Source organism: Streptomyces sp. NPDC002520, assembly GCF_053595235.1.
Window position 1 is genome coordinate 1 of record NZ_JBSFXG010000040.1, and the last position, 82,980, is coordinate 82,980.

Genomic DNA, 82,980 nt, shown 5'->3' on the forward strand with positions numbered 1-82,980 from the left:
CGGTCACGGAGCGTAGGAACTCACATGATCGCGCAGGCCCGTGCCTGCACCTGCATCCAGCCCCTCACACCCGCCTATCCGCGCACGCTCTAAGTGATCCTGTGTAGTCCGCAGGATACGGGATCGGTTGGATCGTTTCCCACCTGGGTGGGGTGGCGTGGGCGTGGAGGTGGAATCCTGCGCCCAGTGCCGCTCCGCGTGGCCGGTGTCGGCGGGTGGTGGGGGTGCTGATCGTCGTCACGCCCTGGTGCCGGTGGGCTGCGCGGGGCAGCTGGGTCCGGCCCGTTGGTGCGTGTCCCTCCGGACGCTTGCCCGCCGGACCCGTGGGTCTGGTGGGGGAGGGTGCCCTGCGTCGCCTGGGCGCGGGACGTGGAGTGCGGCGCCGGGTAGGTCCGGTCTGCGCTTCGAGGGCCACGGCGATCACATGCTGGTGGTCCGCATGAACTCCTACACCCGGCGGGACGACCAGGACACCGAGTTCTGGTACACCTTCCCGCAGACCGGGTTCGCCCGCCAACTGCCGCTGGCCGAGGGCCTGCCTGGGTTCACCGACAGCTTCGGCATCGCCGGTCCCCGTTCCCCAGCCGCCTCGTCGCGCGCGATCGTCCCGTCGTCCACTGCTCCCCCGTCGCTCATGGCCGGGAGATTAGCGAGTGCGACGGAGCGACGGCCAGGCGGGGTGGGCGCCGGGAGGGGGCGCGGTCCCGGTTCAGAGTGCGGTGGGGAGGGTCTTCCAGAGGTACGGGCGGTCCGGTGCCGCCTTCAGGGCGTCGAGGACGAGCGGATGCGGTGCGGCGTACAGGATCGGATGGTCCAGCTCACCGGACGCGGGGTCGGGAATCCAGGCCAGTCGCTCTCCGTCGAGGGAGAACCGGGCGTCGACGCCCGGTTTGTTGCCGCGCGGATCCTGCCGGTGCCAGGCGCCGTCGAAGCGCACGGCGACCAGGCCGTGGACGACGAGGCCGCCCTCGTCGTCGGACAGACGCTGGTAGCACAGGGCGGTGGGGATGTCCTCGGCGCGCAGCAGTGCGGCGAGGGCGTGGGCCTTGGCGTAGCAGATGCCGGTGCGCAGCGTGAGGACGTCGGAGGCGCGCCAGGTGACGCGGAGATCGCCGGAGTCCTGCGAGTGCGGGACGGTGTCGCGCACGAACTCGTACGCGACACGTGCATATTCATACGAGTCGGCCGCCCTCTCCGTCAGGCGGGCGGCCGTTTCGCGGACCGTGGGATGGTGATGGTCGATGACCTCGTCAGCGGCCAAGTAGGCGGACAGGTCGGCGTTTTCCTGGATCAGCTCCATGTCCGCAGAGCATAGGAATGCGGCCACCCGAGCGTCAATGATTTTTCGAATAGCCGCATACCTATGCGCAACCGGAGGCTAGCGGGCCATCTCCTCCTTGACCGCCGCCACGAACGAGTCGACGTCGTCCTCGGTGGTGTCGAAGGCGCACATCCAGCGCACGACGCCGGCCGCCTCGTCCCAGAAGTAGAACCGGAACTTCTTCTGCAGCCGCTCGCTCACCTCGTGGGGGAGCTTGGCGAAGACGCCGTTCGCCTGCACCGGGTAGAGGATCTCCACGCCGTGCACGGCGCGGACGCCCTCGGCCAGCCGCTGCGCCATCTCGTTGGCGTGCCGGGCGTTACGCAGCCACAGGTCCTTGGCGAGCAGCGCCTCCAACTGCACGGAGACGAAGCGCATCTTGGAGGCAAGCTGCATGGACATCTTGCGCAGGTGCTTCATCTGCCGCACCGCGTCCTGGTTGATGACCACGACGGCCTCGCCGAAGATCGCGCCGTTCTTCGTCCCGCCCAGCGAGAGGATGTCGACGCCGACCGCGTTGGTGAACGTCCGCATGGGGACGTTCAGGGAGGCGGCGGCGTTGGCGATCCGGGAGCCGTCCAGGTGCACCCTCATGCCGTGCGCGTGGGCGTGCTCGCAGATCGCGCGGATCTCCTCGGGCGTGTAGAGCGTGCCCAGTTCCGTGGACTGGGTGATCGACACGACCTGGGGCATGGCACGGTGCTCGTCGTCGAAGCCCCAGGCCTGCCGGTCGATCAGCTCGGGCGTGAGCTTGCCGTCGGGCGTGGGCACGGTGAGCAGCTTGAGGCCGCCCATCCGCTCGGGGGCGCCGCCCTCGTCCACGTTGATGTGGGCGCTCTCGGCACAGATCACCGCGCCCCAGCGGTCGGTGACCGCCTGGAGCGCGACGACGTTCGCGCCGGTGCCGTTGAAGACCGGGAAGGCCTCCGCGGTCGATCCGAAGTGGCCGCGGATGATCCCCTGGAGGTTCTCGGTGTAGTCGTCCTCGCCGTACGCCACCTGATGGCCGCCGTTGGCCAGGGCCAGGGCGGCCATCACCTCTGGATGCGCCCCGGCGTAGTTGTCGCTGGCGAAACCGCGGACCTGCGGGTCGTGGTGGCGACGCGCGTCGGTCTTGGGAGGGTTCACGGCTTCTCGGTCAGCCACAGACGGTTTCCGTTCACTTCGGCGGCGGGCTCGCTCCAGACGCCTACGACGGCCTCGGCCAGGTCCTTGACGTCCGTGAAGCCCGCGAACTTCGCGTTGGGGCGTTCGGCGCGCATCGCGTCGTGCACCAGCGCCTTCACCACCAGGATGGCAGCAGCCGCGCGCGGCCCCTCCTCGCCCCCCTCCTTGCGCAGGCCGTCGGCCATGGCCAGCGTCCAGGCCTCGGCGGCGGCCTTGGCCGCGGAGTACGCGGCGTTGCCCGCGGTGGGCTTGGTCGCACCGGCGGCGCTGATCAGCAGGAAGCGGCCGTTGCCGCTGCGCTGCAGGCCGTCGTAGAAGGCCAGCGAGGTGTGCTGGACGGTGCGGATGAGCAGCTTCTCCAGCAGGTCCCAGTCGGCGAGGTCGGTCTCGCCGAAGTGCGCGCTGCCGCGCCAGCCGCCGACCAGGTGGATCAGACCGTCGACGCGGCCGTGCTCCTTCTCGATGTGCTCGGCCCAGGCGCGGGTCGAACCGAGGTCGAGCAGGTCCACCGTCTCGCCCGTGACCGTGGCGCCACCGTTGGCGTAGCGGGCCGCGTCCACGGCCTCCGCGAGGCGGCCGGGGTCGTTGTCCGCGCCGACGACGGTCGCGCCCGCCTCGGCGAGCCGGATCAGGGTCGCGCGTCCGGCGGGTCCGCCCGCTCCGGCGACCGCGACGACCGCACCACTGAGAACCCCGTTCCCCATGTTGTTCCCCTCTTGATCAGCAGTGTTCTGGACGCGGTCGCTCACGCGGCGAGCCGCTCGGCGCCGTCCGCCGTGATGCCCTTGGTGGAGGCGATCACATTCTTCAGCCTTTTGGACAGGGCCTCAAAGAACATGCTGAGCGGAAACTCGTCCGGAAGCACGTCGTCCACGAGCTTGCGCGGCGGCTGGGTCAGGTCCAGGGCGTCGGGACCCTTGGCCCACTTGGAGCCCGGGTGCGGGGCGAGGTAGGTGGAGACCAGCTCGTAGCCCGCGAACCAGTGCACCAGCTTGGGGCGGTCGATGCCGTCCCGGTACAGCTTCTCGATCTCGGCGCACAGCTGGTTGGTGACCTGCGGGGCGCGCTCCCAGTCGATGGAGAGCTTGTTGTCCGTCCAGCGGATGACGTCGTGCTTGTGCAGGTAGGCGAAGAGCAGCTGGCCGCCGACGCCGTCGTAGTTGCGCACGCGGTCACCGGTGAGCGGGAAGCGGAACATGCGGTCGAAGAGCACCGCGTACTGGACGTCACGGGCCTGCGGGACGCCGTCCGCCTGGAGCTTCACGGCCTCCTTGAAGGCGGTGAGGTCGCAGCGCAGCTCCTCCAGGCCGTACATCCAGAACGGCTGGCGCTGCTTGATCATGAACGGGTCGAACGGCAGGTCGCCGTGGCTGTGGGTGCGGTCGTGGACCATGTCCCAGAGCACGAAGGCCTCTTCGCAGCGCTTCTGGTCGTCGACCATCGCGGCGATGTCCTCGGGCAGCTGAAGGCCCAGGATCTCGACGGCCGCGTCGGTGACCCGGCGGAAGCGGGCGGCCTCGCGGTCGCAGAAGATGCCGCCCCACGAGAAGCGTTCCGGCGCCTCGCGCACGGCAATGGTCTCCGGGAAGAGGACGGCCGAGTTGGTGTCGTAGCCGGCCGTGAAGTCCTCGAAGGTGATGCCGCAGAACAGCGGGTTGTCGTAGCGGGTGCGCTCCAGCTCGGCCAGCCACTCCGGCCACACCATGCGCAGCACGACCGCCTCGAGGTTGCGGTCCGGGTTGCCGTTCTGCGTGTACATGGCGAAGACGACCAGATGCTGCAGGCCGTCCGCGCGGCCCGCCGCGGGCTGGAAGGCCAGCAGGGAGTCCAGGAAGTCCGGCACCTCGAAGCCGCCCTCGGCCCAGCGGCGCAGGTCCTGCGCGAGAGCCTCGTGGTAGGCGGCGTCGTGCGGCAGCAGCGGGGAGAGCCGCTCGACCGAGTCGACGACACGGCGAACCGCGTCCTCGGCCTCGGACCGCTCCGGGGCACCCTCGGCCGTGAAGTCGATCGATCCGTCCTTGGACTGCCATGGCCGAATCTGTTCCACGGCACTCTTGAGCACCGGCCAGGCCGGGTGCTCAACCACCCTGGTCAGCGAAGGAACCTTCTCCTCCATAGCCGCCTGCACAAGAATTTCCGTCATGTCCCATCCTCCACGGGAGAACCTCGCGTAAGGACACCGTATGCATACCCCGTTTCACGCAGCAAGAGGGGGGTCGGGAAATTATTCTGTCGCGCCGCATGGTCACCGACATTTTTCCTGCGGCAAACCGTGATGGCGCTCACTTCCGTCGCGGACATGGGGGTCACGCCCGCAGAGAACGCAGCGATCAGATCCGGCCGGTCAATGACGGCAGGACTCGCCCACGCCAGGGTGACGGCGGGGCGGGCAGGAGCCAGGTGCCGGGCGCGCCGCGCGGCGATCCCCGGCGCAGGTGCGGGTTCATCCCGGGACGCGGCCATTAGGCTGCGACCCTGCCGCGCGGACGACGACGCCCGTCGGGTCCGCGTGCGCCGAGCCGCCGTCGACGGAAGCGAGTTGAACCTTGAACTTCCTTACCATCGGTCACCGCGGGGTCATGGGTGTCGAACCCGAGAACACCCTTCGTTCCTTCGCCGCCGCGCAGCAGGCCGGCCTCGACCTGATCGAACTCGATCTGCACCTGAGCAAGGACGGCGCCCTGGTCGTCATGCACGACGCGGAGGTGGACCGCACGACCGACGGCACCGGGCCGATCGCCGAGAAGACCCTCGCCGAGCTGCGCACCCTGGACGCGGGTCGCGGGGAGCGGGTGCCGGTGTTCGAAGAGGTCCTGGACGCGGTGCGCGCCCCGCTGCAGGCGGAGATCAAGGATGTGGCGGCGGCGCGGGCGCTCGCCGAGGTCATGCACCGCCGGGACCTGGTCTCGCGGGTGGAGGTGTCCTCGTTCCACGACGAGGCGCTCGCCGAGATCGCCCGGCTGGTGCCGGGCGTGCGCACGGCCCTGATCGCGAGCCTCCCCCACTTCCGGACGGGCTCAAGCGGGGGGACCCCCACCGGCACCGACGTGGTGGAGCGCGCCACCGCGGTGGGCGCCACGACCCTCTGTCTCAACATCCGCCGGGTGACCGTCGAGGTCGTCGAGCACGCGCGCGCCGCCGATCTCAAGATCATCGGCTGGGTGGTCAACACGCAGGACCATCTGCGACTGGTCCGCGCCCTCCAGCTGGACGGCGCGACGACCGACTACCCGGAGATCAAACGCACCGGCCGCTTCACCGCGTGAGTACGTGCCTGCCCCTGCGCGCGGGCCCGCGCGCAGGGCATCAGGCCGCGAAACTCACACCAGCGGCTTGACCAGCAGCTCGAACTGCAGGTCGTCGCGCTGCGGGACACCGAAGCGCTCGTCGCCGTACGGGAACGGCGTCATCCTGCCCGTACGGCGATAGCCGCGGCGCTCGTACCAGGCGATCAGGTCGTCGCGGACCGAGATCACCGTCATGTGCATCTCGGTGACCCCCCAGGCTTCCCTGGCCTGCCGCTCCGCCTCCGCCATCACCGTCTTGCCGAGGCCGGCGCCCTGGAGGGCGGGGCTGACCGCGAACATGCCGAAGTAGGCGTGGTCGCCGCGGTGTTCGAGCTGACAGCAGGCGACGATCCGGCCGTCCTGCTCGACGGTCAGCAGCCTGCTGTCCGGCGACTTGATGACCGCGAGCACGCCCTCCGGGTCGGTGCGCTGCCCCTCCAGGATGTCCGCCTCGGTGGTCCACCCGGCCCGGCTGGAGTCTCCCCGGTACGCGGACTCGACCAGCGCGACGAGGGCGTCCACGTCGGCGTCGGTGGCGTCCCGGAAGGTCGTGCCGGTGGCGGTGCTGTCCATGGGGCTGATCTCCGATCTCGGGCGCGGCTGAGCCAGGGTCGAGGGTAACTGTGCCACTAGGCTCCGGACGCATGGTGCACGTACTCGGCAGCCGGACACTGCTGCGCCCCACGGACCCCGAGCGCTCCCGCGCCTTCTACGGGGAGCGGCTGGGCCTCGCCGTCTACCGCGAGTTCGGTACGGGCCCGGAGCGCGGGACCGTCTACTTCCTCGGCGGCGGCTTCCTGGAGGTCTCCGGCCGGTCCGACGCCCCGCCGTCGCCCGCGGTGCGGCTGTGGCTGCAGGTCGAGGACGTGGCCGCCGCGCACGAGGAGCTGCGGGGCAGGGGTGTCGAGATCGTGCGGGAGCCGGTCAAGGAGCCGTGGGGACTCGTCGAGATGTGGATCTCCGACCCGGACGGCATCCCGATCGTGCTGGTGGAGGTCCCGGACGACCATCCGCTGCGCTACCGGCCCGGCATCTGACGGGCCTTCCGGATGGCCGCTGTCAGTGGGCGCGACTAGCGTGCGCAGAGGGTTCCGCCTCCCGCGCGGAGGCCCCCTGCCCGCGTCGCCGCATCCGGAAGGAACCGTTATGAAGTTCGACAAGCCCGTGCTCGGCGGACCGTGCTGGACCGAGCTGGGCACCAGCGACCTGGAGGGGGCCAAGCGGTTCTACGCCGACCTGTTCGGCTGGCGGCCGGAGACGGACCCGCGGCCGGAAGCGGGCGGCTACACGATGGCGCACGTCGGGGACGCGGCGGTCGCCGCCCTCAGCCCGCTGTACCAGGAGTCCCAACCGGTCGCCTGGAACGTGTCGTTCGCGGTGGCGGACGCCGACGACGCGGCACGGCGGGTGACGGAGGCCGGCGGCACGGTGCTCCTCGGCCCGATGGACGTCTTCGACGTGGGCCGCTTCGTGGTGGCCCTGGATCCGACCGGCGCCGCCTTCCAGCTGTGGCAGGCGCGCGCCTTCCCGGGTGCGGGGCTGTTCAACGCGCCCGGCACGCTCGGCTGGGTGGAGCTGGCGACCCGGGACACCGACCGGGCCCGGGACTTCTACCCCACGGTCTTCGGCTGGAGCGTCAACGCCTCGAAGTGGTACACGCAGTGGGGCCTGAACGGGGAGGACTTCGGCGGGATGGCCGACATGGGCGACCGGTTCCCGCCCGAGGTGCCTGCGCACTGGATGCCGTACTTCGCGGTGGAGGACCTGGACGCGACGGCGGAGGCCGCCGAGCGAGCGGGTGGCGCCGTCGTGGTGGCCGCCACGCCGGTGGGGGACGTCCGGCGCATCGCCGTGCTGCGGGACCCGCAGGGTGCGGCGTTCGGCGTCTACCAGGAGAACGAGGAGGGCTGACCTCACGCGCGCAGGGTGCTCATCCGGCCTTCCAGCCCACTGAGCAGGCCCCCGAGCAGGGCGGCCAGTTCGCCCTGGCCCTCGGGTTCGAGCGTGGACAGCACCGCGGTCTCGTAGGCGAGCTGCTCCGGGAGGATGCCGTCCACGAGGTCGCGACCCGCGTCGGTGAGGCGCAGGTGGGCGACGCGGCGGTCGCGGGCGTCCCCGCGTCGCTCGACCAGTCCGCGTTCGGTCAAATGCTTGAGCCGCTTGGTGACGGCGGCTCCGGAGGAGAAGGTCTCCCGGGCCAGCTCCCCCGGGGTCAGCTCGTGGCCGGTCCGGCGCAGCGCGCCGAGCAGGTCGAACTCCGGGCGGCTGAGGCCGGCCCGGCGCAGCGGGGCGTCCTCGGCCTGCTGGAGGAGGGCGGCGCAGCGGTTGATGCGCCCGATGACCTCCATGGGTCCGGTGTCAAGACCAGGGTGCACGGCCCGCCATTGCCGGACCACGGCGGCGACGGTGTCGCCGTGCGCGCCGGACTGCCCGGCCGCCGTCGGCTCCTTGTTCTCGGCGTTCTCGGCGTTCTCGGCCCCGGCACCGGCGGCCTGTCCGGCCGTCAACCCGTCGGCGGGTTCGACGCCCCCGTCCCCCGGCCGTTCCCCCGTTGCGCCCTCCGCCGCGTCGCCCCCGGCCCCGGCTCCCGGCCGCCCGTTCGTCGCCGTCATGGCCGTGTGTCCTCCGTCGTCCTGCCCGTGTCCTGCGCCAGGGGTGCGAGGCCCTGGCGTCGTACCGTCGCGGTGAGCGTACGGTGTCCGGCCTGTTCGGCGAGGACGACCCGCTCCGTGGGCAGGGCGCGCTGCCACCACTCGCCGGACGCGGCGTCGGCCGTGGCCCGCAGGTCGACCAGAGCGGCGGCGAGGGCACGGCGGGCGGTGTCCAGGGCGCGGGGTGCCGGACGGGGCTCGGCAAGGAGTCGTGCGGCGTGTTCGCGGGCACGCTCGACCGCGGTCAGGGCGTGTCCGATACGGTCGCCGGCGCGCCGGTTGGTGACGACGACGGCCGCGACGAAGCCGACCAGCGCGCCGATCAGGGCGTCCGCGACCCGCTCGGTGATCAGCCGGCCGGGGTCCTGGGTGCGGGCGAACTCGGTGATGAGCAGGGCCATCGGCGTGACGCAGACGCTGCCCAGCCAGTAGTTGCGGCCGATCAGCGCCTCGGCGCCGAAGTTGAAGGCGAGGCAGCACAGCACCAAGGCGGCCGGATGCAGATGGGCCAGCGGGACGGCCGCGGCGAAGACGAGGACACCGAGAAGGTTGCCGACGACGCGCTGGACGCCCCGGCTCCAGGTGAGGGTGACGTTGGCCTGGTACAGGGAGGCCGCCGTGACGAGGGCCCAGTAGGGGCGGCCGACGCCGAGGGCCAGGGAGACGTATCCGGCGAGGGCGCAGCCGATCGCGGTGCGGACGGCGATGGGGACCAGTGGGGCGAGACGGCTGCGCGACGGGCGGCGCGGGAGAGCGAGTTCCACGTCCACGCCGAGCAGTTCGTCGGACGTGTCCCGCGGGGAGCCGGCCTCCGGGACGGGGCCGGTGCCGCGCAGTGCGCGGGCCCAGGCGCGCAGTCGCCCGGGATCGGTGTCGGCGGGGGCGGCGAGGGCGACCTCGGCGCGGACGAGGAGCCGTTCAAGGGCGCGCCGGGTGTGATCGGGGCGGCCGCGGTCCGGCCGAGGACGACCGGGACGAGCACGACCGGGACGAGAGTGGCGGGGGCGGTCGCTGTCGGGACCGGTGCGCTCAGGTCGTGAACCGCCGGGACGAGGGCTGCCGGGACGGGTGCCGGCGGCGAGCAGGTACTGCCAGGCGGTGTGCACGGCGGCGGCCGTGGCGGCGCGGGCCCGGTCATGGCCGTCGCCGGTCCCGCGCGTCTCCGCGTACGCGGCGGCCGCGTTCAGGGCCTGGGCGGTGGCGCGGCGCTCGGGACCGTGCGGACGCAGCAGTCCGGGCGCCATCCCGACCAGCCACGCCCAGGCACCCGCCGCCAGGGCCAGACCGACATGACCGGGCACCTGGCCCAGGGTCTGCGGCGCGAACAGCGAGGCGGAACTGATGAAGGCGAGCACCACGTGTGCGGGCGGGCCGATGCGGGTGGCGTCGCACACGGCCTTCTGCACCGCCGCCATGAGGGCGCCGACGGTGACCAGCACGACGGTGTCGGAGGTGAGCGACGCCGTGACCAGGGCGACGGCCAGGCCGCCGACCATGCCGAGCACCACCCTGGCGAGGGTGCGGGCCCGTGCGGCGTAGGGCCGGTTGTGGGCGTAGAGCGCGCACAGGGACCCCGCCATCGTGTACATGACCAGATCGAGGCGTCCGAGGGCCAGCAGCATCAGGTTGGGCGGGGCGGCCGCGACGACGGCGCTGAGCGCGGGCTTGAACCAGATGTCGGAGGGCCGGCCGAGGCGGAGCACCCCGACGAGGGGAAGCCGATGGGGGGTCGTCCTACTCATACCCATCAATTTAGCATGTGTTTTACTCGTAAAACACTCTGGACGTGTCGGTACCCTCCCTGCTCACCGACTGCGCTCCGGCGAATGCTCCCCGTGTACATCCTTGCGCTCGCGTGCGCGCCGCGTGCCGTGGGCATCGCATCTGTCGACCGACCGTTGAGCGGGGGGTGGTGAGCGTGCACGGACCGGTTGCGGCGGCATGGCTGCTGGTCGCGCTGTGCGCAGCGACTGGCGCCTACTGTCTGCTGCGGATGCGCAGTGGTGTCGAGGAGCAGCGCCGCGCCGCGGGCGGCGAGGCGCTCATGGGCTTCGGCATGGCCGCGATGGCCGTACCCCCCGCGGTGTTCGCGCCGCCGCGCTGGGCGTGGCCCGTGTACGCCGCCGTGTTCGGCGCCGCGGCGCTGCGCGCGCTGTGGACGGCGCGGGCCGGCGGCCATCATCTGCACCATCTGATCGGGACCTCGGCGATGGTCTACATGGCCCTCGCCATGGCCGTCTCCCCCGCCTCGCACCATCACGCGCACTCCGGGACCGGTGTACCGCTGGTGACCGGCGCTCTGCTGGTCTACTTCACCGGCTACGTACTGCTGTCCGGCGCCCGCCTGGTGCCCGCCGCGGCGACGGGCGGCGTGGCGGCGACGGGTACCACGGGGACGGCCGGGACCACGGGGGCGGCGGGCGGCACGGGCGCACCGCGCTGGGGCGACCGTCCGGAACTGGCACGGGCGTGCCGGCTCTCGATGGGGATCGGGATGGTCGCGATGCTCCTGACGATGTGATGCCGGAACGCCCCGGCGAGGCCCAGGCGCGGCCTGCGTGCTGCTGTGCCGCGTCCTGCCGATGACTCTCGGGGGCGCGACGGCGGCCGCCCCCTCGGGGCACCGACCGTCCCGGTCGCCGTGGTCGGGCGCGCGCCGTCCCGGTCGCCGTGGTCGGGCGCGCATGCCCGCGAAACGGCTCTCCCTCGCGGGTTTCCCCAAGCCGCCCGCCTGAGACGATCCCCCGCGTCGCCCCAGACGGACGGCAGCCCTGAGCAGGCCCCCGCGCACAGCGGTGCCTGACGCGCTGAGTATAGTTGGCTGACAGCCAGTCAACGCAGGAGTTCAAGAATGTCCCCGCGGAGCGCCTCGGTCAATGAAGAGTTGCGACGACGTTCCCGGGAGCGGCTGCTGCAGGCGGCGCTCGAACTCGTCGGGGAGCGCGGATTCGAGGCCACCACACTGGGCGCCATCGCGGACCGCGCCGGTTCTGCGCGCGGGCTGGTGTCGTACTACTTCCCCGGCAAGCGCCAATTGGTGCAGTCCGCCGTGCACCGGCTGATGCACCGCACGCTGGAGGAGGCACTGGAGCGGGAGCCGCACACCGAGGACGGCCGGGAGCGGCTCGCGCGGGCCATCGACGCGATCCTGGGCCTTGCCAGGGACCAGCCGGTGCTGATGCGGCAGCACATGGCGGGGCTGCTCCAGGCCGAGGGCTTCGTGCAGTGCCCGGAACAGCGACGGCTCGCGGAACTGCTCGGTGACACCGTCGCCCGTTACGGCTCCCAGAACGTGACGGGCGACTATCCGATGCTGCGGTCACTCCTGATGGGAGCGGTGTACGCGGCGCTGATGCCGGGAATTCCGATGCCCGTCCCGGTACTGCGCTCGGAGCTGTTCGAGCGGTACGGGCTCGACCGGGACATGGGCATGCCGCCGAAGAACGACACGGACGCCGAGGCGCAGCAGCGGGACCAGGATCTGTCGCGGTTCTTCGCCACCGAGGAGCGGGTCCAGGAGCGGACCGAGGCGCAGGCCCAGGAGCGGACCGGCGGGCGGACCGGCGGGCGGACAAGGTGACCGCGCCGGGCACCTCTCGAACAGCGGCTCCTCGATCCGCGGCGTAACCGCGCGATCACCCCCCATCAGGGCGGACACGCGCCCGTGTCGGCGGCCGGTCACTGCCGCGGCGGGCCGGCCGGTGCCATGCTGGAGCCGTCAGGCACATTCTCCGGATGGCCCCGGGGTGAGGAGTACCGCCGTGCTGCGTGTCGCCGTCGTCGGCTCCGGGCCGAGCGGGTGCTACACCGCGCAGAACCTGGTCCAGCGGGATCCCGACGTGCAGGTCGACGTCCTGGACCGGCTGCCCTGCCCGTACGGCCTGGTGCGCTACGGCGTGGCCCCGGACCACGAGAAGATCAAGTCCCTGCAGAACAACCTGCGGACCGTGCTGGAGCACGACCGGGTGCGCTTCCTGGGCGGGCTCGCGGTGGGCGGGCCACGCGGGATTCCCGTGAAGCGGCTCCGGGAGCTGTACCACGCGGTCGTGTACTGCGTGGGCGCCGCCACCGACCGCCGGCTCGGCATCCCCGGCGAGCACCTGACGGGCAGCTGGTCGGCGACGGAGTTCGTGTCCTGGTACAGCGCGCATCCGGACGCGGTCGACGAGGGTTTCCTGCGCGGAGTGCGGTCCGCGGTGGTCATAGGGCTGGGCAATGTGGCCGTCGACGTCACGCGGATGCTGGTCCGCGGCGTTGGCGAGCTGCGCCCGACGGACATGCCTCAGGGCGCCCTGGACGCGCTGGCGGCCAGCGGGGTCACCGACGTCCACATGGTGGGCCGGCGCGGCCCCACGCAGGCCCGCTTCACCACCAAGGAGCTGCGCGAGCTGGGCGGCCTTCCCGGCACCGAAGTCACCGTCGATCCAAGGGAGTTGGCGCTCGATCCGGACTTCGCCGACCTGTCCGCGCTGCCCGCGGTGCAGCGCCGCAACGCGGAGGTGCTGCGCGACTGGGCGGCCGCGCCCCGCCGGGACACGGACCGTCGGATCCATATGCGGTTCTTCCTTCGTCCGGTGGAAGTGCTGGAGCAGGACGGGCGGGTGGCCGGTGTGCGCTTCGAGCGGACGGCACCGGACGGGCACGGCGGTGTGACGGGCACCGGCCGGTTCGAGGACGTGCCGGCGCAGTTGGTGCTGCGCTCGGTGGGCTATCGCGGAGTGCCGCTGGAGGGGCTGCCGTTCGACGCGACGCGCGGCACGGTGCCGCACCTGGAGGGCCGGATCGTGCGTGACGGCGCGGCCTCCCCCGGCGAGTACGTCGCCGGCTGGATCAAGCGCGGCCCGACCGGCGTCATCGGCACCAACCGGCCGTGCGCCAAGGAGACGGTGACCTCACTGCTCGCGGACGCGCCCGTGCTCGTGTCCCAACAGGTACCGGAGGACCCGCTCCCGGCCCTGCGGGCGGCCGGGAGCGAGCCGGTGCCGTGGCAGGGGTGGCTGGCGATCGAGCGCGCCGAGGCCGAGTTGGGCGCCCGACTGGGACGCAACGTGGTCAAGCTGGCGAACTGGGACGCCCTGCTGGGAGCGGCGCGGTCGGCGTAGCGGGGTCCGCTTGGCACGGTAGGTGTCGTGCGCTCGACGTGGCTCGGTCGGCGTCGTGCGGCCGACGTGGCTCGGTCGGCGTCGTGCGGCCGACGTGGCTCGGTCGGCGTCGTGCGGCCGACGTGACGACGTTGGCGCGGTGCGCGGTCAGCCCTCGCTTACCCGCAACCCCACGGATGCGGCCAGCTCCGCCTGGTAGTCGGCGTACTCCGTCCGCAGCGCCTCGCCGGGCCAGTCGGGGGGCAGGAGGACGGCGGGCAGGACCGGGTCGGTGAGGAGGTGACGGACGGCCGCGGCGAAGGAGGTGAGGCGGTCGGCGGGGTGGTGGGAGCCGGCCGCGCGGGTGAGCAGGGTCCGGGCGGTGGCCGCCCAGGCGTCCAGCGGCCACAGGCGGGCGACGAGGTCGCGCGGGGAGCCGTCGGGGCGGGCGGTGTACGACTGGGCCACGCACCGCAGTTCGTCCGGCAGTGGCCGGCCGAGGTTGGCCGGGCGCAGCCACACGCCCTCGCGGAGTTCGGCGAGGCGCAGGCCGGTCAATCGGTTGCGCAGGTCGGCGCGTTCGGCGGGGCCGCGGCCCGTCACCGTGATCACGACCATCTCCCAGTCGCCGTCCCACGCGCGCGTACTCGGGTGCACGGCCTCGTCCTGGCGGTGCTGGCGGGCCAGCAGCCGGTCGCTGAGTCCGTAGACGGCGTCCGTGCGCCGGAGGTCGCCGGCCGCCACCATCCGGCTCAGCGCGGCCCGCAGTGTGGAGCCGCCCACGCCGAAGGGCTCCACCAGCCGGACCAGGTCCTTGACCGGCAGCTGCGGCGGATGCGCGCCGAGCAGCAGGCTCAGGACGACCGACCGCGCGGACAGCGGGCGCAGTCCGGCCGCGGCCTCGTCGGGTTCGGCCGAGTGGTTCATGTGCATGGGCACGTACTGTACGTGCGCCTCCTTGTTGCATCATTGCTACAGTCGCACGGACAGTGCAACATGGCCGTATGGTCTCGATACCCGCACAGTCGGCGCAGCCGCGGCACGCCACCCACGACGTCACCAACCAGCCCCCGCCCCTGGCCCCCTACGACGCCTCCGACGACCGGGCCCTGCTGGAGGGGCTGCGCCGGGAGGGCGCCGGCCGGGCCGAGGACGACATCCGGCGGCTCGGGCTCCGCGCGGGCGGGGAGGAGGCCCAGGAGTGGGGTGAGCTGGCCAACCGGCACGAGCCGGAGCTGCGCACCCACGACCGCTACGGCCACCGTGTCGACGAGGTCGAGTTCCATCCCAGCTGGCACCACCTGATGCGGACCGCGGTCGCCGAGGGCCTGGCCGGCGCCCCGTGGGCGGACGACCGGCCCGGCGCGCACGTGGTCCGTACCGCGGGCGGGCTGGTATGGGGGCACACGGAGGCCGGACACGGCTGTCCGACGTCGATGACGTACGCCGCCGTACCCGCCCTGCGCGCCACGCCGGACCTCGCCAAGGTCTACGAACCGCTGCTCACCAGCCGCGTGTACGACCCCGAGCTGCGCGTCCCCACCGAGAAGCCCGGCCTGCTCGCCGGGATGGGCATGACCGAGAAGCAGGGCGGCTCCGACGTACGGACGAACACCACCGTGGCCACGCCGACCGGCGAGCCCGGCGTGTACACCCTGCGCGGGCACAAGTGGTTCACCTCGGCGCCCATGTGCGACGTCTTCCTGGTGCTGGCCCAGGCGCCGGGCGGCCTCTCGTGCTTCCTGGTGCCGCGCGTTCTTCCGGACGGCAGCCGCAACACCTTCCGTATCCAGCGGCTCAAGGACAAGCTCGGCAACCGCTCCAACGCCTCCTCCGAGCCGGAGTTCGACCAGACGGTGGCCTGGCTCGTCGGCCCCGAGGGGCGGGGCGTGAAGACGATCATCGAGATGGTCAACTGCACCCGGCTGGACTGCGTGATGTCCTCGGCGACCCTGATGCGCAAGACGCTGGTCGAGGCGGGCCACCACGCGCGCCACCGCAGCGCGTTCGGCGCCCGGCTGTTCGACCAGCCGCTCATGCGCAACGTCCTGGCCGACCTGGCCCTGGAGTCGGAGGCGGCGACGACGCTGACGCTCCGGCTGGCCGGGGCCGCGGACCGGGCGGTGCGCGGGGACGCCGGGGAGCGGGCCTTCCGGCGCATCGCCACCGCCGTCGGCAAGTACTGGGTGACCAAGCGGGGCCCGGCGTTCACCGCCGAGGCCCTGGAGTGTCTGGGCGGCAACGGGTACGTGGAGGAGTCCGGGATGCCCCGCCACTACCGGGAGGCTCCGCTGCTGTCGATCTGGGAGGGCTCGGGGAACGTCAACGCGCTCGACGTGCTGCGCGCGCTGGGTCGTGACGCGGAGACCGCCGACGCCCTGTTCGCGGAACTCGCGCTCGCGCGCGGGGCCGACGCGCGGCTGGACACGGCCGTGGCCGGGTTGAAGGTTCAGCTGGCCGAGACCGACCAGGTGGGTGCCCGCCGGCTGGTCGAGCGGATGGCGCTCGCCCTGCAGGCCTCACTCCTGGTCCGGCACGCCCCGCACGCGGTCGCGGACGCCTTCTGCGCGACCCGGCTGGGCGGCGACTGGGGGCACGCGTTCGGCACGCTGCCCGCCGGAACCGACCTGGACGCGATCCTGGAGCGGGCCCTGCCCGACCGGAGCTGATCCCTCGGCGGCCGGCGCCCCGTGCGGCCGGCCCGCTGTGCGGGGCGCGCGGGTCCGTACGGACAGAGCCGTACGGACCCCGGAGGCCCCGAGGCCGGAACCCGGAGGCGAGAACCGGGAGTCCGGAACCCAGAGACCGGCGGCCGGAGGCGAGAACCCGGAGTCCGGAGGCCAGAACTCAGAGACCGGCACCCGCAGACCAGAACCCGGAGGCCACGACCCCGAGCCCGGTTGCCGCGGTCCTGTCCTCAGCCGATCGTGCTGCCCCACTGCGGCCCGAACCGGGCCCATTCCGCGTCCCAGTGGTCCAGGCGCCGTCGTTCCAGGCGTCCGCGCACAACGAGCCCGCCGATGAAGGGGACGACGCCCGCGCTGACGCCGACCAGGCCGCCGATGAGGGCGGCACGGAAGCCGGCCTCGGAGGCGGCGGCGGGGCGGGTGACAAGGTGGCCTTGGGGGTCGGTCCACACGGTGACCGGGGTGCCGGCTCTGCTGCCCAGCGGGACGCGCGCCTCACCGGTGCGGGCCGAGCCGTCGGGCAGGGTCCAGCGGACCTTGGCCCACACCCGCTCGGCGACCGAGATCCTCGCGGCGGGTCCGCCGGGTGCGTGGCCGACGACGCGGGCGACGGTGGGACGCCAGGTGGCGCGTTCCGTGGCCAGTCCGCGCTCCACCGACCGGGCCGCCCCGAGGCCGGCGGCCAGGCCGACCAGGGCGGCCAACAGCCAGGCGGCGAGCACGACCCAGGCCTCCACCACATCGGCCCGGCGCTTGAGCGGGTTGCGCCGCCAGCGCCACAGCCACACCTTCGGACCACGGAACGCCTTCAAAGGCATCCTCCTCACGAGCGCACCGACGAGCCGGACCGCCCTTCCGTACGGGCGAGTCCGCCCCGCTGCTCACGCCGAGCCTCCGTCCGACGGTCGCACGAGAGACCCCTTGCGCGCAGGCGCATCCGGGAACGGACCCGGCCGATCTCCGCGACAGGCCGAGGACACCTCTGTGACCTGCGACGACACCGGCTCTCGGGGTGACTGTCAGTGGTGGGGTGCAGACTGGCCGATATCTGACGACTACCTGGACGACGACGTCCCGGAGGTGATCGGCATGACCGAGGTTCTGCTGGCGGTAGGCACCCGCAAGGGCCTTTTTCTCGCGCGACGGCGCGGTGGGATCTGGGAGTTCGACGAGGCTCCCCACTTCAACGCGCAGGCCGTCTATTCGGTCGCGATCGACACCCGGAGCGGCACACCGCGCCTGCTGGCGGGCGGCGACAGCGCGCACTGGGGCCCGTCGGTGTTCCACTCCGACGACCTGGGCCGCACCTGGACCGAGCCGGCCCGGCCCGCCGTCAAGTTCCCCAAGGACACCGGCGCTTCGCTGGAGCGGGTCTGGCAGCTGCACCCGGCCGCCGCCGAGCCGGACGTGGTGTACGCGGGCACGGAACCGGCCGCGCTGTACCGCTCGGAGGACCGCGGGGAGAGCTTCGAGCTGGTGCGTCCGCTGTGGGAGCACCCGACCCGCTCCCGGTGGGTGCCGGGCGGCGGCGGTGAGGGCATGCACACGGTGCTCACCGACGCACGCGACCCGCGGGCGGTGACCGTGGCCGTCTCCACGGCCGGGGTGTTCCGCACCGCGGACGGCGGGGTGAGCTGGACCCCGTCCAACTCCGGCGTCTCCGCGGTGTTCCTGCCGGAACCGAACCCCGAGTTCGGCCAGTGCGTGCACAAGGTGACGCGGGACGCGGTGAACCCGGACCGGCTGTACCTGCAGAACCACTGGGGCGTGTACCGCAGCGACGACGCGGGCGCGCACTGGACCGACATCGGCGAGGGCCTGCCGTCCACGTTCGGCTTCGCGGTGGCCGCGCATCCGCACCGGGGCGACACGGCCTACGTCTTCCCGATCAACGCGGACAGCGACCGGGTTCCCGCCGGCCACCGCTGCCGGGTCTACCGCACGACCGACGCGGGCGCGCACTGGGAGCCTCTGTCCAAGGGGCTGCCGGAGGACGACCATTACGGCACCGTGCTGCGCGACGCGCTGTGCACGGACGACGCGGATCCGGCCGGGGTCTACTTCGGCAACCGCAACGGCGAGGTGTTCGCCTCGGCCGACGACGGCGACAGCTGGCAGCAGTTGTCCGCACACCTGCCGGACGTGCTGTGCGTGCGGGCGGCGGTGATCGCCTGAGGCCGGCGGGGCAGAACGTCCTGCGCGTCTTCCAGCAACCCTTCAACGGGGTACGGGTCCTGATCGTCGGTCAGGATCCGTACCCGACCCCGGGGCATGCGAGAGTTGCAGAAGTACTGGAATCCCCTTACACGGATCTGACCACAGTGGACCAGGGTTGGGGGGCTCGTGCCTATCGCAGTGCCCCTCCATGCCTTGCCCTCGACCGTGCTCCGGCGGTCAGGCGTCCTGGCGCGGCCCGCCCTGTCGGAGCTGCTCCACGAGGGCGAGGACCAGAGCTGGTTGGCGCACTGTTGCTTGTTCCACGTCGCGTCCTGCCGGGCGCGGGCGCCTTCGAGAAGGACCACGGCGCCGACATGCCCCCGGCCCAGCGCCCCTGGCCGACACCGAACGCATCGCCGCCGAAGTCCGCGCTCCGTACGTGAAGGCGGGGCGGCACTCAGCCGCAATCCGCAGCAGTGGCGTTACCGCGGACACCGTTTTTGTCGAACCACAGTTTGTGTACGGCGATTTCGAGGGTGCACTCCGTTTCCATCACACCTTCCAAGGGCCGGACCCGCTCTTGGAGGAACCGCCACAGTTCGGCGTCGTCGGCGGTCAGGACCTGGGCGAAGACATCGGCCCTGCCGAGGGTCGTCGAGACGTAGCTGACCTCGGGGCAAGCAGTCAGCAAGTCAACGACACTGTTGTGGTGCTCGGGTGCCACCTTGAGGAAGAGCAGGGCCAGGCGGGCGGAGCCGAAGCGGCCGGGGTCGGCGAAGGCGGTGATCTTCAGTACGCCCGCGTCCTCGAGGCGGCGGTACCGGCTGCGAACCGTGCCTTCTGACACGTCGAGCGACCGGGCGATTTCCCGGAACGCCCGGCGCCCGTCCTGCTCCAGCTCCGCGATGATCGCGCGGTCCAGGTCGTCGAGTTCGGCGGTCATGGCCTGATCTTAGAGGTCGAACGCGCTCGCGGTCACGCTTTGCGTGACCCGCGGCGGCACCTGCGACTGCATTGCGCACAGAGCCTCCGCGAATCTGCGCATTGCGTAGTGCAGACCTCTTGCGTTCACGCGTAGCGAGCCCTACCGTCTCATCATCACGCAATGCGCATCACAGCACCTTGTTTGCTGATCGAATGCGTAGCGAAGGACGTGTATGGATACGCAAGGAGTCAGCATGCCCCTTCCGCGCTCTGCCCTATCCGCGGCGTCGCCTGCGGAGCTCGATCTCGCCTGGCCCGACGGCGCCGAGGCAGCCGTCTCCTTGACCTTCGACGTCGACGCCGAGGCCGGCTGGCTCGGTGAGGGCGAGGCGTACGCACGCCGGCTGACCACGTTGTCGGAAGGACGCTACGGAGTCGTCCGCGGCATGCCGCGCATCCTGCGTCTGCTGGCCGAGTACGGCATGCGGGGCACGTTCTTCGTGCCCGGTCATACTGCCGAGCTGTATCCGCGGCTGGTGGAGGACATCCTGGCAGCCGGGCACGAGGTCGCCCATCACGGCCACCTGCACCTGCGCAGCGACAGGGTGTCCGCCGGGGAGCAGCGGGCAGAGATCGAGAAGGGCCTGACCTCGCTCGCCGCGGTCGGGGCGCCTGTGCCGACCGGGTACCGGTCGACGTCGTGGGAACTGACCCCGGAGACGTTCGGCCTGCTCATCGAGTACGGCTTCGGCTACGACTCCTCGTGCATGGGCGACGACCGCCCCTACTACGAGACGCATGAGGGCCGTTCCGTCCTTGAGCTGCCCGTGCACTGGTCGCTGGACGACTGGCCGCGTTACGGCTGGAACATCGACACCGGCGGCAACACGGCCGCCCCCGGAGAGCTGTACTCCTCCTGGAGCACCGAGTTCGAGTGGGCCAGGGCCGAGCGGCGGCACGTCTGCTACACCATGCACCCCGAGGTGATCGGCCGTCCGCAGCGTTTCGCCGAATTCGCCCGGCTCGTCGAGACCGTGGCCGATGACGGCCATGCCTGGACCGCGCCTCTTGCCGAGGTCGCTGCGCACGTTCGCCCGCTGATGCCCCCACCGGACGCGACGGCAGACATCCCCGCTCCGGCGGTGGGCCCGTGAACAGCGCCGGCCACACCCGGTTCGTCTCGGCCGTGGCCGGCCCCCGTGAGCGGGGTATCGAGTTCGGCGAGACGTGGCGCGACCGTGTCGCCGGCACCGTCGACGGCTACCGGGAACTCTTCGCACGCGCAGGCGTGCGGGATCGCCACGCCGCGGGGACCCGTGCCCTGCTGGCCGTCGAGACCTGGGCCCCGTACCTCGCCGCCGAGATCCGGGGCATCGCCCAGGGCGCCGGCCTGCCCGTCGAGGAGATCGCGGCGATCAACGCCCGAACCGAGATCCTCGCGAGCACCCGCACGGGGGGCGAGTGCTCGACGATCGTCGCGCTGCGCGACGGCGACGAGGAGCCGGTGGCCGTGCAGAACTGGGACTGGTACGCGGGCCACGCGGCGAGTTGGCTGGAGTGGGAGATCTGGCACCCCGACGGGCGGCGCACCACGACCCTCACCGAGTACGGGATCGTGGGCAAGATCGGCGTCAACGATCGCGGTGTGGGCTGCCTGTTCAACATCCTCCACCACCGCGCCGACACCGGGGCGCACGGCGTACCCGTGCACGTGGTCGCCCGCCGGCTGCTCGACGAGTCCGACACCGTCACCGACGCTCTGCGCGTCATCGGCGGGGCACCGGTCTCCGCCTCCACCACGATCACCGTGGTCGGCGGGCGACGGGCCGGACGAAGCGCCGTGGCCGCCGAGCTCTGGCCCGAGGGCCCCGGGCACGTTCTGCCCGATCCTGACGGGCTGCTCCTGCACACCAATCACTTCCTGAGCCGGCCCGGCGCGGACGGTGACACCGAGCCCCGCACCGACCCCGACACCCTCGTGCGCTACGAGGTGCTCCGCCGGACCCTGCACGGTCGCGGCCGGGACCTCACGGCGGGCGAGGCTCTGGCAACGCTGGCCGATCACAGCGGGGGCGTGTGCGTGCACGCCCCTCACGGACGCGGCGACGTCTTCCAGACCCTGGCCGCCGTCCGCATCGACTTCACCACCCGCGGGCTGGACATCCACCCCGGCCCGCCCTGCCGCACCCGCGGCGACCGACCGAGCACGACAGCACAACCTGGGAGCGAGACATGCTTCAACTGAAGCGCATCGACAACATGGACATCCTCACACGCGACGTCGGACGGCTCGTGGACTTCTACCACGGCGTACTGGGACTCGGCTTCCACCTGCCGTACGCGCCCGAGGAGGAGTGGGCCGCGATCGACCTGGGCAACGTGACGCTCTACCTGTTCAAGTCCGAGACCGGCGAGCACGCACCGCGGCGCACCGAGGTCAACGCGCAGAATGCGCCCGGACTCGACTCGTTCGCGTTCGAGGTGGACGACCTCGACATCGCGTACGCGGAACTGGACGGCCGCGTCGAGTGGGTCACCGATGAGGAGATCGTCTGGAAGCACCCCTCGGGCGTCTGGTACCGCTACCGGCCGTTCTACGACCCCGACGGCAACATGCTCTACGTCACGGAGCCGCACCGCGCCGGTGCGGCCGGGCAGCACGGGGCCGAGGCATGAGCGCTCTCGCCACCGGCTCCCTCGCCGGCCGCAGAGCCCTGATCACCGGTGCCGCGCGCGGCATGGGTCGCACCCACGCCCTCGCCCTTGCCGCACGCGGCGCGGCCGTCGCCCTGGCCGACCTCGACGCGGAGGAACTGCATCGAACGGTCGCCGAGGTCCGGCAGGCCGGAGGTAAGGCCGAGCCCTTCGTCGCGGACATCACCTCCCGTGAGCGGGCCGAGGAGCTGATCACCCGCGCCGCCGACGCGCTGGACGGCCTGGACATCCTGGTGCACAACGCCGGGCTGATGTTCTCCATGACCGGCCTCGCCGAGACCGACGACGCCGACTTCGAGCGGCTCCTCGCGGTGAACGTCCGCGCCCCGCTGTATCTGACCCGGGCCGCGCTGCCGTACTTGCGCACCAGTAAGGCCGCCCGCGTCATCTTCGTCTCCTCGCAATGGGGCCAGGTCCCCGATGGCCACTCCTACGGCTACATGGTCTCCAAGGCCGCGCAGCTCGGCCTGATGAAGACCCTCGCCCAGGAGTTCGCGAGCGAGCGGATCTTGGTCAACGCCGTGGCACCGGGCGCCGTGGCCACCCGGATGGTGCCTGACTCCAACTACGAGGCCGAGGTCGCGGCTGTGCCCATCGGACGGCTCGCCCAGCCCTCGGAGATCTCCGAGGTGGTGGCCTTCCTCGCCGCCGACACCGGCGGTTTCATCACCGGCCAGACCATTCCCGTCAACGGCGGCGCGCTCGTCGTCGGTATCTGACCCCCAGGAGGACTCCCGTGTCATCCAACCCCACCAAACGTGACCAGGCCGAGCGGGCCATGCGTCACTCATGGTTCCCCGTCGCCCGCTCCACCGACCTCGCCACACCGCAGGCCGCGACCCTCCTCGGCGAGAAGCTCGTCGTCTGGCGCTCCTCCGACGGAACGGCACGTGTCAGCGCCCGGCGCTGTCCCCACCGGGGCGCCGACCTGTCCCAGGGCGTCGTCACCGACGGGTCCATCGGCTGTCCCTACCACGGCTGGCGCTTCGACGGCGCCGAAGGCCACTGCGCCTACGTCCCCTCGCTCGCCGACCAGTCAGGCATCCCCCCGAAGGCATCGATCCGCACCTACCCGGCCGTCGAACGGTTCGGACACGTCTGGACGGTCCTCGAAGACCCGGTCACCGAGCTGTACGACCCCGAAGAGTGGCGCGACCAGGACCTGGTCTGGCTCGCCGCCGAACCTCTCCCGTCCCGTACGGGGGTCGCCGTCGCGATCGAGAACTTCCGGGACGTGGCCCACTTCCCCTTCGTGCACCAGGTCTCCATGGGGCCGACGCCCGAGGTCGTCGAACCGCTCCAGGTGCGCCGCGACGGCATCGACGTCCATATGAACCACCAGCTGGACGCAGGCTCCGGCGACTGGGCGGCACAGGGCGACTGCCTCATGGCCTACCACTGCACCGCACCGGGCTTCGCATCCATCAGCTACCACTACGCCACAGCCGGCCTGCGCGTGGTGGCAGGCTTCCCCTCCCCGATCTCCTACGAGGAGGTACGGATCTTCTGGGGCGTCGCCAACGAGCGGGACTTCAAGGGCGCGTCCCTGGAGGAGTGCCTGCGGGTCGAGGAGATGGTGTACCTCGAAGACCTGCCGATCACCGCGAACATCGAACCGCGCGAGGTGCCCTGGGACGCCGAGGTGCCCGAGTTCTCCGCTCCCGCGGACCTGTTCACGCTCAACTACCGGCGCGCCTTCCACGAGCTCATGCGCAGGACCGCCGACCTGGTGGAGGCGGGGGCGCGGCACGACGCGGGGGAACGCCACCATGCCCCGATCCGCTGACACCCCGCGCGAGTTGCGCGTCCACACCAGGGAGTACGCCGCCGAGGGCGTCGTCGCCCTCACCCTGGTCGACCCGGCCGGCGGCCCGCTGCCGGCCTGGACGCCCGGCGCCCACGTCGACCTCCACCTCGCCGGGGGGACCGTACGCCAGTACTCCCTGTGCTCCGATCCCGCGGACCTGTCCCGGTACCGCATCGGTGTGCTGCGCGTCCCGGACGGTCGGGGCGGCTCACGGCGCGTCCACGACGAACTGCACCCAGGGACACTGCTGGCGGTCTCCCCGCCCCGCAACCAGTTCGCCCTGGTCGAGGACGCCGACGAGTACATCCTGGTCGCGGGCGGCATTGGCATCACACCGCTGCTGCCCATGGTCCGCAGGCTCACCGCGCTCGGCCGTCCCTGGCGGATGCTCTACGCCGGCCGCTCACGCACCACGATGGCGTTCCTCCGGGAACTGCCCACGCGGAACGTCACCCTCGTTCCCGAGGACGAGGCGGGCCGTCCCGATCTTGCCCGCTACCTCGCACCGCACCCGGCGGCGACGGTGTACGCCTGCGGTCCCGGCGGCCTGCTCGACGCCGTCCGCGACCTGCACCCCGGGCCGGTGCACACCGAACGGTTCACCGCCGCTCCGGCGACGGCCGACGGGGACGCCTTCACCGTCGTGCTCGCCCGGTCCGGCACCGAGGTCGTCGTCCCCCCGGGGCGTAGCGTGCTCGACGCGGTGCGCGACGCCGGGGTACCGGCGCCGTCCTCCTGCGAGATGGGCATCTGCGGCACCTGCGAAACAAAAGTCCTCTCCGGGACCCCGGACCACCGCGACGACCTGCTCACCCCCGACGAGCGGGCCACGGGCGATTCCATGATGCTCTGCGTCTCACGCAGCGCGGACGCCCGCCTCGTCCTCGACCTGTAAGCCCCGCCTCCGCACCCCTGAAGGGGACACCCATGTCCGATGCTCCGCCCACCGAGCCACGTGCGCCAGGAGAAGACATCACACCCGCGCTGCCGAAGAGGATGCGCTGGTACGACGGTTTCGCCCTGTCCCTGACGATGCCGGCAGCACTGGTCGCCTCGCTCGGCGGCTCCATCAGCGGCCTCGGCGCCTGGGGCGCCGTGGCACTGTGGTCGATCGCCATGGTGCTCGCCGCAGTCACCAACTGGATCTACACCGAACTGGCCGCCATGTTCCCCGAGTCGTCCGGGGGCATCGCCCACTACGCGACCGAAGGCTGGAAGCGGCGCGCCCCCGTCGTCGGGCCCCTGGCCTCCTTCGGATACTGGTTCCCCTGGACAACGGCGCTCTCCGTCTACGCGGGGATCGTCGGCTCACTGGTCCAGGCCCAGTGGTTCCCGGAGCAGCAATGGAACCTGTCTCTCGGGCCGGTCGAGATCAGCTTCCCGATCCTCATCGGGCTCGGGGTGATCGTGCTCCTGTTCGCCGCGGCGATGGTCGGGCTCCACGCAGCGATGTGGGTCGTCTACCTCACGGGCGGCATGCTGCTCGTGCCGCTGTTGGTGTTCATGGCCGGCCCCTTCCTCAGCGGGAAGTGGGACGCCTCACGGCTCCACTGGAACCTCCACGGCGCGGCAGGTCTGCACGAGGCTCTGGTCTGGCTGTACATCATGGCGTGGACGTGCTTCTGCGTGGAAGTGTGCGCCACCTTCGCGCCGGAGTACCGGGACACCGTCCGGGACACCTCACGGGCACTGCGGGCCGGCGCGCTGTTCGGCCTCGGCGTGTTCGTGCTCATGCCGCTCGCCCTGGCGGGATACGTGGGCGAAGGGCCGATCGCGCACGACCCGACGACGTTCTACGTCGCGGCCTTCCGGGACCTCATCGGCGGCGGGGCCGATCTGATGGTGGTGTTCCTGATCGGCTCGCTCCTCCTCATCATGGTCACCGGCCTCGCGGACGGCTCACGGGTGCTCTACACGATGGGCGTCGAAGGAACCACGATCCGTCAGTTCGGCGTGCTGAACAAGCGGGGCGTGCCGGTACGGGCGCTGGTCGTCGCGCTGGTCCTCAACATCCTCACGCTGACGGTGCTGAAGAGTCCCCTGGCGATCATCGTGGCGGGCAACCTCGGATACATCCTCACCCACGTCCTGGCGCTGTCGGCCTTCGCGCTGCTGCGCCGGGACCGCCCGGACGCCGCACGACCGATCCGGCTGCCCCCGGTCTTCGTCCCCATCGCCTGGGTCCTGGCCGCGATGCTGAGCGTGATCCTCGTCGTCGGCGCCACCGGCTTCTCGGTGAGCGGCTACGGCGGACTCACCGAACTGGCCGTCGCGCTCGGGGTGCTGGCAGTAGGCGTCGCCCTGTGGCTGTACCGAACGCGGGTACAGGACCGCGGGTGAGCCAGGTGTGGAAGTTCGCCAGCGGCGGCTCGGTGAACGGCGGGGCGGCGATCTCCAACGGATCGGTGTTCTGGGGCTCGGGATACTGCGGCACCCTGTGCTTCGGCACGCCTACTCAGCCGCTCAACAACAACAAGTTCTATGCGTTCGGTGCGCAGTGACCGGCCGCCGGATGAATGGGACTGACGAAAGGGCTATGTCTGTGAAGGTGTCCAGGACATGGAGATTCCTCGGTGTCCGAGCTGCGGCGGCGATGCTCGCCGTGCCGGTCGTCGCCGTCGCCCTCGGTACGCCGAGCGCGTTCGGCGCGGCCGCCCATGACGGCGGCACCGGCGCCGTCATCACGAACGTGCACACGGTGGCGACGTTCGACTATGCGGCCGGCGGGCAGCCGGAGAACGTCAGCGTCAACCCGGACGGCTCGCTGACCGTCTCGCTGCTCGGCTTCCTCACCGGCCAGCCGCCGCAGCTGATCTCGATCAGCGCATCGGGGCAGCGCACGGTGCTGGTCACAGCGTGCTGTCCGGGGACCCGGCACGCTCGGGCATCTGGCGGCTGCCCCCGGGCGGCACCCCCGAGCGCTTCGGCGCGCTGCCGGCCGGCCAGTTCCTCAACGGGCTGACGATCGACGCGGCGGGTCGGAACCTCTACTCGGCCGACAGCCTGGCCGGGACCATCTGGACCGTTCCGACGTCGGGCGGGCCGGTCCGGGCCTGGCTGGTCGACCCTGCGCTCGCCCCCGCCGACCCGTCTCCGGGACACTTCGGGCTCAACGGCGTGACGTACCACAATGGCGCGGTGTGGGCGTCCAACACCGACCGGGGGACGCTGCTCCGGATACCGGTCACGGCCGACGGCGGACCCGGGGCCGTCGCGGTCGTCGCCGGAAACCTGCCGGGGGTCGACGATTTCAAGTTCCTGTCCAACCGCTCCGACGTGGCGTTCGTCGCCCTCAATGGGGTGAACGAGGTCGCGGCGGTGTTCCCGGACGGGACGTCGAAGGTGGTACTGACCGCCGCCGACGGGCTGGACTCGCCGACCGACACCGCGGTGCGCGGCAATCAGCTCTTCGTCACCGACGGCGGCGGCGCCGCGCCGCACCACGCGCAGCTGCAAAGCGGGACGATCAATTTCACGGCGCTGTTCAGGGGTGAGGGCATCACCTCGTAGCGTCGGGGTTCTGTGAAGGCCGTCGGCTGTCCCCGTGCTCCCTTCATGGGGACAGCCGACGTCCGCGCCTTGGCGCGGCCCGCACGGCGGCAAGCTCCATCAGATCTGACGGGGCCTGCCGCCGTCCGGGATCAGTCGCGATCATGCTTCGTGCCGAAAACGTCGGAGCACACGCCGAGTCGGGCCGCCCGTCCGCGAGCCGTCACACGCACCACGGCTTACGGCAGGCGCCAGTCCACCGGCTGGGCATCCTGCTTGACGAGCAGGTCGTTGGCCCGGCTGAACGGACGCGAACCGAAGAACCCGCGGTCCGCCGACATCGGCGACGGGTGCGCGGACTCAATCGCCGGAAGATCCCCGAGCAACGGCCGCAGATTACGCGCGTCCCGCCCCCACAGGATGGACACCAGCGGCTTGCCACGTGCCGTCAGGGCCCGGATCGCCTGCTCGGTGACCTCCTCCCACCCCTTGCCCCGGTGCGCGGCAGGCTTGCGGGGGGCCGTCGTGAGTGCCCTGTTGAGCAGCAGCACCCCCTGCTGCGTCCATGGCGTCAGATCTCCGTTGGACGGCCGGGGCAGCCCCAAATCGGTGTGCATCTCCCGGAAGATGTTCTCCAGGCTCCCCGGCAACGAACGCACCTCGGGCGCCACCGCGAAGCTCAACCCGATCGCCATCCCCGGCGTGGGATAGGGGTCCTGGCCGACGATCAGGACGCGAACGTCATCGAAGGGCTGCTGGAAGGCCCGCAGGACATTCGCCCCGGACGGAAGGTAGGTCCGGCCCGCCGCTATCTCCTCCCGGAGGAAGTCCCCCATCGCCGCGATACGTTCAGCCGCAGGTTCAAGAGCTTTCGCCCAGCCTGCCTCAACAAGTTCATGCAAGGGTCGTGGTGCCACAGCGCGTCACCCTACTGGCACGAACCGGGGATCCGCACAGATGCACCAGCTGCCCCAGCCCTCGAACGGCGACCTCACGCCGTGGACCCAGCAGGGCGTGCTGCTGCTCAACAGGGCGCTGACCACGGCGCCGCGCAGTCCCGCCGCCCATCGCGGAAAGGGCTGGGAAGAGGTCACACAGCAGGCGATCCGCGCGCCGGCCGCGCGTGGCAAGCCGCTGGTGTCCGTCCTGCGGGGTCGTGACGCCCGTAACCTGCGGCCGTTGCCCGGCAACCTGCCGGCCGTGGAGTCCGCGCACCCCTCGCCCATGTCGGCCGACCGCGGGGGCTCCGCCTCGCGGGTCGCCGGCGGTGTCCCGGACGGCAGCTCCTCCGCACAACCGGCCTGCGCCAAGGAGCCGTTCCGACCCGTGCGGGAGCTTCCCCGTCTGCTCCGCCCGCGCACGACACCGTCGCGGCCGGCATCGTGCGAGCGGCGACCGGCTGCACGGCCGCGTCCGGATCGCGACGGAGCCGCAGCCGGGCGGCTCACTCTGCGGGGTGAACGGACCATGCCGTACACGGTCACCGTAAAAGGGGGTTGACACCGACGGCAGCCCATATATCCGGCATGTGACCCGAACATGTGCCATCCATGCACAACTCATCAGACAAAAGGGGACGGATACCGCTCACCTGCACCCTCCCCGAACAGAGGAGCCCACGAAGCCAGTAACATGCGGCGCCATGAGCTCCCCCACTGGGCCCGCGTCCGGCCTGCCAGTACGAATGCCGCGACCCCGCCAGCCTGGACGGCACCGCCGGCCGGAACCGCTGGTGGCTCCCGAGGACGCCCCCGCGTTCGTCCTCGCCGTGCCCGGCACGCCCAGCGCCGCCACTCGCAGCCTCGCCGAGGAGGTCGTGAGCATCGCCCGCTCGGAGCTGCCCGGCCTGGACGCCCGGATCGGCTACCTGGACGGGGACGACACCGAGTTCCCGACCCTCCGCTCCGTGTTGGCGCACACCGCCGAGGAGCGCACCGCCCGCTACGAGCAGGCCCGCGCCGCCGGTGTCGACGCCAAGGAGCCGGACGGCCTGGTGGCCGTGGTCGTCCCGCTGCTGGCCGGCCCGGACAGCAGCCTGCTGCGCCAGATCCGCCAGTCCGTGATGGACAGCCGGGTCGCCGCCGAGCTGACCGATGTCCTCGGCCCGCACCCGCTGCTCGCCGAGGCCCTGCACGTACGTCTGTCCGAGGCCGGTCTGGCCCGCGCCGACCGCGCCCGTCTGTTCACCGTGGCCACCGCCGCGGACGGCATCATCCTGGCCTCCGTGGGCGGCGACGAGGCCGTGCAGGCGGCCGGGATCACCGGCATGCTGCTCGCCGCGCGCCTGGCCGTGCCGGTGATGGCGGCGGCCCTGGACCAGGAGGGCTCGATCGCGTCCGTCGCCGAGCAGCTGCGCTCCTCGGGCTCGCAGCAGCTGGCCCTCGCGCCGTATCTGATCGGCCCGGAGATCGACGCCGCGCTGCTGGCCGCCGCCGCCCAGGAGGCGGACTGCGCCATGGCCGAGCCGCTCGGCGCCTACCCAGCGATCGGCAAGCTCGCGCTCGCCAAGTACACGAACGCGCTGGGCATCGCCCCGCAAGCCGCGCAGGGCACGCCGGTCCGCTGACCCGGCACGACCCGGCATACGCACGTCGAAGGGCCCGCTCCGATTCCCGGAGCGGGCCCTTCGTCGTCGGGTTCGGGCCGGGCTCGGCCGTCTTCCCCGTGAACCGTGCCGGGCGTCAGTCGAAGATCACGCAGGACGCCGCGGCGACCTCCACGGAGCCGTCGTAGCGTGGCAGCCCGGTCGGCTCGTCGATCGCGAACCAGGTCACGTCGCCGGAGCGTTCGTTGGCCGCGTAGAGGTAGCCGCCGTGCTCGGCAAGGGCGCGCGGCCAGTGGCCGCCGCTCGGCACTGTGCCGATCAGGCGCAGGGCGTCTCCCGCCACGCGGAACACGGACAGGACGTCCTCACCGCGGGTCGCGGTCCACACGAAGCGGCCGTCGGGGGACACGACGATCCCGGAGGGGTACGCGTCGCCGGCCGGGGCGCCGGGCAGGACCATGACCTCGCTCAGCGGCTTCAGGGAGCCGCCGGCGGCGTCCCAGCGGCAGACGGTGACGGTCGGGGTGAGTTCGTTGACGACGTAGGCGTGCTCGCCGTCCGGGTGGAAGGCCAGGTGGCGGGGGCCGGAGCCGGGGCGCAGGGCGATCTCGCGGTGCAGGACGGGGGCGCCGCCCTCCAGGGTGCACACGCGGACCGAGTCCGTGCCGAGGTCCACACTGACGGCCCAGCGGCCGCTGGGGTCGGCCTGCACCTGGTGGGCGTGCGGACCGCGCTGGCGCCGGTCGTGCGGCCCGGAACCGGTGTGCTGGAGCACTCCGGAAGGCGCTGCGGCGAGGGTGCCGTCCGGGCGCACCGGTACGGCGGTGACGCTGCCGGAGACGTAGTTGGCGGTCAGGACGTGTCCGGCGTACAGGCCGAGGTGGGTGGGGCCGCCGGCGTCGACCGGGACGGGCGGCCCGGCGGGCTCCAGCTTGTCGCCGCGTACCCGGTAGGCGGCCAGGGCGCCCTCGGCCGTCTCGCTGACCGCGTAGAGCATGGTCCCGTCCGCCGACAGGGCCAGGTAGGACGGATCGGGCACCGTGCCGAGACTGCCGGTGAGGACCAGCGCGCCGGTGCCCGGACGGACCTCCGCGGTCACCAGTCCGGGGCCGCCCGCCGCCGTGAACGAGCCGATGAACGCCTTGTGCCGCCTGCCGCCTTCTGCCACCGCTGTCCCCTCTCGGTCCGAGCCAGTGCCGACGGTAGCAGTCGATCACCTTCGGTCTAGACCATATGGAGGACGCGCGGGTGTTCCGCCGCCGGTGGCGGCGGTCCTCAGGCGCCGACCAGCGGCGATCCGGTCGGGGCCCGCAGCGGTTCGGCCAGGTCGGCGAGGGCGCGCTCCAGGCCGTGCAGGTGGGCCAGGGCAGGCTCGGCCGGGGCCTCGGCGGGCCGGTGGACGTGCTCGGAGCCGCCCTCGGTGAGCGCCTCCACCGCGGCCTCCACACGCCAGCAGGCGGCGGCCAGCCGGACGTCGTTCGAGGCCTCGGGGTCGGCGGCGACGGCGACCAGGCCCCGGATCTCGCGGGCGCAGTCGTCGAGCAGCTCAATGACCTGGCGGGCACGGGATTTCCGAGCACGGAAGGGAGTCAAAGGGTGCATCAACGGAGCGAGCGCCATTCGTACCCGGCCGAGCAGCAGTTCCAGTTCGGCGGCGTGCGGGGCAGGGTCGCCCTTCGGGTCTCCAGCGAGGCGAGCGGTCGCTTCGGCGGTGGCCGCGTGGACGCGGTGCAGTGCCCGCTGGATCCAGGCATCGTTCGTGGCGTGCGTGGTGACCGGCAGGACGAGGGCCACGGCCAGCGCGGCACACAGCGCGCCCACACCGGTCTCTTCAAGCCGGAGCCCGAGCAGGCTGAGGTCCAGCACGCCCAGCAGGCCGTAGAGCAGGCTGGCCATAACCGTCACTGCCAGCATCATCCAGGAATACGAGACGGCGGCGGTGTAGAAGATGCCGAAGACACAGACGGCAACGAGGGCGGCCGTCGGCGCGGGCGCGCCATGCAGCGGGATGGCGACCAGCAGGCCGACGGCGATACCGATCACAGTTCCGAAGACCCGGCGGAAACCGCGGACCAGGGTTTCGCCGCGAGAAGCCGTGTTGACGAAGATCCACCAGACAGTACCGACGGCCCAGTACCAGCGCTCTTCGGAGAGCAGCTGCCCGACCAGAAGCGCGAGAGTCGAGGCAGCAGTGGCCTGGAAGGCTTGCCGGGTGGTGGGCCGCGCCAATCCGCTGCCGGGCAGGGCCGGCGGGGCTGCCGCGGGTGGGGTGTAACGCTCTATGGGCCAGAGCACGAAGCGCATGGCACCGGCCGAGAAGAGGGCAAGGCTTATGGCGGCGTACAGCTCGGGCAGCTGAACGGGAACCGCGTGCAGGAACTGCGGGATGAAGAAGTTCATGAACGCGAAGATCCCGAGCGCGTGGCCCCGCGGGCCCCAGCGGCGGGCGTAGACCCCACAGAAGACGACGGCCAGGAACGCGGCGTCACGGGCCGGGGCGATGCCGTGCAGCGTGGTGGCAAGCGCCAGCACGGGGAATCCGGCGATAGGAAGCAGGGCGGTGGTGAGCCGTTGGCCACGGACGGTCGCATCGGTGACCGTGAAGAGGGTGAGAAGTGCCGCGAGCCCTCCGGCGATCGATGCGGTGAGCGACAGCCCGCAGAGTTCGGAAACGGCGACGGCGGCGGCGACACCGATGACAGCACGGATCGCGTTCCGCAGCCTCAAGCGCCCCGGGTCCGGAGCCACGAACATCCTTTTCACGGCGGTGCGCCGCCCCCCTCATGGTGGTACGCGTCCTGCCGACGGTCGTCCCGGGTGGCGGACAACAAGCAGGCACGACGAAGGCACCGCGGTCCGGAACCGGCTTCGTCGCCGTCCGGCGCTACGCGGCGCCACAAGTACATGGATAGGACAAAGGTAACCACCGCCCTACCCATTGGCTCAACTGTCGCACCATTGACTGCACCAATGGCACAGCTGATCCGTCTCGATGTCGACCGCTGGGAGGCCAACGGATCAGACTTCACCCAGGCCCTGGGCAACATCTGACCTCCCCTACCGGACTCTGGTAGCCACGCGCCACGCCCATCTGCGATCTCACGGCGACTTCCGCGCATCTCACTTGGCCGGCTCCCCGACGAATTGTGAAGACGTACCCGATTCCGGCTCACAGCGAGCCAGTCCGCCCAGCGCCCGTGAACCGACCGCCATGGACACCAAACCTGCCGGCGGACCGACCGTATATAGCAGTGAATCCCCGGTTATGGAAACCGGGGATGCTCCGGAACATAGGGGTCGCCCGTGTGCGATACGTGGCAGTAGCGCATTGCGGAAGATGTTGACCGATACCCGTCTGAAGGACTCCGATGCTCGACGCCGCGAATACCCCTCCTGATGGCATCCAGCCTTCGCCCAACCCTCCTCGAAGGGCCCACCGAGTGGAGGCCGTCCTCATGGATACCAATGAGCTCGCAGCGATGCTGAACATGTCGGCAAGCTGGGTCTACCGGGAAGCGGCAAAATTGGGACTAAAGGGCTACAAACTCGGTAAAGGTCGAAATGCCAAGGTTCTGTACAAAAGGACCGAGGTCCTTAAGTGGCTTGAGCAGCAGAAGATCCACTGAGGATTGGGACTCTCAACCACATCCACAGCCGAGATCGACCACGACGGCCAGACGGCTTAACGGTCGTCGTGGCCGGCACCTCGCGTCAGGGTGGAAGAGCCGCGCCCGGGCCGGTGCGGGAGCAATGCTCAGGATACGAAGCCGGACGCCGCCTGGTGGTCCGCAACGGTCACCACCGACCCCTCACCGTGACCACCGCCGCAGGTCCCATCGAAGTCACGGCCCCGGCGGGCACCCACTTCGAGAATGGCCATCTGGTCGAACGCACCGAGACCCTCGCGGCCTGAGGAGAATGTGATGACCGCCTTCGACACCTACGGCACGAACACCCACACGGCCCAGGAGTTGTCCGACCTGCTCGCCGGCCGACTCACGGTGACCTTTACCGAACGCGATAGCGACTACCTCGGCGTCTACTTCCTCGCCACGCTCGCCGACACCACCCGCATCCACGTCCAGCCGAACGCCATTCCTGGAGACGACGGCGAAGACGACCTCTACGAGGGTGAGTATCTCGAGGTGTCTGTACTCCTCCTCGTCACATCACCGGATTCCGCCGAGCCCCTTAACCGCGAGCTCTCGGCGGTCGAAGGACTCACCCGGCTCCGATCAACTCGAAGTTGAGAAACCGCTGATCCACAGGTATTGACAATTACTCGCCAAGGCGCTCCTGTTCCGCAGGGTGGGTATCCTCCGCGCTCGGCCTAAGAGTTGTCCCGTAATCCCCCGAGGCTGAGGATCATGCTGTGTCCGGGGCGGCGCTGATGGCACCGGCCGAGCGGAGCGAACGCCCGAGGTCTCCGGTGAGGATGCGGGGATGTCGCCGCCACCACCACAGGTCGGGGCCGGGCAGCCTGTGGAACTGGTCGAGTGCTTGGCCGTCGTCGTCGATGGTCGCGGCCTTGTACCGGTTGTCCAGGGCTTTGATCTGCGGGGTCCAGAGCTGGACGATGTGTTCGTCCAGCAGGAGCCACGCCTCAGGGCAGCCCACGCGTCCACCCGACAGGTTCCGCGCTCAAGCGCGCCATGTTCAGTCGAACCTCGTTCCGGCTCCTCCGGATCCGCACCCTCACCCATCCGTGATCTTTCAGAGCCACTTTCAGGGCTCTGAATGTCAGCGGAGGCGCTCAGGTTGGACGATGCACAGGCGGCGGTCAGCGAGTTCAGAACCACTGAAGCACCACGCCACATGGGTCGTTGATCAGTAGGCTGGCGCACCGACTATCAGATCATGTCACCACGACGAGGGCGGGGGGCTTCGTGTCGGATGCAGTGCTGAATGTCGTGATCGGGCTGATCACGAGCGTAGTCAGCGGCGGGTCCGTCTGGGCCTGGAAGCGCGTGAGCACCACTCGCATACTGCACCAAAAGCAGGCACTCCTTGGTCTACGGCCCGGTGCACCGTGCGTCATCATCCTGAACAGCCACTGGCAGATGCCCAGCGTCACCGAGCACGGTGATGTCTACGCGATCATCGAACTTGCGATGCTCGCCGAGGAGTCAGGGTGTGCGTTCTCCCTCGTTGCCGCAGAAGCACCTGAGCTGAATGGGGATCGCACCGAACTCAGCATCGGTGGCCTTGGATCGAACCGGCGCAACGTCGAGTATTTGGCGAGGCACCTGCCCGGGGTGAAGGTCAATCAACGCGGTGACTTCACCGTCGGTGGTCAGCGCTTCCTCCACAAGCAGGGACGAACGGACCATGCCCTGGTCGCGAAGTTCACCCCTCCTCAGTCCGCACAGCCGGTCCTCATGATCATGGGGCAGTCGGCGATCGCCAACCGCGCGGCAGTGCACCTGCTCAAGCGCGACTACAAGCATCTCTCCAAGGAGATCGAGTCCCTCAATCGATTCTGTCTCATGCTGCGAGTCGATGCGGCGGATACCTACGGGTACCAGGCCGTCCAAGTCGTTACCGACCTGTCGGCTGTCGCGTTCTAACGCAGCTGCGCTCCTGCGGAGACCGGGTTCGGCCAGCAAACGCGTTCACGGGGCTGACCTGGCCTTTCGCGGACTTCCGGTCAGAGCCGTTTCCAAAGAGCCTCAACATCGTGAACAGAGGCAAGCGGTTTCTTTCAGGTGGAGTCGCGCTGATTGCCGCCCCGGATCATCTGACGCAGGCTTGTGCAAGCCGCGGCCAGGTCCTGCTGGAGTTCTTGGACGTGATCTGCGAGTGGCCGGAGCTGGGCCAGCTCGCGTTCGAGCTCCCTGTTCGCTCTGGTGCCGTTGATCGAGCGCGTACGGGCCTGCCGCAGCCCACAGGAGCGCCAGATGATGTGACTGAGTGCGGTAGTTGGCACCGATCGCCAACCATCACGCTCGGTTCTCAGGCAGAGGGCCCGGGTGGCGGATGGACGGTCATGATCAGGTGGCAGGTGGTGTCGCCGGCCGCGCGGTAGGTGTGGGGGACGTCGCCGTCGAAGGTGGCGGTCTGCCCCGCCTCGACCGGTTGCTCAGCGTCGACGAGGAGGATCATGTGCCCCTCGGTGACGCTGACGGTCTCGACGACGCCGACCTGGTGGGGATGGCTCGGGTACTCCTCGCCCGGTTTCAGACGCCAGCGCCACACCTCGACCGGGGCGGGACCCGAGGTGGTCAGCATCAGTCTGGCCTCACTGCCTTGCTCACCGGCCCACAGAGGCATCACGGCATCGGCGGACACCACGCGAACCCGCCCCTCGGCAGGCCCGTCCAGCAGCGCGGAGACCGAAACGCCGCGCGTGTCGGACAGTCTGACCAGAGTGGCGAAGTTCGGGTTGCCCCGGGCCTTCTCCAGACCGACCAGTGCGCCTTTGCCGACCTTGGCCCGTCGGCCGAGCTCGTCCAGGGTCAGGCCTGCGCGGGTGCGGGCCTGCCTGACGTTGTGCGCGAGCGTGCGCAGGGCTGCGTCTGTCTCGGTCACCTGCCGCACCATTCGGCGGCCGTGGGGCCGCGGGCAGTGGGAGTCACGCCTGGGACCTGTCCGGCACTGCAGGCGCTCGCACGTCAGGACATATACAGACAAGCCCGCCCGCCCCGCTGCACTGGGCGCGGGAGCGGGCGGGCCTGCACCAGCCTTACGGCTTCACACGCAGAACCTGCGGGTCGTGGTCGCTGGCCTGGTCGGCGAACTCGGAGTTGATGTGCACCACGTCGTAGGTGACGCTGGTCAGCATGCTGGGGTTGACCATCATGTGGTCCAGCACCTGCGAGTTGCCCTGGAAGACGTAGGAGTAGCGCTCGTCCACCGGCAGGGTGTTCATCATGTCGGTGAGCTGCTTGCCGTCACCGGTCAGGGTCTTCATCGCGGAGGAGAACTGGTAGTCGTTGAAGTCGCCCAGCGAGACGATGAGGGCCTTGGGGTCGGCGGCCTCGAGCTTCTTGACGAAGGCGTTCTCCAGCGTGGCCTGCTTGTTCCGCTGGATCTCGGAACTGCGGACGGGCTCCTGGATGCGGCCGGCGATGTTCTGGTCGCCGCCCTTGCTGTTGAAGTGGTTGGCGATCACGAAGATCTTCTTGCCATTCTTCGAGAGGAACTCGCCGACCAGCGGCTTACGGCTGCTGTTCCACGCCTCGTTGGTGGGGTCGATCCGCCCGGGCGAGACGGTCAGGTGGGCGTCCTTGCCCTTGCCGGCGACGTCGACGGCGGTGAGGGAGTCGCCACCCGGCCGGTCGACGAAGCCGACCCGGCTCGGGTCGAACATGAAGACGGTGCGGATGTTGCCACCCGGCTGGCCGCCGTCCTTGTTGTTCACCGGGTTGATCTGACGGTACTCATAGCGCGGGCCGCCCGCGGCGACGATGGCGTCAGTGAGCTTGGCCATCGTCTTGTCGGGGTCCACGGTGCCGTCGTCGACGGCGCCCGAGTTGTCCTGGATCTCCTCGAGACCGACGATGGCGGGCGCGCGGAGGTTGGTGACCAGGCCCTTGGCGAGCCGGTCGAACTTGGCCTGCGGGTCGCTCGGCGCGAGGTTCTGCACGTTGTACGTGCCGATGGTGACCTCGTTGGACTTCGCCTGGCTGACGACCTCGGGCTTGAGGCCGTTGTCCTTGTGGGTGCCGAGCTTGCGCGCCTCGACGATGTAGGTGCCGGCGAACTGGCTGTAGTCCAGCGGGCCCTCGGTGACGCCGGTGAGCTCATCGCCCACGTTGGCCATCGGGAACGGGTCCGTGGTGTTGATGGCCTGGACCTGGAGACGCGCCACGTTCGGGTCGTCGTAGCCCGGGTAGTAGACGCCGCCGCGCTTGGTCTTGTTGTGGGTGGGGTCGGCCGTGACCCACATCTCGTGGTAGGCGTCCGTGGCGCCGACGACGCGGGCGTCGGAGATCTGGACGTTCATGCCCTCGAGGGACTCGTAGAAGTCCAGGGCGTACTTGGTCGGCTCGAGGTCGAGGTACTCGATGCTGCCGTTGCTGTCACCCTTGGAGGACCACGCGGCAGGGATGCTGTCCTTGTCGAGGACGACCGGAGCCGGCAGCGGGTTGCCGCTGGACAGCACGGTGACCGTCGGCTTGATGATCTCGGTGATCGACTGGATGCCGCCGTCGTAGCCGCCCGGGTAGTACTCGGAGACCACACCGGAGACGGTGACGCTGTCGCCGACCTTCACCGTGGGGGTGGAGCTCGTGTAGACGAAGATGCCCTCGCTGGTGCGGGGGTCGTTGTCCGGGTTCGGGTCCTGCATCCAGAAGCCCTTGGACGTCGAGGACGTGCTGGTGGTGCGGACACCGGTGACGATGCCGGTGACGTCCGTGACGTTCTTGGTGGCGAGCGGGGAGCGCCGGGTGGTGCCCTGGATGTCGTGGATCTTCGCCGAGATCGCGTCGGCGGGGGGCGTCGGGGTCGGCGACGGGGAGGGGTCGCCACCGCCGGGGCCGCCGGCCTCGCCACCGGAGTTCTCCGGGGTGGGGTCACCCGCGGCGAAGTCGGCCGCGTTGTCGTCGGTGTCGACCAGGGTCTTGCGGGCGACCGAGGCGGTGTTGCTCGCGCCGGCGGCCGGGCCGGAGCCCTCGTGGACGACGGCGGTGCCGAAGCCGACCAGATCCTTGATGCGGGGGTCGGCGGCGCAGTCGGCCTTGGCGACGCAGGTCAGCAGGTCGGTGCCCTGGACCAGCGCGACGGTGCCGGTGGTGCCCGACATGTTGATGTTGCCGGTGGCGTCCGGGGCCGGCAGGGCGGTGGTGCCGCCGGTGCCCGCGGCCTCCTGGATCAGGTAACGGCCGTTGCCGGCAAGGGAGCCGGTGAGACGGGTGGCCTGCCACTTGCTGGTCGGGCCGGGGTTGCCCGACAGGTACTGGACGGTGTAGCCGGAGAGGTCCAGCGAGCCGGAGCCGGCGTTGGCGAGCTCGATGAAGTCGTTGGTGAGGGTGGCCCCGGAGTTGCCGCCGCCTCCGTAGACCTCGGATATGACAGCGTCGGCCGACGGGGTGGCGAAGGCGGAGTGGACGCCCACTCCGGCCAGCACCACCGAACCGGTGATCGCCATCGGGATCAGCCGCTTGCGCAGAGAAGTCGCGCGGTGTCTTGCACGGCGGGACGTTTCAGCGCTGGAGTTCGACACAGGAAGGGTCTCCTTGGGAGCCGGGAAAACATGAGGGCGCGTGGGGGAGCACCGACCGACCCGGATCCGCTGTCGACGGCCGGGGTCTGGCACGCGCTCAAGCTACGCGCATAGATACGTCCGGAAAAAGGCTGAGGTTGAAACGCTTGGCAAACTGTTATCCGGCACCTGGCTCGCCCGACCGCCCGGTGCGGGTGGCGACATGACCAGGGGTGAGCCGATCCGATGGGTGCGGCGACAGGCCGGGGTCTCTACGCTCACCGGTGTAATTGATGATCATGGAAGCGACATCAAGTGACTGACACCGTGACCGAGTTCATGACCGCCGATGACCAGGCGGAACCGTCCTGGAGGCCGCGGCGGTCGAGCAGAAGCTCATCGGCCAGCTCGTCGAGCAGGCCCGCAGCAAGGGGCTGCAGCTGACCGGCGAGGGCGGGCTCCTGCAGCGGCTGACCAAGACGGTTCTGGAGTCCGCCCTCGATGGCGAGATCACCGATCATCTCGGCTATGACAAGCACGATCCGGCAGGCAAGGACGGCGGCAACAGCCGCAGCGGCACCCGTTCCAAGACCGTGCTGACCGACATCGGCCCGGTCGAGATCGACGTGCCCCGCATCCGCGAGGGTTCCTTCGAGCCGACCATCGTCAAGAAGCGACAGCGCCGGCTGACCGGCGTGGACGAGATGGTTCTCTCGCTGTCCGCGAAGGGCCTCACGCACGGCGAGATCTCCGCGCACCTGGCCGAGGTCTACGGCGCGAACGTGTCCAAGACGACGATCAGCACGATCACCGACAAGGTGATGGACGGCATGGCGGAATGGCAGAACCGGCCACTCGACCGCGTCTATCCGGTCGTCTTCATTGACGCTGCCAACGTCAAGATTCGCGATGGCCAAGTAGCCAACAGGCCGATCTACGTGGCCCTGGCGGTCACCGCCGAGGGACACCGCGACATTCTCGGACTGTGGGCTGGTGACGGCGGCGAGGGCGCGAAACACTGGCTGCGGGTGCTCTCCGAGCTCAAGAACAGGGGCGTCGACGACGTCCTCATGCTGGTCTGCGACGGGTTGAAGGGGCTGCCCGACGCGGTCGGCGAGGTCTGGCCGCGAACCGTGGTGCAAACGTGCGTAGTTCACCTGCTGCGGGCGTCGTTCCGTTACGCAGCCCGGCAGGACTGGGACAAGATCGCGAAGGCGCTCAAGCCCGTCTACACCGCGCCGACCGAGGACGCGGCCACGACCAGGTTCCTGGAATTCGCCGAGGTCTGGGGGAAGAAGTATCCGGCGATCGTCCGTCTCTGGGAGACCAGCTGGGCGGAGTTCACGCCTTTCCTGCAGTTCGATGCGGAGATACGCCGGATTGTGTGCACGACCAACAGCATCGAGAGCGTCAACGCCCGCATCCGCAAGGCCGTCGGCGAATTCGAGAGATCGTCGCAACACATGGTTGGTTGGTCAGGCAGTGACCAGTCTATGCAGGCGCTCGGCTGGGATATCCCAGCCGAGCGTTTTGCGTTCCTGTGCCGTTGGAGGAGGTGTTCGAAGTCTCAACCCGTCGGCACAGGAGCCTCGTTGGTTTCTCATCCTGCCGCACTCGACCTGCCGCACGCGCTGGTTGAGTGGGTCACCATGCTCATCGTCACCCGTGAGGGTGACCGCCGCTGCAAGCTCCCACCGCACCAGCGCGCGCTGGTCGCCTTTGGTGTACCTGCGCAAGCACGACACCCTCGCGCAGATCGCCGCCGGCTTCGGCATCTCGGTGGGCATCGCCCACACCGCCCACGCCTACACCCACACCGTGGTCGACCTGCTCGCGGTGCGGGCACCTGGCCTGCTCAAAGTCCTGCGTGAAGCCGACCCGGACTTCGTCCTGCGCGACGGCACCCTTGCCGCATGCGACCGCCTCGGCGACGGCCGGGCGGACTACTCCGCCAAGCACCGCCGCCACGGCGTGAACGTCCAGATGGTCACCGATCTGACAGGACGCCTGCTGTGGATCTCGCCCGCCCTGCCGGGCCGGACCCATGACCTGACCGCGGCCCGCGCCCACCGGATCATCCGGTTCTGTGAACGCCAAGGCGTCCCGATCCTTGCCGACCGCGCCTACATCGGCGCCGGACCGTGGGTCACCACACCGGTCAGACGCCCACCCGGTCGCGACCTGTCACCAACCCAGCGCACCGTCAACCGCGCGCTCCCGGCAGTACGGGCACCGGTCGAACGAGGCGTGGCCCGCCTGAAGTCCTGGCGGATCTTCCACCACGCGCGCTGTAGCCCGAATCGAATGTCGTCAATCGCCGCTGCCGTCCTCACCCTGGAGCGGCAACGCTGAAATAGCTCATTGACATCCAACCTAGTCGGCCCAGGTCAGCGCAGACAGAGGCGTTTCAATGCTTGCCAGGATGGATAACCGCATTGATTCTGTGCTCAACCGATCCGAGAGTACCTGCGGCCTTATCGAACTGCTTCATTGACGCAAGGAAGAGGTCTCCGTCCTCCTTGGAGAATGAGTTGAGGCAACCTCTCCCCGCTTCTTGAGCCTTGGCGATGAACGTCGCCCACTGGGATTCGATCCCGGGTTCTGGAACGGGGAAGTAGCGTTTGGCAGACTGGGCGTCATGAAGGAGCGCGGTACACAGAGGTGGGAAGACGGTGTCGCTGATCTGCCCGGTGCCGGTATCGGCGGCCTTGGTTAACGCTGAGGAGAGCCGACGAAAGTCTTTGTTCCACCGGGTCATGATGTCGAGGCCCCCGTAGTTGTACCAGTAGCCGATCTGTCGCGTTCTCAATCGAGGTGAAGGGCTTCCCGGCTGGAGGACCTGGCTGAGCTCCGCAGCGGTCATCTTGCTGCCGGACGTTCCATCCTGAGCCAGGATCAATCCATTCGCGGCTACGGCGCCCAGTACCGCCAAGACCACCACGCCTGCCCAGATCCGACGCACGAGGGTCATGTCAGGGGTGACGCGCATGCTGGAATACGTGACCGGGCCGCGGCCGAGACTCGTAGCTCTGTGAAAGGCGATGGCTATCGTGACGCTTGCGAGCGCCATGCCGGGAGCCGTCAGTTGGATGGGACCCACCAGTTGACGGGCCAGGCCCGACGCGGCGCCTGGTCTCCACTCGCACTGCGTCGCCATCGTGTTCAATGGACCAAGGCAGCCGTCGGCCGCTGCCAGGACGTACCAGCCTGCGAAGCCGAGCAATGCCGCGGCTTCAGCCACGATGACTGCCGTGACCAGGCTGAACCGGTGGTCTCCGAGTGCCACGGACACCGTGGAGGCCACGATCATCCCGGCGGCCAGGCCGACGAAGACCCAGGCCAGGTAGATCAGGGAGAACAGGCGGCTTTGGGCTCCGTTGGATGCCTGCCATGTGTGCATGAACGCCATGGCGTCCACTGCGCCGATCCAACCGACAACACCGCCCAGCGCCGCCGCGATCAGCAGCCGTCGCAACGGCGGCCGGGGCGCCTCACATACGAGGTTGCCGGTGAACTGTTCGCGCACCGTTCGATACGCTTCGGCGGTCAGCGCCACAAACCACGCCGAGAGCGGTGCAGCGCACAGGGCTACCAGGGCTGCCATCGCGATCGGATCATTGAGCCAGATCAGATTGAGCCAGACGACGGCGATCACGAACAGGATGCCTTGGTGAGCCGTCGATGGCCCGGGGAACTCCTGCTCCAACACGAGCCGCCAACGATCGGCTCCCATGCCGTTTACCGCCAGTGAGACTCCGCTGGTCTGCCACCAGGCGAACCACCCCCAAAGCACAACAACCGATGACACGACGACCGGGGCCATGGTCCAGCGGACCGTGCGGCCACGGCGGGCACTGAGCCACAGGTGCGCACATTGCGTCGTCCACCAGGCGAAGGCCATCCCGGCAAGGACGACCAAGAGGAGGTATTCGGGCTGGGTCGGCAGCCACTGAAGGTTGACCACCTGGCTTGAGATCAGCGCACCGAACGTCATACCGGCGCCCAGCGCCAGTCCCGTGCGGGTGCCCGAAGTCACACGGCGGTCGGTCTGCAGCGCGTAGAGCACAGCGCGCCAGCGGACGAGGCCGGCGATACCCGCGACGACGACGGCACCCGCCAGAGCGATAGCGTCGTCCGCCCCGGGGCTGTTGGCAACGCTCGGCCCGAGATAGGAGTCCAGTTGCGAAGTGATCAGCAGCGCGGCGGCGCCGGCAAGGAATGTCGGCAGCGTCCCTTCAGTGAACAGCGCTTTGGGATCGTCAAACGCCTCCCGGCGCTTCTCCCAGCGGGGATGGGCGCGCCATATCTCTGTGAAGGAGTTCCAGCCGCGAGCGAGCCTGCCGGGCGCCGCCTGGGGGTCGGCGAGCTCCCAGTATCGGCGGCTCGCGCCGTACCGGCCCGCGGCTAGGTCGGCGTAGATCTCCCTACTGCGCAGCACATCCGAGCGTGCGAGATAGACCAGCGCCACCATGGCCAACGCGAAGACGAACTGCCGGACGATCAAGGGTTCCTCGGCATGCCAGTACGGGGATCTGGCTGAGGCCGCAGTGTTTGCTGCGTACCAGGCCACGAACGGCAGGAGCACGACGGCCAGGAAGACGCGCCACAGAGCGACGGTGACGTAGGTCAGGGTGACATCGCCGCCCCGAATATGGGCGAATTCGTGCAGTACCACCGCTTGGAAGCGTTCGGGGTCCTCGGCCCGCTGTACAAGCAAGCCCCCGTGCAGGCATACCCAAGGGCGCCTATTGCTACCGAAGACCAAGGCGCTCGTGGAAGCCTTGGCCGGGGCAACCAGGACCCGCGGCGTGGCCGACAGGCCAACGCGAGCCGCCAGCGCCGAGAGTTCGCCTCCGATCTCGCCATCGCGATCGACGATACTGAGCGGGACGAGGCGGGCCCGCCGTGCCTTCCACCGCGGAAGAAGCCGGAACACGAGACTGGAGAAGAGCAAGAGGAGAAGCGGCCAGACGAGAATTACCCACCACGCGGGAACGGGGTTGTGGGAAGCCTGGCAGGAGTCATAGGCCGCATTATGGGCTGCAGCAACAGCGGCGTTGGCGGCGTCTCCCTGGGCCGGGTCTCCACCCGCAGCCAGTAGGCAACCGTACGCGTCCGGGACCCGGGTAAGACCGTACGCTGTCACGATCCACATCATCGAACCGCTGCTGACTAGCAACAGGACGATCAACACCGCGAAGCGCAGCGTGGTGCCGGCAACAAGGGGCTTCTCGGTGGTCCGCGGCGCGGGCACTGCCATTGCGGCGCCCATCTAGCGCTCCTGCGTCTCCGGGGACGACGCGGGCCCCTGGCCGGGTGGGGCAGCGGGTTGCCTGCCAGCCTGCTCCGACTCATGCAAAGCTAGCCTGGCCACCACCGCATCAGCGATCGCCGACGCACGCGCTTCGCTCAGCCGGTGACGCGCCGCGGTCTCTAAGACGAGCCGACGTACCTCACCAAGCTGTTCCCGACTCAGCGGCGGCATGACCGTCGCCGCTGTCCGCCGGTCCAGGTTCCGGCGAAGCAGCTTCGCGATAACTCGAGTTGCACCGTCCGTGACAGTCTCGCCGAATCGGCGGGCAGCCTGGTCCATCGCAATCCATATGACAGGGGTTGCGAGCGCCGCAGTCTCGCCCAGACCGAAGCCCAAGGGCTCGCCTCGAGTCCTGCGCGTAAGCTGCCGCATGACCGTCGCATCATCGAGCACGGCCAAGCCGTCGAGTAGAGGCGACTCCTCCGGCGCGAGGGCTGTGATCACGTCGCGTACGACGACTCGGATCTCTACCTCCGAGGTTCGCGCGGCTTCGGCGTCTGACATCTCGTACAGCCCTCGCCTCTCTGATCATTGATGATCAATAGCGCCGACCGTATCCCACAGTTGTAGGTCTCACGATGGAAACCGGGGATTGGTTACACGACTCCGTCCGATACTCTCACCCCGTCGACAGCCAATGTAACTGCGGGAGTTTCGGAGCCAGTTGGGGTACGTCCACCGCCGCCGAACCCTGCCCGGTCTCGCACAGGAGACTGGAGTGAGCCCCGCGAATGTAGCCCGATGGACCCATACCCCCCTCTCTCCCCGCTGCGGAGGAACCACCGCACCGCCTCTCCACACCCCCCCGATCGAGCCGGAGCCCCAGCCATGCTGCGGGGCGCGTGCCGCTCCCCAAGGCAGCCGTAAGGACAACCGTGCACCGCAGCCTTCACCAACTGCTCCGAGGATCACGAGGCGATCGTGAGACCGGACGACGAGATGCCCCGCACGAACCTCGCGACGCCGCCGGTCACAAGCTGCCGGGTGGGCCACGATCTGTGAGTCGCTACAACCGAACCCAGCCTGCGGCCGTCCTTGTCATCCATTCCAGTCGACGCAGACCAGGAACTCGGAACACAGGCAGGGCCATGGGGTCACGTTGACAGTGAAGTTAGTCCGCACAGGTCAGCGCCTTCCGCTGGACTAACTTCACTGTCAACGGACACGAACTGCGGCCCTTCCCGCCCGGGGCCTCCGTCTACGTCGGCAGCAAGCACGCCGTCGAAGGCATCACCAAGTCGGTAGCGCTGGAGGTCGCCACGTCGGGAATCCGCGTGAACGCGGTAGCCCCTGGCCCCACGGACACCGGCATGCTCACCCGCTTCACGGGCACGCCGGAGAACAAGGCGGCCTTGGCGTCGGAAGTTCCTCTGGGTCGCCTCGGCCTCCCGGAGGAGCTTGCCGATGCAATCGTCTTCATCGCATCGGACGAAGCTTCATACATCACCGGCCATGTCCTCAACGTCGACGGCGGTCACACCACCAACTGACCTGTTCAGCCGCGAGGGTCTACTCCGCGCCCGGTTGACCGGGCATGAGTGGAACAGTTCTTCAGGCTTCCAGCGCACACCATCAGCAAGGTGAGGCGCACCGCGTCCCGGGGTGGTTGATTGATCCACGCCGGTTGGCGTAGCCAGCTTCGCAGGGCGCCTAGCGATGGCAGCGGCGGAGAACGCTCGACATGGGTGCGGCCTGCGTCCCGGGTTTGACGAACGGCTCGGGGTGCGCACGCCCCACGTGGCAATCGTTGCCGCCTGAAGATCAACCGCGAGCGCTCGCAGGTTCAGCGGGCCCGCGCTGCGGCAACTGTCAGGAGAGCTGGTCAAGCAGTTCCTGCCGGTGCGCCGTGGCCCACGAACCGGGGTGGATGGGCTCTCGGCCGAGTAGCTCCTGGATTGTGCTGGTGGTGACCGCCGAGTAGTCCATGCGGCCCTCGTAGGTCTGTCGCGCCCAGATCAGAGTGCGGGCTGCGTACGCGGCGTCCATGTTGGCAGGCGCGACGTCCAGCCCGGCATCGATCATGCGCTGCAGGTGCGGCGGGCCGTTGCCGTCTGGCTCCTTCGACGGCGGCAGGCGCGGGAGACATGGCGATACATGACCGATTCGGGTTGCTCCTGGCAAGCGGGGCCGCCTTGAGCGTGCCGGAGGTGAGCGGCGGCGGCCAGGCAAACGCGTATGCTCCGCCGCCGGTCGGCGCAGTCGGCCGGGCGGCCTCGGGATAGAGCGTCCGCCTCTTGGCGTCATCCAGGATGGGGCCGCGCTTGCTGAAGTGCACCGTAGCCGTGCCAGTGGCGGCGGCCGCGGTGCCGGGTGCGGCCGAGCCGATGTATACGGGGATGCCGACTGACAGCGTTCCAGATGTGGGCCTGGGACAGGCGGACGTGATCGTCCGGCTGGGACAGCCGCTTGCAGCAGCAAGCGGCACGGCGAAAACCGCCGGCACTGCCGCCGCGGCCATTCCTTTCATGAGCGCTCCATGGTGTTGGACGGCGCATCCAGGCAGCCGCGGGAAACGACCCCAGCGGACCTCTTCTCCCAGTTGGCCCCGGGTACTCGGGTGGGCCGCTCTCTGAGCGTGGTCCGAGCCAGTGGTACCCGATGCGCCGGGACCACTGGCTCCTGGCCACTGCCATGCTGCGCATGGTTGTCGCGCGGTGGGGGCGGTCAGAGATGACGCGCCACGAAATCGGCCACTTGGGTGCCGAGTTGCTGGCCCGCGCGGTTGTCGAGGGAGGTGTGCTGGCCGGACCAGATCCGGCTGAGCCACGCTTCGGTGGCGGCGTCCTGGAAGCCGGTGAAGGTTCGGGTGACGCCCTTCGACGTCACCGCGAGACGATGCCGCGCACCGTAGAACCCGGCGAGCGTCGTTGCCGCAGCCTGGCCGAGAGCGCCGTGAGCGCCGGGATAGGACGGATCCGGTGCGGTCGGCAGCAGGGGGGTCCAGTGGGGATCACCGACGATGCCCGAGTTGTAGTGCGTACCGCCGAGCCGGATGGCGGTCACGGGCCGCCATACGTGGTAGGCGTACTTGGCGTCGTACATCGCGATCGCGGTGTCGGCGAGGGACAGGTCGAGCCGGGCGAAGACCTTCACCGCCTCCTCCAGGCTCGCGTTCTGGGAGGTGACAAGGCCCTGGGCGACCTGGTTCCAGACGTTCCAGACGGGTGCCGCCGCCCAGAACTTCGCGGCTGCCGTCTGGTCGGGGGTGCGGGTGGTACTGGTCTTGCTCCCCAGGCTCTTGACCTCGTTCAAGGCGGTGGCGTACGCGGCGCCGCTCACGGCCGGCGGCGGTGCCGGGCGGAACTGGTGTCCGTCGGTCAGCACGAACGGCTTGACCGAACCCCAGTTGGTGAACACGGGTGTCGGGAAGCCTGGAGGGGTGGGCCGGTAGTCACCGGCCTTGTTGCCGGGGTCGAACCGCGGCGGCTTGGCTGAGGACCCGTCGTCGGACCGCAGGCTGATCAGTCGGCGGGCGACCTCGGCTCCCACACTTATGCCCGCCTGCTTGCCCGGGCCGCCCGGAATCGCGGACAATTGGCTGCTCAGGCGCTGGTCCACGCCTGCGCGCTTGGCCGGGTACAGGGCGACCAGCACATCGTGGGCTGCCTGGTCCGCTGCGGCATCCGCACGAGCGCCTCCTGGTGCCGACACCGAGAACACGTAGGCGGGGCCGACCCGGGTGATCGATACCACGGCGTCGTATTCGGCGGCCTGGAGGAGCGCGAAGCTGCGCGTGGGTTGGACGGTGGACGGCTGCGCCTTCGGATCGCCGAGGATGGTGATGAGCTCGCGGTTCCACTCGACGACCGACTTCCCCGACCCCGTCGCGGCGGTGCGCGGGGCCGGCGAGTGAGCGGTGGTGGACCCGAAGGCCGGGCTGGTGAGTCCGGCTGCCAGCGCGGTTCCGGCAAGTATGGCGAGTGTCTTCTGCTTTCCACGCATGTTCTGTGGCTCCTTGTCTCTGGTGGCGGGCTGTGGCAACTGGCGGTCATGCACGTGGCTCATCTGGGCCGGCCACGCGGGCGTGATGGTGTCGGGGTGGTGCGGGCCGGCCGCCAGGTGGGGATGGCGACGGTCGTGGAGGACGAGTTGTTCGGCGGTTACTGCGGCAGCTGCGAGCGGGCCGGGGCCGGGGTCGTCCAGGGCCATCCGGTCCATGAGGGCGGTCCGACGTAGCAGCCAGGCGCGTTCGGCGGCCGTCGCATCGATCGGGGGGCTGGTGAGGGGCCGGGCCTGGCGGCCGTCGCGTTCGGCTCCGAGGCCGAGCACTTGATGCATCTCGCGCCGCAGATCCGGCGCATTCGTGTATGCCTCGTGCGGGGGCGGGACGCTGATGTCTTTGCCGCTGTTCGGGGTGACGTCCACGCTCACACCTCCGCCGGTACACAGGGGTCGGTTCCGCAGCGTTGACACAGCACCGTGTCGTGGTGGGGGCAGGCCGCCGTGATCGAGGGCCGATGGGTGTGCCGTGGACCGCATGGGCACCTGGGCCGGGCCCGGGCAGTTGTCGACGGGGCACGGCTTGTGGGCCGCGAAGGCCCACTCGGCGGGGGCGTCGGGTGACCCGGCGCCGCGGCCACCCCCAGTGCCCCGTCGCTGTGCTGCGGTGCCGGCCCCGGCAGGGGGCCGCAGCTCGTGCGGAGCGTACGGTCTCGTCATGGCGAGCACCTCAGGCAGGCGCGGACTTCGCGGCCGCTGCGTGTCTGCTGAATCTCGGTCGACTGGGCGAGGTACTGGACGATGCCGGTGCCACGGCCGTGTTCGTCGGGGTCGACCTCGGAGCGATGGCGCTCCGCGGCCGCGCCGGAGTCAGTGACCACGATGTGCAGAGCGTCATGGTCGAGGGCGAGCAGCAGGGCCATGCGCTCATGGCCGTACTGGACAGCGTTGGCGGCGAGTTCGTCGACGATGAGAACGGCGGAGTCCCGCTCGCTCGCGGGCACACCCCAGGTCTCCAGCACATCGGCCGCGAAGTGAGAGCGGCGGAGACATGCGCCTCCTGCGCCGGCAGAGTGAGCAGCGCCTGGCGGCGGCAGGGTCGGCCGAGCAGCGAAGTCGGGCTGGCGGAATCGGTCACAAACATGGTCTTCTGACTCTTCTGTGGATGTGCGGAGACTGGAACGGGGCGACCGCAAACAATTTCGGAGGCGGTCGGTAAGCCGGATCCTGATCCTGCATGGGCGCGCCCAATCAGTTCCACGGACGACGCATGCCGGACGGTTCGACCTATTCGCCTCTTTTGTTCGGATTCTTGCGAGTCATGTCAATGTCGGCGCCTGTCTGGGCTCAGCCGCCGCTACCCAGAGCCCGCTGCCGCACTCGGCCGGACCGGGCACCGACAGCTCGGTACCCTCGCCCGTGGTCTCCCGGACGGCCCTGCGGGAACGTCGCACCGTAGAGCGGGACCGGCATCCCTGCCCGCATCTCGGCTGGGTCGCAGTCCTCGGCGTGCAGACGTGCTGGATCCTCGGCTCCGGGCTGTACGGACTTCGGGGAAAAAGAAGAGTTGTGTACGCCCCGTCGGCCCACTCATGCATGAGGTCAGCTGCGGAGTGGGCCGGTTCGCCGGAGCGGGGCGAGAGTGACCAGGCCCGGAAACCGTCGGCGCGTCGCGGGAGCCACTACGGAGGTCGCGTGACGGAAGCGGGCCAGAGCCGCACGACCGACTCGGTGTCGCCGTATTCGGCGAGCAAGTCCAGCAGGATCCGGTAGCCGGCCGCGTCATCACGCCCACCGACCCCTGCCCCAGGACAGCGACCTGGCCCAAGCCGTCGCCGTCCTCGCCCGCGCGTTCGCCGATCTCGTCCGTCACCAGCGCGGATACCTGCTGCTGGAGTGGATCCGCCAGGCCGAGCAGGACACGCCGAAGCCCATGAACGGCTTCGCTGGCTTCCTCCGCCAGGACCTCGACGCCGTCACCGCCGGGCTTACCCTCCCCTGGAGTTCCGGCGTCGTCGAAGGCCACGTGAACCGGGTGAAAACACTCAAAAGAGCAATGTATGGCCGGGCCTCGTTCGGACTTCTACGGAACCGGATCCTCACCCAGCCATGACCTTCACGGAACTCCGGACAAGCCGACCGTAGAAAGCCTCATCAGCTGCGGGTGGCCTGCGCCGTATGCCTTCTCGGCCGCGCATCCTGCATGGGAATCGCCTGGTGGAACAGGCCGCCGACACCGGCTGACAGCGCCCACGCCAGGAGGGGAAACACCGCTACCCGCTCCATGCCACCCATCCCGAGTCCGAGATAGCGGTGGGAGAGAAAGAGCCCGAAGGCCGTCATCGCCGTCACTCCCAGCAGGCTGGTTGCCCAGTGCAGCGGACCCGACACTTCATCCGCCAGGCCAACTCCCGCCAGAACAAGACCGATGTTCCCTATGGCCATGATGAGCAGCGCACCTAGGACATGCTGGTTCTCGTGCACGTCCGCAGGTGCCAGCCCGGCCAACACGAATCCCACGCCGGCGCAGGTCAGCAGGCACCGGGCTATGATCGCGGTCGCGCCTCTGCGGAACACAGCCCCAGCGAAGACGACACCGACGACGAAAAGCGTCCCCAAAGCGACGAACGAGGCGTTCATCAGGCCGTGTTCGGGCGAGCAGACGTAGCGTGACTGAGGTTCCGACTGCATGGCGCAGTGAGCATTACCTAGGTCACTGATGTTGTTCCGAACCCAACTGTATGGCCTGGTCCAGGCCGACTCGACGATCACGTGGGCCACGAAGAACTGCACCACACCTGCGACCCACGCGACGTATCCGATCCGAGCCTTCAACTATCCACCTTCTCCCGCACGGTTAACGTGCGAACAGCGGATCATGCACGGCTGGCCTCAGGCACTCCGACAAGCCCCCGGGCACGAGGTAGGGCAGACCCTACGTGCAGCCACGGCTCAGGGGGTTCACGGAACTGCGGCCAGAGCCAGATTCAAAGATCCCCATCAGGGCCGTCCAGTGACATGACCGCCATGGCCTGGCCTCACGCTCGGATGGTGACCAGCTTCTGACCGTTGCCGGTGAGGATCTCAAAGTGCTCGATGGCTCCCGGAGACATGGCGACCGCTCCTGGGATCGTGGTGCCGGCAGGGTACTCGCCTGCCCGCCAGGTAGCGCCGTCCGTCCTGGCCCCGCCGGGTCCGACCGCCTGCAGCCCAGGTGATTTCGGCGGGTGCCCCCTGGCGGAGATCTGCAGGAGACTGCCCCAGGCAGAGGGTGAGACCTTCACCGAGGCGGAGACGCCGGTGGTGGGATCGCTTCCGGAGAAGGTGCGCCAGGTGGTCGGCCTGGGTGGCTTCGCCTGACTGCTCACGGATCCGATGGCCGCCAGCCATGTACCACCGGCCGCTGCCGCGATCAACGTCAGGCGGCCGCGCCGGCCAGTTGCAGACGCCAGGACTTGCGGCGCCGGGCCGCGGCCTGCGGGAGCAGCCTCTCCAGCACACCCCCCTCTGGCGCCTGCGACACCGCGGGCGCCGCGCCCGCCGCGCCTGCGACACCGCGGGCGCGGCGGGCCGTTCGGGCCGGGAACCCTGCGCGCTTTCGGCTGCCCGTGCCACCAGCCGGCCGGTCAGGTCCCTGCCAGCCGTCGGCATCGTCTGGCCTGAGGCTTCGGCTTCGGTCACCGTCGCCAGCAGCGCCGGCAGTCCCGCCAGCTGGGCGTGTTGCGCCCGGCATTCGGCGCATGCCGCGAGGTGGACACGCACCTGTTCTATGTCCGCCGAGGGCAGCGTGCCCAGGACGTAACCTCCCAGCGTCAGCTGGAGGGCGTCGTGCTCCGCACTCATGGTCGCCGCCTCCTGCCCGCCACGGTCATGGCTCGATGCCCCGTTCCTGCAGCGCCAGCCGCAGGGCGTGCAGGGCGTAGTACGTCCGCGACTTCACGGTGCCCAGCGGGATACCCAGCACCTGTGCGGCGTCCGCCATGGTCCGGCCCCGGTAGTAGGTCTCCAGCAGGACGGCGCGGTGGTCCGGGGACAGCGACCGGACGGCGCCGGCAACCGCCCAGCTCTGCATTGCCTGCTCGATCTGGTCCTCGCCCGGCGGCCCGCTGAAGGGCCTCGCCGCCGGCCTCGGCAGGTCTGGCCTGCCGGGCCCGGTGGGCGTCGATGACCAGGTGCCGGGCGACCGTACACAGCCATGCCCGGGCCGGGCCGCGTGCGGGGTCGAACGCGGCGGGATGCTGCCACGCTCGCAGCAGTGTCTCCTGCACCACGTCCTCTGCCCATCGCCAGTCTCCCGAGGTCAGTCGCAGCACGTAGTGGAACAGGGCTCCGGCTCCGCGTACAGCGTGCGCAGCAATTCCTCATCTACGGTCGAAAGGCTCCCTCTATCAGAGACACGGTGCGCGGAGCGATCCGGATCGGTCCTTGGACCACGCTTTCGGGAACTCCAGGGCATGCGCCGATCGTACGCATGTGCGTCGCTTCGTCCTGTACGGGCAACCCCGCACCGGTCACGCTCTGTGAGCGTCGCGGGTGGCATGTCCTTGCGACGTTACGGCCCCACCAGGATCAAGCATGCGTGGGCCCGGGGTCGGCTGATCCGCGGCGATCCCGCAAGGCGCCGCGGGGTCCGCAGCGCCATCGACCTCCCCATGACAGCATCACAGGACCGAGTGGCTCAACTGGCTCATGTTTTGCTGAGCCATTGGCCCATGGTGCTCGGAGGGTCGTGAGGCCATGACGAGCCAACGGACCAGGTCGCGGGGCATGTGCGGCCGACGGAAGGCTGAGCCATTGGTACAGTCGGCGGTGATCGAACAGCACGAGGAGGCCGGAGCACCATGGCCGTGGACGAACTCGACACCCGCATCCTGCGACTGCTGCTGGAGCAGCCACGCACCAGCGTGCGGGAGTACGCCCGCATCCTCGGCGTCGCCCGCGGCACGCTCCAGGCCCGCCTGGACCGCATGGAGCGGGACGGCGTCATCACCGGTACGGGCCCCTCGCTGTCCCCCGCCGCGCTCGGCCACCCGGTGCTGGCGTTCGTGCACATCGAGGTCACCCAGGGCCATCTCGACGACGTCGGGGACGCGCTGGCCGCCGTACCGGAGATCGTCGAGGCCTTCTCGATCACGGGGAGCGGCGACCTGCTGGCCCGGGTGGTGGGGCGGGACAACGCCCATCTGGAGGACGTCATCCAGAAACTGATCAGCCAGCCGGGCGTGGTGCGCACCCGGACAGAGGTGGCGCTGCGCGAGCGGGTCCCGCACCGGCTGCTGCCGCTCGTGGAGTCGGTGGGCCGGGCGGCGCGCGGCTGACGCCGGCCCGCGGACGGGGCGCCGCACGCGCCGGCATGGGCACTTCCCGGAATGCGCGGGACCGGGCGGCTGCATAGCGTGACCTCATGACTACAGTCGAGCCGTGTCCGGCAGCCACTGCCGACCCGCGTCGCTGGAAGGCCCTCGCGGTCTGTCTGACGGGCGGCTTCATGACGCTCCTCGACAGTTCGATCGTGAACGTGGCGCTGCCCTCGATGGAGCGCGGGCTGGGCGCCGACGCCGCCGACGTGTCGTGGGTGGTCTCGGGGTACGCCCTCACCTTCGGGCTCGCGCTCGTCCCGGCGGGCCGGCTCGGTGACGTGCGCGGGCGACGCACGGCCTTCCTGTTCGGGCTCGCCCTGTTCACGCTGTCGTCCGCCGCGTGCGGGCTGGCGGCAGGTGCCGGGTGGCTGGTGCTGTACCGGCTGGTCCAGGGCGCGGCGTCGGGCGTCGTCGCCTCGCAGACGACCGGGCTGATCCAGCAGATGTTCCAGGGCGCCGAGCGGGCCCGCGCGTTCGGCATGCTGGGCAGCGTCGTCGGCATCTCCACGGCGGTCGGCCCGCCGGCCGGCGGCCTGCTGATCCAGGCGTTCGGCGTCGAGGACGGCTGGCGCTGGGTGTTCTACGTCAACCTGCCCATCGGCGTGGCCGCGTTCTGCGCGGCGCTGCGGCTGCTGCCACGCACCCCCCCGGTGACGCCCGGCAGGCGGGAGAGCATGGACCTGCCCGGTGTCCTGCTGCTCGGCGCGGGTGTGCTGGCGCTGATGCTGCCGCTGGTGCAGGAGCAGCAGTGGACCGGGCGGGAGAAGTGGGCGCTGATGCCGGTCGCGGCCGTGCTGCTGATGGCGTTCTGGGCGTGGGAGCGGCACCAGGGGCGGCGCGGGCGGGCCCCGCTGGTCGACCTGGAGCTGTTCTCCCTGCGGTCCTTCTCGCTCGGCGTGCTGCTGAACCTGGTGTACTTCGCGGGCTTCACCGCGGTGTTCTTCGTCTACACGCTGTTCCTGCAGAACGGCCTGGGCTACGGCGCTTTCGCGGCCGGACTCTCCACGCTGCCCTTCGCGATCGGTTCGGCGGTCGGCGCGGCCATGAGCGGACGGCTGGTCGTCCGGCACGGGCGCGGGCTGGTGATCGTCGGTCTGGCCGGGGTGGCGGTGGGCCTGCTCGGGGTCGTCGTGGCCGTGCAGGCGGTGCCGGGTCAGGGTGCGGCCGTGGCCGCCGCGCTGCCGTTGCTGGTCGCGGGCGTCGGTTCCGGCGTGACGGTCTCCCCGAACACGACGCTGACCCTCACCCGTGTCCCCGTGCACCGGGCCGGAGCGGCCGGCGGTGTCATGGTGACGGCGCAGCGCATCGGCTCCGCGGCCGGCATCGCCGCCGTGGGCGCCGTGTACTTCGCCCATCTCGCCAACCACGGCAGCCCCACCACGGCCCTGCAGCTCGGACTGCTCACAGCCATCGGGATCACCGTGATCGCCCTGTGCCTGGCGGTCGCCGACCTGCGTGAACGCCGCCGCGCCCCCGAGCCGGAGCAGACCGCGGCCCCGGTCCGGCAGGGTTCGGGGGAGGGCGGTTCCGGGGAGCCGGTGGGACGGGGGGCCTGAGCGGAGGCGCGCACCCGGCCGGTCGCCACCGCGCGACCCGTGGCGGTCGGCCGCCCCTCCCCTCACGACCTGCGGCTCACGACCTCCGGCGCGGCTTCCCCCGCTTGGCCGGCTTGCCGCCGGCCGATCCTGTGCGGCCTCGGCCGCCACCGCCGGCGGACCTGGCCCCCGTCGGTTTTCCGCCCGTCGCCTTGGCCGCGCCCGGCTTCTTCTGGCGGGCAGCCCCCTGTTCCGGGCGCCCCCGCTGCTGCTCCGCCTCGGGCTTCTGTGCCGTACGGCCGCGTGTGCTGTTCACCGTGCGGCCCCGGACGATGCCGATGAAGTCCTCCACCAGGTCGGTGGTGGCCTCCTCGGGCCAGGACAGGGCCACGCCGGACCGGGGGGCGTCGGTGACGGGGCGGTAGGTGAGGTCCTTGCGGTGGTACAGGCGGGCCAGGGACTGGGGGACGAGCAGGAGACCGACGTTCGCCGCGACCAGGTCGATGGCGTCCGGGGTCGTGGCGGGGCGCTCGAAGGCGGGCTCGCCGGGCGGGCTTTCCCAGTCGAAGACGTCGTCCAGCGGGTGGAAGACCACCTCGTCGGCGAGGTCGGCGAGGCTCACCTCCTCCGCCGCCGTGATCACGTGGTCCTTCGGGACGACCACCACCGTGGTCTCGGTGTAGAGGGGGATCGCGCTGAAGAACGTACGGTCGACCGGCAGACGCAGGAGTCCGGCGTCGGCCTCCCGCGCGCGCAGGACGTCTGCCGCCTCGCCGGCCGGTACCTGGACGAGGGTGAGCGGGATGTCGGGCAGGCGTTCGTTCCAGATCCGCACCCACTTGGCGGGCGTCACTCCGGGGACGTACGCGAGCCGGAACGACGGTGATTCCTCCGAGCCTGTCACCAGGCCAGGTTACCGGCCGTGGTCGGATGCCCGGCACGCGGCCGATACCCTTGACCTCATGAGTTCGCAGCAGAGCAGCCAGACGATGAAGCCCGCGACCGCGGCGAAGAAGCTGGGTGTGTACCTTCCCGCCACCCCCGCCGCCTTCCAGGAGGGTGTCGTCTCGCGCGCCGAGCTGAACGAGCTGACGGCCAACCCGCCCGAGTGGCTGCGCGAGCTGCGGCAGAACGGCCCGCACCCGCGTCCGGTGGTCGCCGCCAAGCTGGGTGTGTCCATCGCGGGCCTGGCCCGTGGCGGGGTCACCGAGGCGCTGACCACCGAGCAGATCGAGGCGCTCAAGGAGGAGCGGCCCGAGTGGCTGGAGAAGGAGCGCGCCACTCAGGCCGAGGTCCGCAAGGAATCCGTACGGATCAAGAACATGAAGAAGGAGAAGCAGGAGAAGGACGCCGGGCGCGCCTGACGCCTCGTCCCCCGCTCCTCCCCCGGTTCAGCTGTCCGACGGCACCTTCAGCCTGTCCCAGCTCGTCCGGCCGGGGATGCCGTCCGCGTCCTTGCCCTTGAAGCCCAGCTTGTGCTGCCAGGCGGCGTAGGACTTGCGGTCGGCGTCGGCCCACTCGGGGCTCGGCCCCTCCTCGTAGTGCCCGCAGCCCTCGGCGACCAGCCGGCGGCCCATCGCGGTGATGACCGGCGAGCGCTGCCCGATGTGGAAGAAGCCACTGCCCGGGAACGGCGCGTACTTCGGCTTGGGCACGGGCTTGGGGTCCGTCGGCTTCCCCGGGTCCGTGCCGCCGCCCTTTCGGGCCAGCCGGTCGGCGATGCGCCCCCGCATGCCGTCCATGGTGAAGCCGCGCGGGTCCTGCTTGCCCGGCTGCCACTCCTTGTGTCCGATGACGGAGCGCTCCGACCAGCCGTGGTGCCGGCAGATCGCGGCGGAGACCTTCTCGATGGCCTCCTTCTGCGCCTCGGGCCAGGGGTCCTTGCCGTCGCCGAGATTGATGCACTCGAAGCCGTAGAAGTGCCGGTTGCCGTCCACGTCGGCCTGGTTGTCGTGCGGCAGCGTCGTCTCGTTGACCACCGCGCGCAGGACGTCGCTGTCGCCGAGGCCCGCGTGGTTGGCGCGGCCGTTGCCGACGAGGTGGACGTGGCCCTGCTTGTCGATGACGCCGTGGCAGAGGGGGCCGGGCAGGCCGGAGTAGCCGTTGTAGCAGATGTTCACGGAGTTCTCGGTGCCCGAGGTGACGGTGTGGTGGATCATCACGCCGTTGACCGGACCCCAGGGGCCCTTGGTGTTGCGGTTGTGGTGGCGCCAGTCGCGCACCTCGTGGACGGTCACTCCCTCGGCGCGCAGCACTTCCAGCAGCTGCGACGCGGTCATCGGCTGTGCCATCACTCGTCTCCTTCCGCGGCCGCCTCCGCCGCCGCCGTGGTCTGCGAGCGGCCCCCGGAGGGGTCGGCTTCGGCCGCCTGCTCCTCGCGCGCGGCGAGCGCCTCCGCGTCGAGGGCCTGCTGGTCGGCGGGCGGGATGTCCTTGCCGAACGGGCCGAAGGCGTACCGCAGGTCGACGGAGGTGCCCTCGCCCTTGACCAGGGCCAGCGGCGCGAAGTGCCGGACGATGCCGGCCGGGGCCTCGAGCAGCGGGCGGCGTGCCGCGTCGGTCGGCCACTCGACGCTGCCGGTCGCCGTGCGGGCGGGGATCAGCCAGTGGTCGCCGGTGCGGTAGGTGCCGTTCTTGGCGAAGTACACCTCGACGCCGTCCTCCAGCGGCAGCCACTCGCCCTCGGCGAGCGGGATCGCGCCGCCCTTCAGGGCGGTGGTACGGCCCTTGCGGCGGGGCGCCTCGTGGTGGTCCCAGCGGCGCAGGAACGGGTGCAGGTGCGGCAGCCGTCCGACCCGCGGATTCGGTTCGGCGGACAGGCGGACCCTGCGGCCGGGCAGGTCCAGTTCCTCCACCCGCAGCAGGGGCAGCGGCTCGAGGCGGGAGGCGTACGCGGTGTCGGTGAACTCGACGAGGTCACCGACGTCGAGGTCGAGCTTGTCGTCGAGGCCGAGAGTCGACAACTGCACCCAGGTGCCGTCGAGTTCGTCGACCGGGAAGACCACCGAGCCGTTCTCCCGGGACCACTTGAAGGTGGCCTCCTGCGCGTCGCCGCCCGCGTGGACCTCGACTCGGTACAGCTGGTTCTCCGGGCCCCGGTAGCGGGCGTCGGGCCGGACCAGGCAGGGGTCCTCGTCGGCGTGTTCGGGCCGCTCGCTGCGGGCGGCCAGTCGCCCGGCGGGCGCCTGCTTGGCCGCCCAGGTGTCGAACTTGCGGCGGACCGTGTCCACGGACGGGTCGGACTCCTCGATGTCCAGCTCGGACAGGGTCAGTGGCAGCACCTGCCAGACGACCTTGGAGCGGACGGCGGTGTCGGGCAGCGCGGCACCGAGGGCGACCTCGCGCAGCGCCGGGTCCTCGGCCGCGGACACCGCCCGCTCCCACACCCTGAGGTAGACGACGAACGGCGACTGCGCGGGCGAGGGCAGCCGGTCCTCACGGTGCTCCGGGTCGCGGAAGCCGTCCGGCTGGCTCCAGTAGTCCCAGTCGGCGCTCTCGGGGGCCGGCTGCTCCTCGGCGTCGCCGTCCGGCACCGGTGTGCCGGGCACCGGGCGGTACGCGTCGCACAGGATGCCGTCGACGTAGTAGCGGCCGGGGGAGATGGACAGGGTGTCGATGTCCTGCTCGCCCACGTACTCGATGTAGAAGCCGGTCCTGCCGGCCGGCCCGCCGTGCTGTCCGATCAGGTCGGTCGCGAGCGTGCGGGCCTGGTGGAGCTGGATCGCGGTCTGCTCGTTGAGGTCCGCGTCGAGTTGGACACGGCCCTGCTGGGCGATGACCGCGGAGTAGTGCCGCTCCGGGCGGAAGGTGGAGCGGGAGAGATCAGCGTGCATGAAGGGAGTCCCCCTGGTTCGGAAGTCTGCGGGCGGGTCGTACGGCGGCACTGCTCACGTCACGAAGAAGATCCCGGCGTCCGCGCCCGCCGGTGTGTACTCGGCGAGCCGCGCCCTGAGGCCGTCCTCCCGCTGCGGCCGGTACAGGTCGTGGAAGGCGCCGAGTTCGGCTCCGTCGTCGGCGCCGCGCCGGATCTCCTCGGCACACCGGTCGGCCAACTGGCCGTACCAGGGCGTGCCGTAGCGCTCGGAGACGAACAACGGCCGTACACGCTCCGCCTGTTCGCGGCCGACGAGGTCGGGCTGGCAGCGGTGCCGGCGCGGGGTGCGCGAGCCGGGCGGGACGTAGCAGTAGCGCAGGCAGCCGATGCCGCGCCGGGCCACGTGGAGCCTGCCGGTGAGGACCGAGTTCTCGGCGATCCGCACCGCGTGCGTGTGGACTTCGCCGATGACCGTGGTGCGGTGCAGGTGCAGGACGGCGTGGGCGTGCCGGCAGTCCGGGGCGGAGAGGGCCGCACGGTCGGGGCCGGTGGCGTCCAGGATGCTGTCGCGCAGATGGATGTCGAGGGGGTCCTCGCTCACTTCGTCGCCGATGACCTCGATGGTGCCGAGGATGCTGTGCTCGATCTGGACGCAGGCGGTGGTGCGGTCCAGGACGATGCTGGGCTCTTCAGGAGAGTGCGGCTCGCACTCGGGCTCCAGCGACCAGCCGGGCACGAGCGTCGAGTGACGTACGACGACCGCGCCCATCGGGCCCGTGACGTTGATGCCGCGCCCGGCGACGAGGAGTCCGTCCAGGACCACCCGGGGCCGCTCGTGCGGGGCGCGATCCCCCTGCATCGCACGGATGTTGAGGGCGTCCGGGCGGTTGCTGTACCAGTCCAGCAGCCGGATCACCGGCCGGGTGCCCTCGGCCGCGCGCAGTTCGAGCCGGTCGCCGGGGTCGAGGTCGAAGTCCAGCTGCTCCTGGTAGGCGCCGCTGTGGGTGATCTCGATGATGCCGGTGCGCTCGGGGCTCCGCTCACCCTGCCAGGCACGGTAGGCATCCATGATCCGCTGGTACGGCTGCCCGGGGCCGACCCGGTAGAAGTCGGCGTCCGGCCGCGGTTCGCGGTCGGGGCGTTCGTACTCGCCGCCGCCCATGTCGGCGCCGAACGCGTAGTGGTAGTCCACCCATACGCCCTGCCGGGGCGCCGAGCGGGAGCCGAACGCGATCCGGCCCAGCTCGGGGTCGACGGCGACCTGCCCGCGCTTCGGCCGGTAGCGCCAGTCGGACAGGTCGGCGACGACGATGTCGGCGGGCGGGACGGGCTGGTCCTCGCCGTCGCGCCGGATGACCAGGCTCTTTCCGGGGCCGTAGTAGTCGGCGAGCCGGTCGTGCAGCAGGCGGCGGGTGATGAACGCCGGAACGTTGTCCACGGCCGCGATGTGCGCGGGCGAGGGCTCCGGGACGGGCTTGGTGACGAGGGGGGTGTCGTTGCCCAGGATGGAGAAGGTGTACAGGTTGCGGGCGCGGTCGATGCAGTAGGCCGGGGAGGACGTGAGCGCGTACGGCTTCAGCCGCCAGACGAAGAGGCCGACTCCGTCCGGAGTCCAACCCCCCTGCTTTCTAAGGGAGTTGGCGCGGTGTACGTCGACGGTACGGGCCGTCTCCTCGAAGGGGCCGCCCGCGACGGCGAGCGCCGAGCCGTCCCGCAGGTCGAGCAGGCGGCCGCGGTCCCCGCGCCGGCCGCCGCTGCCGTACAGCTTCACCGGCTGGGTGTGGGCCACGTGCCGGGACAGCTCGACGGCGCGCGCCGGCCACTGCGCCACCTGCTCGGAGAGTTCCTCCAGGAGGTGGAGCGTGCCCTTGCGGCGGCGGTGGGCGACCGTCGCCGCCACGTCGGCGCGCGGGGCGATGGCCTCGGCGAGCTCCTCGCGGCCGCCGCCGTGCAGGCCGGTGGTGAGGACCCGCTCGTAGCCCGGCAGGGTGCGGTAGCCGACCAGGTCGCCGAGGTACGGCAGCACCCAGGGCGCGGCCGTCTCCACGAACAGGTCCTCGTAGCCCTGCTGGACGCCGTCGCGGACCCGGTCGAGCTGCTCGGCGATCACGGCGAGCAGTGCGCGCAGCGGTTCGCCCTCCTCGGCGTCGCGCAGCAGGTGCCAGCGGGGCAGCAGTTCGGCGAGCCCGTCGGGTTCCCGGGGCAGTACCGGAGCCGGCGTCTCCAACTCGACATCCGTCGGCTTCGCGGCCATCACTTGACCTCCGTGAGTATCAGGGTGTCCGCGGCCCGCGCCGACAGCATGGTGAGCTGGGCCGGGCGGATGCCGCGGAAGACGAACACCGTCCGGCCCGGGGCGAGGCGCCGGGTGTCGGTGATGTCGGGGTTCAGGCGCAGGAGTTCGGCGAGCGGGAGGCCGTAGCAGGCACAGACGGACGTCAGGGTCTCGGCCTCGCCGCCGACCGTGTGGGTCCTCTCCTCGTAGGCAGCCGGGTGCGCGGCGACGGACGCGCCGGGTATGCCGGGGTCGGCGAGGCGTGCGGCGATCTGCTGCGGGGTGGCGGAGGCGGGGACGCCGGTGAAGACGTCGACGTCCACGTAGTCCACGCCGGGCACGGACTGGGCGGTGGCGAGGACCTCGGAGAGGCGGGCGGGCCGCCCCAGCTCGCGTCCCTCGTAGCCGAGCCGGCCCAGCAGGGCTTGGCGCACCCGGGGTTCGACGATCTCCCAGGCGTGGTCGGGGGCGACCTTCACCTTCGCCCCGATCAGCAGCAGGACGAGTTCGCGCGCGTCCACGCGGACCGGCAGGTTGGGGTCGCCGTACTCGGTCAGTGCGGCGCTGAGCGGCCTCAGGTTGTCCTCGGCGAGCGGCACGTCGTCGGTCCCGGCGACCGTCACGTGCAGCACCCGCCGCCGTCCGTCGAAGAGTTCGCGTGCGACGGCCCGGCCGATGCCGGCGCGGGAGCGGGCGAAGTCCTCGTAGTCGGGCTCGGACACCAGCCGGTCCAGGGCGGACACGGCGAGCGGGATCGTACGGCGGGTGAGGCCGGGCCCGTCGGCGTCCGCGCCGCCGGTCGCCGGGCGCGGGTTGGTGACCGCGGTGACGCCGAGCGGGCGGGTGAGGGGCTGGGTGACGCGGTCGGCGGGGACGTTGGCGGCCTTGCCGGTGCCGAAGCGGTAGCGGGCGCGCACGTTCTCGTGACCGCTGGGCAGCCGGGCGCCGTGGATGCCGTCGCCGAAGGTGACGGTGGTACGGCCGTCGGAGGCGGTGCCGGTGATGTACACCCGCTCGGTCGGGCCGCGTCCGGCGAGGCTGTCGACCTCGTGCCACCGGACGCCGTCGACGCGGATCTCCAGGACGGGTGTGGCGCCCAGGGGGTTGTCCGCGGCGAGCCAGGTCAGCGGTGACTGCCAGAGCGCGAAGGTCTGGTCGACGCGGTCGGAGTCGCCGCTGCCGATGGCCTCCTCGCGGCTCTCGCCGTGGGTGGCCTCGACGACGTTGCCGAGGATGCGGACGCTCGAACGCCGGTAGCGGTGGGCGAGGTCGGCGGTGAGGGTGAGCCGGGTGTGGACGTGGTCGTCGGGGATTTGGGGATCGACGGCCGGGTCGGCGGCGGCGATGGTGACGACCTCCGTGGCCGTGACCCCGGCCGCGCCCGGGACGTCAGCGCGCTCGCCGCTGACGACGAGGGTGCGTCCGGGCCGCAACCCGTCGTACAGCTCGGCGAGTTCGATCTCGTTGCCGTGGACGTCCTCGCCGAGCGGCTCGTCGGCCGGGCGCAGCGGCTCGCCCGCCGCGTGCACGGTGGTGTCGCGGATGTGGGAGAGCAGGACGTCGAACTCGTCCAGCCACGGGTCGGCGAGGGTGAGTTCGGTGCCGCGTCCGGTGATGCCGTAGTTGGAGTACACCGCCGTGCGGGCGGCCACGACCTGGGTGGTGACGAAGGCCAGCTTGGCGTCGCCGCGTACGGACGTGCCCTTCGCGGGGCGCTGCACGGAGACCCAGCTGCCGACGGTGATGCCGTCGTGCACGCTGTCCAGTTGCAGAACGCGGCGGTTGACGGGTTCCGGCTTGGCGGCGATGACGATCTCGACATTGGGTTCGGTGGTGCCCACCGTGTACCGGACGCTCACCTCGTACTCGCCGTGGGTGAACTGCTCGTTGGCACCCGGCCGCAGGGAGACCTCGTGCGGGGCGCCGTTGTGGACGCCGATGTGCACCTGGCCGTCGTCGTCCGGGCGGGACACGAACAGGCTGCGTTCGGGCAGGCCTGCGTGGAGGCGGGCGGTGACGCCAGGTTCCTCGGTCGCGGTGGCCGGCCTCCGGCTGAGCCAGTTCAGGTCGCGGTCCTGGGGTGAGCGGGTGGACAGGTCGACCTGGCCGGGGCCGAGGGTGAAGGTGAGCTGCTGGGCGACGGGCAGGTTCTCGGCGCGCTGGTCGCTGCTGCTGCCCTCGACGTACTGGAACTCCGCCCGCACCGGCACCTTCCCGGCGGGGTCGTACACCACGCGCATGCTCGCCAGCACCGCGCCGGTCAGCGGCCAGTCGGCGGTGCGGATGACCCGGCCGTTCGCGTCCTGGACGGGCTTGAGCGGGGCGGTGGCGCCGAAGGGGGCCGCCGTCACGCGCATCGCGAGCAGCTCGCGCAGCAGCTGCGGGCTGCCGGGAGCGGTGGCCGTGCGCCAGGCCGGGTAGAGGCTGCCGAGACCGGGGTTGAGGGCGGACAGGAGGCGGGCCGTGTCGCTGCCGGGGCGCCGGCTGCGTGTGCCCGCCGAGGGTGCGGGGGCGGCGGTGCGCAGCGCGGGGAGCACGTTGCTCAGCGCCTGGAGGGCGGCCTGGCGGGCGTCGGGAAGGGCGTGTGCCTCAGTGCCGTGCGCCTTGGTGCTCGCCACGGCTTCCGCCTTCGTGGCGGGGACTTCGTCGACGGGCTGGGCCGGGGCCAACTCGTCGGCCTTTTCGGACAGTTCGGCGAGGACCGCCTCCAACTGCTCGAACCACGACGCGACGTCCTCGTACGGTTCGGCCAGCACCTCGGCCTCGCGCAGCCGGCCGATGGGCTCGCGGAGGCGGGCCGCGAGGCTCTCCGGTGTCTTGACGCCGTCCAGGTCCGTCCGCAGCGGGGCGAGGACCTGCTTGTCGAAGTCCTCGATCAGCCGGCTGATCGGGCGCGGGTTGGGCACCTCGGGCGTGGGCGGCTCCTCGCCCGGCTCGCCGGGGGCGGCGGGCGCCGCGGTCCACCGGCGTACCTCGTCCACCAGTTCCTTGAGCGTGGGCGGGGCCGACCCGGGCAGCGAGATCGAGGTGATCTCCTCGTCCCGGTCGATCCGGACGCCCGCGACGGGCAGCAGCTTCCGCTGGCCGCCGGCCTGTTCACCGAAGACGAAGAGGAGCTGGTCGCCGGTCTGCAGGGAGTTCGCGGTGCCCTCCACGAACAGGGCGGAGCGGCGCTCCAGGTCCTCGGGAGTGAGCAGGGAGGGCCGGCGGCGCCGTACCGTCAGCTCGTTCCAGTCCCAGCGTGCGGTGAGGTCCCGGGCGGTCTCGAAGGTGAGGGACTGCTCGTCGGCGGAGGCGGGCACGCTGTGGTTGCGGGCACCGCGCGGGATGGTCACCGGCAGGTTCTCGGCGCGCGGGTCGCGTTCGAGGGTGTACGCCAGGTGGGTGCCGGCCGCCACGCCGGGGCGGGGCCGGTGTCCCACCAGTCGGCCGAGCAGCACCAGCGAGCGGTAGTCGTCGGCCGTGCGGAGGTAGGCCTCGTCGGCGATCCGCTCGGAGTGGAAGGTGAGCAGGTCGCCGAGGACGGCGGTGGCGTCCAGCAGGCCGACGGCCGGGTCGTCCGGGGTACGGACGGTCAGCCCGGCGAGGGCCGGGTAGGCGGGCGAGGCCAGCCGGTCGAGGAGTGCGGCGAGGAAGGAGCCGTACTCGCCGACGCGGTAGTCGAGGGCCGTGCGGCCGGGAGGGTTGTGGACCGGGGGCGGGGCGAGGCGCTCGTCGTGGCCGCCGCACGCGCCTCCGCAGGAGCAGGGCGGAGTCAACCGGGTCATCGGACACCTCCCAGGGCGATCTCCAGCCGTCCGTTCTCCGGCCGGTCCGGGTCGTTGTCGCAGGTGGCGATCTCCAGCGGGCCGAGCCGCAGCACGCCGTCCTCCCTCTCTCCTCGTTCCTGTTCGAACAGCCGCCGCAGCCGCGTGACCTCCACGCTCTCCACCCCGGGGACGGCGGCCGCGAGGGCGACCAGGCGGCTGAGCCGCACCGGTTCGCCGAAGCTCAGGGCGTCCGGGTGGAAGAACCCGAGTGCGCCGCCCGGCAGCCGGCCGGTGCCAAGGACGCGGTACAGCTCGGCCAGGATCTGCCCGTGCTGGTGGCCGGGCCGGGCGCAGACGGTGAGCGCGATGTCGAGCGGCACCAGGCGGGCGGGGCCGACGACCAGGTCGTGGCCGATGCGCCGGTACGCCTCCAGGGCCTGCGTCGCCGAGGAGAGCAGTGCCTGCGTCGGTGTGCCGCTGCCGTAGGCGTCGATCGCGATGTGCGCCTCCTGGACGCTGCCGGTCCAGCGGATCTCGGCGGCGGCCCGCTGCACTCCGGGCAGTGCGGAGGCGAGAGCCGCGTAGTCCTCGGCGGTGACGGCGCGCAGCCGGGTGCGGCGCAGGTCCAGCGGGGCCAACTGGCGTACCTGGTCGATCGGTTCGGGCTGGGTGCCGCCGACGGCGGGCAGCGGGTTGCGGACGATGACGGCCGGTACGGGCCCGCCGGACCCACCCGACTCCCCGGGCCCAGCCGCCCCTCCTGGCAGTCCCGCTTCTCCCGCCTCTCCCGCCTCGACGACGAGGTGGTTGATGGCCTCGGCGCCGACGTTGCCCGCGGCGCCGCCGCCGAGCCGGTAGCGCACCGTGAGGCGGCTGCCGGGCGCCGGCCGCGCGCCGTGGCGTCCGTCGCCGAAGCGCAGCGCGAGCCGACCGTCGTCCTCCAGTTCACCGACGACGTGCAGGTCGCGGGCGGCGCTGTCGAGCAGGTCGCGGCGCGGCTCCCAGGTCCGGTCGCCGTCGTGGAGGCGTACGGCGGGCAGGGCGCTGCGCGGGTCCTGGGCGAGAGCGGCGACGGCCGGACCGCGCAGGACGGGCTCGTCTGGGTGGAGTCCGGTCGCGTACGCCGCGCCCCAACTGTGTGCGATCTCCCAGGCGATGTGCCCGTCGAGGACCGTGCCGGCGCGGGCCCGCGCGGCGAGGATCTCCACCCGGCGCAGCTTGGCGTCCAGCAGCTCGTCGCTTCGGTGCAGGAGTTCACGCAAGGCGCGGACCGGGTGGACGCGCAGTTCCAGCCGTTCCAGGACCTTCAGGCCGAAGACCACGGCGAGTTCGGCGATCTCCTCGTCGCCGAGCCCGTCCCGGTCGCGGGCGCTGCGCCACAGCTCCACGAGCCGCTGCCGGGCCCGCTCGGGGACGGCGGCGATCAGCTCGGCCTGCCCGGCGGCGATCGCGGCCGGGTCGGGGAACGGCACGGACTGCGTGACCGGGGTCCGGCCGAGGACGGGACGGAAGCGGGGCCGGATGCCCGGGTAGACGGACTGCGCGAGCAGCGTGCGCAGGGCGGCGGCCTGCGCGTACGCGGTGCCCGGCACCACATGCTCGTGCCGCTGCCCGGCCCGCTCCAGGCCGAGCCCGGCGCGTACGGTGGCCCGCTCCCCCACGACGTCGAACAGTTCCCGGACGTCGTCGGGGGCGAGCGCCTGTCCGCTCTCGGTGCGGTCCGTGAGGGAGTTGATCAGCCGTGCGGGCGCATTGCCGTCCCTGCGGTCGTCGCAGCCGAAGTCGGGAGGATCGCAGGGAGCGACGACAGCCGGCACCGGCGGCACGGTGACCGTCTCGTGGAGTCCGGAGCGGCCGTGGTCGACGAGGACGGCGTTGCCGCGGGCGAGGGTGACGTCCTCGACGGGCAGGCAGTCACGGCCGCCGCGGGTGGCGAGGCAGAACGGGAAGCGCAGGGCGTCCTCCGCGGCCCAGGTGACCTCCAGGACCGGCTGGTCCTCGATGCGGTCCAGACCGGGCGTGACGGAGGTCAGGCGTACGGCCTGGCGGTGCGCGGGGTCGGCGTCGCCGGGGGTTCCGCTGCGCGGGCCCTTGACCTCCTCCAGGACCAGGACGTCCCCCGGCCGCAGGTCCAGCCGGCGCTCCTGGCAGGTCTCCGGGTCCGCCCACTCGTCGCGCAGGGTCGCCGCGGTGGCCCCCTTGGGCAGGGCGCACACCTCGCCGCCCCAGGTCCACAGCCGGATCGCGTTGTGCGCGACGCGCAACCGCAACGGGTCGGCGGCGACGACCGGTTCGAAGACCTCCACGGAGCCGCGCTCGTCCAGGTCGCCGAGGTCGTTCTCGTCGATGACGGTGCCGGGCTCGGGGCTGTCGTGCGGATCCAGCGACCGGACGTCGACCGAGGCGAAGCGGAACGAGCCCGGGGTCAGGGTGTGGTCGCCGGCGGTCTCGACGGTGACGTAGGCGCGGGCGTTGCATCCGTCGTGCATCGCGTAGTCGATGAGCCGAACGTGCCGGCGCACCGAGACGCGGCGCCGCGCGGTGTCGAGGTAGGCCTCGGTGGCGACCGCGTCCTGCTGGTAGCTGATCTGGTCGCCGGTGTACGCGAGCAGTTCGACGAGGGTGACGCCCAGGTCGGCGGGGTTGCGCTCCACCCAGTCGGGGGTGGTCAGCGCCAGCCGGTCGAGGAGCAGCTTGCGGATGGTGTCGTAGTCGCGGGCCGTGTAGTCGATGACCGGCGCGGACGGGAAGTCCGGCGTCACCTCCTCGTCGTCCTCGCAGTCGAAGGGGGTCGGGCAGTCGGGCCGGAAGGCGAAGCTCGCGCCGGCATAGCGCTGGTCGAAGCCGCGGTAGGGCGCGGTGCCGGGCCGGCCGTACGGGTCGGCCTCCACGAGCGACAGCGTGTAGCGGGAGGTGTCGCCGGCCCGGTCGAGGGTGACGTAGAGCCGGTCGTCCAGCTCCGGGTCCTCCTCGCGTTCCACGCTGACGTCGACGGCGGTGATGCCGGTGATGCGCCGGCCACCGTCGATACGGACGTTCTCGGGACCGAGTCCGTGCGGGGCCTTGCCCAGGAAGGTGACGGTGAGCTGCAGCCCGTCGTCGCTCACCTCGACGGCGTCGACGCCGTTCAGCTGGGCGGCGCGCACCTTGGCGCGCCGGGTGGTGCCCGCGCTCATGCCGCCCTCCCCTCGAAGACGTCCTCGCGGACGGCGCCGGTGGCGCGCACAAGGTACGACAGATGGACGCGTACGACGTCGTCGCCACTCTCGATGTCGAGGGACACGACCTCGACCAGGTCACCGAGCCAGCGCTGCAGGGCGGCCTGGACGGAGAGTTCGAGGGTGCTGACCAGTTCGGGCGTGTTCGGTGCGAAGACCAGGTCGAGCAGTCCGCAGCCGAAGTCGGGGCGCATCACGCGCTCGCCGGGGCTGGTGAACAGCAGTTGCTCGATCAGGTCGTGGACGTGCTCGCCGCGGGCGGCGTGCGCGGTGCGGCCGCGGCGGTCGGCGTGGAAGGGGAAGGCGATGTCGGTGCGGGCTCGCCCGCCGGTCGGACTCATCGGACGGTGACCTTTCGCTGCGCGGCCTGGACGAGGGGCGGTCCCTGCGGGACGAGAGCCGCGCTGAAGCACTCGGCGGCGGAGGTGTCGAGCAGTACGGCCGCGCCGTCGACCGTCACACCGCTGTCCACGGCGGTCCAGCGGACCGAGACGCACGGCGACGGCACGCCGGCGACGGCGTGCGGGCAGCCGGTGACGACATACGTCTGCGCCGCCGTCGCGACGGCGGCGCCCGCGATCCGCACGCCACCGGTCGTTGTGGCGGCGGGCAGGACGCGACCGCCGTGCGGGCAGCCGATCACGGCGCCCGCGTCCAACAGGCTTCCGGACAAGTTCTTCCCCCGTTGTCTATCGCTTGGAGAGGACGGTCAACTGGCCCTCGTTGATGGTCACTTCGCGACCGCGCAGCGTGATCTCGGCGCCGGCGCCGGTGGCGATGACCACGGCTTCCTTGGTGATGCGGATGTAGGCACCGCCCTGGGCCTGCAGCAGGATCCCCTGCTCGGCGCCCGCGGTGTCGTTGAGCACGATCTTGTGGTTGCCCGGGGTCTGCACGACGACCGGTTTGTTCGTCGCGTTGCCCTGGAGTTCGCGGCGCGCGTCGGGCGGCAGCTCGCCGGCGTCGCCGTACCAGCACCCGGTCCACACCGGGAAGCTGGGGTCCCCCTGCTCGAACTCCACCCACACACCCGCGCCCGGCGGCGGGACCACGAACTGCCCCGACTCCGGCCCGGTGAACGGCAGGCAGGGCAGCGCCCAGGTGGAGGGCTCGTCGCCGAGGACGTCCGGCACCTCGGCCGTGATCCGGCCGATGCGCAACGGGTCATCGTTGCTGACCACCCGGCCGCGGAACTTGCCGAGGTAGCGATTGCTGGGTGCCGCCATACTGAACTGCTCCTGGTCGATGGGTGGTTCAGGTGCCTTGGTCGGTTCGGTCGGTTGGCGCTCTTCGGCCGCTCGGGGCTCTTCTGTCGAGCCGGCCGCGCCGGGTCACGTGCACGGTCACGGTTCTACGCGGTTGCTGCGCGCCTCCAGCCCCTCCCGCGAGAGGGTGAAGTTCTGCTGGAAGGAGCCGGGGCGGAGGTTGTGGGTCACGGACTTGACGTAGTAGTCGCCGTCGTACGCCCGCCCCGCGCCGCGCACGCCGACGAGCCGGCGCGGCTGGAGGAGGTAGCCGTGCCGGTTGACGTCGAGCGAACCGGAGCCGGAGACGACGTCGGCGGACACGGCGGCCCTGGCGAGGAGTTCGGCTTCGGCCTGCTCGCGCTGCTGCTTGGCGGTGCCCGAGAGCGTCCTGCGCTTGAGGGCCGGGGTGGGGCGCCTGCCGAGGGGCGGGCGCAGCGGGCTGATCGGCGGCTGGGGCAGCAGGGTGGACTGCCGGGTGCCGGGGTCCTGCCAGCGGGCCTGCGGCTCTTCACGCGCGGTGCCGTCGTAGGCGAAGGTCAGCTGGTCCACCGTGGAGTTGGCGTCCATGTTGACGTTGAGGGCGTGCTGGCGGGCGCCGAGCCGGACCTCCGGCCCCCAACGGGCGGACGACTGCCCCGGGTTGGGACCGGGCTCCAGATAGAAGGTGTATCCGTTCGCGCGGGCCAGGTCGGTGACGTATTGCAGATCCGTCCCCGTCTGGTAGTGCACACGGAGGTCCTGGTGCGGGGGCTGGGCCACCTTCTCGGTGTAGACGTCCGGCCGGATGCCGTAGTCCGAGTACCGGCGCAGGATGGCCAGGACGCGCTCGGACGGGGGCAGGTTGGGGTAGCGGGCGGTGCGCTCCTCCAGGTCCATGAGCAGGGTCAGGTCCTCGCCGGTGACGGTGAGGGTGGAATGGCCGGGTATGTTGCTGGCGCCGACCTCCTGACGCACGATCAGCCCGTCGAACAGCACCTCGGGCGTACCGCTGACGCTGACGTTGACGATGACGCGGGTCTTCGGGTCGAAGAACCCCTCCGGCAGCAGTCGCTTGCTGATCATCCCGGTCTTGGTGAGGTCGAACGCGATCTGGAAGCCGCTGCGTTCGCCCGCCGTGGCGGTGATCTGGGCGGACAGCAGCGCTTCGGCGACCTCGGCCGGGACCGGGCGGGCCAGCGTGGGCCCCATGAGGACCTGGATGTGTACGGGGCCCTGCCCCACGCGCTGTTCAGACACGCCGGTCACCGCGCGAGAATCCGCCGGCCGAAGGTATGTCGATCACGCGGCCGGTTTCGTCGGTCAGCTCCCTTGGATCGAGAACGGGGTTGACGTCGGCGATCCGCCACCACTGGCCGGGGTCGCCGAAGAACCGTTGCCCGAGCAGGTCGGGCCGGTCGCCGGCACCGACGACGTGGGCCTCGGTCTCCTCACCACTCTGGTCGAGCGGCGGCAACAACCGTCGTTTGGTGTACCGCACTTCGGTCCCGTCGTCCCTCCGGTACACCCCGATCTCGGCGTCGTGGTACCGGCTGGTGCGCGGGTAGGGATGCGCCCCCGGTATGGAGTCCAGGGCACTCTCATAAGGCTCGGTGTTGGACATGGCGGCTGTGCTCATCCCCTTCCGGTCACGAGGTCGGCACCGCCGAGCCCGAGCATGCCGAGGCTGCCGCCGCGGGCCATGGCGGCGAGCCGTTCCTTCTGCGCGAGGTGCGCCATGTACAGATCGGCACCGCGATGCCCCGCGGGCAGGTCGCTGACGGTCAGGATCTTCATCCCGATGCTGAGCGAGGCCCGGATCGGGTTGAGGTTGACGTCGAAGGCGGACTCATTGACGGAGAGTTCGGTCAGCCGGACGGGCATGACCCGTTTACTCCCCCACGTGAACAGCGTCAACGGCATCTCGATCGGGCTGATCTCGATGGCCCCCTTCTCCGTCAGCTTGCTCGCCGCGCGGAGCTGTGCGGTGCTCGGCTGCACGAGCATCTCGAGGGTGGCGAGCTGCGGGTGGATCCCGTCCGGCGCGGCGATCTCCAACTGGTCGGTGGCGTCGATCTCGGCGGTGAACTTCCAGGTCTCCTGGGCGGGGCCCTTGAGCCTGAGCGCCTCGTTGCGGTCCCCGCTGCCGGTTCCGCCCCCGCCCGCGTCACCACCGTCCCCGGCGGACTGCGGCGCGATGCTGCGCTCCAGGGTGTCGGGGTTGAACTGCAGGACGATGATGCGCTGCGGGGTCCCGGTGGCGGGGTCCACTACGACTATGCCGGAGCGGATGGGTTTGGGGATGTCGGCGTAGCGGGTCATGGGTTCCTGTCCGTGTGCTCAGCGGAGGCGTTCGGCGAGCCGTGCACGCAAGGGCGCATAGTCGTGGTTGGGGAAGACGCTCAGGAGGATGTCCAGCATCGCCTGCAGTTCCCGGTCCATGCCGACGAATTCCTCGCCGTCCAGCGGTGCCTCCGTGAAGAGGTGCTGCCAGTCGAAGACGCCCTTGGTCAGCTTCAAGGTCTCCATATATCCCACGTAGTCGAGATCCATCTTCCACAGCGTGTTCGTCCGGTGGTCGGAGAACCAGATCTCGGGATTCTGGACTCCGGGTTGCAATCGCACCGCGACGAAGGAACCCGTGCCGGTGAAAGGACTGGAGTCGATGACACGGAGCCCGCCGGCCAGTTCGCGCTGCTCGTCCGAATAGAGCGATGACGGGAAGTCAGGAGCATCTTCGTGCACCGCCAGTGGCAAGGGACTGAGCCGAAACTCACCTGCCAGGTCAGGGTAGGGATGCACGGTCCGCCACTGACTGCCCAGTTGCGCGAAGCGAACATAGGCATTACGGAGTTCCGCGCCGAGTTCGACGCCCTCCCACTCGGCGAGGTCATCGAAGCACGTGTCCTCCGCAGTCAGGTCGACGTCGTCCTGAACCTCGTGCAATACCTCGACGGCCGGACTGTCACGCAACTCATCGAGGACCCCGAGCCAGCCCTCTTCGTACGCATTCGGTTCCTCAAGTTCCATTCCTTCTCCCATGGCCTAGACGTACAGCCTCTGGTGCTGCTCGGCGTCTTTCAGTGCATTGATCACTCTCACTGCCGCGGCCAGTCCGGCCGGACCCGAGGCATGCGCCTTCAGCTTGGCCTCAAGGTCCGTCATTCCATTGAACCTCTTGCCTGGTTGCTGATCCCTGAGGTTCACGATCCTCTTCGCAGTGGCGGCGTTCAGCCTCTTCCTCGTGGCTGCGATGATTTGATTGTGGTCCGCCTGGTTGAGGTTGATTCTGAGCGGGCTGTTTCCGCTTGCCGGCCACGGCGGTTGGGCAAAGTTTCCGGTGGTCCAGGACCCGTCCGGATGATTCTTACGCTGCCAGTGACCGTTCGGGTACTCGTAGCTTCCCCAGTACATGTTCACAGAGCTCGGGAATCCGGGATGGGTTCCCCACATGGTGATGTCGGCGTCGTACCAGATCATTTTCTGAAGTTGGCCGGTTCCTCCGGGTTTCTTTCCGATTGCACGGGCGGCGGGATGCTCGGCCTTTTCTCGTGCGTCGATGTTGTCCGCGCGACGCGCGGGTGCCAGGTTCGACGTGGAGGAGTGCCCGCCCAGAACCGCTGTGAGCATATGCATACGCACCCAGTCACCCCTGTTGGAGAGCCCCGCCGCGACGACGCGGTCCCAACCCAGAGGCCAGGCGTTCTCACGCTCCCCGGACTCCGTGCCCAGCGGAGTGCTCTTCTTGATGTAGTGCGCCTTGTAGGACTCTGCTGTGTCCCCGTCGGAGAACGCCGGCAGAATCGTGTCCGGCAGTGGAGGCTCGCCCGCTCCTCGTGAACGCTTTTCCAAGGCGGACGCGAGGTACTCCATGGCCACTCTCAAGGCACGCAGCTGCCGCTCGATACCGGCCTGGTCGCCTCCCAGGAAGACTGGCTCCCCGTACGAGGACCGTCCGGTGCGCCGGGTGTACCTGCCGCTTCCGGTCTCCCGGTCGAGGAGAAGGTTCTGAGCCTTTTCCACCTGCTCCCGCAACGTGTCCGCCTGCTCCCGAGCCGTTTCCTGGGTGGAATGGAGCGTCTGATCCTCGGAGATCGGGGACGAATTGTTCTCCCGTTTCCAGTCCGCGATGTACGTCTTGATTGTTTCCAGGGTGCTCCGCATGGCCAGGTTGGCGCTCTTTCCCTTGCCGTCGAAGAGCAGCGTATGCAGGGAACCGTCCACTGTGCGGAAGCGCACCGAGGGAAGGTCGTAGTCCTTCCTGCCCTCCTGCTGTCCCGGCCTGTCCCGATCCCTGTCACGGTCTCGTGGCCGGTTCCGGTCATGCCTGCGCCGCCACTGATCCCGCAGCCTGCGCAAGCGGTCGTTGAGGCGGCCGCCGACCTTGCGGCGGGCCTTGCCGAACAGGTTGCGAGCCGCTCGGCGTGCCCGGTTGACGGCTGACTTGATGGTCTGGCGGGCTCGCTGGACGCGGCGGCGTTTGGTGTCCTTGTCCCGGTTCCGCGACCGGTCCTTGGTCTCGTCCGTCTTCCTTGTTCTGTCGTCGCCCTTGTCCCTGTCGCGGCGATGGTCCGGACTTCGGTCGTCGTCGTGCCGGCGGTTGCCCTTGGGGTCGTCCTTCCGGTCCCTGTCGGGACGGTGGCGGTCCGGCTTGGCCGTGTCGCGGGCCGGGCCGCGGCGGGTGGGGGCGTCGGCGCGGTCGTCGTCACGCATTCTGCGCTCGGCGTCCCGTGCCCGCCGCCTGGCCTCGTTGACCTCGCGGCCCTCCTCGCGACGTTCGTCGTCGTGTCGGCGCTTCTTGGGCCGGGTCGTGTGCGAGGGACGCGGCTTCTTCTCCGGGGAGGAACGCTTGCCGGGGCGCGGCTTGGACTGCGGGCGGGACGTCCGGTCCGCAGACGGCTTGCGCGGCGCGGGAGTGCGGTCGGAGTCCGGAGCGCGGTCGTCGTCCCGCTTCTCCTTGTCGTCTCTGGGGTGTTCGTCCTTCGGCTTGTCGGCCTTGGGCTTGTTGGGCGAGTCCGGGTGGTCCGGCGCGCCCCGACCGCCCGGCCTCTTCTTTCCGAGGATGTTCTTCAGCATGCCGGCGAGCCGTTCGGCCACCTTGCCCATGAAGCGGCCGATGCCGTCGATCAGGTACTGATAGACGAGTTCCAGCAGGGCGACCACGCCCGCCGCGACGGCCTTCGCGAAGGGCAGAGCGCCGTTGCCGCTCTTGACCGCCTTCAGGAAGTCCATGAACAGGCCGAAGGCGGCGAGGATCTCGCTCAGGGTGCCCCATGCCGTTTGCAGGGCGTCGATGACGGCCATGACCCAGCCGGCACCGGGGATGAGCTTGGCGACGACCTTCTCGACGACCAGGACACCGATGATGACGGGCAGTTGGGGCACCGCGTCGTCCCAGGCCATCTTGGCCATCTCGTCGATCGACACACCGCCCTCGATCAGGGCCTGGAAGTCCTCGATCGGGATGCCGATGATCTCCTGGACCTTCTGGTTGAACCACTCCTTGACCGCGGCCTTGATCTCGTTGAAGAGATGTTCCTTGGCACCCGTCTCCGCGGCGGCTCCGGCCTTGCTGATCCAGTCGCCGGGGTCGGAGACGATGTCGCTGAAGATGGCCGCCCACTCGCCGAGAGCCGCTACGGCGGCGGCGCCGAACTCCAGCGCGCCGACGGCGACGGACTCGACGGAGTCAACGGCCGACAGCAGGCCGGACTCCAGCACGTCGAGCCCGGCGACAAGGGCGTCGCACAGGCCGTCGAGCAGCTTCCCGGCGACCTCCTTCAGCGCGTCCGCCGCCTCGTTGACCTTCTGCACGGCCCAGTCGCGCGCGTGGTTGATGGTGTTGCGCCACTTGTCGCGCATCGCCGGGTAGTCGGCGAGGAGGTCGTCGCCGAGGGCGATGAGCTCGTCGGCGAACTTGTTGATCTGGTCGATGACCCAGTTGCGCGCGTCGTCGATGAGCTTGAAGACCTGCTGCTTGAACTGGTCGATGACGTCGGTGACGGCCTGACGGGCCTTCTCGAAAATGCTCTTGATGGCGTTCTTGAGTTCCTCGAAGAACGACTTGAGCTTCTCGATCGCCTCTTCGATCCAGTTGTCGGCGTCGTCCTTGCCGTCCTTCTGCTTCTTCTCCGCGTCCTGCTCGGCGTTGGTCTGCTGGTCCTCGATCTTCTTGTTGTCGTCCTCGGTCCGCTTGTCGACGTCCTTGTCGGTCTGCTCTTCCTTGTCGCCGATGTCCTTGCGGACCTTGTCGTACTTCTTGCCCTTCTTGTCGTCGATCTCCGCGACCTTGTCGTCCTGCTCCTTGCGCCACTTGTCGCGGGAGTCGGCGATGTCGGAACGGCCCTTGTCGCGTGCGTCGGCCTGCTTCTTGCCGTTGTTGGTGACCTCCTGCTGGAGGTCCCTGTCGTACTGCTTGCGGTCGTCGCCCGCCTTCTTGTCCTTGGCCTGGCGCTCCTGCCCCATCTTCTGCCGACCGTCGGCGAAGCCCGCCTGGATCTGCGGACTGCGGTCGTGCTCGGCCACGGCGGAGGCCGACTCGATCGGCACGCCGCCGGACACGGACCGCGCAGCACCACCCTTCGCGGCCTTCTTGCCGCCGGGCACCTTGCCGGTCAGCGTCTCCTTGGGCACGTCGGGGTAGATCTGGTCCTCGCCCATGTTCCGGGCGGCATCCTCCCGGCCGGCCTGGTGCAGTTCGGTCTTGCGCTCGTCGAGCTTGCCGCCCTGCTCGTCGGTGCGCTGCGGGTCGGAGTCGTTCTCGAGGGGCAGCCCGGGGGCGTCGCCGACGCGCGCGTTCTTCAGGCCCTCGTCCTTGGTGGGGAGGCCCAGAATCGAGTCGATCAGGTCGTCGAGCGGCAGAAGGTCCTTCAGCAGCTTGCCGAACAGCTGGGCGCCGATCGTCAGACCGATGTCCCACCAGCTCGGCTCCGGCACATCGGCGCCCGGCACCTTGCCTTCCGGCTTCTGCTCGCCGGTGATCTCGGGCGTCTTGCCCGGGGTGGCCTCGGTGCGGGCGACCTTGGCGTTGGTGTACGCACCCGGTGCGGCCGCCGTGGGGCCACCCGGGACCGTCCGCGACGAGCCGGAAGGGCGCTGCGTCTTCGGTGGCGCCTTGCGCAGGGCCGTACGCTCCTTGTCGACCGAGCGGCCCACCGCGCCGTCGACTCCCTTGAGCGTCTCCAGCATCTGGTACGGCTTGAGGCCGGCGGCCGTCGCGAGCCCCGCCTCGGGGGTTGCGTTCGAGACGTCCGGTGGCGGGGTCGCCTTCCCGGCCTTGGCCGAGCCGGAACCTCCCGCCCTACCGCCGCGCGCGGCAGCGGGGGCCGTGCCACGTCCGGCCCCGCCGCCTCCGCCTGCGCCTCGTCGAGCGGCACCTGCGGCCTTCCGGGCGGCCTGTCGCCTGGCTCCCGTCGGCCGGGATCCCGATGCGGCAGCTGCCGTGGCCGCGCCGGGGGCCGACGTGGCCTTGGGCGCGTTGTCCCTGGACTCGGCGCGGCCGGGCGCCGGGGAGGGCCGCTTGCCCGGCGCCAACTCCGGGGCGGACACAGGGCCGGGTGTGGACACCTGCTCCGGGCCCGTCCGCGGGCCGGCCGTCGTGGCGGGTCCCCGGCCCTCGGTGACGTCCTGTTCACCGGGGACGGTGGTGGGCTCGTGAGCGGGGGCCGACTGGTGGGCGTGGGTGCCCTGATCGGTGGTGGCCGCGCCTCCCGCGGTCTTCGCCGCGTCGCCGCCGCCTGCCGCCGATCCCTTGTCGGCACCGTCCGTCTGCTTGTCCGTACCCTTCGCCTGGCTCTCGGCCGTGCCTGCGCCGGTCCCCGGGCGTACGGCGGCCGCGGTCTGTTCCCCGGTGCCTCCGGCACGGCTGCCCGTGTCCCCAGGAGCCGCCGAGGACGACGATGCCGTACCGGCCTCCTGACGACGCGCGTCCTCGCCCGCCTTGTCCAACTGACCGGAGGCGGCCGTCTCTCCGGGCCCCGGGGCGCCACCGGGCGTCGCCTCGTCGGCGGTACGGGCTTCCTCGTCGCGCCGCCGCGCGTCGGAGTCCTCGCTCCGTTCCTCCGTCTGTTTCTGGTCCCACTCCTTGCCGCCGGCCTCCGACAGCGGTCCGGAAGGCCCCTCGCTGCCCCGCGGCGCGATGTCGCCGACCCCGCCGTCGGTGCTGCCCCCTTGGTCCTGCGCTCCGGACAGCAGGCCCAGCAGATCCTGGTCGCCCCGGCTCTCGGTGTCGTCCGCGTTGTCCGAGGTGTCGTCCATGGAGGTGCCGCTACCGGACGCGTCAGTTGCCGGCTCCGGTACGGGGACGCCGGCAGAGGAGGGCAAGCTCGGCGTGCGGGCCGTCCCCTTCTTCCGCTCCTCGATGAGGCCCGGGTTCTTCGCGGCATCCGTGGCCCCCACGAGGTCCGCGTCGGCAATGCTCACCTGCCCCGCGGCCGACTCGTCGTCCGCCTCCGCGTCCGGTCGCCCGGCATCGTCCTCGGTGGCCTCCGACTCCAGCCCCAACGGCTCGTCGTCAGAGTCCTCTTCGTTCTCCGGGTCGCCCCCAGCACGGGCCGAGCCGACGTCGCCCGCGGTCCTGGACTTCTCGCCCGGTTCGGCCCCACCGCGGTCCAGCGCGGCCGGAGCCGGTGCGGTGTTCCGTCCCGCGTCGGGGCTGCCGACGGGTCCCTCGGTCCGCTGGGCCTGCTGCTCGGCGGCGGCCTGCGTCTCCGCCTCCTGGGCCGCACCGTCCTCCGGGCCGCCCGCGTCGTCCGCTTCCTTGTCCTGCGGCCCGGCGTCGTCCTGCCGCTGACCGGCTTCGTCGTTCCGGGTGCCCTCCTTGTCGGCGGCGCCCCTGTCCTCCTGTCGAGCCTCGGAACGGTCCTGTTGCCGTGCGCCGGCCTCGGCCTGGTCCTGCGCGGCGGTCTGTTCGGGGGACGTACCGGCGTTGCCGTCGTGGGAGGCGTTGCCCCGGCCACCGCTGGCGGCGGACTCGTCGCGCTGCCGATCCTCTCGCCGGTCACCGGCGGCCTTGCCCCGCCCGTCATGCCTTGCGTCGTGCCGCCCGCCGTCGGGCGTCTCCGCCCGCTCGCGCGCCTCCCGCTCCGCGTCCTCCGACGCGCGCTCACGCTCCTCGGCCATGTCCTGCGCCTCGCTGGGGACGGCGTGCGGGGCCGGGGTGGCGTCCAGCGGCAACGGCCCCCGCTCCGTCTCCTCCACCGCCTCCAACAGCCGGTCGAGTACGGGAGTGGGCAGGCGCAGCTCCAGGCGGTCCAGGACGATGTCCTGCACCTGGGGTGCCATGCGCGCGAGTTGGAGCCGTACCCGGCCCGAGCGGTCCTCGGGGTCACCGCGCAGGGAGCGCAGCAGACCGTTGGCCAGCCGGTCCACGAGGGTCGCGGGATCCAACTGCTCCATACGGCGCCGGTCGGCGTCGACGGTCGCGTAGCGGAGCCAGCCGGGCGTGGCCTGCCCCTGCTGCACCTCCTCGGCCGTTTCAGCCGGCGTGCCCGTCTGTCGTACGAGATCCTGCGCCGCCGACTCCGCCTCCCGCTCGATGGCCTGCTGCGGCAGGCTCACCGCGCCGAGTTCACGCCCCGCCCGCAGCGTCCCCAGTCCATGCGGGTTCTGCACGGTGTGCAGCAACTCGTGGGCGAGGAGCCGGCGCCCCTCGTCGGTACCCGGTTTGAAGGCGTCCTCGCGGAAGAGGATGTCCTGGCCTACTGCGACGGCATCGGCGCCGAGGAGTTCGGTCAGGTGGGCGGCGTCGCGGCCGGTGTGGAGGCGTACCCGGCTGAGGTCGTGGCCGAGTTGTTCCTCCAGGTCGCGGCGGACGCCGGGGTCGAGGGGCTGGCCGGCGCCGCTGACGATGTTCTTCGGCTCGGGGGCGCGGGACTTGGCGGCGCGCTCCTTGCGCTTGCGCCGGCGCTGTTCGGCGGCCTGCTCGGCACTCGCCTGCTGGGACTGGGTGCTCATGGGGTCACCTCCCCGTGGCCGCTGAGACCTTCGTGCACCGCGCGGGCCAGCTCCTGGCCCAGGCGGCGCGCGGACAGCCCGGCCGGCAGCGTGGCGAGGCCGCTCAGCGCGTCGACGCTCAGGGCGCCGTTCGCCGCCACGGGCACGCCGTGCAGCCGTACCAGACGGGCCAGTTCGCGCTCGAACTCGGCGGAGACGCGCTCCGGGTCGCCCTTGAAACCGTCGAGGACGAGTTCGCCGATCTCCACGCGGATCGCCGAGGGCTGCCTGCTCACACCCATCCGCGCACCTCCGTGGGGGTCAGCGAGCGCTCCAGCTTGAGGTACTCGGTGCGGGCCGCCGCGAGCATGTGTCGCATCTGCAGCCGGTCGCCCTCCTCGGCGGCGAGGAACGCCCCGGACAGGGCGATGTTGCGGATGGAGCCGCCGGCGACGGTGAGCCGGGCGAGGAGTGCGGGGTCGATGTCCTTGACCGGCGCCTGCGGCGGCAGGACGCGGCGCCAGATCTCGGCGCGCTCGTTCTCGGCCGGGAAGGGGAAGTCGACCACGAAGCGGATGCGCCGCAGGAAGGCGGTGTCGAGGGCCTGCTTCATGTTGGTGGTGAGGATGGCGAGGCCCCGGTAGGCCTCCATGCGCATGAGCAGGTAGCTGACCTCGAGGTTGGCGTACCGGTCGTGGCTGTCCTTGACCTCGCTGCGCTTGCCGAAGAGGGCGTCGGCCTCGTCGAACAGCAGCAGCGCGCCGCCGCGTTCGGCGGCGTCGAAGACCCGGCGGAGGTTCTTCTCGGTCTCGCCGATGTACTTGCTGACCACTTGGGAGAGGTCGACGACGAACAGGTCCAGGCCCAGTTCCTTCGCCATGACCTCGGCGGCCAGCGTCTTGCCGGTGCCGGAGCCGCCCGCGAACATCGCGGTGACGCCGAGGCCGCGGCGCAGGGTCGCGGCGAAGCCCCACTCCTGGTGGACGGTCGCCCGCTGCCGCACGTGCGCGACGATCTCCCGCAGCACGGCCGTCTGCCGCTCGTGCAGGACGAGGTCGTTCCATCCGGCCTGCGGCTCGATCCGGCGACCGAGTTCGTCCATGCCGATCCGGGCCTCGTCCAGACCGGCCCGCCACGCGAGTTCGGCGGGGTTCAGCTTGTCCTCGTGGGGCAGCCGTCGGCGCACGGTGGCGGCGGCGGACCGTACGACATGGGGCGGGAGCTGGAACTGGGCGACCAGGGAGCGGAGTTCGGTGTCACCGAGGTCGGTGACTTCCTCGAACGCCTTGGACCAGAGCGCCAGTTGCTCCTCGTCGTCGAGTTTCGGCACGGGCACGCGCACGCCGTGCGGGCGCCCGCTGCTCAGCGGGTCCTCACCGGACGCGACGACGGGTACGGCGGCTCCGGCCAGGAACGCCTCGGTCGCCGCCCGCTGGTCGCGGTCGAGTTCGCCGGCCTCCACCAGCAGCGCGGCGGGCAGCAGGATCGCCTCGCGCTGCCACAGCCGGGCCAGCCGGTCGCGTTCGGCGGGGTCGGTCGGCACGTCCTCGGCGCTCATCGTGTACAGGCCGAGGCCGCAGCGGGCGGCAGCGGCGGCGGCGATGTCGGCCCGGCTGCGCAGGTCGCCACCGGTCACCTCGACCAGCATCGGCGCGTCGGGGCTGCGGCCGCCGTCCTCGGTCCAGCCCTCCGCGACCCGGCTCGCGGCGAGATCGTAGGAGGGCGGCAGCGCGTCCGGGGCCGGGGTGCGGCGCAGCCGGCCGTGGAGCCGGGTGTCGAGGTAGGGCGAGCCCAGCAGGAAGTGCAGGACGCGTTCGTCCAGGCGCAGCCGGGACACGGTCAGCCGGGTCTCGTCCTCCAGCTCCACGATGCGCCAGCGCCGCAGCGGCGCCACGGGGGTGAGGGCGCTCCAGTGCGGCCCGTCCAGGGCGGCGAGGGCGAGGGAGAAGGTGGGGTGGGAGCGCTGTGGGTCGCCGGCGGCCGCGGCGCACCGGGCGCCCGTCGTGGGGTCGAGTTCGTCGGCGGCGGTGAGCAGGACGAGGTCGCGCTCGAAGGGGGTGAGGCCGAAGCAGGTGACGAGGGTGTCGAGGGGGGCGGCGGTATCGGGCACCGGTACGACGGCCGTGTCGGGGTCCGTGGTCGGCTGCTCGCCGCTGCCCTTGTGCGTGACGCGCGCCGCGTGGGCGTCCACGCGGGCGAGGACGCGGCGGATCCCGGCGGTCAGCGCCGCACTGCCGTCACCCGTCGTCGCCGTTTCCGGCTCCTGTGCACCCATGTCCTCACCCGCCCCCGTAGACCTCGCGTCAGACCCCACGTCGCCTCACTTCTCCACGCCGTCGTCGCCGTCGGCGCCACCGGGCCGCGGTCCGGAGCCGGAGTTCGCGTCTTCGGCACGCCTGGGGGCGCTCTTCTGCGTCCTCTTCGCGGCGGCTTTCGCCGGCTGTGCCGTCTTGCGTGCACGGGCGGGTGCTTTGGCCGTGGTCTTGGCGACCGCCTTGGCGGGCGTCGTGTCGGCGGGCGTCGTCTTCACCGCCTTCCCGGAAGCGGGCTCGTCCTTGGACGCGAGCTCGCGGGCCGGCTCCCGCTTCGCGCCGTCCTGTCCGGACGTCTCGCCCGACGCCTCGTCGGGACGCGGCTCAGAGCCCGGCGGGACCGGCGCCCCCGGCGCCCCGAACGGCAGCACCCGCACCTCGGGCCGTTCGACCGGCTTCGGCGGGACGGGTGTCTCGAGGCCGTCGATGAACACGAGGGAGGCCTGGTAGACCACCGACAGCGCGTACGGGGTCTGGTAGAGCATCCCCCACAGCTTCGACGTCTCGTCGACGTCCATGACCATCGGCGTGAACCGCACCCGCTGTGCCGCCTCGGCGAGGTTGCTGCCCGCCAAGTAGGGCCGCTCGCCCGCGAGTTCGATGACGTCCTTGGGCAGGATCGGCATCTCGTGCAGTGTGCGGACCACCGAGCCGATGAGCCGCTGGCCGACCAGTTCGGTCTCGTCGCCGTACGCGCTGATCACGTAGTACAGGTCGAGCGCGGCGGCGGCCCGGCGCACCAGCGTGCCGTCGGGCGCGCGCGTGGGCAGGTCGTTGTTGCGCTGGGAGGTGTTGGAGGTGACCTGGTACAGGAAGACGGAGATGGTGGGGTCGGTGGGCGGCTCGGCGGGCGGCTTGCGCGGCTCCACCTTGACCGCCATGTCGATCTCGGGCTGGAGATGGGACTCGATCAGCAGGGCGAGGGCCTGGCTGACATGGGCGATGGCGAGTGCGTTGCTCATGACGTCAGTTCCTCGGTTCCCTTCGTGTGACCACTCGTCCGGCCCTTCGTTCAGCGCCTCGCCCGGTTCCTGGCGCGGCCGCGTGTCGTGCCTCTCCCACCGCTGTCACTGCCGTTGTCACTGCCGTGCTGCTCACTCGCGCCCCCGTGCCAGATAGTCGGCCAGGCTGAGGGCGGCCCCAGGGCGCTCGGCGGGCCGCGCCGGCTGCCGTGCGCCGCCCCGTGACGGGGCCCCTCCGGCCGTGACCTCCAGCCGTCCGATCTGCACGTGCACGACCTGCTCCGGCGCCTTCCCCGGCCGACGTGCGGCGGCCTGTCGTACGGCGTCACGCGCCGCCGTCGTGGGCCGCGCCGCCGGGCACCGCGGCCCGC

General features: G+C 70.7%; 67 protein-coding genes and 7 pseudogenes. 31 read left to right on the top strand and 43 right to left on the bottom strand.

What is annotated here, in order from left to right:
• Positions 1-447: 447 nt before the first annotated feature.
• The 5 genes from ACWD5D_RS36720 to ACWD5D_RS36740 all read right to left on the bottom strand — a co-directional run bounded on the left by ACWD5D_RS36720 (position 448) and on the right by ACWD5D_RS36740 (position 4,631).
• Positions 448-636: a hypothetical protein gene (locus ACWD5D_RS36720; protein WP_451377136.1), complete on the bottom strand. Its 189-nt coding sequence runs from the start codon at positions 634-636 to the stop codon at positions 448-450.
• 73 nt (positions 637-709) lie between these two features.
• Complete coding sequence (locus ACWD5D_RS36725; RefSeq protein WP_451377137.1) at positions 710-1,300, bottom strand: transglutaminase domain-containing protein; 591 nt, start codon at positions 1,298-1,300, stop codon at positions 710-712.
• Between the two features lie 78 nt (positions 1,301-1,378).
• Positions 1,379-2,449, bottom strand: coding sequence for a threonine aldolase family protein (locus ACWD5D_RS36730; protein ID WP_451377138.1), 1,071 nt, complete (start codon positions 2,447-2,449; stop codon positions 1,379-1,381).
• Positions 2,446-3,192 carry an SDR family NAD(P)-dependent oxidoreductase gene (locus ACWD5D_RS36735; protein ID WP_451377139.1) on the bottom strand — a complete coding sequence of 249 codons (747 nt, stop codon included), beginning with the start codon at positions 3,190-3,192 and terminating at the stop codon, positions 2,446-2,448. The genes ACWD5D_RS36730 and ACWD5D_RS36735 overlap by 4 nt, the downstream gene beginning before the upstream one ends.
• 41 nt (positions 3,193-3,233) lie before the next feature.
• The gene (locus ACWD5D_RS36740) at positions 3,234-4,631 is read right to left on the bottom strand and encodes a DUF6421 family protein (RefSeq protein ID WP_451377140.1); all 1,398 of its coding nucleotides are present in this window, start codon (positions 4,629-4,631) and stop codon (positions 3,234-3,236) included.
• 403 nt (positions 4,632-5,034) lie between these two features.
• Here ACWD5D_RS36740 and ACWD5D_RS36745 point away from each other — a divergent pair, with 403 nt between their 5' ends.
• Entirely contained in the window at positions 5,035-5,754 is a 720-nt protein-coding gene (locus tag ACWD5D_RS36745) for a glycerophosphodiester phosphodiesterase (protein ID WP_451377141.1), read from the top strand.
• 54 nt (positions 5,755-5,808) lie between these two features.
• Here ACWD5D_RS36745 and ACWD5D_RS36750 read toward each other — a convergent pair whose 3' ends face one another.
• Positions 5,809-6,348 (bottom strand): GNAT family N-acetyltransferase, encoded by a 540-nt coding sequence (locus ACWD5D_RS36750; RefSeq protein ID WP_451377142.1) that lies wholly within the window; start codon positions 6,346-6,348, stop codon positions 5,809-5,811.
• A gap of 71 nt (positions 6,349-6,419) precedes the next feature.
• Here ACWD5D_RS36750 and ACWD5D_RS36755 point away from each other — a divergent pair, with 71 nt between their 5' ends.
• Together ACWD5D_RS36755 and ACWD5D_RS36760 are read left to right on the top strand one after the other, a co-directional pair.
• A complete protein-coding gene (locus ACWD5D_RS36755) occupies positions 6,420-6,812 on the top strand; it encodes a VOC family protein (protein WP_451377143.1) in 393 nt (130 codons plus the stop codon).
• 109 nt (positions 6,813-6,921) lie between these two features.
• Positions 6,922-7,686 (top strand): VOC family protein, encoded by a 765-nt coding sequence (locus tag ACWD5D_RS36760; protein WP_451377144.1) that lies wholly within the window; start codon positions 6,922-6,924, stop codon positions 7,684-7,686.
• Positions 7,687-7,688: 2 nt separating this feature from the next.
• On the opposite strand, the gene ACWD5D_RS36765 is transcribed toward ACWD5D_RS36760, so the two are convergent.
• On the bottom strand, positions 7,689-8,387 hold the full coding sequence (locus ACWD5D_RS36765; RefSeq protein ID WP_451377145.1) for a MarR family winged helix-turn-helix transcriptional regulator: 699 nt from the start codon (positions 8,385-8,387) through the stop codon (positions 7,689-7,691).
• Positions 8,384-10,168 carry an FUSC family protein gene (locus ACWD5D_RS36770; RefSeq protein ID WP_451377146.1) on the bottom strand — a complete coding sequence of 595 codons (1,785 nt, stop codon included), beginning with the start codon at positions 10,166-10,168 and terminating at the stop codon, positions 8,384-8,386. The genes ACWD5D_RS36765 and ACWD5D_RS36770 overlap by 4 nt, the downstream gene beginning before the upstream one ends.
• 176 nt (positions 10,169-10,344) lie before the next feature.
• On the opposite strand from ACWD5D_RS36770, the gene ACWD5D_RS36775 reads away from it, so the two are divergent.
• From ACWD5D_RS36775 to ACWD5D_RS36785, 3 genes are all read left to right on the top strand, one after another.
• Positions 10,345-10,947, top strand: coding sequence for a DUF5134 domain-containing protein (locus tag ACWD5D_RS36775; RefSeq protein WP_451377147.1), 603 nt, complete (start codon positions 10,345-10,347; stop codon positions 10,945-10,947).
• A gap of 330 nt (positions 10,948-11,277) precedes the next feature.
• Complete coding sequence (locus ACWD5D_RS36780; RefSeq protein WP_451377148.1) at positions 11,278-12,006, top strand: TetR/AcrR family transcriptional regulator; 729 nt, start codon at positions 11,278-11,280, stop codon at positions 12,004-12,006.
• 181 nt (positions 12,007-12,187) lie between these two features.
• On the top strand, positions 12,188-13,528 hold the full coding sequence (locus tag ACWD5D_RS36785) for an FAD-dependent oxidoreductase (protein WP_451377149.1): 1,341 nt from the start codon (positions 12,188-12,190) through the stop codon (positions 13,526-13,528).
• Between the two features lie 147 nt (positions 13,529-13,675).
• Here the strand turns inward: ACWD5D_RS36785 and ACWD5D_RS36790 are convergent, their stop codons facing one another.
• Complete coding sequence (locus ACWD5D_RS36790) at positions 13,676-14,440, bottom strand: PaaX family transcriptional regulator C-terminal domain-containing protein (protein WP_451377150.1); 765 nt, start codon at positions 14,438-14,440, stop codon at positions 13,676-13,678.
• 71 nt (positions 14,441-14,511) lie between these two features.
• Here ACWD5D_RS36790 and ACWD5D_RS36795 point away from each other — a divergent pair, with 71 nt between their 5' ends.
• Entirely contained in the window at positions 14,512-16,176 is a 1,665-nt protein-coding gene (locus tag ACWD5D_RS36795; protein WP_451377151.1) for a DNA alkylation response protein, read from the top strand.
• 248 nt (positions 16,177-16,424) lie between these two features.
• Here ACWD5D_RS36795 and ACWD5D_RS36800 read toward each other — a convergent pair whose 3' ends face one another.
• Positions 16,425-17,006, bottom strand: a complete 582-nt coding sequence (locus ACWD5D_RS36800) for an Rv1733c family protein (protein ID WP_451377152.1) — start codon at positions 17,004-17,006, stop codon at positions 16,425-16,427.
• Positions 17,007-17,283: 277 nt separating this feature from the next.
• On the opposite strand from ACWD5D_RS36800, the gene ACWD5D_RS36805 reads away from it, so the two are divergent.
• A complete protein-coding gene (locus tag ACWD5D_RS36805; protein WP_451377153.1) occupies positions 17,284-18,369 on the top strand; it encodes a WD40/YVTN/BNR-like repeat-containing protein in 1,086 nt (361 codons plus the stop codon).
• 2 nt (positions 18,370-18,371) lie between these two features.
• Positions 18,372-18,470: pseudogene (locus tag ACWD5D_RS36810) on the top strand (uracil-DNA glycosylase); the annotation flags it as partial.
• A gap of 338 nt (positions 18,471-18,808) precedes the next feature.
• Here ACWD5D_RS36810 and ACWD5D_RS36815 read toward each other — a convergent pair.
• Positions 18,809-19,294, bottom strand: a complete 486-nt coding sequence (locus ACWD5D_RS36815) for an Lrp/AsnC family transcriptional regulator (protein WP_451377154.1) — start codon at positions 19,292-19,294, stop codon at positions 18,809-18,811.
• A gap of 235 nt (positions 19,295-19,529) precedes the next feature.
• Here ACWD5D_RS36815 and ACWD5D_RS36820 point away from each other — a divergent pair, with 235 nt between their 5' ends.
• The 10 genes from ACWD5D_RS36820 to ACWD5D_RS36865 are packed head-to-tail and all read left to right on the top strand — an operon-like array spanning position 19,530 to position 27,307.
• Complete coding sequence (locus tag ACWD5D_RS36820; RefSeq protein ID WP_451377155.1) at positions 19,530-20,429, top strand: polysaccharide deacetylase family protein; 900 nt, start codon at positions 19,530-19,532, stop codon at positions 20,427-20,429.
• Entirely contained in the window at positions 20,426-21,520 is a 1,095-nt protein-coding gene (locus ACWD5D_RS36825) for a C45 family autoproteolytic acyltransferase/hydolase (RefSeq protein WP_451377156.1), read from the top strand. Before ACWD5D_RS36820 ends, ACWD5D_RS36825 begins: the two co-directional genes overlap by 4 nt.
• A complete protein-coding gene (locus ACWD5D_RS36830) occupies positions 21,508-21,951 on the top strand; it encodes a VOC family protein (protein ID WP_451377157.1) in 444 nt (147 codons plus the stop codon). The genes ACWD5D_RS36825 and ACWD5D_RS36830 overlap by 13 nt, the downstream gene beginning before the upstream one ends.
• Entirely contained in the window at positions 21,948-22,709 is a 762-nt protein-coding gene (locus ACWD5D_RS36835; RefSeq protein WP_451377158.1) for an SDR family NAD(P)-dependent oxidoreductase, read from the top strand. Before ACWD5D_RS36830 ends, ACWD5D_RS36835 begins: the two co-directional genes overlap by 4 nt.
• Positions 22,710-22,726: 17 nt before the next feature.
• Positions 22,727-23,776, top strand: coding sequence for a Rieske 2Fe-2S domain-containing protein (locus ACWD5D_RS36840; protein ID WP_451377159.1), 1,050 nt, complete (start codon positions 22,727-22,729; stop codon positions 23,774-23,776).
• The gene (locus tag ACWD5D_RS36845; protein ID WP_451377160.1) at positions 23,760-24,692 is read left to right on the top strand and encodes a PDR/VanB family oxidoreductase; all 933 of its coding nucleotides are present in this window, start codon (positions 23,760-23,762) and stop codon (positions 24,690-24,692) included. The genes ACWD5D_RS36840 and ACWD5D_RS36845 overlap by 17 nt, the downstream gene beginning before the upstream one ends.
• Before the next feature lie 32 nt (positions 24,693-24,724).
• A complete protein-coding gene (locus tag ACWD5D_RS36850; protein WP_451377161.1) occupies positions 24,725-26,137 on the top strand; it encodes an APC family permease in 1,413 nt (470 codons plus the stop codon).
• On the top strand, positions 26,134-26,298 hold the full coding sequence (locus ACWD5D_RS36855; protein WP_451377162.1) for a hypothetical protein: 165 nt from the start codon (positions 26,134-26,136) through the stop codon (positions 26,296-26,298). Before ACWD5D_RS36850 ends, ACWD5D_RS36855 begins: the two co-directional genes overlap by 4 nt.
• Positions 26,299-26,345: 47 nt before the next feature.
• Positions 26,346-26,759: a hypothetical protein gene (locus ACWD5D_RS36860; RefSeq protein ID WP_451377163.1), complete on the top strand. Its 414-nt coding sequence runs from the start codon at positions 26,346-26,348 to the stop codon at positions 26,757-26,759.
• Positions 26,654-27,307 (top strand): hypothetical protein, encoded by a 654-nt coding sequence (locus ACWD5D_RS36865; protein ID WP_451377164.1) that lies wholly within the window; start codon positions 26,654-26,656, stop codon positions 27,305-27,307. The genes ACWD5D_RS36860 and ACWD5D_RS36865 overlap by 106 nt, the downstream gene beginning before the upstream one ends.
• Before the next feature lie 218 nt (positions 27,308-27,525).
• Here the strand turns inward: ACWD5D_RS36865 and ACWD5D_RS36870 are convergent, their stop codons facing one another.
• Positions 27,526-28,203, bottom strand: a complete 678-nt coding sequence (locus tag ACWD5D_RS36870; RefSeq protein ID WP_451377165.1) for a uracil-DNA glycosylase — start codon at positions 28,201-28,203, stop codon at positions 27,526-27,528.
• Between the two features lie 49 nt (positions 28,204-28,252).
• Between ACWD5D_RS36870 and ACWD5D_RS36875 the strand changes: the two are divergent.
• A pseudogene (locus tag ACWD5D_RS36875) lies at positions 28,253-28,543 on the top strand (uracil-DNA glycosylase); the annotation flags it as partial.
• 385 nt (positions 28,544-28,928) lie between these two features.
• Positions 28,929-29,852: a sirohydrochlorin chelatase gene (locus tag ACWD5D_RS36880; protein WP_451377166.1), complete on the top strand. Its 924-nt coding sequence runs from the start codon at positions 28,929-28,931 to the stop codon at positions 29,850-29,852.
• 115 nt (positions 29,853-29,967) lie between these two features.
• Here ACWD5D_RS36880 and ACWD5D_RS36885 read toward each other — a convergent pair whose 3' ends face one another.
• Both ACWD5D_RS36885 and ACWD5D_RS36890 read right to left on the bottom strand, forming a co-directional pair.
• Positions 29,968-30,999, bottom strand: a complete 1,032-nt coding sequence (locus ACWD5D_RS36885; protein ID WP_451377167.1) for a lactonase family protein — start codon at positions 30,997-30,999, stop codon at positions 29,968-29,970.
• Between the two features lie 107 nt (positions 31,000-31,106).
• Positions 31,107-32,585: an FUSC family protein gene (locus tag ACWD5D_RS36890; RefSeq protein WP_451377168.1), complete on the bottom strand. Its 1,479-nt coding sequence runs from the start codon at positions 32,583-32,585 to the stop codon at positions 31,107-31,109.
• 701 nt (positions 32,586-33,286) lie between these two features.
• Between ACWD5D_RS36890 and ACWD5D_RS36895 the strand changes: the two genes are divergently transcribed.
• Positions 33,287-33,457 carry a helix-turn-helix domain-containing protein gene (locus ACWD5D_RS36895; RefSeq protein WP_451377169.1) on the top strand — a complete coding sequence of 57 codons (171 nt, stop codon included), beginning with the start codon at positions 33,287-33,289 and terminating at the stop codon, positions 33,455-33,457.
• 297 nt (positions 33,458-33,754) lie between these two features.
• On the top strand, positions 33,755-34,081 hold the full coding sequence (locus ACWD5D_RS36900) for a hypothetical protein (RefSeq protein WP_451377170.1): 327 nt from the start codon (positions 33,755-33,757) through the stop codon (positions 34,079-34,081).
• A gap of 115 nt (positions 34,082-34,196) precedes the next feature.
• Here ACWD5D_RS36900 and ACWD5D_RS36905 read toward each other — a convergent pair whose 3' ends face one another.
• On the bottom strand, positions 34,197-34,448 hold the full coding sequence (locus tag ACWD5D_RS36905) for a hypothetical protein (protein ID WP_451377171.1): 252 nt from the start codon (positions 34,446-34,448) through the stop codon (positions 34,197-34,199).
• Between the two features lie 269 nt (positions 34,449-34,717).
• On the opposite strand from ACWD5D_RS36905, the gene ACWD5D_RS36910 reads away from it, so the two are divergent.
• Positions 34,718-35,398, top strand: a complete 681-nt coding sequence (locus tag ACWD5D_RS36910) for a hypothetical protein (protein ID WP_451377172.1) — start codon at positions 34,718-34,720, stop codon at positions 35,396-35,398.
• Between the two features lie 385 nt (positions 35,399-35,783).
• On the opposite strand, the gene ACWD5D_RS36915 is transcribed toward ACWD5D_RS36910, so the two are convergent.
• Together ACWD5D_RS36915 and ACWD5D_RS36920 are read right to left on the bottom strand one after the other, a co-directional pair.
• A complete protein-coding gene (locus tag ACWD5D_RS36915; RefSeq protein WP_451377173.1) occupies positions 35,784-36,359 on the bottom strand; it encodes a helix-turn-helix domain-containing protein in 576 nt (191 codons plus the stop codon).
• Between the two features lie 154 nt (positions 36,360-36,513).
• Positions 36,514-38,922, bottom strand: coding sequence for a lamin tail domain-containing protein (locus ACWD5D_RS36920; RefSeq protein WP_451377174.1), 2,409 nt, complete (start codon positions 38,920-38,922; stop codon positions 36,514-36,516).
• A 422-nt stretch (positions 38,923-39,344) separates the two neighbouring features.
• On the opposite strand from ACWD5D_RS36920, the pseudogene ACWD5D_RS36925 reads away from it, so the two are divergent.
• Both ACWD5D_RS36925 and ACWD5D_RS36930 read left to right on the top strand, forming a co-directional pair.
• Positions 39,345-40,412: pseudogene (locus ACWD5D_RS36925) on the top strand (IS256 family transposase); the annotation flags it as partial.
• A gap of 156 nt (positions 40,413-40,568) precedes the next feature.
• A pseudogene (locus ACWD5D_RS36930) lies at positions 40,569-41,328 on the top strand (transposase family protein).
• A 55-nt stretch (positions 41,329-41,383) separates the two neighbouring features.
• Here ACWD5D_RS36930 and ACWD5D_RS36935 read toward each other — a convergent pair.
• Positions 41,384-44,248: a M48 family metalloprotease gene (locus ACWD5D_RS36935; RefSeq protein WP_451377175.1), complete on the bottom strand. Its 2,865-nt coding sequence runs from the start codon at positions 44,246-44,248 to the stop codon at positions 41,384-41,386.
• Between the two features lie 1,211 nt (positions 44,249-45,459).
• Here ACWD5D_RS36935 and ACWD5D_RS36940 point away from each other — a divergent pair.
• On the top strand, positions 45,460-45,780 hold the full coding sequence (locus ACWD5D_RS36940) for an SDR family NAD(P)-dependent oxidoreductase (protein WP_451377200.1): 321 nt from the start codon (positions 45,460-45,462) through the stop codon (positions 45,778-45,780).
• 319 nt (positions 45,781-46,099) lie between these two features.
• Here ACWD5D_RS36940 and ACWD5D_RS36945 read toward each other — a convergent pair whose 3' ends face one another.
• From ACWD5D_RS36945 to ACWD5D_RS36955, 3 genes are all read right to left on the bottom strand, one after another.
• Entirely contained in the window at positions 46,100-46,312 is a 213-nt protein-coding gene (locus tag ACWD5D_RS36945) for a hypothetical protein (protein ID WP_451377176.1), read from the bottom strand.
• Positions 46,313-46,954: 642 nt separating this feature from the next.
• On the bottom strand, positions 46,955-48,655 hold the full coding sequence (locus tag ACWD5D_RS36950; RefSeq protein ID WP_451377177.1) for a vanadium-dependent haloperoxidase: 1,701 nt from the start codon (positions 48,653-48,655) through the stop codon (positions 46,955-46,957).
• 290 nt (positions 48,656-48,945) lie between these two features.
• The gene (locus ACWD5D_RS36955) at positions 48,946-49,251 is read right to left on the bottom strand and encodes an ATP-binding protein (RefSeq protein ID WP_451377178.1); all 306 of its coding nucleotides are present in this window, start codon (positions 49,249-49,251) and stop codon (positions 48,946-48,948) included.
• 797 nt (positions 49,252-50,048) lie between these two features.
• Between ACWD5D_RS36955 and ACWD5D_RS36960 the strand changes: the two genes are divergently transcribed.
• Positions 50,049-50,342 (top strand): transposase, encoded by a 294-nt coding sequence (locus ACWD5D_RS36960; RefSeq protein ID WP_451377201.1) that lies wholly within the window; start codon positions 50,049-50,051, stop codon positions 50,340-50,342.
• A gap of 41 nt (positions 50,343-50,383) precedes the next feature.
• On the opposite strand, the gene ACWD5D_RS36965 is transcribed toward ACWD5D_RS36960, so the two are convergent.
• The 4 genes and pseudogenes from ACWD5D_RS36965 to ACWD5D_RS36980 form a co-directional block, all read right to left on the bottom strand.
• Entirely contained in the window at positions 50,384-51,064 is a 681-nt protein-coding gene (locus tag ACWD5D_RS36965) for a DUF998 domain-containing protein (RefSeq protein WP_451377179.1), read from the bottom strand.
• A gap of 203 nt (positions 51,065-51,267) precedes the next feature.
• On the bottom strand, positions 51,268-51,597 hold the full coding sequence (locus ACWD5D_RS36970; RefSeq protein ID WP_451377202.1) for a hypothetical protein: 330 nt from the start codon (positions 51,595-51,597) through the stop codon (positions 51,268-51,270).
• A gap of 397 nt (positions 51,598-51,994) precedes the next feature.
• A pseudogene (locus tag ACWD5D_RS36975) lies at positions 51,995-52,072 on the bottom strand (hypothetical protein); the annotation flags it as partial.
• Positions 52,073-52,097: 25 nt separating this feature from the next.
• Positions 52,098-52,685: pseudogene (locus ACWD5D_RS36980) on the bottom strand (sigma-70 family RNA polymerase sigma factor).
• 385 nt (positions 52,686-53,070) lie between these two features.
• On the opposite strand from ACWD5D_RS36980, the gene ACWD5D_RS36985 reads away from it, so the two are divergent.
• The gene (locus ACWD5D_RS36985) at positions 53,071-53,547 is read left to right on the top strand and encodes an Lrp/AsnC family transcriptional regulator (RefSeq protein ID WP_451377180.1); all 477 of its coding nucleotides are present in this window, start codon (positions 53,071-53,073) and stop codon (positions 53,545-53,547) included.
• Between the two features lie 86 nt (positions 53,548-53,633).
• Positions 53,634-55,145: an MFS transporter gene (locus ACWD5D_RS36990; RefSeq protein ID WP_451377181.1), complete on the top strand. Its 1,512-nt coding sequence runs from the start codon at positions 53,634-53,636 to the stop codon at positions 55,143-55,145.
• Between the two features lie 76 nt (positions 55,146-55,221).
• On the opposite strand, the gene ACWD5D_RS36995 is transcribed toward ACWD5D_RS36990, so the two are convergent.
• On the bottom strand, positions 55,222-56,028 hold the full coding sequence (locus ACWD5D_RS36995; protein ID WP_451377182.1) for a LysR family substrate-binding domain-containing protein: 807 nt from the start codon (positions 56,026-56,028) through the stop codon (positions 55,222-55,224).
• Positions 56,029-56,086: 58 nt separating this feature from the next.
• Between ACWD5D_RS36995 and ACWD5D_RS37000 the strand changes: the two genes are divergently transcribed.
• A complete protein-coding gene (locus ACWD5D_RS37000) occupies positions 56,087-56,488 on the top strand; it encodes a DUF5997 family protein (RefSeq protein WP_451377183.1) in 402 nt (133 codons plus the stop codon).
• 27 nt (positions 56,489-56,515) lie between these two features.
• On the opposite strand, the gene ACWD5D_RS37005 is transcribed toward ACWD5D_RS37000, so the two are convergent.
• From ACWD5D_RS37005 to ACWD5D_RS37085, 17 genes and pseudogenes are all read right to left on the bottom strand, one after another.
• Positions 56,516-57,415: a peptidoglycan-binding protein gene (locus ACWD5D_RS37005; RefSeq protein WP_451377184.1), complete on the bottom strand. Its 900-nt coding sequence runs from the start codon at positions 57,413-57,415 to the stop codon at positions 56,516-56,518.
• Positions 57,415-58,956, bottom strand: coding sequence for a DUF6519 domain-containing protein (locus tag ACWD5D_RS37010; RefSeq protein ID WP_451377185.1), 1,542 nt, complete (start codon positions 58,954-58,956; stop codon positions 57,415-57,417). Before ACWD5D_RS37010 ends, ACWD5D_RS37005 begins: the two co-directional genes overlap by 1 nt.
• A gap of 54 nt (positions 58,957-59,010) precedes the next feature.
• A complete protein-coding gene (locus tag ACWD5D_RS37015) occupies positions 59,011-61,191 on the bottom strand; it encodes a hypothetical protein (protein WP_451377186.1) in 2,181 nt (726 codons plus the stop codon).
• The gene (locus tag ACWD5D_RS37020) at positions 61,191-64,979 is read right to left on the bottom strand and encodes a putative baseplate assembly protein (protein WP_451377187.1); all 3,789 of its coding nucleotides are present in this window, start codon (positions 64,977-64,979) and stop codon (positions 61,191-61,193) included. The genes ACWD5D_RS37015 and ACWD5D_RS37020 overlap by 1 nt, the downstream gene beginning before the upstream one ends.
• On the bottom strand, positions 64,976-68,137 hold the full coding sequence (locus tag ACWD5D_RS37025; RefSeq protein WP_451377188.1) for a putative baseplate assembly protein: 3,162 nt from the start codon (positions 68,135-68,137) through the stop codon (positions 64,976-64,978). Before ACWD5D_RS37025 ends, ACWD5D_RS37020 begins: the two co-directional genes overlap by 4 nt.
• On the bottom strand, positions 68,134-68,520 hold the full coding sequence (locus tag ACWD5D_RS37030; protein WP_451377189.1) for a GPW/gp25 family protein: 387 nt from the start codon (positions 68,518-68,520) through the stop codon (positions 68,134-68,136). Before ACWD5D_RS37030 ends, ACWD5D_RS37025 begins: the two co-directional genes overlap by 4 nt.
• Positions 68,517-68,852 (bottom strand): hypothetical protein, encoded by a 336-nt coding sequence (locus ACWD5D_RS37035; protein WP_451377190.1) that lies wholly within the window; start codon positions 68,850-68,852, stop codon positions 68,517-68,519. Before ACWD5D_RS37035 ends, ACWD5D_RS37030 begins: the two co-directional genes overlap by 4 nt.
• Positions 68,853-68,868: 16 nt before the next feature.
• Positions 68,869-69,405 carry a phage baseplate assembly protein V gene (locus tag ACWD5D_RS37040; RefSeq protein WP_451377191.1) on the bottom strand — a complete coding sequence of 179 codons (537 nt, stop codon included), beginning with the start codon at positions 69,403-69,405 and terminating at the stop codon, positions 68,869-68,871.
• A gap of 117 nt (positions 69,406-69,522) precedes the next feature.
• Positions 69,523-70,662, bottom strand: a complete 1,140-nt coding sequence (locus ACWD5D_RS37045; protein ID WP_451377192.1) for a hypothetical protein — start codon at positions 70,660-70,662, stop codon at positions 69,523-69,525.
• A complete protein-coding gene (locus tag ACWD5D_RS37050) occupies positions 70,655-71,026 on the bottom strand; it encodes a hypothetical protein (RefSeq protein WP_451377193.1) in 372 nt (123 codons plus the stop codon). The genes ACWD5D_RS37045 and ACWD5D_RS37050 overlap by 8 nt, the downstream gene beginning before the upstream one ends.
• A gap of 11 nt (positions 71,027-71,037) precedes the next feature.
• Positions 71,038-71,724, bottom strand: coding sequence for a hypothetical protein (locus tag ACWD5D_RS37055; protein WP_451377194.1), 687 nt, complete (start codon positions 71,722-71,724; stop codon positions 71,038-71,040).
• 18 nt (positions 71,725-71,742) lie between these two features.
• Positions 71,743-72,432 carry a hypothetical protein gene (locus tag ACWD5D_RS37060; protein WP_451377195.1) on the bottom strand — a complete coding sequence of 230 codons (690 nt, stop codon included), beginning with the start codon at positions 72,430-72,432 and terminating at the stop codon, positions 71,743-71,745.
• 15 nt (positions 72,433-72,447) lie between these two features.
• A complete protein-coding gene (locus ACWD5D_RS37065; RefSeq protein WP_451377196.1) occupies positions 72,448-79,356 on the bottom strand; it encodes an eCIS core domain-containing protein in 6,909 nt (2,302 codons plus the stop codon).
• Positions 79,353-79,637 carry a hypothetical protein gene (locus tag ACWD5D_RS37070; protein ID WP_451377197.1) on the bottom strand — a complete coding sequence of 95 codons (285 nt, stop codon included), beginning with the start codon at positions 79,635-79,637 and terminating at the stop codon, positions 79,353-79,355. Before ACWD5D_RS37070 ends, ACWD5D_RS37065 begins: the two co-directional genes overlap by 4 nt.
• A complete protein-coding gene (locus ACWD5D_RS37075) occupies positions 79,628-81,610 on the bottom strand; it encodes an ATP-binding protein (protein WP_451377198.1) in 1,983 nt (660 codons plus the stop codon). The genes ACWD5D_RS37070 and ACWD5D_RS37075 overlap by 10 nt, the downstream gene beginning before the upstream one ends.
• A 45-nt stretch (positions 81,611-81,655) precedes the next feature.
• Positions 81,656-82,609, bottom strand: coding sequence for a Pvc16 family protein (locus ACWD5D_RS37080; RefSeq protein WP_451377199.1), 954 nt, complete (start codon positions 82,607-82,609; stop codon positions 81,656-81,658).
• 132 nt (positions 82,610-82,741) lie between these two features.
• A pseudogene (locus tag ACWD5D_RS37085) lies at positions 82,742-82,980 on the bottom strand (hypothetical protein); the annotation flags it as partial.

What these genes read in the sequence shown, in the direction of transcription:
- ACWD5D_RS36720 (WP_451377136.1), bottom strand. Translation starts at nt 636, where the DNA reads ATGAGCGACGGGGGAGCAGTGGACGACGGGACGATCGCGCGCGACGAG.
- ACWD5D_RS36725 (WP_451377137.1), bottom strand. Translation starts at nt 1,300, where the DNA reads ATGGAGCTGATCCAGGAAAACGCCGACCTGTCCGCCTACTTGGCCGCT.
- ACWD5D_RS36735 (WP_451377139.1), bottom strand. Translation starts at nt 3,192, where the DNA reads ATGGGGAACGGGGTTCTCAGTGGTGCGGTCGTCGCGGTCGCCGGAGCG.
- ACWD5D_RS36740 (WP_451377140.1), bottom strand. Translation starts at nt 4,631, where the DNA reads ATGACGGAAATTCTTGTGCAGGCGGCTATGGAGGAGAAGGTTCCTTCG.
- ACWD5D_RS36750 (WP_451377142.1), bottom strand. Translation starts at nt 6,348, where the DNA reads ATGGACAGCACCGCCACCGGCACGACCTTCCGGGACGCCACCGACGCC.
- ACWD5D_RS36755 (WP_451377143.1), top strand. Translation starts at nt 6,420, where the DNA reads ATGGTGCACGTACTCGGCAGCCGGACACTGCTGCGCCCCACGGACCCC.
- ACWD5D_RS36760 (WP_451377144.1), top strand. Translation starts at nt 6,922, where the DNA reads ATGAAGTTCGACAAGCCCGTGCTCGGCGGACCGTGCTGGACCGAGCTG.
- ACWD5D_RS36765 (WP_451377145.1), bottom strand. Translation starts at nt 8,387, where the DNA reads ATGACGGCGACGAACGGGCGGCCGGGAGCCGGGGCCGGGGGCGACGCG.
- ACWD5D_RS36770 (WP_451377146.1), bottom strand. Translation starts at nt 10,168, where the DNA reads ATGAGTAGGACGACCCCCCATCGGCTTCCCCTCGTCGGGGTGCTCCGC.
- ACWD5D_RS36780 (WP_451377148.1), top strand. Translation starts at nt 11,278, where the DNA reads ATGTCCCCGCGGAGCGCCTCGGTCAATGAAGAGTTGCGACGACGTTCC.
- ACWD5D_RS36790 (WP_451377150.1), bottom strand. Translation starts at nt 14,440, where the DNA reads ATGCACATGAACCACTCGGCCGAACCCGACGAGGCCGCGGCCGGACTG.
- ACWD5D_RS36795 (WP_451377151.1), top strand. Translation starts at nt 14,512, where the DNA reads ATGGTCTCGATACCCGCACAGTCGGCGCAGCCGCGGCACGCCACCCAC.
- ACWD5D_RS36805 (WP_451377153.1), top strand. Translation starts at nt 17,284, where the DNA reads ATGACCGAGGTTCTGCTGGCGGTAGGCACCCGCAAGGGCCTTTTTCTC.
- ACWD5D_RS36815 (WP_451377154.1), bottom strand. Translation starts at nt 19,294, where the DNA reads ATGACCGCCGAACTCGACGACCTGGACCGCGCGATCATCGCGGAGCTG.
- ACWD5D_RS36820 (WP_451377155.1), top strand. Translation starts at nt 19,530, where the DNA reads ATGCCCCTTCCGCGCTCTGCCCTATCCGCGGCGTCGCCTGCGGAGCTC.
- ACWD5D_RS36830 (WP_451377157.1), top strand. Translation starts at nt 21,508, where the DNA reads ATGCTTCAACTGAAGCGCATCGACAACATGGACATCCTCACACGCGAC.
- ACWD5D_RS36835 (WP_451377158.1), top strand. Translation starts at nt 21,948, where the DNA reads ATGAGCGCTCTCGCCACCGGCTCCCTCGCCGGCCGCAGAGCCCTGATC.
- ACWD5D_RS36845 (WP_451377160.1), top strand. Translation starts at nt 23,760, where the DNA reads ATGCCCCGATCCGCTGACACCCCGCGCGAGTTGCGCGTCCACACCAGG.
- ACWD5D_RS36850 (WP_451377161.1), top strand. Translation starts at nt 24,725, where the DNA reads ATGTCCGATGCTCCGCCCACCGAGCCACGTGCGCCAGGAGAAGACATC.
- ACWD5D_RS36880 (WP_451377166.1), top strand. Translation starts at nt 28,929, where the DNA reads ATGAGCTCCCCCACTGGGCCCGCGTCCGGCCTGCCAGTACGAATGCCG.
- ACWD5D_RS36890 (WP_451377168.1), bottom strand. Translation starts at nt 32,585, where the DNA reads ATGTTCGTGGCTCCGGACCCGGGGCGCTTGAGGCTGCGGAACGCGATC.
- ACWD5D_RS36895 (WP_451377169.1), top strand. Translation starts at nt 33,287, where the DNA reads ATGGATACCAATGAGCTCGCAGCGATGCTGAACATGTCGGCAAGCTGG.
- ACWD5D_RS36900 (WP_451377170.1), top strand. Translation starts at nt 33,755, where the DNA reads ATGACCGCCTTCGACACCTACGGCACGAACACCCACACGGCCCAGGAG.
- ACWD5D_RS36920 (WP_451377174.1), bottom strand. Translation starts at nt 38,922, where the DNA reads ATGGCGATCACCGGTTCGGTGGTGCTGGCCGGAGTGGGCGTCCACTCC.
- ACWD5D_RS36935 (WP_451377175.1), bottom strand. Translation starts at nt 44,248, where the DNA reads ATGGGCGCCGCAATGGCAGTGCCCGCGCCGCGGACCACCGAGAAGCCC.
- ACWD5D_RS36945 (WP_451377176.1), bottom strand. Translation starts at nt 46,312, where the DNA reads ATGATCGATGCCGGGCTGGACGTCGCGCCTGCCAACATGGACGCCGCG.
- ACWD5D_RS36985 (WP_451377180.1), top strand. Translation starts at nt 53,071, where the DNA reads ATGGCCGTGGACGAACTCGACACCCGCATCCTGCGACTGCTGCTGGAG.
- ACWD5D_RS36990 (WP_451377181.1), top strand. Translation starts at nt 53,634, where the DNA reads ATGACTACAGTCGAGCCGTGTCCGGCAGCCACTGCCGACCCGCGTCGC.
- ACWD5D_RS37000 (WP_451377183.1), top strand. Translation starts at nt 56,087, where the DNA reads ATGAGTTCGCAGCAGAGCAGCCAGACGATGAAGCCCGCGACCGCGGCG.
- ACWD5D_RS37005 (WP_451377184.1), bottom strand. Translation starts at nt 57,415, where the DNA reads ATGGCACAGCCGATGACCGCGTCGCAGCTGCTGGAAGTGCTGCGCGCC.
- ACWD5D_RS37010 (WP_451377185.1), bottom strand. Translation starts at nt 58,956, where the DNA reads ATGCACGCTGATCTCTCCCGCTCCACCTTCCGCCCGGAGCGGCACTAC.
- ACWD5D_RS37015 (WP_451377186.1), bottom strand. Translation starts at nt 61,191, where the DNA reads ATGGCCGCGAAGCCGACGGATGTCGAGTTGGAGACGCCGGCTCCGGTA.
- ACWD5D_RS37020 (WP_451377187.1), bottom strand. Translation starts at nt 64,979, where the DNA reads ATGACCCGGTTGACTCCGCCCTGCTCCTGCGGAGGCGCGTGCGGCGGC.
- ACWD5D_RS37025 (WP_451377188.1), bottom strand. Translation starts at nt 68,137, where the DNA reads ATGAGCGCGGGCACCACCCGGCGCGCCAAGGTGCGCGCCGCCCAGCTG.
- ACWD5D_RS37030 (WP_451377189.1), bottom strand. Translation starts at nt 68,520, where the DNA reads ATGAGTCCGACCGGCGGGCGAGCCCGCACCGACATCGCCTTCCCCTTC.
- ACWD5D_RS37040 (WP_451377191.1), bottom strand. Translation starts at nt 69,405, where the DNA reads ATGGCGGCACCCAGCAATCGCTACCTCGGCAAGTTCCGCGGCCGGGTG.
- ACWD5D_RS37050 (WP_451377193.1), bottom strand. Translation starts at nt 71,026, where the DNA reads ATGTCCAACACCGAGCCTTATGAGAGTGCCCTGGACTCCATACCGGGG.
- ACWD5D_RS37055 (WP_451377194.1), bottom strand. Translation starts at nt 71,724, where the DNA reads ATGACCCGCTACGCCGACATCCCCAAACCCATCCGCTCCGGCATAGTC.
- ACWD5D_RS37060 (WP_451377195.1), bottom strand. Translation starts at nt 72,432, where the DNA reads ATGGAACTTGAGGAACCGAATGCGTACGAAGAGGGCTGGCTCGGGGTC.
- ACWD5D_RS37065 (WP_451377196.1), bottom strand. Translation starts at nt 79,356, where the DNA reads ATGAGCACCCAGTCCCAGCAGGCGAGTGCCGAGCAGGCCGCCGAACAG.
- ACWD5D_RS37070 (WP_451377197.1), bottom strand. Translation starts at nt 79,637, where the DNA reads ATGGGTGTGAGCAGGCAGCCCTCGGCGATCCGCGTGGAGATCGGCGAA.
- ACWD5D_RS37075 (WP_451377198.1), bottom strand. Translation starts at nt 81,610, where the DNA reads ATGGGTGCACAGGAGCCGGAAACGGCGACGACGGGTGACGGCAGTGCG.
- ACWD5D_RS37080 (WP_451377199.1), bottom strand. Translation starts at nt 82,609, where the DNA reads ATGAGCAACGCACTCGCCATCGCCCATGTCAGCCAGGCCCTCGCCCTG.